The organism is Nocardiopsis alkaliphila YIM 80379 (assembly GCF_000341005.1).
In the GTDB taxonomy this organism is placed as follows: domain Bacteria; phylum Actinomycetota; class Actinomycetes; order Streptosporangiales; family Streptosporangiaceae; genus Nocardiopsis; species Nocardiopsis alkaliphila.
On sequence record NZ_ANBD01000031.1, the window covers coordinates 1 to 96,764 of the forward strand.

General features: G+C 66.0%; 72 protein-coding genes and 3 pseudogenes. 42 read left to right on the forward strand and 33 right to left on the reverse strand.

What is annotated here, in order from left to right:
• Positions 1 to 540 (forward strand): MFS transporter (locus tag D472_RS24805; protein WP_017603241.1); only part of this gene is annotated, 540 nt, incomplete at its 5' end.
• On the opposite strand, the gene D472_RS0104155 is transcribed toward D472_RS24805, so the two are convergent.
• Entirely contained in the window at positions 530 to 1,261 is a 732-nt protein-coding gene (locus tag D472_RS0104155) for a sulfite exporter TauE/SafE family protein (RefSeq protein WP_017603242.1), read from the reverse strand. The two genes, D472_RS24805 and D472_RS0104155, sit on opposite strands and share 11 nt — an antisense overlap.
• Before the next feature lie 54 nt (positions 1,262 to 1,315).
• Here D472_RS0104155 and thpR point away from each other — a divergent pair.
• A pseudogene (gene thpR, locus D472_RS26590) lies at positions 1,316 to 1,729 on the forward strand (RNA 2',3'-cyclic phosphodiesterase); the annotation flags it as partial.
• A gap of 174 nt (positions 1,730 to 1,903) precedes the next feature.
• Here the strand turns inward: thpR and D472_RS27390 are convergent.
• Both D472_RS27390 and D472_RS0104170 read right to left on the reverse strand, forming a co-directional pair.
• Positions 1,904 to 2,077, reverse strand: a complete 174-nt coding sequence (locus tag D472_RS27390) for a DUF397 domain-containing protein (protein WP_083903374.1) — start codon at positions 2,075 to 2,077, stop codon at positions 1,904 to 1,906.
• Positions 2,067 to 2,867, reverse strand: coding sequence for a Scr1 family TA system antitoxin-like transcriptional regulator (locus D472_RS0104170; RefSeq protein WP_152447898.1), 801 nt, complete (start codon positions 2,865 to 2,867; stop codon positions 2,067 to 2,069). Before D472_RS0104170 ends, D472_RS27390 begins: the two co-directional genes overlap by 11 nt.
• Before the next feature lie 70 nt (positions 2,868 to 2,937).
• On the opposite strand from D472_RS0104170, the gene D472_RS0104180 reads away from it, so the two are divergent.
• From D472_RS0104180 to D472_RS0104195, 3 genes are all read left to right on the forward strand, one after another.
• Positions 2,938 to 3,294 (forward strand): hypothetical protein, encoded by a 357-nt coding sequence (locus D472_RS0104180; protein ID WP_017603246.1) that lies wholly within the window; start codon positions 2,938 to 2,940, stop codon positions 3,292 to 3,294.
• Positions 3,295 to 3,984: 690 nt separating this feature from the next.
• On the forward strand, positions 3,985 to 4,926 hold the full coding sequence (locus D472_RS26595) for an MFS transporter (protein WP_338036509.1): 942 nt from the start codon (positions 3,985 to 3,987) through the stop codon (positions 4,924 to 4,926).
• A gap of 39 nt (positions 4,927 to 4,965) precedes the next feature.
• Positions 4,966 to 5,319, forward strand: a complete 354-nt coding sequence (locus D472_RS0104195; protein ID WP_017603250.1) for a MerR family transcriptional regulator — start codon at positions 4,966 to 4,968, stop codon at positions 5,317 to 5,319.
• Positions 5,320 to 5,350: 31 nt separating this feature from the next.
• Here the strand turns inward: D472_RS0104195 and D472_RS0104200 are convergent, their stop codons facing one another.
• The gene (locus D472_RS0104200) at positions 5,351 to 6,076 is read right to left on the reverse strand and encodes a 3-keto-5-aminohexanoate cleavage protein (protein WP_017603251.1); all 726 of its coding nucleotides are present in this window, start codon (positions 6,074 to 6,076) and stop codon (positions 5,351 to 5,353) included.
• Positions 6,077 to 6,167: 91 nt separating this feature from the next.
• On the opposite strand from D472_RS0104200, the gene D472_RS0104205 reads away from it, so the two are divergent.
• Together D472_RS0104205 and D472_RS0104210 are read left to right on the forward strand one after the other, a co-directional pair.
• Positions 6,168 to 7,241, forward strand: a complete 1,074-nt coding sequence (locus D472_RS0104205) for a hypothetical protein (RefSeq protein ID WP_026117366.1) — start codon at positions 6,168 to 6,170, stop codon at positions 7,239 to 7,241.
• A gap of 199 nt (positions 7,242 to 7,440) precedes the next feature.
• Positions 7,441 to 8,520, forward strand: coding sequence for a winged helix DNA-binding domain-containing protein (locus D472_RS0104210; RefSeq protein WP_017603253.1), 1,080 nt, complete (start codon positions 7,441 to 7,443; stop codon positions 8,518 to 8,520).
• Between the two features lie 24 nt (positions 8,521 to 8,544).
• On the opposite strand, the gene D472_RS0104215 is transcribed toward D472_RS0104210, so the two are convergent.
• Complete coding sequence (locus D472_RS0104215) at positions 8,545 to 12,084, reverse strand: condensation domain-containing protein (protein WP_083903375.1); 3,540 nt, start codon at positions 12,082 to 12,084, stop codon at positions 8,545 to 8,547.
• A 208-nt stretch (positions 12,085 to 12,292) separates the two neighbouring features.
• Here D472_RS0104215 and D472_RS0104225 point away from each other — a divergent pair, with 208 nt between their 5' ends.
• The 5 genes from D472_RS0104225 to D472_RS0104245 are packed head-to-tail and all read left to right on the forward strand — an operon-like array spanning position 12,293 to position 18,538.
• A complete protein-coding gene (locus D472_RS0104225; RefSeq protein WP_051045935.1) occupies positions 12,293 to 13,597 on the forward strand; it encodes an MFS transporter in 1,305 nt (434 codons plus the stop codon).
• 53 nt (positions 13,598 to 13,650) lie between these two features.
• Positions 13,651 to 15,555: a non-ribosomal peptide synthetase gene (locus tag D472_RS0104230; protein ID WP_017603257.1), complete on the forward strand. Its 1,905-nt coding sequence runs from the start codon at positions 13,651 to 13,653 to the stop codon at positions 15,553 to 15,555.
• The gene (locus D472_RS0104235) at positions 15,552 to 16,769 is read left to right on the forward strand and encodes a cytochrome P450 (protein ID WP_017603258.1); all 1,218 of its coding nucleotides are present in this window, start codon (positions 15,552 to 15,554) and stop codon (positions 16,767 to 16,769) included. The genes D472_RS0104230 and D472_RS0104235 overlap by 4 nt, the downstream gene beginning before the upstream one ends.
• 8 nt (positions 16,770 to 16,777) lie before the next feature.
• Positions 16,778 to 17,815: a methyltransferase gene (locus tag D472_RS0104240; RefSeq protein WP_017603259.1), complete on the forward strand. Its 1,038-nt coding sequence runs from the start codon at positions 16,778 to 16,780 to the stop codon at positions 17,813 to 17,815.
• Positions 17,816 to 17,827: 12 nt separating this feature from the next.
• Positions 17,828 to 18,538 (forward strand): thioesterase II family protein, encoded by a 711-nt coding sequence (locus D472_RS0104245; protein WP_026117369.1) that lies wholly within the window; start codon positions 17,828 to 17,830, stop codon positions 18,536 to 18,538.
• A 70-nt stretch (positions 18,539 to 18,608) separates the two neighbouring features.
• On the opposite strand, the gene D472_RS0104250 is transcribed toward D472_RS0104245, so the two are convergent.
• Both D472_RS0104250 and D472_RS0104255 read right to left on the reverse strand, forming a co-directional pair.
• Positions 18,609 to 19,604, reverse strand: a complete 996-nt coding sequence (locus D472_RS0104250; RefSeq protein WP_017603261.1) for an acyl-CoA dehydrogenase family protein — start codon at positions 19,602 to 19,604, stop codon at positions 18,609 to 18,611.
• 4 nt (positions 19,605 to 19,608) lie between these two features.
• Positions 19,609 to 20,775: an acyl-CoA dehydrogenase family protein gene (locus tag D472_RS0104255; protein ID WP_152447899.1), complete on the reverse strand. Its 1,167-nt coding sequence runs from the start codon at positions 20,773 to 20,775 to the stop codon at positions 19,609 to 19,611.
• Positions 20,776 to 20,988: 213 nt separating this feature from the next.
• On the opposite strand from D472_RS0104255, the gene D472_RS0104265 reads away from it, so the two are divergent.
• From D472_RS0104265 to D472_RS0104275, 3 genes are read left to right on the forward strand one after another with little or no spacing between them, the layout of a single operon-like run.
• The gene (locus D472_RS0104265; RefSeq protein WP_161625096.1) at positions 20,989 to 24,198 is read left to right on the forward strand and encodes a non-ribosomal peptide synthetase; all 3,210 of its coding nucleotides are present in this window, start codon (positions 20,989 to 20,991) and stop codon (positions 24,196 to 24,198) included.
• Between the two features lie 5 nt (positions 24,199 to 24,203).
• Positions 24,204 to 24,944, forward strand: a complete 741-nt coding sequence (locus tag D472_RS0104270) for a thioesterase II family protein (RefSeq protein WP_239642909.1) — start codon at positions 24,204 to 24,206, stop codon at positions 24,942 to 24,944.
• A gap of 12 nt (positions 24,945 to 24,956) precedes the next feature.
• On the forward strand, positions 24,957 to 28,727 hold the full coding sequence (locus D472_RS0104275; protein WP_017603266.1) for an SDR family NAD(P)-dependent oxidoreductase: 3,771 nt from the start codon (positions 24,957 to 24,959) through the stop codon (positions 28,725 to 28,727).
• A gap of 30 nt (positions 28,728 to 28,757) precedes the next feature.
• Here D472_RS0104275 and D472_RS0104280 read toward each other — a convergent pair whose 3' ends face one another.
• From D472_RS0104280 to D472_RS0104315, 8 genes are read right to left on the reverse strand one after another with little or no spacing between them, the layout of a single operon-like run.
• Positions 28,758 to 29,501, reverse strand: a complete 744-nt coding sequence (locus D472_RS0104280; RefSeq protein WP_017603267.1) for a sulfotransferase-like domain-containing protein — start codon at positions 29,499 to 29,501, stop codon at positions 28,758 to 28,760.
• Entirely contained in the window at positions 29,498 to 30,268 is a 771-nt protein-coding gene (locus D472_RS0104285; protein ID WP_017603268.1) for a thioesterase II family protein, read from the reverse strand. The genes D472_RS0104280 and D472_RS0104285 overlap by 4 nt, the downstream gene beginning before the upstream one ends.
• Positions 30,268 to 31,548 carry a cytochrome P450 gene (locus D472_RS0104290; protein WP_017603269.1) on the reverse strand — a complete coding sequence of 427 codons (1,281 nt, stop codon included), beginning with the start codon at positions 31,546 to 31,548 and terminating at the stop codon, positions 30,268 to 30,270. Before D472_RS0104290 ends, D472_RS0104285 begins: the two co-directional genes overlap by 1 nt.
• Before the next feature lies 1 nt (position 31,549).
• Complete coding sequence (locus tag D472_RS24820; protein WP_152447900.1) at positions 31,550 to 32,818, reverse strand: transketolase C-terminal domain-containing protein; 1,269 nt, start codon at positions 32,816 to 32,818, stop codon at positions 31,550 to 31,552.
• Positions 32,815 to 33,594, reverse strand: coding sequence for a transketolase (locus tag D472_RS0104300; protein WP_017603271.1), 780 nt, complete (start codon positions 33,592 to 33,594; stop codon positions 32,815 to 32,817). The genes D472_RS24820 and D472_RS0104300 overlap by 4 nt, the downstream gene beginning before the upstream one ends.
• Positions 33,594 to 34,886 carry a DegT/DnrJ/EryC1/StrS family aminotransferase gene (locus D472_RS0104305; RefSeq protein WP_017603272.1) on the reverse strand — a complete coding sequence of 431 codons (1,293 nt, stop codon included), beginning with the start codon at positions 34,884 to 34,886 and terminating at the stop codon, positions 33,594 to 33,596. Before D472_RS0104305 ends, D472_RS0104300 begins: the two co-directional genes overlap by 1 nt.
• Entirely contained in the window at positions 34,883 to 35,893 is a 1,011-nt protein-coding gene (locus tag D472_RS0104310; protein WP_017603273.1) for a BtrH N-terminal domain-containing protein, read from the reverse strand. The genes D472_RS0104305 and D472_RS0104310 overlap by 4 nt, the downstream gene beginning before the upstream one ends.
• On the reverse strand, positions 35,890 to 36,432 hold the full coding sequence (locus D472_RS0104315; RefSeq protein WP_083903382.1) for a hypothetical protein: 543 nt from the start codon (positions 36,430 to 36,432) through the stop codon (positions 35,890 to 35,892). Before D472_RS0104315 ends, D472_RS0104310 begins: the two co-directional genes overlap by 4 nt.
• 139 nt (positions 36,433 to 36,571) lie before the next feature.
• On the opposite strand from D472_RS0104315, the gene D472_RS0104320 reads away from it, so the two are divergent.
• The 11 genes from D472_RS0104320 (at position 36,572) to D472_RS0104365 (ending at position 53,594) form a co-directional block, all read left to right on the forward strand.
• Entirely contained in the window at positions 36,572 to 36,736 is a 165-nt protein-coding gene (locus D472_RS0104320) for a lysine biosynthesis protein LysW (protein WP_026117370.1), read from the forward strand.
• Positions 36,737 to 36,774: 38 nt separating this feature from the next.
• Positions 36,775 to 37,605 (forward strand): RimK family alpha-L-glutamate ligase, encoded by an 831-nt coding sequence (locus D472_RS0104325; RefSeq protein ID WP_239642911.1) that lies wholly within the window; start codon positions 36,775 to 36,777, stop codon positions 37,603 to 37,605.
• Positions 37,605 to 38,582, forward strand: a complete 978-nt coding sequence (argC, locus tag D472_RS0104330) for an N-acetyl-gamma-glutamyl-phosphate reductase (RefSeq protein WP_017603277.1) — start codon at positions 37,605 to 37,607, stop codon at positions 38,580 to 38,582. The genes D472_RS0104325 and argC overlap by 1 nt, the downstream gene beginning before the upstream one ends.
• Before the next feature lie 10 nt (positions 38,583 to 38,592).
• On the forward strand, positions 38,593 to 39,405 hold the full coding sequence (locus tag D472_RS0104335; protein WP_239642912.1) for a [LysW]-aminoadipate kinase: 813 nt from the start codon (positions 38,593 to 38,595) through the stop codon (positions 39,403 to 39,405).
• Positions 39,402 to 40,517, forward strand: a complete 1,116-nt coding sequence (locus D472_RS24825; RefSeq protein ID WP_017603279.1) for a M20/M25/M40 family metallo-hydrolase — start codon at positions 39,402 to 39,404, stop codon at positions 40,515 to 40,517. Before D472_RS0104335 ends, D472_RS24825 begins: the two co-directional genes overlap by 4 nt.
• A complete protein-coding gene (locus D472_RS0104345; protein ID WP_017603280.1) occupies positions 40,517 to 41,335 on the forward strand; it encodes an SDR family oxidoreductase in 819 nt (272 codons plus the stop codon). The genes D472_RS24825 and D472_RS0104345 overlap by 1 nt, the downstream gene beginning before the upstream one ends.
• Before the next feature lie 37 nt (positions 41,336 to 41,372).
• Entirely contained in the window at positions 41,373 to 45,929 is a 4,557-nt protein-coding gene (locus D472_RS0104350) for a non-ribosomal peptide synthetase (protein ID WP_017603281.1), read from the forward strand.
• A gap of 86 nt (positions 45,930 to 46,015) precedes the next feature.
• Positions 46,016 to 46,222 (forward strand): MbtH family protein, encoded by a 207-nt coding sequence (locus tag D472_RS27395; protein ID WP_083903377.1) that lies wholly within the window; start codon positions 46,016 to 46,018, stop codon positions 46,220 to 46,222.
• A 13-nt stretch (positions 46,223 to 46,235) separates the two neighbouring features.
• Entirely contained in the window at positions 46,236 to 51,548 is a 5,313-nt protein-coding gene (locus D472_RS0104355) for a type I polyketide synthase (RefSeq protein ID WP_017603282.1), read from the forward strand.
• Between the two features lie 97 nt (positions 51,549 to 51,645).
• Positions 51,646 to 52,476 (forward strand): alpha/beta fold hydrolase, encoded by an 831-nt coding sequence (locus D472_RS0104360; protein WP_017603283.1) that lies wholly within the window; start codon positions 51,646 to 51,648, stop codon positions 52,474 to 52,476.
• 212 nt (positions 52,477 to 52,688) lie between these two features.
• On the forward strand, positions 52,689 to 53,594 hold the full coding sequence (locus tag D472_RS0104365) for an IS4/IS5 family transposase (protein WP_017603284.1): 906 nt from the start codon (positions 52,689 to 52,691) through the stop codon (positions 53,592 to 53,594).
• A gap of 26 nt (positions 53,595 to 53,620) precedes the next feature.
• On the opposite strand, the gene D472_RS0104370 is transcribed toward D472_RS0104365, so the two are convergent.
• The 4 genes from D472_RS0104370 to serC all read right to left on the reverse strand — a co-directional run bounded on the left by D472_RS0104370 (position 53,621) and on the right by serC (position 57,280).
• Positions 53,621 to 54,019, reverse strand: coding sequence for a VOC family protein (locus tag D472_RS0104370; RefSeq protein WP_017603285.1), 399 nt, complete (start codon positions 54,017 to 54,019; stop codon positions 53,621 to 53,623).
• Between the two features lie 115 nt (positions 54,020 to 54,134).
• A complete protein-coding gene (locus D472_RS0104375; protein ID WP_239642913.1) occupies positions 54,135 to 54,599 on the reverse strand; it encodes a hypothetical protein in 465 nt (154 codons plus the stop codon).
• Positions 54,600 to 55,055: 456 nt separating this feature from the next.
• Positions 55,056 to 56,060, reverse strand: a complete 1,005-nt coding sequence (locus tag D472_RS0104380) for a glycerophosphodiester phosphodiesterase family protein (RefSeq protein ID WP_017603287.1) — start codon at positions 56,058 to 56,060, stop codon at positions 55,056 to 55,058.
• Between the two features lie 98 nt (positions 56,061 to 56,158).
• Entirely contained in the window at positions 56,159 to 57,280 is a 1,122-nt protein-coding gene (gene serC, locus D472_RS0104385; RefSeq protein WP_026117372.1) for a phosphoserine transaminase, read from the reverse strand.
• Between the two features lie 4,004 nt (positions 57,281 to 61,284).
• On the opposite strand from serC, the gene pdxH reads away from it, so the two are divergent.
• The 3 genes from pdxH (at position 61,285) to D472_RS0104405 (ending at position 65,423) form a co-directional block, all read left to right on the forward strand.
• Positions 61,285 to 61,938 (forward strand): pyridoxamine 5'-phosphate oxidase, encoded by a 654-nt coding sequence (pdxH, locus tag D472_RS0104395; RefSeq protein WP_017603290.1) that lies wholly within the window; start codon positions 61,285 to 61,287, stop codon positions 61,936 to 61,938.
• A 360-nt stretch (positions 61,939 to 62,298) separates the two neighbouring features.
• Positions 62,299 to 62,997: a metal-dependent transcriptional regulator gene (locus D472_RS0104400; protein ID WP_017603291.1), complete on the forward strand. Its 699-nt coding sequence runs from the start codon at positions 62,299 to 62,301 to the stop codon at positions 62,995 to 62,997.
• A gap of 152 nt (positions 62,998 to 63,149) precedes the next feature.
• Entirely contained in the window at positions 63,150 to 65,423 is a 2,274-nt protein-coding gene (locus tag D472_RS0104405) for an ATP-binding SpoIIE family protein phosphatase (protein ID WP_017603292.1), read from the forward strand.
• An 874-nt stretch (positions 65,424 to 66,297) separates the two neighbouring features.
• Here the strand turns inward: D472_RS0104405 and D472_RS28565 are convergent.
• Together D472_RS28565 and D472_RS0104420 are read right to left on the reverse strand one after the other, a co-directional pair.
• Positions 66,298 to 66,465 (reverse strand): hypothetical protein, encoded by a 168-nt coding sequence (locus D472_RS28565; RefSeq protein ID WP_017603294.1) that lies wholly within the window; start codon positions 66,463 to 66,465, stop codon positions 66,298 to 66,300.
• 26 nt (positions 66,466 to 66,491) lie between these two features.
• Positions 66,492 to 67,634, reverse strand: a complete 1,143-nt coding sequence (locus D472_RS0104420) for an acyl-CoA dehydrogenase family protein (protein WP_017603295.1) — start codon at positions 67,632 to 67,634, stop codon at positions 66,492 to 66,494.
• A 197-nt stretch (positions 67,635 to 67,831) separates the two neighbouring features.
• Here D472_RS0104420 and D472_RS0104425 point away from each other — a divergent pair, with 197 nt between their 5' ends.
• Both D472_RS0104425 and D472_RS0104430 read left to right on the forward strand, forming a co-directional pair.
• A complete protein-coding gene (locus tag D472_RS0104425; RefSeq protein ID WP_017603296.1) occupies positions 67,832 to 69,865 on the forward strand; it encodes an MDR family MFS transporter in 2,034 nt (677 codons plus the stop codon).
• Between the two features lie 123 nt (positions 69,866 to 69,988).
• The gene (locus D472_RS0104430) at positions 69,989 to 71,131 is read left to right on the forward strand and encodes an acetyl-CoA C-acetyltransferase (RefSeq protein ID WP_026117373.1); all 1,143 of its coding nucleotides are present in this window, start codon (positions 69,989 to 69,991) and stop codon (positions 71,129 to 71,131) included.
• A 49-nt stretch (positions 71,132 to 71,180) separates the two neighbouring features.
• Here the strand turns inward: D472_RS0104430 and D472_RS0104435 are convergent, their stop codons facing one another.
• The 3 genes from D472_RS0104435 to D472_RS0104445 form a co-directional block, all read right to left on the reverse strand.
• On the reverse strand, positions 71,181 to 71,828 hold the full coding sequence (locus tag D472_RS0104435) for a hypothetical protein (RefSeq protein ID WP_017603298.1): 648 nt from the start codon (positions 71,826 to 71,828) through the stop codon (positions 71,181 to 71,183).
• 169 nt (positions 71,829 to 71,997) lie between these two features.
• On the reverse strand, positions 71,998 to 73,236 hold the full coding sequence (locus D472_RS0104440; RefSeq protein ID WP_026117374.1) for a winged helix-turn-helix domain-containing protein: 1,239 nt from the start codon (positions 73,234 to 73,236) through the stop codon (positions 71,998 to 72,000).
• 42 nt (positions 73,237 to 73,278) lie between these two features.
• On the reverse strand, positions 73,279 to 75,231 hold the full coding sequence (locus D472_RS0104445) for an acyl-CoA dehydrogenase family protein (protein ID WP_017603300.1): 1,953 nt from the start codon (positions 75,229 to 75,231) through the stop codon (positions 73,279 to 73,281).
• A 420-nt stretch (positions 75,232 to 75,651) separates the two neighbouring features.
• On the opposite strand from D472_RS0104445, the gene D472_RS0104450 reads away from it, so the two are divergent.
• Together D472_RS0104450 and D472_RS0104455 are read left to right on the forward strand one after the other, a co-directional pair.
• Complete coding sequence (locus D472_RS0104450; RefSeq protein ID WP_193373426.1) at positions 75,652 to 76,476, forward strand: exodeoxyribonuclease III; 825 nt, start codon at positions 75,652 to 75,654, stop codon at positions 76,474 to 76,476.
• 20 nt (positions 76,477 to 76,496) lie between these two features.
• A complete protein-coding gene (locus D472_RS0104455; protein ID WP_033303153.1) occupies positions 76,497 to 77,390 on the forward strand; it encodes a ribokinase in 894 nt (297 codons plus the stop codon).
• Positions 77,391 to 77,454: 64 nt separating this feature from the next.
• On the opposite strand, the gene D472_RS0104460 is transcribed toward D472_RS0104455, so the two are convergent.
• Both D472_RS0104460 and argS read right to left on the reverse strand, forming a co-directional pair.
• The gene (locus tag D472_RS0104460) at positions 77,455 to 78,060 is read right to left on the reverse strand and encodes a YceI family protein (protein ID WP_017603303.1); all 606 of its coding nucleotides are present in this window, start codon (positions 78,058 to 78,060) and stop codon (positions 77,455 to 77,457) included.
• Between the two features lie 262 nt (positions 78,061 to 78,322).
• Positions 78,323 to 80,068 (reverse strand): arginine--tRNA ligase, encoded by a 1,746-nt coding sequence (gene argS, locus D472_RS0104470; protein WP_017603305.1) that lies wholly within the window; start codon positions 80,066 to 80,068, stop codon positions 78,323 to 78,325.
• A gap of 109 nt (positions 80,069 to 80,177) precedes the next feature.
• Here argS and D472_RS0104475 point away from each other — a divergent pair, with 109 nt between their 5' ends.
• Positions 80,178 to 80,633, forward strand: a complete 456-nt coding sequence (locus D472_RS0104475; RefSeq protein WP_033303141.1) for a protein-tyrosine phosphatase family protein — start codon at positions 80,178 to 80,180, stop codon at positions 80,631 to 80,633.
• A 24-nt stretch (positions 80,634 to 80,657) separates the two neighbouring features.
• Here D472_RS0104475 and plsX read toward each other — a convergent pair whose 3' ends face one another.
• Positions 80,658 to 81,731 (reverse strand): phosphate acyltransferase PlsX, encoded by a 1,074-nt coding sequence (gene plsX, locus D472_RS0104480; RefSeq protein ID WP_026117375.1) that lies wholly within the window; start codon positions 81,729 to 81,731, stop codon positions 80,658 to 80,660.
• 322 nt (positions 81,732 to 82,053) lie between these two features.
• Between plsX and D472_RS0104485 the strand changes: the two genes are divergently transcribed.
• Complete coding sequence (locus tag D472_RS0104485) at positions 82,054 to 83,397, forward strand: KamA family radical SAM protein (RefSeq protein ID WP_017603308.1); 1,344 nt, start codon at positions 82,054 to 82,056, stop codon at positions 83,395 to 83,397.
• Positions 83,398 to 83,686: 289 nt separating this feature from the next.
• On the opposite strand, the gene D472_RS0104490 is transcribed toward D472_RS0104485, so the two are convergent.
• A complete protein-coding gene (locus D472_RS0104490; RefSeq protein ID WP_017603309.1) occupies positions 83,687 to 83,920 on the reverse strand; it encodes a DUF397 domain-containing protein in 234 nt (77 codons plus the stop codon).
• A gap of 372 nt (positions 83,921 to 84,292) precedes the next feature.
• Positions 84,293 to 85,219, reverse strand: a complete 927-nt coding sequence (locus D472_RS0104495) for a helix-turn-helix domain-containing protein (RefSeq protein ID WP_017603310.1) — start codon at positions 85,217 to 85,219, stop codon at positions 84,293 to 84,295.
• A gap of 286 nt (positions 85,220 to 85,505) precedes the next feature.
• Here D472_RS0104495 and D472_RS0104500 point away from each other — a divergent pair, with 286 nt between their 5' ends.
• Together D472_RS0104500 and D472_RS0104505 are read left to right on the forward strand one after the other, a co-directional pair.
• Positions 85,506 to 86,036 carry an ATP-binding protein gene (locus D472_RS0104500; RefSeq protein ID WP_017603311.1) on the forward strand — a complete coding sequence of 177 codons (531 nt, stop codon included), beginning with the start codon at positions 85,506 to 85,508 and terminating at the stop codon, positions 86,034 to 86,036.
• Between the two features lie 137 nt (positions 86,037 to 86,173).
• The gene (locus D472_RS0104505; RefSeq protein WP_026117377.1) at positions 86,174 to 86,533 is read left to right on the forward strand and encodes an STAS domain-containing protein; all 360 of its coding nucleotides are present in this window, start codon (positions 86,174 to 86,176) and stop codon (positions 86,531 to 86,533) included.
• Between the two features lie 135 nt (positions 86,534 to 86,668).
• Here the strand turns inward: D472_RS0104505 and glmS are convergent, their stop codons facing one another.
• Positions 86,669 to 88,522, reverse strand: coding sequence for a glutamine--fructose-6-phosphate transaminase (isomerizing) (gene glmS, locus D472_RS0104510; RefSeq protein WP_083903378.1), 1,854 nt, complete (start codon positions 88,520 to 88,522; stop codon positions 86,669 to 86,671).
• A 333-nt stretch (positions 88,523 to 88,855) separates the two neighbouring features.
• Here glmS and coaA point away from each other — a divergent pair, with 333 nt between their 5' ends.
• Positions 88,856 to 89,761, forward strand: coding sequence for a type I pantothenate kinase (gene coaA, locus D472_RS0104515; protein WP_017603314.1), 906 nt, complete (start codon positions 88,856 to 88,858; stop codon positions 89,759 to 89,761).
• Between the two features lie 172 nt (positions 89,762 to 89,933).
• Complete coding sequence (locus D472_RS0104520) at positions 89,934 to 92,084, forward strand: HelD family protein (RefSeq protein WP_017603315.1); 2,151 nt, start codon at positions 89,934 to 89,936, stop codon at positions 92,082 to 92,084.
• Between the two features lie 21 nt (positions 92,085 to 92,105).
• Here D472_RS0104520 and D472_RS0104525 read toward each other — a convergent pair whose 3' ends face one another.
• Together D472_RS0104525 and D472_RS0104530 are read right to left on the reverse strand one after the other, a co-directional pair.
• Positions 92,106 to 92,498: a hypothetical protein gene (locus D472_RS0104525; RefSeq protein WP_017603316.1), complete on the reverse strand. Its 393-nt coding sequence runs from the start codon at positions 92,496 to 92,498 to the stop codon at positions 92,106 to 92,108.
• Entirely contained in the window at positions 92,495 to 92,686 is a 192-nt protein-coding gene (locus tag D472_RS0104530; protein ID WP_017603317.1) for a hypothetical protein, read from the reverse strand. The genes D472_RS0104525 and D472_RS0104530 overlap by 4 nt, the downstream gene beginning before the upstream one ends.
• Positions 92,687 to 92,748: 62 nt before the next feature.
• Between D472_RS0104530 and D472_RS27400 the strand changes: the two are divergent.
• Positions 92,749 to 92,910, forward strand: a pseudogene (locus D472_RS27400) (ATP-binding domain-containing protein); the annotation flags it as partial.
• Positions 92,911 to 92,930: 20 nt separating this feature from the next.
• On the opposite strand, the gene D472_RS0104540 reads toward D472_RS27400, so the two are convergent.
• Entirely contained in the window at positions 92,931 to 93,659 is a 729-nt protein-coding gene (locus D472_RS0104540; protein ID WP_017603319.1) for a hypothetical protein, read from the reverse strand.
• A gap of 218 nt (positions 93,660 to 93,877) precedes the next feature.
• On the opposite strand from D472_RS0104540, the gene D472_RS0104545 reads away from it, so the two are divergent.
• On the forward strand, positions 93,878 to 94,780 hold the full coding sequence (locus tag D472_RS0104545) for a universal stress protein (protein WP_017603320.1): 903 nt from the start codon (positions 93,878 to 93,880) through the stop codon (positions 94,778 to 94,780).
• 382 nt (positions 94,781 to 95,162) lie between these two features.
• Positions 95,163 to 96,755 (forward strand): annotated as a pseudogene (locus D472_RS0104550) (phosphoenolpyruvate carboxykinase (GTP)); the annotation flags it as partial.
• Positions 96,756 to 96,764 lie beyond the last annotated feature (9 nt).

The window sequence follows — 96,764 nt, forward strand, 5'->3', positions numbered from 1 at the left end:
TCGATGGGCTTCGGCGTCGCCCAGCTCGTGGCCGGGTTCATGCCGGGCTACGTGGCCTTCGTGCTGGTCCTGGTGCCCATGGGTGCGCTCTTCATGACCTACGTGACCACCCTGAACGCCACCTTCCAGCTCAGCGTCGACCCACAGATGCGGGGCCGGGCGATGAGCATGTTCCTGCTGGTGTTCATGGGGGTGGCCCCGATCGGTGCCCCGGTGGTGGGCCTGCTCGCCGACACCTTCGGCCCGCAGTACAGCCTCATCGTGGGCGGTGCGGTCACGATCGTGGTGGTCGGGGTCATCTCCGCCCTGTTGATGAGGGTCAGGGGCGTGCGTGCGCGCGCCCTGCTGCCCCGACGCTTCCGTGGTCCGGAGCGTGCCCCGGTGGAGTGTCCGAAGGACGCGGGGGCCAAGGACGCGGGGGCGGAAGAGCCCAAGGGCGTCGAAACGAACACCACCGCGCCCCGGGGAGTACAGGGTCCGCCGGAGACGAAACGGGTCCCAGAACCGGTGTCGAGTGGTCCGCGCGAGGTCAGGCGGTGACCACGCGGGTGAGCATCGACACCGAGCTCACCACCAGCAGCACCAGGACGGTGCGACGGAAGAGCTCGGCGTTCAGTCTCCTGAAGAGCCGTTCGCCGGCGAACGTGCCCACCAACAGGGCTGGTACGCCCACGGCCACCAGGGTCCCCACTTCGGGGGTCAGCTGACCCCCGAAGCCGAACCCCACCAGCGTCGCCACGCTCGTCGCCGAGAACACCACGGCGAGGGTGGCGCGCTGGGCCCTGGGTTCCAGGTCGGCCAGACGCGAGCCCTGCATACCGGCCACCAGGATCGGCCCGTCGATCGCGGTCGCGGCGAACGAGGCGCCCGAGAGCGCGCTCATTCCGGCCGCCGCGCCCATGCCACCGGGAACGCGCACCCGCAGCCCCACCAGCAGGGTCCCGGCCACCACCGTGAAGGCGATCAGCGACAGCAGCGTCGACTCCGACATGACGTTGAGCGCCCACAGGCCGAACGGCACGCCGGCCAGTGAAAACGCCAACAGCACCAGGGCGCCACGTCGATCCACGTGTGCCCGGTCGCCCACCGCGACCAACAGGTTCAACGGCACCGCCAGGGTCGCCGCGATCACCACCGCGGTCACCGGGTCCAAGAGCAGGGCCAGCGGGGGGACCGAGACCAGGGAGAAGCCGAATCCGGCGGCGATGCGGACCAGGGCGGCCAAGGCGAGGGTGATGAACACGCCGACGAGGACGAACACGGGTGCGACTCCGGGGGAGGGTGGGAAGGGACCAGGTGACCCTAGCCGTTCCGTGTGTCGGAGGAAGCCTTGAGACTGTTCGTCGCGCTGTGGCCCTCCCAGGAGGTCCTCGATGTCCTGGCGGAGGCCGTCCGCCGTGGTCGTGGGCGATCTTCCGAACTGCGCTGGACCCGGGCCGGGGAATGGCACCTGACCCTGCTCTTCCTGGGCGAGGTGCCCGAAGAAGGGGTGCCCGCCCTCACCGAGGCCCTTGGAAGGGTGCTGCGAGGGCGTCGCGCACTGGATCTGACCCTCGACGGCTGGGGCACCTTCCCGCAGCGGGCCGGCCACGCCTGCGTGTTCTGGGCGGGCGTCGGAGGGGAGGGCCTGGCCGAGCTCGTGCGCGACCTGCGCGGGGCCGCGCGTTCGGCCGGTGTGGTGGTCGAGTCACGGCCCTTCGTACCGCACCTGACCTTGGCCCGAGCACGCCCGGCGCGCTCGCCGGAAGCGACCCTGCGAGCCTTGGGCGAGCTACCGCCCATCGGCTGGGGCGCCNGAGCCGCCCCGGAAGGGCGGACCGTTACCGGACGGTTCGGACGTGGGAATCGCCCGGGTGAGGCCACCGGTGTTCTTCGGGGGAGGCGAACGGGTGTGTTCGTGGGGTCAGCGCCGTGTGCTGACGCGCAGTGCGGCGAGCCACTCGACGTGGTCGAACGTGAGGTGCCCGGCTTCTCGGTTCTGGGTGTCGCGGACGTCCGCCCCGTGCGCGCCTTCGCGCGCTTCGACGCACTGTCCGCCGTTTTGCGAATAGCTCGACTTGTGCCACTCATTCACCATCGCTGAGCTCCTTCAATCTACGACGGGTGTCGTCCGCGGGGAGAGCATTGCCTAGGGCCGCACGCGCGAGGTCCTGCAACCGTTGGACCCCTCGTGTGTCGTGCACCACGATAGTCCCGTTCGTGTGCTCTGACGTGGCCACCCTTGATCCGTCACGAAGTCGGTAGATCTGGAACGGAGAGGTCACCCCGGCGAGGATGCTCCCGGAGGGCACCATGTTCACCCGAACGCGGTCGGACGCCACCAGATCCAACAGGTGCAGGGACTGTTCCTTCCTGGCGGCGAACGGGACCCCGGTGAGTCCCGTTTCGGGGAAGGTCGCGAAGACACGTAGTCCTCGGTCGAGCCGGGAAAGCTGTGAACACCGGACCTTCACCAGTTCGTCGATCACCTGCATGGGATCGGCGGGGCGCCCTTCTGCGAGCGCGTAACGCGCGTACAGGGGGGATTCGAGCAGGGCGGGCACCAACACGGGTGTGACGACTTCGATCGTGACGGCTTGCTGCGAGAGCTGTGCGTCATCACGCAGCCATGACGGCACCCCGTCGGTTTCCGTCACCTCCTTGAAAACCGCGAGCAGGCCGCCGTGCGCGTCGAAGAACGCGTCCAGTTTGCGCACGGTTTCTTCATCTGGGGTCGTTCTTCCGTTTTCCCAGTTGGAAGCGGCGGAGGGAACGTACCCGACGTGATCCGCGACCTGCGCCTGTGTGCGGCCGCCCTGTTTGCGAAGACGACGCAGTTCTCTTTGAAAATCATTCACATGAGACAGGATCACACGTGAACAACACACCCGGGGAGTATCGGGATAGGAAGAATGTCATTCCCTGGAGTGTGGTGGCTACCCTCCGGAACCTGGAGTCATGGATGCTCACGAACCGCCGAACGCCTCCGCCGAAGCCGAGCCCCGTGACCCGTTCACGGAAGCCAAGGGGGCCTTCCTCGCGTTGCGGGGTCTGACGTTCACGGTGGAATGGCGACGTTTCCCGTGGACCCGGGGGACGGCCTTGGACCGCGCCCTGGTCGGTCCCGCGTATCTGGGCAACGTCGCTCTGGGGCTCAAGCAGGCCACGCACTGGGCGTACCAGAGCCGCGATGGTGGGAAGTGGCGCTACGTCCCGCGCACGCAGGTGTGGCGGTTGGTCAACGAGGTGTGCGACGAGTTCGCGGGCTTCGTGCCGCCCCTGCCACGCCGCCAAGGCCAGGAACCCGGCGAGTAGACGCCCTTCGCCCACCGTGGGCATCACGAAGGCGGCGGCATGACCTCGCTCACGTCGCGTGGGGCACGCCATCGACCGGTGATCCCGTGGCCCCACGGTGAGCCGCCGCTCTCGCGGTCGTTCGTGGCACCCGGTTCCGGAGAGGAAGTCGCCCCGGGAGGGTGGACCACTGCCGGACCGGCCGAACCCGGGGGCTACCCTGGGGTATCCGATCCCGACAAGCACCGAAGCGGAGCACGTCATGAGCATGCTCACGAACAACCGCAAGCAGCGCTGGCTGCTGCCCGTGGTGCTGGGCTCGATCATGCTCATCGTGGTCCTGGGCGCCATCTTCGGCTGACCGGACCCGAGGTCCTCCCGGGCGCGACTTGACCCTGACACCTGTGTCAGGGTTCTAGCGTTCCGCCATGTCCTCACGCACACCACGTCCGGGTTGGCTGCTCTGCCTGACCCTGGCCGCCTTCGCCGTCGGTACCGACGACCTGATCATCGCCGGCCTGTTGCCCCTCATCGCCCAGGACCTCGACGTGGGCACGGCCGCCGCCGGACAGCTGGTCACCGTCTTCTCGATCACCTACGCCGCGGCGGCCCCGCCGTTGGCCATGGCCACGGCCCGGCTGCCCCCACGCCCCCTGCNCCCTGCTGCTCGGCGCGCTGGCCCTGTTCGCACTGGTCAACCTGGTCACCGCCCTGGCTCCCGGATACGTCACGCTGATGGCGTTGCGGGTCTGCGCCGCGTTGGTGGCCGCACTCATCACCCCGGTGGCCTTCGCCATGGCCGCGGGACTGTCCGCACCCGAACGCACCGGTCGCGCGGTCGGAATGGTGGCGGCGGGCCTCACCGTGTCGCTGTTCCTGGGTGTGCCGGCCGGTACCGTGCTCGGGGCCGCCTTCGGTTGGCGTGCGGCCTTCGTCGCGGTGGCCGTCCTCACCTGCCTGGTCCTGTTCGCCTCGGCCGCGTCGCTGCCCTCGCTTCCGGGCTCCCCGCAGGCGGGGCCACGTGAACAGTTCAAAGCGTTGACCCGTCCCGCGATCCTGTTCTGCGTCACCGGGACAGTCCTGGGGGCGAGCTGCGGTTTCATGACCTACACCTACGTCGCTCCGATCACCATGGACCTCACCGGTTCCTCGGGCGTGGTCCTGGCTCCCCTGATCGCCACGATCGGTGTGGCCGGCGCGCTCGGCACCCTGGTGTGCGGGCGAGCCACCGACCGGTGGGGCGCCGACCGGGTCCTCCTGGTCACCTTCGTCGGGATGGTCGTCACCAGTGCCGTCCTGGCGCTCCTCGTTCCACTGACCGGGGGAGGACTCCCGGTGTGGGCCCTGGGCGGGGTCTTCGCGGTGTGGGGTTTCGCCGCCTGGGGCTTCGCCGCGCCCATGAGCGCTCGGCTACTCGGCCTGGCCGGGGACGCCGGTACCGAGGCCCTCGCCCTCAACACCGGCGGACTCTACGTGGGCACCGCGGTGGCGGGCATGGTCGGCGGTGCGGTGGTGGCCACCTTCGGTGGCGCGGCGGTGCCCGTGGCCGCGGCCTGTGTGGGACTCGTGGCCCTGGTGGTGATGGCGCTGTCCGTCCGCCGATACCCCACAGCGGTCCCGGAACCCCTGGCCCCTCAGAGGAGCGGAACCTAGGCTGGGGCGACGGTCACGGCACCGAGGCACGGAGGAAACATGCGCATCGGAGAACTCGCCGAACGCAGTGGCGCCAGCGTGCGCTCCCTGCGCTACTACGAGAAACGCGGACTCCTGGCCTCCGAACGGGCACGGAACGGGTACCGCGAATACGGACCGGACGCGGTCGACCGGGTCCGCAACATCCGACTGCTCCTGGAATCCGGGCTGACCTCCGAGGACATCCGGGAATTGCGAGCCTGCCTCGAACTGGACCTGGTCCGCGAACCCGACTGTGCCGAGGCCGTCGCCCTCTACGAGCAAAGACTCCAGGCGGTCCGCGAACGCATCGACACGCTCTCGGCGACCGAAGAACGCCTCGAACGCCGGCTCACCGAGAACCGAGGGGCGTAGGGCCCCGCGCCCGCCCGGGAACGGCCGGGGTTCAGGCGGTGGCGGCGGCCAACTCGACGGCGTGCGCGACCAGCGCCGCGTTGTCGGAGGCCTCGCTCCCGTCCGGCAGGCGCATCGTGTCCTCCAGACCGATCCGGATGTCCCGGTCGTCGTCCAGGGCGGACTCCAACATGGGCCAGGCCGTGGCGTCCACCCCGTGCACCAACCTCGGCGCCCTCACCCCCGCCCGGTCCAACAGCGCGTTGATCGCCTCCGCGTTGCGCCGGGCGTCCTCCACCGCCACCTGGGTGGGTTCCACCAGTACGGCGGCCACCTCGATCCGGGTGGCCACCAGGATCCGAGCCGCGTCCACCGTCCACACCCCGGCCTCCACCGCCACCCTGCGGTCGTTCAACAGGTGGGCCAAGTCCACCGACCCCGCCTCGTGCAGGTTCACCGAGACCGAGTCGGGTAACGCGGAAAAGGCCCATCTTTGCACCAGGCCATAGCGCCGCCAGGGGTCGGATTGGGCGGACAGGGCCGTGGTGAGTGACACCGGGACGTCGGGGCCCTCGCTCCGCATCCGTTCCATCAAGGCGGAGACCACCGCCGGCTCCAGGGACTCGGCGCCCCCGGGATCGCGCGGGTGGATGTGGACGGCGGTCGCTCCCGCCTCCACCACGGAGTGGGCGTCGGCGACGAGTCGGTCGACGGACACGGGCAAAGAGGGGTGGGCACCCGGGCGGCGATCACCGTTGAGACAGGCGACGATCCTCATGGGGTCTCTCCTTACGGCGTCTGTAAGCCGAATGTGCCCGCTCGCGCCCGGGTACAAGCCACCCGGCCCCACCCCTGGCAGGATGGCGGTCATGAGAAGATCTCTGGCCCTGGTCGCGGCAGCCCTGTTCGTCCTCACCTCCGCGCCCTTGGCCTGGGCCGAGCCCGAGGTGCCCGAGGAGGGCACCGGAGGCGTGGACTACCCACGTGGTGGGGAAGGGCCCGAGGGGTCGGAGATCGCCTTCGAATTCCAGGACCCGCGCATCTCTGAGTCCAGCGGATTGGCGCCGTCGCTGCGGCACGAGGGGGTGTGGTGGACGCACAACGACAGCGGTGACCACCTCAGCGAGGTGTACGCGGTGAACGAGGAGGGGGAGACCCTCGCCACCGTCACCCTGAACGTGGAGCGCCGTGACTGGGAGGCGGTCGGCCTCGCCCAGGGGCCGGAGGGCGAACCGACGGTCTTCGTGGGTGACATCGGAGACAACTTCGGTGGGGGCTGGCCCAACATCAGGGTCTTCCACTTCGTGGAGCCGCAGACCCTGACGGACATGGTCCTGGATCCGGCGGTGTTGACGTTCACCTACGAGGACGGTGGCCGGGACGCCGAGGGCATGATGATCGATCCGCGCGATGGGCGGCTGTACGTGGTCTCCAAGGAGTTCGCCGGGGGTGTGTACGCGGCCCCCGAGAACCTGGATCCGCACGGCGAGAACGTATTGACGCGCGTGGACTCCGCGCCCCTGTTCGCCACCGACGCCGCCTTCAGCGGCGATGGCACGCGCTACGCGATCCGTACCTATTGGGGGGTCACGATCTACGACTCCACGGACAAGGTCCCCGGGACCTCGGTGGGCTCCTTCGACCTGCCGGAGATGGACCAGGGCGAGTCCGTGGCCTTCACCCCGGACGGGACCGCGTTGATGGCCGGTACCGAAGGGGAGCACTCCCCGGTCTGGCGAGTCCCGTTGGAGGGCGCTCAGGTTCCCGACCACGCGGCGAAGGACGAACCGGCGGAGTCCGCGCCCAGCACGGAGGAGGACGCGGGCGAGGACTCCGAGGTGGAGCAAGGGGCCGTCATCGGCGCCGCCCCGCTCATCCTCGGCGGGGTCGCGGTCGCCGTGGTCCTCATCGGTGGCATCGCCTGGCTCGCCCGTCGCGGCTGACCGGTATCGACACAGGGGAAGCAAGTATCTCGTATTGAGAAACCGCACCCTGGCCATACGAGTGGTCTCGGGTTCGGCTGGCGATAGTCTTTGGTGGCCTGTAGTGTTACACGAGATAGTCGAGTAGTCACTCCAGCCTGTCGCTTGACTGGAAGGCTTCACAGTGAAGATTGCCTGGGAACGAGTACTGTCATGGCGCTTGCGACGACAGTTCGTCGTCCCGCGTGGCGAGGCCGATGCCGCCGAGATCATCGGTCGGTTGTGCGGAGTGCAGGCTCAAGTGGCTTTGTCGGCGGAGTCTGCCATCGGCAACCGGCAGAACCGGCCTCGCCAGGGCCAGATCGACAAGGCACTCGAAGATCGGTCCATCGTCAAGACCTGGTCGATGCGCGGCACCCTGCATCTGATTCGATCGGAAGAGGTGGGGGCTTACCTGTCCTTGCTCGCTTCCGGTCGCATGTGGGAGAAACCTTCGTGGCAGCGAGCCTTCGGCGCTACCCCTCAGGAGATCGAGGACATGGCCGATGCGGTGTCCGGCATCTTGCGAGACCGTGTCCTGACCCGGGCACAGATGGTCGCTCGGTTGGTCGATGACGCACGGTTCACGGGCATGGAGGAACAGCTCAGATCGGGGTGGGGCACTTTGCTCAAACCTTTGGCCTGGAAGGGAGTGCTCTGCCACGGCCCGAAACAGGGAAGCTCCACTACTTTCACGTCCCCCGCAAGTCTGCTTCCTGGCTGGAAAGGGCTGCCCAAACCCGATGATGCGGCGCCGATCGCCATCCGGGCCTACCTCGGCGCCTTCGGCCCGGCGACCCCCGAATCGTTCGACGCCTGGCTGTCTCGGAACAGTCTGCGAAAGACCGTCGTTCGCCGTTGGTTCAAGGAAATGGGTGACACGCTCAGGGAGGTGGAGGTCGACGGGCAGACGGCCTTTGCCCTGGCCGAGCACGTGGACGAGATGGCCGATTCCGAACCGGACACCTCTGTGCGTCTCCTCGGAGGTTTCGATCAGTACCTGCTGGGGCCGGGGACCAAGGAAACGCGGATTCTGCCCGCTCAGCATCGATCGAAGGTGAGCAGGACCGCCGGTTGGATTTCTCCCATCGTCCTTTTGGGGGGTCGGATCGTGGGCGTGTGGGACAGCTCGGAAGGTATCCTCACAGTCAGGTTGTTCGAGGACGCGCCCGTACCGGACACCGACGAACTGGAGGCCGAGGTGGCTCGTGTCTCCGGGTTCGCGAACGAGGGGAAGCCGACCCTGCGGGTGGAACGGTGATGATCACGCCGCCCGGGGCAAGGGTCAGATCCTGACCTGCGACAGGCGCGATTCCGGTGCTACGGCCACCTGCTCCAGCAGTCGTAGCAGCTGGTCTATACGTTCGAGCCCGGTCTGTCGATTCCATAGCTCCGTGTTGAGTTCCAGCATTATCGAAACGCTGTCTTCGCGTAGAAGCGCGTGGAACGACATGTCGTAACGTGCGGTCCCGTGGGAGAGCATCTCGTAGGAGAATCGGCACCCGGGCAGATTCAGCGGGAGCCACCCGTCGAGCTGGAGTTCGCAGGTGACCTGGTAGATCGGGTGCACACCGGGTGACCGCTCTGGGGCCGCCGTTTCGATGATGTCCGCGAAGGGCAAGGCCTGGTGTTCGTATGAGCGCAAGAGCGCCTGGCTCGTGCGATCGATGCATTCGGCCAGGTTCGGGTCTGCGGAGCAGTCCACCCGTATCGGCACGACATTGAGGAAGCACCCGATGAGGAGTTCGGAGCCGGATCGGGAACGGTTCTCTGTGGGGACCCCCACCACCAGATCGGTCTGGCCGGTCAACTTGTGCAACAGGATGAGTACCGTCGCACAGAAGACGGTGAATCGGGTCGTACGGTGTCGTCTTGCTAGTTCGTCGAAGGTGGCGAGCACTTCGCCCGAACCGCGACGTTCCAGAAACTCTCCTACGAAAGCGGGCTTTTCTGGCCGCGCCTGATCGGTCGGCACAGCGATGCTCGGCGGTGTGTCTACCAACTCTCTTCTCCAGAAACGGCGCAGCCTTTGCCCTTCCCTGCCCGCCAGCATCTTCTGCTCGTCAAGGGCGAGGTCGGTGAACCCCAGTCGCAGGTCCGGTAGTTCGGGGGTGTCTCCTTCGACCCGGGCTCGGTAGAACTCCGACAGCTCGCGCATGAACACCGACATGGACACCTCGTCGGTCACCAGGTGGTGGAACAAGAGGTGCAGTGTGTGGCTGGTGTTGGAAAGCCGGACCAGACGGGAACGCAGCAGGGGCGCGGTCGAAATGTCGAACCCCCCGTGTGCCGTCTCCTCCTCCAAAAGCCGGTTCTGTTCGGTTTTCTCAGATGCGGGCAGGGCGCTGAGGTCGGTGAGGGGGACGTCGTAACCGTCCAGGGGGACGATGCGCTGGAACGGTTCCCCGTCGTGTTGGCCGAATTCGGCACGCAACCCGGGTTGACGTCGCAGGACATCACGAACCGCTCCGCGCAGGGCCTGTTCGTCGAGGGGGCCGTCGATTCTCAACAGGAGCGGGATGGTGTGGGTCAATGCTCCGGGATTGGACTGTTCGGCCAGCCATAGCTGGCGTTGGGAAGCAAGGAGTGGAAGTGGTTCGCCCTCCGTCTCCTGATATGCGGTGTGACCGGTCTCCTCTGCGGGTGAACTCTCCGAGGTGGAGGAGACGAAGTCCATCCACCCGTCCACACCGGGGTTTTCTGCTCTGATCCGATCGGCCAGGAGAGCGGGAGTGGGGTTCTCGAACAGGGTGCGAATCCCGACCTCGACCCCGAGAACGTCGTGTAGTTCCGTGATCGTGCGCGTGGCCACCATCGAATGACCACCCAGCACGAAGAAGTCGTCGCCGGGTCCCACCGCGGGAGCTTCCAGCAATTCGGCCCACAGTTCACACAGGAGATCGAGCAAGGGATCGTCTCCGTGCCGGCCCGGTGGAGTGCTCTCCTCACCGCTGGGCAGGAGGAAGGGGATTCCGGAGATGACTTCCATGGCCCCCTCTGGGTTCCAACGGGCCTGTAGTGAACTCCTCTGGGAGTCCACGATCAGGGTCCCGGGAGTGAAGGGGGAGGCCGCACCATCCGTGGGTTCGATGTGTGCCGGCAGGCCGTCGACGTGGAGTAGGAGCGGCCACTTGTGCGGTAGGTCGGTGATATCAGCCGCGCACAGGGCACCTTGCGCCGAACGGAACAGACGTATGGCCTGACGACGGTCGTCTTCGCCCAGGAGGCCCAGGTCCTCGGAGCTGACCGGTCCGTCGACCACCAGTACAGGAATGCCGTCGTCACGCGCGTACTTTCCGAACTCCGCGGCCGGTACCGCGGCGATGGTGGCCTTGTTGATGGCTTGGCCAGGGGCCCACCGGAGTGCCCCGGCGGTATCGATCGCGCCGTGAACGGTCTCGGACTCCGAGAAGGACGTGTTCACCAGGACCGTGTCCTCGGAGGTGATATCGAGGGCCGCGGCCAGGTTTGGTCGGAGAACGCTCCGAATCGGTGGTCCCTCGAGGGACAATCGCGAGAGTCGCACTCCGGGATCGGCGATCCAGGCCGCCAGTAGCCGGTCGTAGTCCGAGACGAGTGCCTCGATACCCGCGGGCGTGTGAATCGCGGTGTCGTGTTCGATCCAAAGCCGCACCTCTTGCGGTGTCGCTTCCATCTCCGTGATGGTGTCGAAGCGTCCACGCTCTCGATCGACTTCGATCATCCGCGTGGGGAACCCTCCGAAGGAGAGATCTCCGACAGCGTCCACCTTGGGAAGGAAGAGATGCTGGATCAGAGGAGTTCTGCCGGGCCGGCGCTCGGGGGCGACCTGTTCGATGATGTGTCCCAGTGGCAAGCCTCCGTGCTCGATGGCGTCGGTGACGACATCCGAGCATCTGGCGATCAGGGTCTTCGGGTCGGGGTCACCGTCGGTGCGCAGACGTAGGGGCACGGTGTTGGACAGTTGTCCGACGAGTCGTTCCAACTGAGGGGTCGATCGATTCGAGGTGAGGACCCCGAGTACGAGGTCCTCCGCTCCGGTGGATCGGGAGGCCAGGGCCGCGAACGCCGCGAGGGAGACGACGTACGGGGTGGTGTTGTGCACTCGCGCGAAGTCGAGAAGGGCACTCCCTCGTGTCCTCAGGGTGTGTCGGGTTCTCCTGCCCAGGTCCCTCTTGAACGGCGGCCTGGGCCGGTCCGGGCGGAGGTCGAGAGCGGCCGGCGCGTCGGTGAGGGCCTGCTTCCAGAACTCTCCGTCCTTCTTCTCCACCAAGGGAAGGAACGCGTTACGTTCCCACTCGACGAAGTCGCCGTACTGGAGTTCGGGCTCGGCTACACGGGAATGTCCGCCTTCGGTGATATTCCGGTAGTCCTGGTCGAGTTCGGCCAAGACGAACCGGACGGTGGTCGCGTCCGCGACCAGGTGGTGCACGGCGAGCGCCAAGACGCAGCCATCGGCCAGATCCATCACTACGAAGCGCAGTGGTGGCCCTGTGGACAGATCCACTCCGGCGTCGGCGAAGTCGCGCAGCTGCGCTCGCACTCTCGAAGAAAGGGGGTCGCTCGGCTCAGAGGTGAAGTCTTTCCAGGTCAGAGGGGCCCGGGCCGGGGGTGCTGGTACGTACGTCATAGGCCCTGATCGGCTGTCGACGAAGACACTACGGAGAATCTCATGCCGTCCAAGCAGGCGAAGCACGGCATGTTCCAGCGCGCTTCGGTCGAGATCGCCTTGCACGTACAGGGAGGCGCACTCCGTCTGTGCCAGGGGCGTCTCCCCGCCGCTCTTCGGAGACCAGAAGTGCTCTTGGACGGCGGCGAGTGGCGTGTAGTCTTTTGAGTCGAACACGAGTGAATCCTATGCGGAAACCTTGCCGATTTCGAGACTCTTTGTTCTGGAGCTTGATGGAGAATTTTGTCCGTTATGTCACTTTATGCGTATTTTTGAGCGGCGAGATCGAGGCTTCTGTTGGTTGTCTCTCGGGGGCACTGCTAGTGTCTTCCGATAGCAATATGTAGTGTCTCGTATAGTTTCCGAAATAGAATCAGAGCTGAACATGAGCGACACGACCGGGGCCGAGGGCCCTTCTGAGCAGACTCAGAAGCGTACGGTGCTTGTGCGCAACCGTGACTTCCTCATGCTGTGGTCGGGCGAATCCGTGAGTTCCCTGGGAAGTCAGATCGGTGTCATCGTCTTACCCTCCTTGGCCGTGCTCTTCTTCGGTCAAGGGGCCTTCGGTGTCGGTATGCTCATCGCGCTGCAATGGATCCCCTTCATGGTGTTGGCGCCCCTCGTTGGTGTGCTCACCGACAGGTTCCGACGTAAGACCTTGATGCAGTTGGCGAACATCGCGCGCTTCGTCATCCTCTTCTCGCTGCCCGTGGCGGCGTTCATGGACCAGCTGACGATCACCCACCTGTACGTCGCGGCGTTGCTCAAGGGGATTTTCGACGTCGTCTTCCAGCTTTCTTACCAGGCGTTTCTTCCCTACCTGTTGGACCGGGACGACCTCACGGACGGTAACGCGAAGACGCAGCTGAGTCGCTCTCTCGCGCTCATCCTGGGAAGGTCCGTCGGTGGTGGGCTGGTAAGCGCGCTGGGACCTGTGCGTGCCATGGCCGTCAACGGTCTCGGCTACCTGGCATCGAGTTTTGCCCTGATGTTCGTTCGCAAGCCGGAGAGCCCGCCCGAGCCGGCACAGGGTGGGGCCAAGAGCGTGCTGAACGAACTCAAGGGTGGCGTGGTCATCACCTTCGGTAACCGCCTGTTGAGGTACCTCACTCTGATGGCGACCTTTGGGAACATGGCGGTCTCGTTGACCCTCGCGATGATCATCGTGTTCGCCTACGAGGACCTCGGATTCAACGGTGCCCAGGTCGGTCTCGCCCTAGGGCTGGGCAGTGCCGCCGTCGTCGTGGGCGCCCTGTCCTCTCAGTGGGTCAACGCGCGCCTGGGAATGGGCAGGATGCTCATTTTCACGCACACCATGCTCGCGATCGCGTTCGCCATGCTTCCGATCGCTCTCCTTGGCGACACGGCGTTCGCTTTCGCGATCATCGTCGTCTCGCAGTGCCTCTCCTCGTTCACCACGCCGATCGCGAACGTGGGGATCATGACGCTCATCCAAAAGACCACTCCTCCGGAGGCCATGGGAAGAGTCGGTGGTGTCGCACTGCCCTTCGTGTGGGGATCGAACGCCGTGGGCCCGTTGCTGGGTAGCGCTCTGGCCGTGATCTTCGTCAACTGGGTGGCCTTCCTCCTGGCGGCCGTCATGGCCCTGATCGCCGTGGCCTGGGTTCTGATCGGCGCCGTGTACCGCATCCACGACGAAGTGCCCGAAGAGTGGAGGGTCGTTCTGTAGGGGCCGTATCCCAACGAGGCTTCAGTGCTTGCTCAAGACAGGGAAGACGCACGATGGAACAGTACAGCCGAACCATCGAGGACCAGGACCGTACTTTCGACCCCTCCCATCTCACAGGAGTCCTGCCCGACCGGGTCCGTGAGCACGCCGAAGCCTTTCCGGACCGGCCGGCCGTTCGGCGGGGCCAGACCCAACTCACCTACGCGCAACTGGACCGTCGCGTCGACCGACTCGCGTGCACACTGATCGAGGAGGGAGTGAGCCGAGGCTCGTTGGTCGCCATCCATATAGAGCGATCCATTGAATGGGTCGTCGCCATGTTGGCGACACTACGTGCCGGTGGAGTGTGTATGACACTCGACCCCAGGTCTCCTCTCGAACGTATCGAGCGCGCGCTGGAGGTCGCTCGGCCGGTGGCCCTTCTCAGCGGCCAAATGCCTCCACCATCGGACGAATCGAATGAACGGGCGACGATCCGCGTCGACCACGGTGTCCTCACCGGAGACGGGAACCGCGTGTCGTTCCCAGAATTGGGAGAGGACGATCTCGCCTACGCGGTCCACACCTCCGGTTCGGAGGGTCGGCCCAAGATCGTCCTCGCCCAGCACCGGTGGCTCACCATCGGGGCGGCCGGGGGTGCCCTCATCAACGGCACAACCGCGCATGACCGGGGATCGTGGCTGGGGCCCGCCGGCGCCGGAATCGCGATCAACGAGGTGTGCGGCCTGCTGTGGATGGGCGCAAGCATCCACATCGCCGAGCAGGAGGTGCTGACCTCACCGGTCGACCTTCGCGCGTGGTTGCTGGAGAACCGCATCACCCAGACCTTCGTCATCACGCCGATCGGGGAGGTACTCCAGGCGCTGGAGTGGCCGGAGCACAGTGAGCTGAGGCTGATGACCCTGGGTGGAGACCGGCTCAACCGGTGGGGTCCTTCCGGTCTGTCGTTCGAGGTCGCGGTCTCCTACGGTTCCCTGGAGGCCTTTCAGATCGCCAACTCGATCCATCCGTGGGACCGGCGTTGCACACCCACCACCGCGTCGGAGGAATTGCGCCGATCACCGCCTCCGGTGGGCAGAGCCCTGCCCGGGGTTCGCGTCCATGTGTTGGAGAACGACCTCGAACGCACTCCTGCCGGGTCGATCGGAGAGTTGTGGATCGAATCGAACAGTCTTTCACTCGGCTACATGGCCGACAGCGCGCTGACCGCGGATCGGTTTCGGCCCAATCCTTTCGGTGCGCCCGGTAGCCGGTTGTACCGCTCCGGGGATGCGGGACGCTTCCGCGAGGACGGACTTCTGGAACACCATGGTCGTATCGACGGCATCGTCAAGGTGCGGGGCAACCGGGTCGAGATCGGAGAGGTCGAATGGGTGCTCGGCGGACATCCCGACGTTGAACAGGTGTGCGTGGCGACCGCTTCGGGTCGGGACCAAAGGACACAGTTGGTCGCTTGTGTCGTCGCAAGGAACAAGGTGGACCCGATCGAACTACGGTCCTACGCCGCGCTCCGACTCCAGGACTTCATGGTCCCCATCGCCTATGTGCTGATGGACGCGCTACCCATGAACACGAACCACAAGATCGACCGGGGAGCACTGCCCCCGGCCGACTGGGAGAGGTGGCGTCCGACTCGGCCCTTCCGTGAGCCCAAGGGAGACACGGAGGAGACTCTGGCGGCTCTTTACACAGACCTGATCGGTGTCGAGCGGGTGGGCGCTGACGATGGATTCTTGGAACTCGGTGGTGACTCCCTCCTGGCGGTACGGCTACGAGTGGCGTTGGAAAGCGAGTTCGGGATCACGGTTCCTCTCAGAGAGATCATGGAGCGTTCCACGGTCTCTGGACTCGCTCGTCGGGTGGTGGAACTGCGAGAAAAGGACGAGGGCGAACCGCTGTTGCCGCCGATAGTCCGTAGAAGCAAGGATGAGGCCACGAGAGGGATCCGAGAGCCGTGAACAGTGTGCGAGACGCCGCCGTCAGTCGACTCACCGAAACGTTTGACTTCCACGATCCTGAGTACACGCCGGACACGGCGGAGACGATCAACCGGTTGATCCGTGAGGGTTCCTCGGTCGCCTACTCATCGGCGCATGGGGGAATGTGGGTTCTCTCCGGTTACGAGCATGTCAAGAGCGCGTTGAGGGACCACGAAACCTTTAGCTCTGCTCAAGGAGTGCACTTCCCTCGTGCCGAGGGAATGCCGAAATTCTCACCCATTGATCTGGATCCTCCCGAACATGGTGTGGTCCGTGAACTCATGGCGCCGCCGGTCCAGAAGCAGAGGGTGCAGGACCTGGAACCCGCTTTCCGGAAGCTCTCCGCGGAACTCATCGCGGCCGTGTCGGAACGGGGCGAGGCAGACATGGTCTCCGAAGTCGCCCGCCCCTTCGCCATTGGCACACTCGCCCTGACCATCGGGCTCTCTCAGGAGGCCCAAAGGCAGGTCCGCGAGCTGACCCGGACCATGTGGAAGTACATCGCCACGGACTCCGACGCCACTCGATTCTGGCCCGCCTACCATGACCTGCTCTCCGAAGAGATCCGTCAGGCCAGGGAGAGCGAGAACGGGTCGTACCTTTCGTGGCTCGCCGAGGCGACCATCGATGGCGAACCGATTCCCGAGGACCTGCTCTACTCGATCATCGTCTCCTACTTCGTAGCCGGACACGACAACACGATGAACGCTGTCGGACGTTTGCTGTGGTGTCTTGCGAGGGACCGCGACCTTCAGCTGGAACTGAGGAAACGTCCGGAGCTGCGGCCCTTGGTCGCCGAGGAGAGCCTGCGTCGTTGGTGCCCGACGGACCGTTTCACTCGGGTGACCACACGCGACGTGACCATCGATGGTACCACCATTCCGAGTGGTTCAAGGGTCGTGCTTTTGTTCGACGCGGCTAACCGTGACCCGGTTAAATTCCCCGAACCTGAAAAATTTCACCCAGAACGCGGAAACTCTTACCAGCATCTGAGTTTCGGCCACGGAATCCACAGATGTATGGGGGCTCATCTGGCCCGGTTGGAGTTCAGGATTTTGCTCGACGAACTCGCGCGGCATCCGACCTTTCATCACGTGGCGGAGTCCAGTCTCTCGTTCGAGAACGGGCGCCACATCCTCTTCGACCGAATCCAGGTCCGTTTCGAGGGGATCGGACAGGAGGAGGGCGAGTGAGGCCTGCGGTGAACGGGGCCCAGGGCACCCAAGGGGCACCGTCTTCCGACCCGACCCCCCTCATGAGGATGACCACCGGCCTGTGGGTCTCCCAAACGCTCTCCGCTGCGGAGGAGGTCGACCTTTTCACCTTTCTCTCGGAGAAGGGGGGAAGTGATCTCACCGAACTCGCCTACGGGTTGAACCTTTCCGAGCGTCCCACCGAAGTGCTCGTCACCGCCTGTGCGGCCCTTGGGCTGCTACGGCGGCAGGGTGATCACATCGTCAACACCGACCTGGCCGAGGATTACCTGGTCCGAGGCACCCCATATTTCCTGGGAGACTACATCCGTATGTTGCGCGAATTCGTCTATCCGGGTTGGATGCGCGTCGCCGACGCCGTCCGTGAGGACCGGCCGGTCCGTGACGAGTCCGCTCCCGGTGCGGGAATCTTCGCCAAGGAGAACCGCCCGGCGTTCTTCTGGAACGGACTGTGGCCGCTGTCGGCCCTGACCGCACAGACCCTGGCCGCGGAAGTCGATCTGTCCTTCATCACGTCGTTGCTCGATGTCGGCGGGGGCGGTGGTGCCTTCGCTGTGGAACTGTGCCGACGGTATCGGGATCTGTCGGTCACGATCTACGACCTTCCGCACGTGTGCGAGCACACCCAGGAGTTCCTTCGGGGCATGGACCATGGGGAGCGGGTGCGTTTTCACGCAGGGGACTTCTTCGCGGAGGACCTACCCAGGGGACATGACGCGATTCTGTTGTCCATGATCCTTCACGACTGGGCCGAGGAAGCCAACCGGGAACTCCTGGACAAGTGCTACAGGGCACTGCCCGCCGGAGGGCTGATCGTGATCAGTGAACTCCTGGTCGACGATGACCGGTCGGGCCCGTTGGAGGCCGCCCTCATGAGCATGAACATGTTGGTCGGGACGCCCGGACGTAACTACGCGGTGGGAGAGTACCGATCCTGGTTGGAGGACGCGGGTTTCACCCGAACACGAGTCGTCTCCTTTCATGCTCCCGGAGCCAACGGTGTCGTCCTCGCCCGAAAACCATGAAGGGAGATTTCAGTGGGTTCTCAATGGTTCCTGAGAGAACCATCCGATGAGTCGGAATCCCGCCTCCTGTGCTTCCCCTATTCGGGTTGTGGAGCGTCGATGTTTCGCCGATGGCCCACTCACCTGGGTGGAATGGAGGTCCTCCCCATCCAACTCCCCGCTCGGGAGAACCGAATGCGCGAACCGCACTTTGGAACTTATGAGGAGCTCGCCTCCGATGTCACGGAGGGGATCGCCGAGTACCTGGACCGTCCCTACGCGGTCTTCGGTCACTGCGGCGGTGCTTTGCCTGCCTTCGAGACGGTGCTGCGGATCGGAGAACGAGGGCTGCGGGCACCCGATCGCTGCTTCGTTTCCTCACAGGTGGCGCCGCAGGATGGTCCCTACGGTCGGTTTCTCGGATTGGATGACAACGGGTTGCGTCAGGAACTGCTCAAACTGTTGAAAGCCCTTGGTTCTGCTGATCCCCGTCCGGATCTGGTCGAGCTGTTCCTGGAGGTCCTGGAAGCGGACCTGGAGGCCAATCGGAGATACCGCAAGGAGATCGCCGAAGGATTCCCCTGTCCGGTGACGGCGATCGGGTGGAGTGATGACGTCGAGGTGCCCTACGGTCGCATGACCGGGTGGGCGGAGTGGGCGGAGACCGACTTTCCGGTCCTCAAGGGGTCCCACTACACTTTCTTGGAAGCGCCCGAGGAGCTTCGGGAAACACTCGGGATGTGATCGATCACCACTCATGGCGACTCCCTCCAGGACTCCGGGTACCCGGAGGGAGAACGGCCACAGCCCCTGGTCAACCCAGGGCTGCCAGACGCCAGAGCTCGGCGGGGGTTCCCATACGCAGCCCCTCGATCGAGACGAGGCGGTAGATGATGGCGGGGACGGAGTGATCCAGCATCCCCCGGACACCATGGAGTTGCACGCACTTTCGGGAGGCCTGGAAAGCGTGCTCGACCGCGGCGGCCAGGAGCAGAGCGGTGTCCTGGGTACCGGCCCGCCCACGGTCACAGTTCCAGCCCGTCTCGTGGGTCAACAGGTTCCAACCGTCCCCCTCGCCGGAGAGGCGGGCCAGGCCGTGCGCGACGGTTTGTAGTTCCACCAGCGGCTTCTCGTATTGATGACGGCTGTTGACGTGGTCACGTGCTTCCGAGATGGCCCGACGCGCCAGTCCGAGCAGGAGCGCCGCCTGACGCACCCGGGCGAAGTTCAGTGCCGTTTCGACACGGCCGTCGTCAATGAGCACGGGGACACCTTCCGCGAAGTCCAGGCTCATTCGTAACTGAGGCGTCCCCAGTCTTCTCACCTTCTCGATCCGGCAACCGGGAAGGTCGGGGGGAACGAGGTACCAGCCGGTCCCGCCGTCATGTTCCCTCGCCCGGACCACGAGCAGGCCGAGCTCGGCGACGGGTAGACACTCGCTCTGTCCGTGGAGGCGCCCCTCGGCGTCGGCACTGATCACAGGCGTGGTGTGCGTACCCACGGTCATCGCGTGTCGAATTCCCTTGATCAGCTCCAGTAGGAGTGAGTCCGGGATGTCGTCGGGGTCCACCAGCTCCAGGGCGAGGACGGTCTCACGGTACGCCCCGAACGGTTCCAGCCCGTACCCCAACCGCTCGTTCACCATGATGTCGGCGTCCAGTCCCAGGCCGAGACCGCCACTTTCCTCTCGGATACTCAGCGCGGGCAGACCGATCGAGGCCAACTCGGTGTGCGGAACCCCGGTTCTGGTCAGTACGGTGTCCACGGCGTTGGCCAACCGTTCCTGAATCGGGTCTATACGCAGGTCCAAGGCGCTAACCTCCCGTAGACGCGTGGTCGAGAAGACGGGCACCCGCCACGATGTCGAGCAGTACCTCCGACGCGCCGCCCGAGATGGTCATGCCCGGGGCCTCGCGGAACGCGGCGTCGAAAGTGTGGGGCCCGGGTTCGAGCGCGTCCACTCCCCATGTCTGCACCGCCCACCAAGCGATCCCCTGGGCGGTCTCGCTGCAATGCCATTTGGCCAAGGACGCCTGGGCGATGTCGGCCTCGCCCTGAGACAGTCCTTGGAGGACGCGATAGCACAACAAGTGGCTCGCGCGCAACCGAGCGCGGTGGTGGGCCAGGCCGACGAGTTCCTCCACATGCGGTTCTCGACCGGCTTGGGTGATGCGGGCGGTGATCTGTTCCAGCCAGTACCGCGCCCGGGCGTAGTAGTCGAGCCCGTTGCGTTCCGCGGTGAACATGCGTGTGATCAATCCCCAGCCCTCACCGACCCGGCCGAGTGTGGCCTCCCTCTCGACACGCACGTTCGTCAGGCGTACGTCGTGGAACTGTTCGTCGGAGAGGCTGGGGATCGGACGAATCGAGATCCCGGGGCCCGTGAGCGGTACGAGGAACAGGGTGATGCTTTCGTAGCGGTTGGTCTCGCCTCCGTCGCGTACGGCGCACAACGCGAGGTCCGCGTAGGCGGTCTTCAGGTTGTACGTCTTACGGCCGTCGAGGGTCCAGGACCCGTCGTCGTTACCCGTCGCGCTTGTGGTGATGCCCGCCAGGTCCGAACCGTGACCGGGTTCGGTGAACAGGATGCACATGGTGAGTTCGCCAGATGCCAGCCGTGGCAGCAGGGTCCGCCTCTGTTGGTCTGTACCCGACTGGAGGATCAGGGATCCGACGATCTGGACGGAGATGTAGTACAGACTTTGTGGTACTCCGTACTGGACCATGTGTTCCAGAAGCTTCACTGTGGCCGTGGGGTCGGCCTCCAGGCCTCCGTACTCCTTCGGCCACGAGGGAGCGAGGAGGCCGGCACGTCCGAGGTGTCGGTAGAGAGGGCGTGGATCACCGTCCATCCCGTCGGCACGGTGATGCACCTCATCTAGCAGCTCTTGTGTCTTCGGTGAGGAGAGGACGGTGATCAACCTTTGCTCGAACTCCACGGTCGAGTCAGGGATGTCGAAGTCCATGTCAGCGAACCTCATCGTTCCTTTTATGTAGATTTTGATATAGTGTATCGCTAATTTGAGGGTCAAGATTGCATCTAATCTACAGCACACTCTTCACTCTTGCTTGGGGCAGAGGCTATGAGCCGACAAAGTGGACTTCTTCGCCGACTTCGACAGCTGCCTCGTGAACGGCGAGAGGAGTTCCTCGCGCAGCTGGACGGGGTCACCCCGGGGGCTAGGACAGCGCCTTTGAGTCTGCGTCAGGAGCAACTCTGGTTGTTCGACCGGGTTGCGCCGAGCACGACCGCGTACGGCATAGGGTTCCGTTTCGAGTTGGAGGGCCCACTTGAGGTCGATGCCTTGGAAGAGGCGGTGAACGATGTCGTCGTGCGCCACACGGCGCTTCGGACCGTCTTTCCGCACGACTCCGAGGACGGCGTCCAGATCGTTCATCCTCCCCAGAGGATCCGACTATCACCCGAGGAGGCCCGGGATCTCGACCGGGAGGAGTCTCGGCTTCACCACGCCTGGCTCATTCGGTCCGACCTGGACAGCGTGCTCGACGTGGACCGAGGTCCGCTGGCCCGGTTCCGACTCCTACGTCATTCCGAGAAACGACATGTCCTGCTCCTGGCCACCCACTACCTGGTCATGGATCCGCGCTCGCTCGGCATCTTGCACGGTGACCTCGCCACCGCCTACGCCGCCCGGGTCCAAGGGCACTCACCCGAGTTCGAGGAACCCGCCCCGAGCCACGGCGACTTCGCGATCCGGCAAAGGGAATGGGTCGAAGGAACCGAGGCGAGGACGACGGCCGAGTTCTGGGGGCGTGCTCTCGCCGGTTGGGAGGCCACCGAGCTGACTCCGGACCTGCCCCGGCCCCGGCGGCTTCGACTGACCAGCGGTACGGTGTCCCGCCCTCTCTCACCAGAGACGGTCGAAAGGGTACGGAGTCTGGCGGGACGACTCGATGCCTCCGCCGAAGACGTCCTTTTGGCGACCTACTTCACTCTGGTGGCCCGCTCTACGTCCCGTGATGATCTGATCATCGGGCTGCCCAGGGACGTCCTCGCCCCCTTCGAAGGACGAGCACTCGTCGGTGACTGTGGCAATCTCCTGCCGATTCGTGCCGAGGTGGATTTCGGCACCAGGTTCACGGACCTAGTGCGATCGGTGCGTGACCGAAGGGCCGAAGCCGAGCAGCACGCCCGACTGCCCTTCAAAACCATCCTCGACAGCCTCGGCATCGAACCCGATCCGGCACGCCTGCCCTTGGTGCAACTCGGCTTCAGCGTCCCCCATGACACCGGTGCTCCGTTGGAGAGCGCGGGCCTTCACATTCGCGTCGACAAGGTGGACACAGGCGTCGGTTCCTTTGAACTGGAACTGGAGGCCGCCTGGAACACGACCGAGCCGAACATCGTGTTCCGCTACTCGACCTCTCTCTACCATGAGGCGACCGTCGAGCGACTCATGGACCGCTACCTTCGCCTGCTGGAGGGTGCGTGCTTCGCACCGAACGGCACACTCTTCACGCTTCCCCTCACCGGCCGGGAGGAACTCGACCTGGTCACGGACTCCTGGAACCGGCCCCTGGGCGACCATCAGGACGAGTCCATCCAGGAGGTGTTCACCCGAGTGGTGGCCGAGAACCGGCACCGAACCGCAATCGCCTGGAGCGGCGGCGAGTTGACGTATGGGGAGATCGACTCCTGGAGTGACCACGTCGCCCATGTACTGCTCGGCGAAGGCGTGGGGCCGGAGACCCTGGTGCCCGTGCTGGTCGAGCGCGGACCCGAGATGGTCGTCGCCATCCTGGGGGTGCTCAAGGCAGGGGGAGCATACGTCCCCATCGATCTCACCCAGCCTCCGGAACGAGTGGAGACGATTCTGCAGGACTGTGGCGCCTTCCTGGCGCTGATCTCGGAGCGGGCGCGGCAACTGGTCGGAACGGCGATTTCGACCGTGGACATCGGCACCGTCCCCAGATCGGCGCCCCCGACCACGCCTGACCGGCCGGTTTCCCCGGAGCGACTGGCCTATGCGATCTACACCTCCGGTTCGACCGGACGACCCAAGGCCGTGCTTGTGGAGCACCGGAACGTCGTCAACTTCATTCGGACGGTGCGGGAGATGTTCGCCCTCTCGCGCGAGGACCGCATCCTCCAGTTCGCGTCACCGGGATTCGATGTCTCGATCTTCGAGATCTTCGGCGCCCTGTTCTCCGGAGCTCTTCTGCGGGTCGCCGACATCGAGGAACGTCGGTCCATCGAAGCCCTCGACAAAATTCTGACCGACGAGGGCATTACCGTCATCGACCTGCCACCGGCGATCATGGAGCTGTTGTCTCCTGAGGGCTATCGAAACCTGCGAACGGCCTTCGTGGGCGGCGAGGCGTTCAGTGGGGAACTGACGACCCGATGGGCTCGGGGTCGTGCCTTCTACAACGGATACGGTCCGACCGAGACCACGGTCACCGTGATCGCCAAGCGGTGCGAGGGCGAATGGTCGCATTCACCGCCGATCGGTCGCGCCATGGCCAACCACAGGGCTTATGTGCTCGACCCCGAACTGGGCCTTCTACCCTCCGGCGCCGTCGGGGAGTTGGCCATCGCGGGGTTGGGGGTGGCCCGTGGCTACCTCGGCCGCCCCGATCTCACCGCTGAGCGTTTCCGCCCCGACCCGTACGGCCCCCCGGGATCGCGGATGTACCTGTCCGGCGATCTCGCGTCCTGGGACCAGGACGGCGACCTGCGGTTCCTCGGTCGAACCGACCGGCAGGTCAAGATCCGAGGTGTACGGATCGAGTTGGGTGAGGTGGAGGCCGCCTTGGGCGCGGTGGAGGGGGTGGCGCGCGCGGTCGCGGACGTCACGGTGGATCCACATCGCGGAGCGCTGTTGGTGGCCTATGTGGTCGCGGAAGACGAAACCGATCTTCAGCTCGACGTGGTCAGGGCAGAGTTGGGGAGGCGGCTTCCGCCCACCATGATTCCGGGGATGATCGTCCCCTTGCCCGAGATTCCGCTGACCCGGAGCGGCAAGACCGATCGTCGTGCCCTTCCACCACTGGAGTTCTCCCCGGTAGAGGGGGAGGACGCGAGCAACGACGAGAACAGCACTCCGACGGAACGCGCGGTTCGTTCGGACGTGTTCGCGCCCCTGCTCGGGGGATGGATCGGTAACCATACGAACTTCTTCGCTCACGGCGGCACCAGTCTTCAGGCCATCCGGGTCGCATCGCGCGTCAAGGCGGTGTTCGGCGTCGAGGTGCCCATAGCCGACTTCTTCTCCGCCCCGACCGTCAGCGGTCTCGCGTCCCTCGTGGATCAGGCCTTGGCCCGGGAGCGGCAACGAGTGAGCACCGTTGAAGAGGTCCTGGGACTCATCGAGGGCCGAACGGACGAGGAGATCGCAGAACTGGCCACAGAAGTCGAACAGAGGGCGAAGGAGAGCGAATAGTGTTCGTGGCGGAATCCCTCTGGATTCGTCGGTCCGTACGTTCCTTCCCTCGACTGCGGTTGGTCTGCCTGCCGTTCGCGGGGGGCGGGGCTTCGGTGTTCCAGGCGCTGCCCGGGCTGTTGCCGGAGGCCGTCGAGATCGTGGCGGTGCAGTTGCCCGGACGCGAGGAGCGATCACGTGAAGACCCCCCCGCACGGCTGGATCGGTTGGTGCGTGCGATCGCGATCGCGCTGCGTCCCTACCAGGATCTTCCCCTCGCCTTCTATGGACACTGCGCCGGAGGCCTGCTGGCTTACGAACTCGCTTCGCACATGGGGGCGGAGCAGGACGTGTGGCCACGGCGCCTGGTCGTGGGGGCCCAACCGGCACCGGGTTCGCCCATTCCGGGAGCACACCTGCACGAGCTTTCGGACCGGGAACTGATCGACGCCGTGGCCGGGCGCGGGGGATTGCCGGAGGCGGTGGTGGGCAATACGGCGCTCATCGAGTTCCTACTTCCCCTGTTGCGTTCCGACTTCGCCCTATGGGAGCGCTATGAGCACCGTCCGCGTCCGCCGTTGCCCGTACCGATCAACGTCCTGAGGGGCCGTGACGATCCTTTGGTGGGAAAGGCCGAGGTCGAAGGCTGGCGTGAGCACACCACCGCCGGGGTCACGGAGGCGACGGTGGACGGGGGGCACTACTTCATCAATGACCTGACCGACGAGTCCGCACGTGTCCTGACGAATGCCCTGCTACCGGATTGAGCAAGGAAGCCAATGAACGAGAGTACGGAGTTCGACAAGATCGTCCGCGTCGTCGGTGCCGTCAGTGGGGTCCGTGACGTCGCCGTCGCGGCCGACCGGAGGTTGCGTCACGGAAGGGCCCCGAAGGGCCCGACCACCGTGGCGTCGCTGAGTGGCTCCCCGTTGCCCGGTGACCTGGAATCCACCGTGATCGGTGCTGTGCCACCGCGAAGACCGAGGGCGGTCGGCACGGTGTCGGAGGCGTTGATCACCGCCGCGCGCGACGTTCCCGAGCGGGGGACCACCTATGTGCTCTCCGATGGTTCGACCGATCGGCAGACCTACGCGGAGTTGTTGGACGAGGCTTCCCGGGTGCTCACCGGGCTTCGAGAGCTCGGGTTGCGTGCAGGCGATCCCGTGCTGTTGCAGTGCGGCGACAACCGCACGTTCGTCACGGCTTTTTGGGCATGTGTGCTCGGAGGATTCGTTCCGACGGCGGTGGGTGTGGCCCCCGACTACGGAACGGACAACGCGATCGTTCGTAAACTTCGGGCGGCGTGGGAGCTCCTGGACGAACCCCTCATCCTCACCGAGACTCCGTTACGGGACCAGGTCTTGGCGTTGGCGGTACGGTGGGGAGCGGGAAAGGCACGGGTGGCCTCTGTCGCGGAGACCATGGCGCGGTCGCCTGCGGAACCCTTCCCGGTCGGGCCCGACGATCCTTTCGTGAATCTGTTGACCTCTGGAAGCACGGGCGCCCCTAAGTGTGTGCACCACACCCACCGGTCTGTGGTGGCGCGTACCTACGCCGCCATCGAGGCTAACGGGTTCACCGAGGACGACGTCTCCCTCAACTGGATGCCGCTGGACCATGTCGGTGGGATGGTCATGTTCAACGTGCGAGACACGTTCTTGGGATGCGAGCACGTGAACGCGCGCACCGAAGCGGTGATTCGACGCCCGCTGAACTGGTTGGACTGGTCCGAACGTTTCGCCGTCACCACGACCTGGGCGCCCAATTTCGCCTTCTCCCTGGTGAATCGGCACGAGGAGGAGATCAGGGAGGGGCGATGGGACCTGTCCCGGCTGCGCAACGTCTGTAACGCGGGAGAGGCTGTGGTGGCCCGAACCGCGTTCCGATTCCTTGACCTGCTGACCCCGCACGGACTGCCTCCCACCGCCATGGTGCCTTGCTGGGGGATGTCGGAGACTTCATCGGGCGTTCTCTACTCGAACCTGGACGCGCATGACCCGACCGTGGGAACGCTCTCGGTGGACCCGGCGTCGCTTGACGGCCGGGTCGAGAAGGTGGAACACGGGTCACCGGGCGCACTGACCCTGGTCGAGGTGGGCACCCCGGTGGCGGGTTTCTCCTTCAGGATCGTCGATGACCAGGGACGGGTCCTCCCGGAGGGGAGGGTCGGACGCCTACAGGTGGCCGGGAACACGGTCATGCGTGAGTACCTGCGAAACCCGGAGGCCAACGCGGCCTTCGTCGGTGACGGGTGGTTCGACACCGGGGATCTGGGGCTGGTGCATGAGGGACGACTGACGCTGACCGGGCGGCGCAAACATATGATCATCGCCAACGGAGTGAACCACCCCGCACAGGAAGTGGAGGCCGTGGTCGAACAGGTGCCGGGAGTGCGGCCCGCCTGTTCGGCGGTGTGCGGGATCCAGGACGAGGAGACGGGCACCGACGCCGTCCTCGTCTTCTTCGTGCCGACGGAGGAGGGCGCGGCGGACCTAGGCGGTACCGTCACCGCGGTTCGCGAAGCACTCGCCCGTGACCTGTCGCTGATGGCGAAGTACATCGTTGCGGTCACTGAAGGAGAGTTCCCTCGGGCCCCAGGAGGAAAGGTCCAGCGCGAACGGCTTCTGGAAGCGTTCCGGAACGGGCGCTTCACCCACTGTACCCACGATGGTGTGAGCGCACACGGGCATCGGACGGAGGATCCGGGCCTGGAACGGGTGATGTCCCCGGTCGAGAAGCTCCCCTCTGAAGGGTCCGAGGATTCGTGGACCGTCGTGTACGCGTCGGCTTCGGCGGGCTGGCCGCGGGCCCTACGCGGTTCCTTCAGTGTCATTCACCCCGGCACCGAGGAGCCGGGTGAGGCTCCCACGGAGGACGTCCTGCGTGTGGAGGACACCGCCGACCCCGTCGAGCACGGGCGGGTCCTCACCGAACTCATCGGCCGGCGAGGAAAGCCCGAGCGTGTGGTCTACGCATGGGAGACAGGGGAGGAGACCAAGGGGGACGAGAGGGCTCCCGCCCGTTTCCTCGCCGCACTGGCGGCGATCGCCCGCTCGGCTCCCGAGGCGGAACTCACGGTGGTGACCCAAAGGGCCTTGGGTGTTCACAACACCGACCCCGTCATCCCGGCGCGGGCGGCGCTGACCGCGATGGTGCGCACCGCGGTGACGGAGGGGACGCTGTCGAGCATCACTTTGGTGGACGCTCCGATTGACGCCGACGACCGGAGCCTCGCGGACCTGGCCATGACCCGTTACGACGCGGACGTCACCGGGGTTCGAGACAGGACGGGATATACCACTCGGCTTCGAGAGGTCGACTCGACCGGGGCTCGCGACGTTCCGACCAGGTTCCTTCCTCCCGGCGGGACCGCCCTGGTGACCGGAGGCCTCGGAGGGTTGGGACGCAGGGTCACCGAACACCTCCTGGTCTCCTGTGGCGCGCGAGTTCTCGTCATTGGACGGACCCCGGAGGATCGACTCACGGGTGCGGCGCGAGAGAATCTGGCCGAACTCCGCGACCTGGGCGAAGTGCGTTACAGGGCACAGGACGTGGCCTGCGTCGATGAGCTGTCCCAGACGGTGGCCGAGGCCGAACTCGCCTGGGGGCGTTCACTCGATCTCGTCGTGCACCTCGCAGGGGCATCGATCGCCCCCCAATGGGAGCGGTTGTCCGCGCACGAACTCACGCGTGAAAGCGCCGAGTGGTTGGACGACATGCTTCGACCGAAGCTGGGGGGTGGAGCGGCGATCGAGTCCCTGCTGGAGCGGCGCCCCGAAACCGCCGTGATTCTCTTCTCCTCGGTCAACGGTCTCTTGGGCGGCAGTGGTTTCGGTGCGTATTCCGCAGCGAATGCCGCACTCAGTGGTTACGCTCACCGCTGGTCCGCACACGGGCGGCCGATACGTTGCCTTGAATGGAGCATGTGGTCGGGGCCCGGGATGAATGAGGGGAACCCCCTCGTCTCGGCCGCGTTGAGCCGCGGGCTGCGTTCGATGGATACGGCCGAGGGTATTGCCCAGATGTTGGACGCGCTGAACCAGGACGCGTCCTTCCTGGTACTCGGCGCGGACATCGACAACCCGGCGATCAAGGCTTGGTTGGCCCCCGATCAATTCCGTGGGGCAAGTGTGGTCGTGGCCATCGTGTCCGAAGACGGGGAAGACCAGGCGAGGGTCCGTAAGGAGGCCTCGACGGCTCTCTTTCGGGCCGGTGTGCTCGCCCAGATCACGATGAGACCCACGATCGTGCGTGATGCCGCGGGTCGTGTGGACGAAGTCTCCGTGCTTTACTCGGCGAACGAGAGCGAATCCCCCGGCAGTGCACCGCAGGGGGCCGATGAGATCTCGGTGGCCGAAGGAGTCGGTCGGGTCCTCGGTCTTGACCGGGTCGGCCGGGATGATTCGTTCTTCGTTTTGGGGTTCGACTCCATCCGGTCGGTACAGCTGGCGGAGGAGATCGGTGGTCGCTTCGGTCAGGAAGTGGCCGTCGGGTTGCTCTACGAGTACCCGACGGTTCGTGCACTGGCGGGTGCCCTCAGCCAAAGGTGAGAAAGCACCGACGGGTGCGGGTCGGGCCGGTCAGGGCACGATCCGCACCCGCCGTTCACGCAACCATTCATAGTGCGGAAGGTGGTACCGGTAGAAGGGGCCCAGCAATGGGTGCTCCTCGACGTAGGTGTGGTCCTTGCCGGCGTGGTCACGTCGCACTCCGCTGCTCTCCGCGGCGTCCTTGTGCCACTTCGCGGTGCGACGCCACTGGGGGAGCAGTGCGGGGGACCATTCCATCGCCTCGGGTCGGTGGTCGATTCCGACCTTCTCGCAATAGGCCCTGACCGTCGCCTCGGGATGGGTGACCAGGTCTTCGGAATCTATGATCATCGAATCCCCACCGGACCGCTCCACCGCATAGAAGATCTCGCGGAGCCGGGCGAAGCCGATCTCGTCCCGGGCCAGCCGAGGGTTGAGCCGATGGTGGGACGCTATCGCCTCGCGTGGGTCCCGGATCAAAAAGGTGTGTGACGCCCCTCGGAGGAACTCCTCGGCGCTCAGCAGCTCGGGGTAGTAGAAATCGGTGGTGTCCTTGACGAACACGGGCATCCGGTCGGAGAGCGTCGAGAGGCGATCCATGAGACCGCGCTCATCGGTACACAGGGCGCCGTCCACCTCGACCTCTCCGAAGTCCTTGAGATGGGAGAACGGTTCGTGCAGGACCATGAGATCGCCACGCTCGTGCATGATCCGCAAGAACACGGTGGAGCGGCAACGCGGCGGACTCCACAAGATCTGTAGTGCGTGGGGAGGTCGAGACCCGGAGCGGTTCACGTACCCTCCCCCATGTTCGCCACCCGCTTGGCCCTGTGACCGATGGCGGCGATGATCTCGTCCAGATTGTCCCTCGGGAAGAAATGGTCTCCGGGAAGCACGAACTGCTCGAAGCCCGCGATGGTCTCCTGACCCCAGCCCGTCATTTCCTCGGGGGTCACCTCAGGGTCCTTGTCTCCGCACCAGGCCAGGATCGGACAGGACAGGGGAACTCCCGAGCTGTATCGATAGCGCTCGATCAGGGAGAAGTCGGCGCGGATCATGGGAAGCAGCAGATCCACCAGTTCGTCGTTTTCGAGGATCTCCTCTCCTGCGGCTCCGTAGTCGCGCAGCATGCGAAGAAATTTGGCACGGGGCAGGTGGCTGACTCGATTGCGGGGCCTGACCAGCCGAGGAGAGGGGCGAGCACTCACGAAAAGGAACCCCACCGGTCTGTCCGTATCATCCAACCGTCGGGCCACTTCGAACGCCAAGATCGCCCCCATGCTGTGCCCGAAGAGCAGTGGTGACGTCGACTCGCTTCCGATGGCCTCCGCGATCCTGTCGGCGGCGGTGGCCAGGTCATCTACCGGTGGTTCCGTCATGCGGGGGCCTCGCGCGGGTAATTGGATGGGAACGACTTCGACTGTGGAGTCGAGATCGTCGTGCCACCCCGCGTAGAAGTTTGCCGTGCCACCGGCGAAAGGAAAGCAGTACAGACTCTGCCGAGCGGTCCTGGACCGGAACCGCCGTTCGAACCAGACATCATGTGGCGCGCCGTTGCCCATCAGCGTTCCTCCATCGTGGGAACGGCGTCGGTGTCCTTCCGAGGAGTGAACCGGACGTTCATGTTCTTGACCCCGGCGACGAAGTTGGAAGCCAGGTGGCGAACCTCCCCGACCTGCTCGACCCCGTCGAACATCTCCAGTAGTTCGTCGAGGAACAGACGCAACGCGAGGTTGGCCAGCCCCGCCCCGATGCAGTAGTGCGGTCCGACCCCGAAGGCGACGTGGCGGTTCGGTCGCCTGGTCACGTCGAAACGGAAGGGGTCGTCGAAGACACGCTCGTCCCGGTTGGCCGATCCCAGCCACACACTCACGGGTTGGTCGGCGCTGATCCGTTGGCCTCGCAGCGTCACCTCCTGAGTGGTGTAACGCATGAAGTGACTGGCGGGAGAGGACCAACGCAGCACTTCCTGCAAGCACCCCGGTCGCAGGGACGGATTCTCGCGGACCTTGCGGAACTGTTCGGGGTGTCGGCCCATCATCTCGATCATCGTGCAGACGACGTGGGGGGTGGTGACGTTGGCTCCAAGCAGGAGCGCATAGCAGTTCAGCATGAGTTGCCGCTCGCTGAGCGGTCCCTCGTCGAGGTCCATGGAGCGCAGGATGCCGATGAGGTCCGTTCCCGGGTCCGAGGGCGAGCGACGGCTCACCTCATCACGGAAGTAGGCGAACAGTTCGTGGTGGGCCTGTCGAACGGTCGCCTGGGGTGATCCGATGGAGTAGTCGGGGTCGTCGTAGGCGATGGTCATCGTCGTGAGTTCCGACATCCGTCGCCAGTTCTCTTCGGGTAGCCCCATGATCGAACCGGTGAAGGCCATCGGGAACATCAGGGCGGCCTGGGCCATGTCGAGTGGCTCTCCGTCCAGGGCCGGACGCAACAGCGACCTGACGATGTCGCGCACACGACTCTCGTGTTCGGCGATGGCCCGCGGGGTCAACGCCCGATTCAGCGGTTCACGGAGGCGGCGGTGCCGTGGAGGGTCGCTGTCCGGCATCATGTCGTCGGAAGCGATGTCGGGCATGCTCAGGTCCACGATGCACAGCATGGTCCCGCGGCGTGAGGAGAAGATGCGATGGTCCTTCAGGACCCGGGTCACGTCCTCGTACCGAGTGACGACCCAGAACGGCTCACGTCCGTCACCGGGGTCACAGAGGTGGACGGGGCGCTCCTCGCGCAGAGTGGCCCAGAGAGCGTGAGGATCGGCGAAGGCGTAGTAGGCGGAGTCCAGGAGGTTCAGGTGCTCGAATTCCACGGGGGCGTAAGGGGGGCGAGAGAGCAACACTTCAGTTTTCTTCCTCTCCGGTCGATCTGGTGAGTCGGTGGTTCACGACACGGGTGAGCTCGGCGACTCCGGTGCTCTGGTAGAAGCTCCTGATCGGCACGTGAACGCCCGTCTCGGCCGCTATGACGTCGAGCAACTCCATGGCTGAGAGGGACGTTCCCCCCAGCACGAAGAAGTCGTCCCTGTCTTCGACGTGATCGATGCCGAGTACGCGCGCGTACAGTTCGGCCACAAAGGTGGAGGGCACGCGGTCCGTCTCCGAGACGACGTGGGACGAAGAACCATTGGTTTCGTTCGGTTGGGCGGGCATGGTGTGATATCTCCTCATCGCGATGATTCTGAGCGCGGCGTCCCGGATGGCCGCGGCGCTCACCCCCGACTCCTCCAGCGCCCCCCGGTGTTCTAGAACCCGGGTCCCCACACGTCCCCGGACCGCCACACGCAGGTGTGGCACAGGCAGCGCCCCCAAGGTCTCCGCTACGGAGTCGCCGAGACCACCGCTGGGGCGGTGCTCTTCCACGGTCACCACCCCGGCACTGGAACAGGCGGCCTTCACCACGGACTCGGTGTCCAGTGGTGCCAGAGTCTGGATCTGCAATACGTGGCAGGAAAGGTCGTTCGCCGCCAACTCACGCCCTGCCTCCAACGCCATGAGCACCGGTAGGGCGCCCATCGCGATGACGCAGACATCGGTCCCTTCACGAAGGGTCACGGCCCGCCCCAGGGAGAAGGACACACGATCGGTGTGTACGGAGGGTGTCTTCGAGCGCCCCAACCGTAGGTAGGAAGGGCCGGGGTGGTCGTGGAGCGAACGCATGACCGGACGAATCTCCGTGCTGTCCGCGGGTACCACGATGGTCGCCTCACCCAGGGCCCGCATCACCGCGAGGTCCTCAAGGGCGTAGTGACTCGTGCCGAAGTGCGCCGCGGACAGACCTCCGTGGGTCGCCACCACCCGTACGGGCAACCGGTTGCCGATGATGTCCAGCTTGAGCTGTTCCCCCGCCCGCAGGGTGGCGAAGGTGGCCATGGTGTGCGTGTACGGAATGAAACCGCGGGCGGCCAGACCGGCGGCCACCCCGAACATGTTGGCCTCGGCGATTCCCACGTTGAGATAGCGGTCGGGAAAGCGTGCGCCGAAGGTCTTCTCCAGGCCTCCGGTGTCGGTGTCCAGACAGACCACACGACTGTCGGTTTCGGCCAGTTCGATGAGTGCCTCCCGGTACGCCGAACGGGGGTCCTGGACGCCCTCGACCGAGGTGTGCATCATGATTCCCCTTGCCGTAGGGTCGCGTGTGCGCGCCGGGTCAGTTCGGGACGAAGGCTCGCGTAGTGACTGGACACCCGACCTTCCATGAATGGGACTCCCCGTCCCTTGACCGTGGCCGCGATCACCGCGACGGGCCGATCATCGGGCTCGCGTAATGCCTGAGCGAGGGCGGAGGGATCATGTCCGTCCACTGTGCGCACGGTCCAACCGAACACCCCGAAACGTTCGGTGAGCGGTTCCAAGGAGACGAGGCCCTCCGTCGGGCCGGTGAGTTGGAGCCCGTTCCGATCGACGATCGCCACCAGGTTTCGCGGTCTGCGATGGCCCGCGTACATCACCGCCTCCCAGACGCTGCCCTCCTGGAGCTCCCCGTCACCCAGCAAGGTGTAGTGCCGGTACGAGAGGCCTTCGAGTTCTCCGGCCAGAGCCATTCCGATGGACAGACTCAGACCATGCCCCAGCGAACCCGTGGGGAAGGGGACTCCTGGGAGTCCTTCGGGAGGGTGACCGAACAACCTGCTTCCGGGGCGTGTGTAGGTGCCGAGCTCCTCCCTTGGGAGGTGACCGGTCTCGGCCAGGACCGCGTACAGGGCCGGAGCGGCGTGTCCCTTGCTCAGGACGAAGGTGTCCCCTTCGCCCATGAGCTCGCAGTGGAGTACGGCGAGGATCTCCACACAGGACAGGCTGCCTCCTATGTGGGCCCCGTTCGGGCCTCCCGTCATGTCGATGATGTGCTCTCTCATCCGTTTCGCCACGGCTTTGAGGTCGGCACCCATCAGTCCACCTCCATGATGTCCCGCCAGTCCCCTTCCGGAGGGCGGGAACGTGCCATACGTCGGACCACGCCCAAGTGCGCCCAAACCTTCTCGAAGGCGTCCGCGTAAGCCGCCAGTAACGGTCCCGAATCGGGGGCCAGGTGCCGCCTTTGCAGACACAGTGACGCCTCCACGGTCGCGCAGCTGACCGGGAACTCCGCAGCGATCCGCGCCGCACGTGTTCCGGGTGCTCGAAAGGCCGGGTGCGCGGGGAGGGGGGCCGTCTGATAGCGGGACACAGGCACTCCTTCGGCGCGCAGTATCCGGTGGAGGGTCGCACGTAGGGTCGACACGGACACGTCGGTCAGTTCCAGTTCCTCGGGGACCAGCCCGATCCGTACGATGTGCCAGGCGTGGGTGCTGTTCTTCGCCACGAGAGGCACTCGTAGACCGGGTAGTTCGGCGAGTCGTGCCAGCAACCCGGTGACCGACTGTTCTCGGTGTTTCATGTACCAGGGCATTCGCTCCAGTTGTGAACGAGCGAAGGCGGCCATCACCGGACTCATCCTGAAGTTGCTCCCCGAACGGAGAGCCACGTATCCACGTGCTCCGGTGGGGACTCGCTCACCGAAGTTGCGAATCTTCGTGAGAGCGTCGTACAACTCGGGCGAATCGGTGGTGATCAGACCACCTTCCCCACAGGATGGGAGGTTCTTGCTCGGGTGCAGACTGAAACATCCGAGGGTGCCCAGTGCGCCTGTGGCCTTTCCACGGTGGAGCGCTCCATGGGATTGGGCGGCGTCCTCGACGATCGGAATCGATCGATCGTTCGCCACGGTCGACAGGCCGTCCATCTCCGCGGGTAGTCCATGCAGATGGACGGGGAGCAACGCGCCGGTCCTGGGGGTGATCGCGTCGCGCGCTCGGTCCACCGACAGGTTGTAGGTGTCCGGTTCGATGTCGGCGAACACCGGTGTCGCGCCCACCTGGAGCACCGCATGCGCGGTCGCGTTCATACTCAGTGCGGGCAGAACGACCTCGTCGCCCGGACCGATGTCCAGGGCCGACAGGGCCGCCTGGAGCGCCGCGGTGCCGGAGGAGACGGCCACGCAGTAATCGGTACCCACCAGGTTGGACCAGGCGCTCTCCAACGCGGCGACCTCGGTCTCACCGGCCGAGGCCGAGGTCAGTCTGCCGCTGCGCAGGACCCGCAGGACGGCCTGCTCGTCCAGTTCGGTCACCACAGGCCAGGAACCGTCGATGGTCCCTGGCGTCACGGCTTGAGGACCTCCGAACATCGCGAGCGCGCTCATGGTTTTCGCCCAAAGGAACCTCTTAGTCGGTGCATGCACTGCTCCCAGGTCATGAGAAGTCGTTTTCCGAGATCCTCGACCCGGGCGGTCGCCGAGGCGGAGGTCGGTTCGTCCTCCGCCGCGGCGTGGGCCGCCGCGATTCGAAATCCCGTCCAGGCGTGGGCCACCCGGCCCACCGAGCTCGCGGCGTCGGCCAGGTCGGGCCGCTCGAATCGTGTGGCCATGCGGTAGAGAAAGGCGCTGTGGAAGGCGGCCTCCGCCTGTGCCGGCCAACCAAGCACATAGATCTCCCGCAAGGCCCGGGATCCGTGTCGTTCGATACGTCGGGGCAGTTCGAAGAGGTAGGTGGCGAGCGCGTGGGGCCCTTGGTCGGGTCTGTTCAACGCCGCGATGTTGGTGCTCATGACCTTGTCCACCCACGCCATGTCGGCCCGGGGTTGTGGTCCGGTCGCCACCACTTCCAGCCACCGCCACGCGGGCCTGCTTCCGGCGAAGAACGGATCGCTTTTATGGTCGACACTGATGTCCCGCCTTGCCTTTTCCAGGACGGATCTGGGCAGTGTGCCGGAGTAGGCGGGCGGCATCGGGTCGATCACCCTGTAGAGTTCGCGTCGCTCGTCCCACCCGGTGACGATGATCAGGTGCGCGGCGTGGACGTCGTGGTAGGCCGGGCGGAAGGGCAGGTGGAAGTTGTTGACCGCGACGATCACTCCCCTGACACGTGTGAGGGCGTCGATCACGTCGTCGTGCGCGGTGCGGGGGTCCCTTGGCTCATGCCAGGTCAGGCGCACAGGGTGGTAGAGACAGAACTCTTCCTGGAGGCGCTCACCGGCGGGGTGGAAGTACTCGACGGGTTCCACCGGGCCCTGAGGTGTTCGAAAGCGCCATCCGGCTCCGAGAACTTGGACGGGGTCCCAGCCCTGTAGCTCCAGGACGTGCCCGATGTCGATCTGAAGACAACTGGCGAGATCGTCGTACCACGGGAGTACGGGGTCGACCGAGGTCACAGCACCCCCTCGACCGAGGCCGCGAAGATGTGCAGCGCGGGATTGTCCGGTAGCCGAAGGCCCCGAACGGCCTCCCACCTGGTCACCGGAACACGTACACACCACACTTGCCCCCTGAGGTCCTCCTGTCGGTGATGCGGGTAGTGCATCGCGAAGGACCGGGCCGCCGCCATCTCTCCGAAATGGGCTCGGGCCGGAAGGAAGTCGGACACCCGGATCCACTCGCCGGCGACCGCACCCGAGGTGTAGTGCACGCCCACCTCTTCTTCACAACGACGCTCTGAGGTCGCGAGGATGTGGATCCAGTCCGCGTTCATCTCGGGCAGGTCCACGTACTGTCCAGCGCATCGGATGTTGTCGGGCTCGGTCCCGGTGGCCTTCGAACCGGCGAAGCCGACACGACCGACCTGGATGTGGTCGGCTCGCAGTGTCTCCATGGGAAGGCTGTTGCTCCATACGTTCAATCGGCCGTTGCTCAGGGTTTCGAAGTCGGTGAGGGCGATGTTGTTGAGGTGTTGGGACAGGTCAACGGGGACCATCGCGTGAGTGTGCACCACCTGTGTCGCAGAGAATCCAGTCAATTCTCCTGCTCCCGAAGTATGTAGTATAAATGAAGATTTGTGCTAGTCTCTTCGTGGCTTTTTGAAGACTATCCATACAAAGAGTCGGAGACAACACATGGTTTCGTGTCCAGAGTGCAAAGGTGCGGTGGAACTGCGGGAGGACATACTGGCGTCCGAGATCGTGGTTTGTTACGCCTGCTCCAGTGAGTTGGAGGTCATCGCGGTCGAACCTGCGCTGTTGGCACTGGCTCCTGAGGTGGAAGAGGACTGGGGAGAGTGAACCTTGGTTCGGGAAGCCCGGTGGGCGAAGGTGGGCGAGTGGCCGTGATCGCCTCCAGGGTCCGGTTCGAGGAACGAGACCTTCTGGACGCCCTGGACCGTAGGTCGGTCGATGGGGAGTTCGTCGACGACCGTTCCCTCGTCTACCGGGTGGGGGAAGAAGGGCCTCGGTGGCGTGCGGTGCTGAACAGGTCGCTCGCCGCGACCCGGAGGCTGGAGATCAGCCGCTGGTGCGAGGCCGTAGGTGTTCCCGTCCTGAACACTTCGGAGACCGTGGCCCTGTGCGACAACAAGATCGCCACGGCGTTCGCGTTGAAACGGGCGGGGGTGGCTGTACCGGACACGGTCATCTCCCTGGCCACCTCCTCCGGAGCGCGAGCGACCGAAGAGATCGGTTATCCCGCCGTGGTGAAACCGGCGAACGGTTCCTGGGGCAGGGGAGTGGCTCGCGTGGCCGACGGTGAAACGGCCCAAACCCTCTTCGAACTCCGGGCCCAGCTCCCTTCGGCCGCGCAAAAACTCACCTGTGTCCAAGAATTCGTTCCGGGACGTGACCTGCGGGTCTTGGTGGTGGGCGGAATCGCGATCGCGGCCATGGTCCGGGAAGCGCAAGGGTGGGTGCGCAACGTCGCGCGAGGCTCCACAGTGGCGGCGTTGGATCTGGACGACTCCCTGGCCGAGCTGGCCGAAAGCGCCTCCGCCGCGGTCGGTGGTGGGGTACTCGGAGTCGACGTTCTGGAGACCGACACAGGCGAACGGTTCGTGCTGGAGGTCAACAGCGCTGTGGAATTTCGGGGTCTCACCGAAGCACATCCCGAACTGGCCGTCGCGGACACCATTGTCGACCATGTTCTCCGGGAGACTTCGTGATGAAGGCCGCTGTGATCGGGGCGAGTGGTTACGTGGGCGGAGAACTGGTGCGTCTCCTCCTGGCCCACCCCGCACTACACCTGGTCCAGGTGACGTCCCGACGCCACGCCGGTGCGCCCGTGGGACGTAGGCACCCGAACCTGAGCCATGTCGATCTGAAGTTCACCCCACTCGACGCGTTGAGCCCCGTCGATGTCGTTTTCTCCGCCTTGCCGCACGGGGAACTCTCCCGTGTTCATTCCCAGGTCGCTCAGACCACGCGGACCATCGTCGACCTCAGTTCGGATTTTCGAGAACACGAAGACGGGGCCAAGGAAGGGTACGTCACCGGGCTTCCGGAACTGTTCCGGAAGGATCTGCTCGGCCGCGACAGGATCAGTGTGCCGGGTTGCATGGCGACCGCTGCGGCCCTGGCACTTCGACCGCTGGTCGAGGCCGGGATGGTCGAGGGCGACACGCTCGTCGACGCGCGTACCGGTTCCAGTGGTGCCGGTGTCGAACCCGGTGCCGCCACCCACCATGCCGAACGTCGCAACGCCATGCGTGTCTACAAGGCGACCGGCCACCGCCACGAGCACGAGATCACGCGGCTGTGCCGCTCGAAGGTTCGGATGACGGTGACCGCCGTACCACTGGTCCGAGGCGTACAGATCATCCTTCACGTGCGTACGAATCGTCCCGTGTCACGAACCGACGTGTGGTCCGTGTATCGGCGACGTTATGACGCCGAACCGTTCATCCGGCTGGTGGCACACCGGCTCGGAGTGCATCGCCTCCCCGACCCACAGTTCCTCATGGGCGCCAATTTCACGGACATCGGGTTCGACGTGGACGAGGACGGAGGGCGTGTGGTCGTGGTGGTCGCTCTGGACAACCTCATGAAGGGGGCGGCCGGTGGCGCTGTACAGAGTCTGAACGTCTCCGCCGGTTTCGATGAGGAAGCCGGCCTCGATTTCGCCGGCCTGCGTGTCGGGTGAGGGGCAGCCGGTGATAGAGAACGCGACCGTGATCAAGATCGGTGGTTCGGTGCCGCCGGAGCCGGTTCTGGACGACGTGGCCGCTCACGTGGCGGAGGGCACACCGGTGGTCCTGGTGCATGGAGGAGGACAGGAGACGGATCGACTGGCGCGGCGCCTCGGAACACCCCTTCGGGTCCTGGTCTCGCCGGACGGGACCCGCAGCCGACGTACGGACGACGCCACGCTCGACCTGCTGGCCATGGCGTTGTTGGGCGGGGTGAAGCCGAAGCTGGTACAGGGACTGCACATGCGTGGCATCACGGCCTTCGGGATGAGCGGCGCCGACGGTGCGCTCGTACTGGCTGATCGCAGGGCCGTCCTACGCTCGGTGGAGGACGATCGGGTCCGACTGATTCGCGACGATCGTTCCGGTCGTGTCACCGACGTTTCCACACGGTTTCTTCGCGCGCTGATGGCCGCCGGTGCGACACCGGTGATCTCTCCTCCGGCGATGGGCGACGATGGCGGTCTGCTCAACGTCGACGCCGACTGGATGGCCGCTCGGATCGCGGTCGCACTGAACGCGCGAGCATTGGTGCTGCTGACGGACACCCCGGGCGTACTCGCCGACCCGGAGGACACCGACTCGTCGGTGCGGATGCTGGACGTGCTCCCCGACTTCGTCTCGGGGCGGATGCGTCACAAGGTCCGCGCCGCGCTGTACGCGCGACGGGCGGGTGTACGTGCAGTCGTCTCCTCCGGCGCCATCGATCGACCGGTGCGGATGGCTCTTCTGGGAGCCGGCACCGAGTTCACGGCCGCAGAGGAGGGGCGCGGATGAACCTTTCCGAGGGCTACCCGATCCGATTGTTGTGGGAGATGTTGCGTATCCCCTCCGTCTCCGGTGACGAGGGCAGACTCGCCTTCTTCCTCATGGAAAGGATGGCGGAGCTCGGCTTGGAGTCCCATATCGACGAGGTGGGCAACGTCCACGGTGTGATCGGTCCTTCGGACTCGCCGACGGTGATGCTTCTCGGGCACATCGACACAGTGCCGGGAGGTATTCCGGTATGTCGGGTGGGAGACCTGGTGTACGGACGAGGTGCGGTGGACGCCAAAGGGGCCATGGCCACCATGGTCTGTGCGGCCGCCGCCTCATCGGGAGTACGCGTGCACGTCGTGGGCGCGGTCGGTGAGGAAATACCGGGATCCTTGGGCGCGCGACACGTGATGGGCACGGTACCGCGCCCCGACGCCGTGGTGATCGGTGAGCCGAGCGGTTGGAACGGGGTCTGTCTTGGTTACAAGGGCAGGATCGGGGTCCACTACTCGGTCGACCGACCCCCACTGCACACCAGCAGCCCGATACCCACTGCGGTCGAGGACACCGTCGCCCTCGTCCGGCGAATCCGGACTCGTTTGGCCGAGGTGTCCTCTTCAACGGACCCCGTAGCGTTCGGGACGGCGGCCGCGACCCTGGTCCGTCTCGAAGGTGGCCTGAGCCGTGCCGAGGCCTTCCTCACCTGTCGTGTACCACCGGGGTTCGACTTCGAGGCGTTCGAGGAATATGTCCGTCGGCACGCTCACGGTGAGGTCTGGTTCGACGAGCGTGTGCCCGCGGTCCACCGAGCACGTAGCGACCTGGTGGTCAGCACGTTACGTTCGCAGATCGTCGCGGGTGCGGGCACCCCCGTCATGAGACGCAAAGCCGGCACGTCCGACATGAACGTGCTGGGGGAGAAGTGGGACGACCTGCCTATGGCCGCGTACGGCCCCGGCGACGCGCATCTGGACCACACCAGGGACGAGCATCTCCCCGTGGACGAACTACTCCGGTCGGTCGATGTCCTGACCCGGGCCTTACCGAGGATCTCCCGGCGCCTGTCGAACGGACGATCGCCGATCCTCTCGGAGCGAACTCTCACTTCCATCGGAGAGAAGGAACGCATCTGATGCGAATCGAGGGACGAATCGTCATGATCACCGGAGCGGCTCGGGCACTGGGCCGCTCACACGCCCTGCTGTTCGCCCGGGAGGGCGCGGATCTGTTGCTGGTCGACAGTTGCGGTGCGGACGGTCCCTATCCACTCGCGGAGCGAAAACAGCTGGAGGAGACGGCCCATAGCTGTCGTGGCCTGGGCAGCCGGGTGGTGACCGCCGTCGCCGACGTGCGCGACCCGGAACAGGTCGAGGCCGCCGTGTCCGCGGGGATCGAGGAGTTCGAGCGTATCGACGTGTTGGTGAACAACGCCGGTCTGCTCGCCCCCGGCGGTGTCCTTTCACACCAGCTGACCGAGGAGGACTGGACCAAGGTCCTGGACGTCAACATCAACGGCACATGGCGGTGCTGTCGTTTCGTACTGCCCCACATGGTCGAGCGACGCTCGGGCGTCATCATCAACACCGCCTCCACCGGGGGTCGCGTCGCATTCGAGATGTACTCCAACTACGTGGCGTCCAAACACGCCGTGGTGGGGCTCACGAAGGCGTTGGCTCTGGAGTACGGACGTTTCGGAATCCGGGTGAACTCGGTCAGCCCCAGCACCGTGGCCGCAGACCCGGGGTTGGACACGGCGAGCACCGCCGACGTGGCGCGGCGGTTGGGCTCCTCCTTGGAGGAGTACGAACGCGGTTCTTCCTCACACCATCCACTCGGCCGACTCGTCACGGCGCAGGAGGTCTCCGCGGCCTGCCTGTGGCTGGCCGGCGAGGAGGCCGGGGGCGTAACAGGGACGGACCTGCTGGTCGATGGTGGATTCACGGCCAGATGAGCTGAGGATTTCCGATCGCTCCCAGAAAGGAGGAACAGTGAACGAAGAGCCTTGGGACACGGGCGGCCATGATGCCTTGGAGCGTCGTATCTCCGCACTGACTCCTACGCAACGACGCCTGTTCGACCGCATCCTCGCTCAGGAGAACGCCGGTCAGGAGGGGATCCCTCGACGTCCACAAGGGGAGACGGAAATAGCCGTCTCCTACGAGCAAGAGCGCTTATGGTTCATGAACGCCCTGGTCACCTACCGTCAGATCTTCCATGTTCCGGTCGCGTTGCGTCTGCGCGGACCTCTTCGGCCCCAAGCCCTCGAACAAGCGCTGGACGGTTTGGTCGATCGGCACGAGGCGTTGCGAACGGTCTTCCGGGAAGGCCGTACCGGACTATGCCAGGTGGTGCTCGACCGGCTACGGGTCCCACTGTCCGTCGAGGACTGTCGTGGTGCGGACGATCCCCTTGGTGAGGCCCGACGTCGTGCGTCGGCCTCGGTGACCGAACCCTTCGACCTCGGGTCGGGGCCCCTCCTCAGGTGCCGCCTGTACGAAGTCGGTGAGCAGGACCATGTCCTGGCTCTGGTCCAGCATCACATCATCTCGGACTATTGGTCGCTCGGCATTCTCCTGGAGGACCTGGGCGCCCTCTATGCCGCTGTGATCGGGGCAGGGCCCGATCTCGAACCACTGGACCTGCACTACCCGGATTTCGCTCACTGGCAACGCCGCGAGACGAACGGCGACGCCGTGCAACGAGGTCTGGCCCACTGGCGTGACCAGTTGTCCGACGTTTCCGATCTGCTCGAATTACCGACGGATCGACCTCGCCCGCCGGTCCGCGGCAGCCAGGGGACCTTTCAACATATCGAGTTCCCGGCCGATGCCGTCCGTCGTCTCAGAGCCATCGCCAAGGAGGAATCCACGACACTGCTCGGGGTCTTCCTCGCCCTGTACGCCGGGTTTCTCGGCCGCCTCGTCCGTGAGGATTCGCTGGTCGTGGGAGTGCCGGTGGCAGCCCGTGGCAGGCCGGAGACTCAGCGGATGGTCGGTTACTTCCTCAACTGGCTTCCGATCCGCATTGACCTGGGGGGTCGGCCCTCACTTCGTGAACTCGTTCGCCGTGCGGGACGAGCGCTCTCCGACGCCATGACACACCAGGACCTTCCGTTCGACGTACTGGTGCAGGAGCTCGCCCACACGCGTCGCCCGGGGACGACGCCGATCTTCCAGACCTCCCTGAGCCTGCGCGACAGCGCGCCCGAGCCACCACAGATGCCTGGCATGGACATCTCGTTCTTCGACCTGGAGGGTGGGGCGACCCACTTCGACCTCATGGCCGAACTCTGGTGCGAGGACGACCGTGTCCTGGGTTATCTGCCGTTCGATGACGAGTTGTTCGACGAGTCCACGGTCGAAAGGTACGCGGAGTGGTTGGTGCGCTTGGCCTGTGAGACCTCCCGGGAGCCGGACCGACCGTTCAAGGCGGCTCCCCTGATGTCAATGGACGACGAGACCAGGAGCGTGGGGGCCGGGCCGGCCGAGGTGGTGCGGGTTCAGGGCACACTGTACGACCGGTTCGCCGAACAGGCGCGACTTCGGCCGGAATCGATCGCGGTAACGCACGAGGATCGGCATCTCACCTACGGTGAGCTGCACGAGAGGGTCGGTCACGTCGCCCGTACGCTTCGAGAATACGGTGTCGGACCGGGCTCTTTCGTGGGCGTCGTCCTCGATCGTTCACCCGAACTGGTGGCCGGCATCCTCGGCATCCTCGCGAGTGGTGCGGCCTACATGCCGGTGGACCCCGGCAACCCCCAGGCCAGGACGGCCGAGCAGTTCGCCGGTTACTCGGTGAAGGTGGTCCTGACCGACGAGGGCGCACGAGGACGGCTCCCCGAGGGTGGGTACACGGTCCTGAAGCTGGCCGAGAAGTTTTTCGAAAAGGGCCTCACCACCCCCGAAAAGTCTCATGTCAGCGTCCCTTCCTCGGCGCCGGCCTACGTCATCCACACTTCGGGGTCGACCGGTGACCCCAAGGGGGTCCTGGTCTCGCACGCGAACGTGCTCCGGCTCCTCGCGGTGTCCGAACGGTTCTTCGAGCCGGGTCCCGAAGACGTTTGGACGCTCTTCCACTCCGCGTCCTTCGACTTCTCGGTCTGGGAGTTGTGGGGGTGTCTGGCCCACGGGGGACGGTTGGTGTCGGTTCCCCAGTGGATGACGAGGGCCCCCGACATGTTCCTCGAACTGGTGAGAAGCGAGAAAGTGACCATCCTCAACCAGACACCTTCCGCCTTCTCCCAGTTCGCCTCCGTCGCCCTCGCCGAGCCGCGTTCCCTGGCGCTGCGCTACGTGGTGTTCGGTGGTGAGGCGCTCGACTACTCCGCTTTGGGGGTATGGTTCGACGCCTTCGGGGACGAACACCCGCGGCTGGTCAACATGTACGGCATCACGGAGACCACCGTCCACGTGACTTTTCGTCAGGTCACCACGGCCGACACCCGACTGTCACGATCCCTCATCGGGGAGCCTCTGCCCGACCTATCGCTGTACATTCTCGACGACGAGATGCGTCCGGTACCGGACGGCGTGCCCGGCGAGATCCATGTCGGTGGTGCCGGAGTGGCCCTCGGGTACCTGAACTCCCCCCGGCTGACCGCACAGCGGATGTTGCCCGATCCCTTCACCCGGATCCCCGGAGCCCGCATGTACCGCACGGGGGACATCGCGATCCGCCGAACGCGGGAGGGGATCGCCTACCTGGGAAGGGCGGACGAACAGTGCAAGATCCGAGGCCACCGTGTGGAGGTCGGGGGGCTACGGGCAGCGCTCAACCGTCTCGACGGAGTGATGGAGGGAGCGGTCACGGTCGAGGAGGACGCGTCCGGGAACAAGATCCTGGTCGCCTACGTGGTGGGCTCTCCGATGGCGGAGATCACCTCGACACGAGTCAGACGTGCTTTGCTGGCCGATCTTCCCGAGTGGATGGTCCCCTCGATCGTGGTCATGGTGGACGAGCTGCCACTCACCCGGAACGGCAAACTCGACAGCAGGGCCTTGGCCGCACTCAGGAGACGTCGTACCCGGGACACCCCGACCGAATCCCGTCCTCCGTCGACGAAGACGCAGAGAGTCCTTGCCAAAATCTGGTCGGACGTTCTTGGTCGTGAGGGCGTCGGTGCGGATTCGAACTTCTTCGAACTGGGCGGGCACTCCCTCATGGTGGTCCGGCTCGTGTCGTCCATCGCTCATCGTCTGGACGTCCGGATTCCCATGGAGACCCTCTTCCAGAACCCCATGCTCCAGGAGATGGCCGAAGAGGTCGACCGTCTGCGACGGGCTCCGATCGAGGAAGCAAGCCCGGGATCCGAGATCGAGTCCGTCGAGGGCCCTTCGGTTGTTACGGAGACGGAGGCCGTGGACATCGCGACGATGCGCGCGAAGGCCGCCGACAGGATGGCGTCCGTACCCGCCCCGGCGGCACCCCTGCCGATCGGCGATGACCAGGTGGTCCTTCTAACGGGGGCCTCCGGTTTCCTCGGAGGTTTCACCCTGGCCGAACTCCTGGCCAGGGGAACACGGGTCATCTGCCTTCTACGAGGTGGAGTGTCCCGTGAGAACGAGCTTCGTCGACGCCTGGAAGCGCTTGGGGTGAGTTGGAACCAGATCCGTTCTCGTCTGGAGATCGTGGAAGGGGACGTGGGAGAGCCTCGGCTCGGGCTCTCCTCGCCGGACCATGAGTCACTGGTCGAACGAGTCGGCCGTCTCGTTCATGTGGCGGCGTGGGTCAACCACATCTACCCCTACGAAGAATTGGCCAGAATCAACGCGTACAGCGTGCCCGCCCTTGTCGCCTTCGCGTCCACCGGACGTCGTAAGAGCGTGACGTTCGTCTCCACCAGTGCGGTCCTGGAGTCACCCTCCTATGGGGGAGACGTCGAGATCGCCAACGGACCTTTGCACGCCCTGCCATCGGCACGCAACGGTTATGCGAGATCGAAGGCGGTCGCTGAGCTTCACCTGGCGTACTCCGCCCAAGCGGACGTTCCGTGCACCATCGTCAGATGCCCCAGCGTCTACGGGGACCGGCGGCGATACCAGGTCAGCGAAACGGACTACATCTGGAGCTGGACCAAGGCGATGGTGGCCACCGGTCACTACCCGTCCGAATTCGACACCCCGGGCAACCGTCTCTTCCAAGCCCTGCCCGCCGACGCGGTGGCCACATTGCTCGCGGACCTGGGACGCTCGGCGGACCCCGCCGGATGTCGGTACATCAATGCGATCCCCAACACCGTGGGCCACACACAGGATCTGCTCGCGGGGCTTCGTGAGGCCGGACACCACCTTGAGTCCATGCCGGACCGCCAGTGGTACGCGCGGGTGGGCCGACTCGACACACGAGAGGTCTGGGTAGCCGGTATCGCCGGTCACCTCGCCGAACTCTCCGACGCGTCCGTTGTCCGTCAACGGTTGCGCCGTTTCCGAACCGACGAGGAACCGGACGTATCGCGGTTTATCAATGAAAATGCGGTTTCAGCGCCGGCCGACATCGCCCACTACGTTCGGACGTTGTTGGATCAGGGAACTCCGAGTTCCTAGAACGGCTCGAACCATTGGTCACGAAACGCAACACCCGAATGTGAGGGCAATTTCTCCCGATCACCACACGACTGAAAGGAAACACGTTGGATTCCGATGATCGAATCTACGAAGTCGTCAGTAATCACGAGGAGCAGTACTCCATCTGGCTCGCTGACCATGAGGTTCCCGCAGGGTGGAAGACCGTGGGGTTTCGAGGTGCAAAAGCCAAGTGCCTTGCCCATATCGAGGAGGTCTGGACCGACTTGCGTCCGTTGAGTCTGCGTGAACGTTCGAAAAGCGAACATGAATAGGGAGTGTGGGTGGATGACAGGGAAACAGGACGAGGCCATCGCGATCATCGGTATGAGCTGCCGGTTCGCGCCGAATATCGACTCTCCGGCCGGGCTGTGGTCGGCACTTCTCGGCGATCCCGCCCCAGTGGGTGAGATGCCCTCGAAACGGTGGGACCCCTACCTCAGCGGAAGTCCTGAGGCAACGGCCATTCTCCGGAAAACCACACGTAAGGGATTCTTCCTCGATGATATCGAGGGGTTCGAAGCGGAATTCTTCAAGATCACTCCGCGTGAGGCCGAATACCTAGACCCACAGCAACGCATCCTGCTGGAACTGTCCTGGGAGGCTTTGGGTGACGCGGGGATGCCCCCGTTATCCCTGGGGAAGTCCGACACCGGGGTTTTCGTCTCCGCGAACTCCAACGACTACGGGCGACGTCTCCTGGAGGACATTCCTCGTACCGGTGCTTGGGCGGTCAACGGCACCACCTACTACGGGATCGCCAACCGCATCTCCTACTTTCTGGATCTGCGTGGCCCGAGCATGGCCGTGGACACCGCCTGCGCCGGATCGCTCACCGCCCTGCACACCGCCGCTTTGAGCCTGCGCTCGGGGGAGACGTCCCTCGCGATCGTCGGTGGGATCAACATCATGGCTTCCCCCGCCCTGGTCGTCGCGCTGGACGCGGCGGGTGCCACCGCGCCCGACGGTCGCAGCAAGGCGTTCGACCGTCGTGCCGACGGTTACGGCCGTGGTGAGGGCGCGGCGGTCATGGTGCTCAAACGCCTCTCCGACGCGCGGCGCGACAAAGACACGGTCCACTCGCTCATCGTGGGCAGCGGTGTCTACCAAGACGGCCGGTCCGACGGAATGATGGCACCCGACGGGGAAGCCCAGGAGAACATGCTGCGCGGAGTCTACGCCTCTTCGGGGATCGATCCCGCGTCAGTGGACTACGTTGAGGCCCACGGCACCGGTACCCCCCTGGGAGATCAGGCCGAGACCACGGCCATGGCCAAGGTGTTCGGGACGGTACGCGCACCTGACCGACCACTGTTGTTCGGCACTCTCAAACCCAACATCGGTCACGTCGAGGCCGCTTCCGGTATAGCGGGGGCCATGAAGACCGTGTTGGCCCTGGAACACGAGAAGATCCCTGTCAGTCCGCACGACGAGGTCAACCCGGACCTGGATCTCGACAGTCGTAGTCTGCGTCTGGTGGACGAACCGCAGGAATGGTGTCGGGGTGAACGTCCTCGCCGTGCGGGTGTCTCCAGTTACGGGGTCGGCGGTACCATCTCCCACCTCGTCTTGGAGGAGGCTCCCGCCGACCTGGCGGCCGACCGAAGCGCGATCGAGCCGCACGACGACGGTACTCCGGTCCTGCTGCCCCTTTCCGCGGAGTCGGACAAGGGACTGAGAGCCCTGGCCAAAGCACATGCGGACTGGCTGCGTGAACACCCGGACGCTCGCCTGACCTCGGTCGCTCACACGCTTACGCGAAGAAGGTCCCACCTGACCGTACGGGCCGCCGTCGTCGCGTCCTCCTCGGAGGAGGCCGCCGATCTTCTCACGGCCCTCGCGGAGGACCAACGATCCCCCAAGGCCGTGTTCGGACGCGCGAGGTCCGTGGACGGGAACGGACCCGTCTGGGTCTTTTCCGGCCACGGGTCACAGTGGAGTGGAATGGGCCGTGAGTTACTCCAAGAGGAACCGGTGTTCAGCTCGGCGATCGACGGTCTGGCGGACGTGTTCCGGGAAGAGGTCGGATGGACGCCCCGCGAGGTCATTGAGCAGGGTGGGCCCTGGACCGTCTCACGGGTCCAGGCCATGACCTTCGCCATGCAGATCGCGCTCTCCGACGTCTGGCACGCCCAAGGACTCCGTCCCACCGCGATCATAGGCCACTCAGTGGGGGAGGTGGCCGCCGCAGTCGTCGCCGGAGCCTTGGACCGTGAACCGGCCGCTCGGTTCGCCTGCCGTCGGGCCGTGGCCCTGGAGGACATCGCGGGTGCGGGGGCCATGGCCCTCGTGGGACTCGGTTTCGACGAGGCCGGCGAACGAGTGGCGGATCGTGACGGTGTCGAGGCCGCCATCGCGGCCAGCACACGCTCCACCGTGATCTCCGGTGACGCCGGCGCCGTCGAGGCACTGGCGGATGAGCTGCGCACCGAGGGGGTGGAGGTCCGCTCGGTCAACACCGACGTCGCTTTCCACAGCCCACACGTGGACGCGGTGCTTTTGAAGGTCGCGGAGGCCGCACGTGAGTTGTCGGCCCGGCCACCGAACATCCCTCTGTACAGCACGGCGCTCGATGACCCGCGCGCGGACGCACCGCGCGAGGGACACTACTGGGAACGCAACCTGCGCTCATCGGTGCGATTCGCCCAGGGTGTTCAAGCGGCCCTGGAAGACGGCGCTCGAACCTTCCTAGAGGTGTCGTCCCACCCGGTCGTCGCGCATTCGATCACCGAATGCGCGATCGACTCCGGCCTGGAGGACGTGACCGTGGCCGTGAGTCTGCGCCGTGACCAGCCCGAGGTCACGACCCTGTCGGTGAACCTGGCACGGCTCTTTTGCTCGGGAAGTCAGATCGACTGGCGATACGAGGGAACGCTGCTGCCGATGCCCTCCGTCGTGTGGCAACACCGTCCCTACTGGATCTTCCCGGACGGGCCGGAAGAGAGCCGTGGACGGGGGCACGATCCCGACACGCACACGCTGCTGGGCGGTCTTAGCACGGTCGCCAGTGCCCCGTACCAGAAGGTGTGGCAGACCCACCTGGACATGGCCAACCGTCCCTACGCTCAAGACCACAAGGTGGTCGGAGTGGAGACGGTTCCGGCGTCAGTGGTCATCAACTCCTTCGCGCAGGCTGCGGCCCAGGGTGATCGGCGGACATCGGGTCTGACCGACATCGTTTTGCGTACTCCGCTCGCGGCGACGCCTCCGCGGGTGGTCCAGGTGGTCCTTGACCAGAACCAGGTGCGAATGGCGAGCCGTCTGCGTCGTGAGGAGGGGGTCGCCGACGAAGCGGAACAGGGAGACGAATGGATCACCCACGCCACCGCTTCCGTGGACCGTTCGATGGCAGTGAGTTCACGGTCGCTGGAGCCTGTTGAGAGCATCCGTGCGCGTTGTCCGGAGGAATGGTCATGGAAGCGGGTCGATGAGGTCTTCCTCAACATGGGGGTGGAGGGATACACCTTCCCCTGGGTCGTGGAGGAGCTGCGACGCAACGAGACGGAACAGCTGGCGATCGTCACCATCGACCACACCCCCAAACTGCATCCGAGCAGTTGGACGGCGGTCATCGACGGAGCTTTGACCGTCAGTGGAGTCTTGGTCACCCAGGAGGATTCACGTACTCTCCGTACCTCCTCCCACCTGGACTCGATCGTCTACCGTGGGGAGCCGCCCGGCCGTGTGGTGGTGCATACGACGCGTTCCGCTCACTCTCCGGCGACGACCATCGACGTCTTGGTCGCCGACGAGCACGGCAACGTCGTGTGTGAGGCGAAGGGCCTGCGCTTCACCCAGGTCCACGACCGCCCGGGAAGCGTGCTCACACCGCGCCAGCTCGTTCACGAGGTCGTGTGGAAGCCGCTCGAAGCGACCGGGGAACGGCGCTCCGTGAACACTGTCGTGCTCCTGGGGGATTCCCCCGTCACCTCGGCAATGGAACGCACTCTACGGTCCCGGAACATCTCGGTCACCCGGTTGGAGCGACCCCGAGATCTCCTCGACCTTCCGGAGGGGCGACAAGGCGTCGTCCTGGTGGTTCCGGAACCATCACGCGACGGTGAAACGGCGCAGAGTGCTTCGGAACGGTGCGCGTGGACACTTGTCGACGTCGCCCAACATCTCGGACGTCGCGGTTCAGGAGACACGGATCCCGCTCTCCGACTCTGGTGCTTGACCCGGGGGGTGCGGGACCCAGAGCACGAATCCGCTCTTTCCCAGGCCCCGCTGTGGGGGGTTTCCAGGATCATCGCCGGTGAGCGGTCGGACCTGTGGGGTGGGCTGGTAGACCTACAGAACGGGCTGGATCCGGCCGTGGACGAGAGCATGGGGCTGCTGGTCGATCTCCTCGAACGGGTGGGACCCACGGAGGACGTCGTCTCGCTCACGTCGGAGGGGGCCTACGCTGCGCGCCTGAGCCAGGTGGAACGACAGCTGACGGAACCGGTCCTGGAATGCCAACCTCACGGCACCTATTTGATCACCGGTGGTCTGGGTGCTCTGGGCTTGGCCACCGCGCAGTACCTGGCCGAACGTGGGGCGCGCCGACTCGTCCTGGTCGGTCGTCGTGGATTGCCGCCACGATCCGAATGGGGACGGGTCGAGGACCCCGGAATCCGCGCTGGTATCGACGCGGTGCTCGCGTTGGAAGCCCTAGGGGTGACCGTGCGGGTGCTCTCCCTGGACATCTCGGATGCCGAGGCGGCTACCGCGGCCCTCGACCCATCCGCGCTCGGACTGCCTCCCATCAGAGGCGTCGTTCACGCCGCAGGTGTGGTGTCGGATGCCTTGGTGGACAAGACCGATCTTCGTGACCTGCGAACCACCTTCGGACCCAAAGTGGGTGGGGCCATGGTGCTGCACCGTCTCTTCCCTCCGGGGACGTTGGACTTCTTCACCATGTTCTCGTCCTGCGGTCAGTTCGCCCGGTTGACCGGGCAGACGAGTTACGCCGCCGCCAACTCGTTCCTGGACGGCCTGGCGGCACTGCGTAGTGCCGAAGGACACACCGAGACCACCAGTCTGGCGTGGACACAGTGGCGTGGTGTGGGGATGGGCGAGAGCACCGCGAGCACCACGATCATGGAGGCCGAGTCCCGAGGTCTGGGAGGTATCTCTTTGACGGAGGCGTTCCGATCGTGGGCGTTCTCGGACCGTTTCGGATTGCCGTACTACGCGATTCTCCGTGTGATGCCCGACCGGTCCTTGCCGGTCTTCTCCGAACTGGAGGACGTGGAGAACGCCGAGGACGCCGAAGGAGGGTCCTTGGCGGTGGACTGGTCGGCGTTCTCCCCGGAGGAACTCGCTCCGGCGGTACTGGGTGAGACACACGAACAAGCCGCGATCGAACTCAACCTGTCCGTCGAGGACGTGGAGATTGACCGACCATTGGTGGAGCTGGGGGTGGACTCGGTGATGACCGTCGGCCTTCGGGTTCGACTGCACCGCCGGTTCGGTGTGGATCTGCCACCGACGATCCTATGGAGTAACCCAACGATCCGTTCCATCGCTGAGCTGCTCACCGGGGAACTGGGCGGGGATGCTGTGGGCGACCCGCCCGAAACCTCCACCGGACAGCCCGTGGAGACCGCCACCGTGTGACGTGTTTCCGGGACGGGCGCTGTGGGGCCGGCCCGGCCCCACAGCGCCCGTCCCGCGTGGTTCGCACGTCCGTCGAGGACCGACCAGGAGAGGAATCATGGGCACTCTCGCTGTTTCCGGAGCCGAATTACACTACGAGATATCCGGCTCGGGCCCTCTTTTGTTGCTGATCCCAGGAGGTACGGACGATGCACGGGACTTCGCCGGGCTCATCCCGCTGTTGGAGACATCCTTCAGTGTGCTCACCTATGACTGCAGAGGAGTCTCCCGGAGCAGACTGAGCGAGCCCACCGACAGGGTTTCCGTGGAGACTCAGGCCCAGGACGCCTGGAACCTGTTGAAAAGGGTCGATGGAGGGCCGGCGTACGTCTTCGGTACGAGTGGTGGTGGCCAGATCGGACTGGAGCTCACGGCTCGCCACCCGGTGTCGGTGATGGCACTCGTGGTTCACGAACCACCGGTAGCTCGGTTCCTACCCGAGTGGGACACGCGCCGGAGTCTTGTACTCAAGGTGTGCGAGATCTACCGGACCCATGGGGCGGAACGGGCCATGGAAGTCTTCGTGGCGGGATCCAGGATGAAGCATGTTTCGGACCCGGCCCGGCATGCTCCGGAGAGTCCTCGATCCGCTGTTCTGGCCCAAGAGAGAGCCATCCGCATGCGGAGGAACCTGGATCACTTCTTCTCGCGTGTCCTGTCGGGCGTCGTCGACTACCGGCCTGACACTGATGTCCTGAAGGAGACGGGCGTACGGATCATGGTGGGCGTTGGGCAGACGTCGCGGGAACAGTTCGCTCATGACACCGGACTTGCGCTGGCTGCTCGGTTGGGCAGTACACCGACCGTCTTTCCCGGAGGGCACGCGGGTTTTGTCACCCACCCGGTCGGTTTCGCCGATCGTCTTCGCGGACTCATGGAAGCCGACTGATCTCCCGTGGTGGTCGATTCGCCGACAGGAAGAAGCCAGGAGTGCGAGGACCCCCTCGTCCGGTTCGTGCCACCTAGACGGCCGAGGGGCCTCGTCCCCCATGCATCCAGAACGTGAGTGCTCGCGCAATGACCTAAAAACACTGCCTAGATCGTTGATGGGAAATCCCTGAACCTGCTGCGGGCATAGCGAAGGGCGTCCAGGATCGGTGTGTGAAGACTGACCTTGACGCCCTTCTGACAGCACTCTACGTCCATCTGGACGACGATGTGCTCCCTTCAACGAACCGGCCTCGTGGGCCGGGCCGGCCTCGCCTGCTCACCGACGCCGAGCTGGTGTGCGTGGCCATCGCCCAGGTCCTGCTCAGATGCGACTCCGAACACCACTGGATGCGGGCCGCCCCGGCCCGGATCGGTCACCTGTTCCCCCGCCTACCGTGCCAATCGGAATACAACCGCCACCTACGCGCGCTGGCCCCGGTCCTGCTCACCGTCGCAATGTGGTTGGCCCGCTCCATCCCCACCTGGTGGGAGAGTCTGCGGTTGATGGATGGCACCCCCATCCGGTGCGGCGCTTCCCGGGTGACGGTCCACCGCTCCGGTCTGGGCCAGATCGCCGGGTATGGGATGGACACCTCCCACCACGCCTTCTACTGGGGCGCCAAGCTGATGCTGATCACCACCGCCGAGGGGGCGGTGTGCGCGTTCAGTCTGGCCCACCCCAAAGAGCTGGACGAGCGTAAACAGGCCCTGCATCTGTTGCACGCACAGCAGTGCGCACCCGCCCCGGTGCCGATCGTGTGCGACAAGGGTTTCGCCGGGGCCGGGATCCAGGCCGCGGTGGCCCGGCTGGGGCACACCATCGTGCGTCCGGCCCTGGAATCGGAGAAGAAACGCGGCCAGGGCCCGTCAGGGTTTCCTGGCTGGTTGCGTCAGAGGATCGAGGCGATCATCTGGACGTTGAAGGACCAGCTCGGGCTGGAGCGGCACCGGGCCCGGACCAGCGAGGGGTTGTGGGTCAGGGTGTGTCAACGGATCTGCGCGCTCAACGCCGCGATCTGGCACAACTGGCTGATCGGTGCCCCGGTCAAGCGGTCGTTGATCGCTTACGACCACTGACCAGGACACATTTTCCCATCAACGATCTAGCGGTCTCGCGATCGTAGAACGCAGAACTCATTGCCCTCAGGGTCGGTCAGGACGGTCCAAGGCACGTCCTTCTGTCCCACCGAGACCTCATTGGCGCCCATGCCGAGCAGCCGGGCGACCTCTTCATCCCAATCGTCCTTCGTGTGCGGGGCCAGGTCCATGTGCAGTCGATTCTTGACCTGCTTGTCCTCGGATACCCGGACGAAAACCATCCCGGGTGGGTAATGTGCCCATTCCTCATGGGAGACGGCGTCGGTTCCCATCCATGGTGGGATGAGGACGGTCTCTTCATCCGATTGGTAGAGGACTCGCCAGCTGAGTACCTCGGACCACCACAGGCCCTGAGCCACGGGATCGTGGCAATCGACGACATTGCTATACCAACGGACCGGCATCTCTCCCCCTGAGTGCGGTTCGGCGGACGTTGTCGACCGCCAATTTATCACTCATGGTCAAAGGATCGATTCCGAGAGTGATGGTCGAGGGGTTGCCGACGTGGGTTCATCCGTCCTACGCTTTCAGAGCCCTTTGGCGACGCAGTCGGTCCACCCATGCCTGGGCGGTGTACCTCGGGACGTCGTAGTGCTGCGCCAACTTGCCCACGCTCTTGGTGTCTAGAAAGACCTTCTTCACCTCTTCGGCGTCGGGCATGCGGCGATAGGGGCGGCGTGAGGCCGAAAAGGCGGCCGGATCCTTCGTCGGCTTGGGATCGTTCGCGGAGGGCGTATTCGTCTCTTTCCCGGGAGCCGAGTTCAGTGCCCGGCCGGTCTTGCTCAGCGAACGGACGAAGCTCTCGAAGTCGACACTCCGCATCGCGTCGAACAGGAAGTCGCCTTCCTCGGCTTCTTGGGGTATGTGGATGTTCAGTTCCCGAAGCTGTAGCGTGCGGTTCTCGGCGTACTGCATCGTCGCGTTCACTGCGACGACATCTTGGTCGAGCTCGTCACTGTCCCCGTTGTAGAATTTGATGGACACCACACACTTCTTCAGTGTGGTCATCGGAAAGGCCCCCTTGTTTTCGGGCTGTCCGGGCTGAAACCGACCGAGAGAGGCGCCATTGCGCCTGTCGCGATCAACGTAGCGTGAGCATCCAGGGTGGCTCCGCTGGTTTGAGAGTGCAGATTCACACCTAACGAGGCCAATGATACATCACGTGAACTGGTCTAACTCTTCGCCGTAGGCTTGATGTGTTGTGTCTACACCACTACCGTACGTGGCTTTGCGCCTTGAGTAAATGAAGATTTTCTTCGTGTTCTGGGTGGTCATCCTCTCACCGCTGTGGGGCGAGCCGTCGTTCGGATGGCGAAAGAGCAACGGACATGGTGAGAGATCGAGGCGGTGGACACCACACCTGGAGGCGATGCCCGCGCCTGGTACTTCGACCTCGCAGTGTGTGAAGGGCGGGGACGGTCCCTCTTCCTCCGGGCCCACCTAGTCGATGGGCTGCGGGTCCAGGAAGTGTTCTCGGCACAGGAAGGCGTGCCGGGAGAAGTCGGTGAACACCCCATCCACACCGAGCTCGAAGAACACCTCATATTCCGCGGCGAAACCCCCGTAGTCCTTGGGGTCGCCGTCCGAACGCAGCTCGGTGGGCAGGAAGTGGTTCTCGCTGCGGAACGTGTACGGGTGCACCAGCAGGCCGGCCTCGTGTGCCTTCTCCACCAGGTCGGTGGGCTCACCCAGGGAACCGTCCTCGCCCGTGGGAACGATCAGACTCTTGTGCGGGCCGATGGCGTGCGCGAACGTCGCCACCTCCGCCAACCCGTCCGGGGTGGTGTAGTGCAGCCAGTGCTCCTCGGTGCCCATCAGGTACACCAGGGGCAGCTCCGTCTCGGCGAGCGCGCGCAGGCTCTCGGCCTCGAAGGACTGGAGGAACACCGGAACCTCGGGTTCCTCCCCGACCAGCTCCGCCTCACGCAGCGCGGCGATCAGCGTCGGCTCCAGGGCCAGCCCCTGGGACACGTGGTAGGCGGGGTGCTTGGTCTCGGGATAGATCCCGATCGGGCGCCCCAACTCCTTGGTCAGGGAGAAGGCCAGCTCGATGACCTCCTGGAGCGTGGGGACCTGGTAGGTGCCGTCCATCACCGCGTTCTCCGGGCGGACCTTGGCCATGCGTTCCCGGGCGCGCAGGGTCTTGATCTCGGCCAGGGTGAAGTCCTGGGCGAAGAAGCCCTCCACGGTGCGCCCGTCGATGGTCCGAGTGGTGCGCCGGTCGGCGAACTCCGGACGATCGGCCACGTCCGTGGTCTCACCGATCTCCTGCTCGTGCCGGCAGATCAGTTCACCGTCCTTGGTGGCGACCAGGTCCATCTCGATGAAGTCGCCGCCGTGCCGGGCCCCCAGCTCATAGGAGGCCAGGGTGTGCTCGGGCCGATGTCCCGAAGCGCCCCGGTGCGAAATGATCTTGATGGGGAGTTCCTTCTTGTTCCTGCGCACAGTCGAACCGTCCAGACAAGCGATGAGCGAAAGTGAAATGAGGAGGCCGACCCACGTGCGGCGGGTCGGCTTCCATTCTCCAACGTGGGCGGAGCGATTCAGGACAGCTTGGTGAGGACGTGGTCGATGCACTCGGTGAGCGCGTTGACGTCGCTGGGCTCCACGGCCGGGAACATCGCCACGCGCAGCTGGTTACGACCCAGCTTGCGGTAGGGCTCGGTGTCCACGACACCGTTGGCGCGCAGCACCTTGGCGATCCGGGCGGCGTCGACGTCGTCGGAGAAGTCGATGGTGCCGACCACCTGGGAGCGCTTGGCCGGGTCGCTCACGAAGGGTGTGGTGACCGAGCAGCGGTCCGCCCAGTTGTAGAGGATCGAGGAGGACTCGTGGGTGCGCGCCACGGTCCACTTCAGACCACCGTTCTCGTTCATCCACTCCAGCTGCTCGGCCAGGAGCAGCAGGGTGGCCACGGCCGGGGTGTTGTAGGTCTGGTCCTTGGCGGAGTTGGCGATCGCGGTGGGGAGCGAGAAGAACTCGGGGACGTAGCGGCCGCTCGCGGCGATCTCCTCCACCCGGGCCAGGGCCTTGGGCGACATGATCGCGATCCACAGGCCACCGTCGGCGGCGAAGCTCTTCTGCGGCGCGAAGTAGTAGACGTCGGTCTCGGTGATGTCCACCGCGAGACCGCCCGCGCCACTGGTGGCGTCCACGAGGACGAGGGCGTCCTCGTCGGCGCCGGCGACTCGCGCGATGGGCGCGGCCACACCGGTGGAGGTCTCGTTGTGGGTGAGGGCGTACACGTCCACCCCGGCCTCGGCGACGGCCTCGCCGTGGTCACCGGGGTCGGTGCTGATGATCGTGGGCTCCTCCAGCCATGGGGCGCCCTTGGCGACCTTGCCGAACTTGCTGGAGAACTCGCCGAAGGACAGGTGCTGTGACCTGGAACGGATCAGACCGTGGGCGGCGATGTCCCAGAAGGCGGTGGTGCCGCCGTTGCCCAGTACCACCTCGTAGCCGTCGGGCAGGGAGAACAGGTCGCTCACCCCGGCGCGGACCCGGCCCACGAGGGACTTGACCGGCTTCTGCCGGTGGGAGGTTCCCAGATAGTGGGAGCCGGAGGCGGCGAGGGCGTCGAGTTGGGCGGCGCGGACTTTGGACGGGCCGCTTCCGAAACGGCCGTCGGCGGGCAGGAGTTTCGCGGGAATCTGAATCTCGGTCACACCGCACAGGGTAGTGGTGGGTGCGGCGACACCGCCGGTCAGGGCGGTGGTTGGTGGCGTGAAACCACGTGATGATCGCAAGGGGTTTTCACATCGGTTGTTCTCCTGGCCGATATAGGCCAGTGATAATTCTGCCGAATCGGGTGAAAAACGGTTCTCCCTGTTGTCTAATAGGTCGGCTGTTGGGGGTGGCGAGCGACGGAAGTTCTGGGAAGGAGGCGGCCTCGTGGCCGACCGGACACCTGAGAATCGCACGACCGAAGGCACGGATCGGGGACCGGATGTCGGCCCCGGATTCCTCAGGGCCTTCGAGGAACTGCGTGCCCGGCCGAGCCGGAAGCTGTACCGACGACTGCGCCGGATGGAGTCCCTGGTGTCCCGCCGCCGTCCCGCGGGCAAGGGCGACATCCAACGTGGTGATCTCGCCGAACCACCGCCCGTGCTCGACCTGCTCCTGGACCGCTCCGGTGATCGTGCCGAGGTCCGTCGCATGCTCATCGAGAGCTGTGCCGTCGACCCCGTGTGGACCCTGCCCCGCGAACCCACCGCCGAGGCGGAGGACGCCCCGTCCGAGGGGAGAGCACCCGAGGAGGCGGTGGACAAGCCCGCCCCCGGCCCGGCCGAACGTCTCCGACGCGGCCGTGGGTACCTTCTGCGGTTGTGGTCGCGGCCCGAACCGCTGGAGACCATCCCCCACGACCTGCCTCGTGACCGCTTCAAAGCGCGGGGGTCCGACACCGAGGTCACCACTGACGAGCTTTACGACCTCATCGAACGGTTGGTGGACGGAGGCTTCGCTTGGCGGGAGGATCCACCGGTTCCACCGAAGGGCCGACGCCCTCCGCCACCGCCACGTCTGCCACGCCTGCGCTCCCTATTGTGGCTAAACCGNCTACGCCGATGCGATCTCGCCCGGATCCGCCGCGACACCGAGGGGGAGAGCTTCGAGAAGACGTCCGAACACGGACACCTGCCCAATTCCAGTCTTGCCCAGATCGAGGTCATCAACGGACTGCGCGAGGCCCGCCTGAAGCGTGCCGTCGAACAACGGGACGGGCTCTTGGAGCGGGCCCGTCAGGCCGCGGCCCACCCCGGTTCCACGGTCGCACCGCACCGATGGGAGATCACCCGAAGCCGAGCCCTCGTGCATTGGCGCAGGCTCGCTCGCGTGGCCGCCGTGACCTCCCGCTGGGTCACCCGTGTCTCCGGCAAGGCCACCTTCGGGCTGCTCGACGAGAAGATCCTCACCCCGCTGGCCTTCATCGTCTCGCTCGTCGTCGCGGCCACCCCCTTCGCCTTCATCGGCCTGGCCGCCCAACAGCTCAACGAACTCGTTTCCCTCTTGGCCGGTCTCGTCCTGGCCGCCGTGTACCTGCTCACCGTGTTCTTCTTCTTCGTTCCCTGGCGCCCGTACCGATGGCTCGACCACCATCGGTACGTCATGGACCGCCCAGAGGAAGAGGAGGACGATCAACAGGACCGGGACCAGGGCCGCCTTGGGCGGCATCGGGCTCGCGGCGTCCACCTCCTCAACGAACTCCACCGGCCCGACCGCAACAAGGGACGGCTCGGCGGCGCCGAGGAGCCGGATACGCCCCGACCACCCGCGACCCACCGGATCGCGGTCAACGCCCTGCTCGACGACCTCCACGCCGCCTACGGAGCCCACCGACCCCGTGGCCGCGCACGCGGGTCCCGCCCCGTGCTCATCTTCGATCAGCGCGCGCTGGGCAGGGTCGATCGCTACCTCGTCCGCCTGATCGAGGACGAACGGTTGCGGCGTGCCTTCCCCGACCCCCTGCTCCTGGTCCAGATCCGTGACCACGAAGTGGACGCGCCGCTCATCGGATCCGAGGTCGACGTCACCCGGCACGGCCACCTGCCCGAGTTCGACGGCACCGACTTCCACTGCCGGCCCGTGCGCCGGTGGCTGTGGGAACGGCAACGCTCCGGGGCCTTGGGCGCCTCCAGGACCCTGACCCTGCCCGTGGCGCCGCTGCCCCGGTCCTGGCGCGGACGCACCTGGCGGACCGAACCCACGTGGGTGTTGACCCGGCCGGCCCGGGCCGGACTCCTCACCGGGGGAGGCGCGGTGACCACGGCCCTCCTCGTCGTGGTCGGTCTGGTCCTGGTGCCGGCCCAGGTGCAGGCGTTCCGTCCCTGCGTCCAGCGGGGCGTCCTGGAACCGATGGGCATCACCAGGATCGACGACGGTCGAGGAGGACACGACTGCGTCGGGGTGACCTTCGGTGACTTCTTCTTCAACGAACGTCTGGAGGAGGTCACCGAGCTCATCCGTGAACAGAACGAGGAGGTCGACAAAAGTGGGGAGCCCTACGTCACCATCGCCCACCTGGCCGAGCTCAGTTCTCCCAAGACCGACGACCCGGCCCTGGCCGGTGCCCACGGCGAACTCCTGGGGCTGGCACACCGGCAGGCGGAGCACAACAAGTACGGGGGTTCGCAGATCCCTCGGATCAAGCTCTTGATCGGCAACGCCGGGCACCAGTGGGCCGGGGCCCGGATCACGGCGGAGGAGATCGTCGCTCGGGCGGAGAGGGAGGGCCTGGGCATGGACCGGCCGGTCGCGGCGGTGGGTTTCGGCCACAGTGTCGCCCCCAACAGCGAGGCGATCCACAAGGTCGGGGAGGCGTTCCTGCCCATGGTGGGCACCACCGCCACCTACGACGACGTCGCCCAGTGGCGCGACCGCGCGCACAACGAGTTCTACTTCCCGGTGGCCCCCGCCAACACCCGGATCGCGCGCCAGGCGGCGCACTGGGCCCGCTATGGAGTCTCCTGGACCGACGAACAGGGAAGGGAACGAGGGCTGCCCGAGCACCAAAAGGTGGTCGCCCTGGCCAACGCGCAGACCGACCCCGAGGGCGACCGACACGAGCAGTACGGACCGCACCTGGCGAAGGAATTCGTCAAGGCCTTCGAGGAACGGGGCGGCCAGGTGTGGGAGGGGGCCAAGACCCCGGGCGGAGCTCCGCCCGAGAACGGCGCCCACGACGGCAACGGGGTCCTGCTCTACCAGGACTTCGGCGAGGACGAGGGCGGCACCACCCTGCGCGAACACGTGGATCGTCTGTGCGCAGCCGAGGATCCCCCGGACCTGCTCTACTTCGCGGGACGTTCCAGCGACTTCGTCGATTTCTACCAGCACTTCTCCGCAGCCGGACCGTCGATCTGCAGTGGCGGCCGGATCACCCTTTTGGGTGGCGACGACATCTCCAAGTCGCTGAGCGACGAGGCCGACCGGGTGCGGTCGAACGCCAAGAGGCACCCGGTCTACTACACGCCCTTGGCCCCCAGCGGGCCATGGGGCGACCAAGGGGACGTCGAGGGTGACACGGGCGCCGGAGACCTCGGGTTCTACGACGCCGTCGACCGCATCCTGGAGGACCTTCGAAAGGAGCACGAGGACACCGATGGGCAGGAGGCCGCGCGCGATGAGATGGAGCAGGCAGGGCTGCGTCCCTCCCTCGCGCACGCGGCGATGGGCAATGACGCGCTTTTGGTCGTTTCGAGGGCATTGCCGCCCGTGGGCCTGAGCCGGGAGGAGCTCACCACGAAGAACCCTCTGCGTCGACTCGGTCTGATCCGACCGCCGTTCCTGCGAACCGAGGAGCGGTACGAGGACTACCGGGACTCGGTCCATGCGGGGATCAAGGGCATCGATCCCCTCAACGGGCTCACCGGGGTCTCCGGTTACATCGCGTTCGATTCGGACAACGACGGCAACTGGTTCGCCGGTCGCATGGTCCAGTTGGTGTTGGCGGGGCCCTCCCAGCGCAACCCGGAGACCGGACGGGAACAGGTCCAGCACGTCATCCAACGGTGCGGTATGCGCCATCAGGACCTGCCGGAACCGGGGGAGGAGTGTCTTTCGGTGACCTCGGGCGGTGGGACGGACGACCAAGGGTGAGCGAGGATCGGTGGACACGCGGGAAGCGGGGGCCGGTCCGCTCCGGCGGGCTCCGACACGAGATCATGCGGGTGTGGACGACCAGAACCCCGCCGAATTGCGAGAACCGTACACGGGTGACCCCTTGCGCAGGTCGGACCTGGCGGACCTGCCGATGGATCAGTTCCACCGGTGGTTCGGGCAGGCCTACGAGTCGGGGCTCGCCGAACCCAACGCCATGGTCCTGTCGTCGGTGGAACCGTCCGGGTTCCCCCGCTCTCGCACCGTACTGATGAAGGGCTACGACGCCTCAGGCCCGCGCTTCTTCACCAACTACACCTCTCGCAAGGGGCGGGCCCTGGACGCCGACCCACGGGCGTCGGTGGTGTTCCCCTGGCACGCCATCCGCCGTCAGGTCCTGATCACCGGGGTGGTGGAGCGCCTCGACGACGAGGAGAACGACCGCTACTTCGCCTCTCGGCCGCGTGGCTCCCAGTTGGGCGCCTGGGCGAGTGAACGTCAATCCCATCGAGTGGCCGACCGTGAGGAACTGGACCGTCTCTTCCACGAGTTCGACACGGTGTGGGGGGAGGGCGAGCCCATCCCCAGGCCCTCCTACTGGGGCGGATACCGGTTGCGCCCACACGAGGTCGAGTTCTGGCAGGGCGGCCGGGACCGTATGCACGATCGGTTCCGCTACCTGCGTCGTGAGGACGGGGAGTGGGAGATCGACCGTCTCGCGCCCTAGAACGAGGTGATCTTGGTCGCCTCACGAGCGGGTTCGGACGAATATGGGATGAATGGTGTCGGGCTCGGGACCTTCGGGTAGTTCACTTTTCAACCACATGTCCTGGGGATCCGTGACCTCGGCCCCTTGCGTGTCGGGGAGCGGGCGAGTCGACAGCGCCCGAATAGTGGGACATGATCGAAAACCATGCTCGGTGCGTCACGATATGCTTGACGCATCGGTGGTCGCTCCCGCGGTCCTGCGGACGTCCCGGTCCCCACTCGGCTCCTGGGAATCACGTGGTCCCGGCCTGTGTTGTGAGAGACCCGCCGTGCCCGATCGTGACCGCGCGCCGGGCACAGAGCCTTTGGGAGGGGAGTCTTGACCGCACACGGGCTGATCGACACCACGGAGATGTACCTCCGTACGGTCTTCGAGCTCGAGGAAGAGGGAATCGTCCCCCTTCGAGCTCGTATCGCCGAACGCCTGCACCAGAGCGGCCCCACGGTGAGCCAGACGGTCGCTCGCATGGAGCGCGATGGCCTGCTGCGGGTCGAGAACGACCGTCATCTGGTGATGACCCCCCAGGGCCGCAGACTGGCCACCCACGTCATGCGCAAGCACCGACTCGCCGAGCGGTTGCTCGTCGACGTCATCGGGCTTCCGTGGGAGGACGTCCACATCGAGGCCTGCCGTTGGGAACACGTCATCTCCGAAGCGGTGGAGGAGCGCCTGGTGAAGCTGCTCAACGCCCCCTCGGTGTGCCCGCACGGCAACCCGATTCCGGGGCTGGAGGAGCTGGGCCTGAAGGGCTACGCCCCCGAACCGTTCACCGACGACTCCATCGTGCCGATGGTGGACGCCGCGTCCAACACGGACACCACCGTCACCGTGCGTCGCATCAGTGAACAGCTCCAGCCGGACGCCGACATCATGCTCACCTTGCGCGAATCCGGGGTACAACCCGGACAGGAAGTGGTGCTTCGGGCTTTGGACGACGGAGTGCGGATCATCGGCGAGAATGGTCACACGGACCTGCCCGCCGACGTCGCCGGACACGTCTTCGTCGCCAAACCGTGAAGCGTTCGTACACGTTGATTGGTTGCTCATCGGGATTGTCTCAATGCGCTGCGGGAACGTTGACGATGTTGCTACGCTCGCTCCAAGGTGCGGTCGTTCGGGGTACCCGGAGCAGGCATGTATGCAGCTCATGACGGCGAGGTGGCGGCTAGATGACACGGTGGGGTGAGCCCTTCCGGGAGAGCGACGCGCTCGCCACGGCCGCGATCGTCGATCAGGCACAGATCGCCATCGTCGTCATCGACCGGTTCAGTCTCCTGCGGTACTGGAACCCGTACGCACGCGAGCTCTTCGGGTTCGCCGACGGGCGTGACCACGTCGGCCTGTCCCTGCTCGACATCGGTATCCACGAGTCCGATCGCGAACACGCCTCCCAGTTGGCGCGTCGTGTCCTGCGTGGCCAACCGTGGGAAGGCACGTTCGCCGTGCTCAAGGGCGACTCCACCTGGATCCACGTACGGGCCCAGGCCGTGCCCATGCTCGACGATGACGGCGAGATCGATGGCATCGCCCTCATCGCCCGCGAGGCCCTGCGCAGCGGCCGGGTGGAAGAGCAGTACGGACTGATGGAACGGATCGGCAGCCGGTTGGCCGGTTCCCTGGAGTTCGACTCCACGGTCAAGGGCGTGGCCGGAATCCTGGTCCCCCAGTTCGCCGACCACTGCTTCATCGACCTCTACGACCACGAACGTCTGATCAGGCAGGTGTCGGTGCACGCCGAGGGCTGGACACCGCCACCCCACACCTGGTTCGGCGTCGGGGACGAGGTCCGTTACCCCGAACGTCACTTCGTCACCCAGGCGCTGCGCCGCCAGGAGACCGTGGTCAGCAGCGACTACCTGTACGAGAGTTCGCCCAACGACCGCTCCGACCGGGTCTCCCGCCAGGTCGGCGTCACCTCCGCCATCGCCGCCCCGCTCCGGGCACGTGGAGAGGTCTTGGGCGTGCTCACCTTGGCCCTGTCCGGTCTGTCCCCACGTCAAAAGAGCAGCTACGGCGGCTTCGATCGGGATCTGATCGGCGCCATCGCCTCCCGGGTCGCCCTGGCCATCGACAACGCCCGTCTGTTCGAGGAGGAGCGCAGTACCGCGCTGGCCTTCCAGAACAGCCTGCTGCCCAGCGAGTTTCCGGCCCTGGACGGGCTGACCGTGGCCCACCGCTACCTCCCGGCCGGCCCTCTTCAGGCACACGGATACGGGGTGCAGACCCAGGTGGGCGGTGACTTCTACGACACCATCCCGCTGTCCGCCGGACGTGTGGGGCTGGTCATCGGTGACGTGGAGGGCCGTGGGCCGCACGCCGCCGCGGTCATGGGTCAACTCCGGGCGGCCCTGCGAGCCTTCGCCCAGGCCGACCGCGAACCCGCCGACATCCTGCGCGAACTCGACGAATGGGTCCGCCAGTTGGGCACCCCGGACGGGGAAGGCGGCGTTTGGATCCCCAGCGTCAGCTGTCTGTACATGGTCTATGACGCCTGGTCCAGGGAACTGTCCTACGCCAACGCCGGGCACGCCTCACCTTTGTTGGTCACCTCCGATTCCGTGGACACCCTGGACCTGGAGGTCACCGATCGAATGCTGGGCGTGCGAGCCAAGGGCGGTTCGGGCGAGGACGTCGTCTACCACCAGGCCGAACTGCGTCTCCCCACCGGTGCGACGCTGGTGATGTACACGGACGGTCTGGTGGACCGCAGACCACTGGGCGGCCAGGCCGATCCGGAACGTGCGCTGGCGCGGATGGTCGAGCGCGTCTCCGAGGTCGCCGACAAGGACGTCGAGCAGATCGCCGAGGCGGCCATGTACAGCGTGCCGGGCGAACTCGAGGACGACACCGCACTGTTGGTCGTGCGCACCCACTCCGAGGAACTGGCGCTACGTGAGGGTTGGTTCCCCTCCGAGGCCTCCACCGTGGGCGAGGCCCGTCATCTGGCGGCCGACACCTTCAAGGAATGGGGTGTGGACCGGGACCAGGCGGAACTCGCCTGTCTGCTGGTCTCGGAGATCGTCACCAACGTGGTCATCCACGCCACCCCGCGTCCCGTGCACCGGGAGTTCACCGGGGTCGGGGTGTTGGATTCGGAGGTTTCGCCGGCCTCCGGGGACGTCGATGAGTTCGACGAGGACTGGAGTGATCTGCTGGAGGCCGTCGCGGAGGAGGACGAGTCCGGCAACGACCCCGGTGAGAAGGAGTTCCTGCTCCGGTTGCGCCGTGGTGCCAACACCGTGTGGGTGGAGGTCTTCGACCACGACCTGCGGTTGCCTCGGATTCGCAGCGCCGCCGCCGACGACGAAGGCGGCCGTGGCCTGTACCTGGTGGAACAGCTCGCCAGTCGATGGGGATCGCGTCCCACCCCGGACGGTAAGGCCGTGTGGTTCGAGATGCCCATGCACGCCGAGGCGGACGAGCCCGGTGACGACCAGGCGTAGCCGGGGATGGCTTCGCGGGTCGAGGCCCCACGGCCGATAGCCGGCTTCAAGCCGGGTCCTTGGCTCGGACTTCCGTGAGTCCTGATCGACGTTGATCGTACCCGATTCGAATTTTCAGCACTTTTCCCTGGTCGGGAGCCATGTCGGCTCAAACCTGTTTTCCGGATCTAAAAAAATGACCCGAACACGCCTTGTCAATCCGTAGTCATCTGGTTACTTTATTCAGTGGTAAACGGTCGTCCCCGCAGTGAGAACGGTGGTGCGTACATTGTCCGCCGGGGAGAGAAGGCAGAACTCGGGTTTCGGCCCAACCCTTGGGGAACAAGGTCCCTATGGGTTCTCAGGCCCTTCTCTCCGTTCCCCGAGGTCTAGCGGCGAAAAGAGTGCGGTGCCCCTCGGGGCCTTCGGCCCGGTGGTCGCACCCCTCGCCCCGATGTTCATCCGAACCCGTTCGGCGCTCTCCGGTCATTACCGTGTGACCGAAGAGAAAAGGCGATCCGCTTTCGAGTCCGGCGCGCAGGGATGCCATTCGCGCATACTCGCCGACCCTGGTGGAAGTTCCGCCGAAGGGGCGAGCGCCTCGGGAACGTGGAACGAAAACCGCCTGAGTCGGTTCGAGCCGGACAGCGCCAATTCCTATTCTCACAACGAGTGTGACGCCGGTGGCCGGTGGGCTTACGTGTGTACGTCGCCCAAGGCCCCGCCCGACGGGATCGTCCCCGACCCGTACGCCTGACCATCGAGGCCGAGGCCAGAACGGCCGGTCCCCACCCGCCTACGGGATCGTTCGTTCGAGCCCGGCCGCTTCCCAGGACGCCGAAGGACCCATCTCGGGGGGAGATGGGTCCTTCGGTGCGTTCCGGGTCCTTGGGCGTCAACGCCAGGACCAGGCCCACAGCAGCAGGCAGACGAAGATGAAGACCACCACGATCGCACTGGTCTTCCAAGGGATGTGCACCTTGGGGCGGAGTCTGCGAACACCGAGGATCAGCAGGATGATCAACAGCCCCATCACGATGAGGCCGTCCCACGCTCCGCTCATGACCGGGACCCTTCCAGGTGGGGGTTCTACAGGCCCAGGCCCCGGCCCACGATCTCCTTCATGATCTCGGTGGTGCCACCGTAGATCGTCTGGACGCGCGAATCCTGCCAGGCCCGTGCCACGGGGTATTCCATCATGTATCCGTACCCACCGTGAAGCTGGAGGCAACGGTCCATGACCCGGTTGCACATCTCGGTGGTCCACCACTTGGCCTTGGCCGCGTCCTCGACGCTCAGTTCACCCCGATTGAGCAGTTCGACCGCGCGGTCGACATAGGTACGCCCCAGATCCACTTCGGTGGCCAACTCGGCCAAGACGAAACGGGTGTTCTGGAAGCGCCCGATCGGGCGGCCGAAGGCGGTGCGCTCCCGGCAGTACTCGATGGTGTGTTCCAACATGAAGGAGGCCGAGGCCACCGCACAGGTGGCGATGGACAGCCGCTCCTGGGGCAGGTTCTGGAGCAGGTGGATGAACCCCTGCCCTTGAGTGCCGATCAGGTTGGCCACGGGTACGCGCACGTCGTCGAAGAACAGCTCCGCGGTGTCCTGGGCCTTCATGCCGATCTTGTCGAGGTTGCGGCCACGCTCGAAGCCGGCCATGCCGCGTTCGACGGCGATCAGGGAGAAGCCCTGCGAGCCCGCTTCCGGGTCGGTCTGGCACACCACGATCACCAGGTCCGCGTTGATGCCGTTGGTGATGAAGGTCTTGGCGCCGTTGACGACGAACTCGTTGCCCTCACGCACGGCGGAGGTCTTGATTCCCTGGAGGTCGCTACCGGTGCCCGGCTCGGTCATGGCGATGGCGGTGATCAGCTCGCCGCTCGCGAAGCCCGCGAGCCAGCGCCGTTTCTGCTCATCGTTGGTCAGGCCGACCATGTACGGAGCCATGACGTCGTTTTGGAGGGTGAAACCGAGACCGCTGGCGTGGGCCCCACAGATCTCCTCGTTGACGATCTGGTTGTAGCGGTAGTCGTTGAGGCCGGTGCCTCCGTACTCCTCGGGCACACCGTGACCGAGGAGGCCGACCTCACCCGCCCTGGTCCATACCTCGCGGGGGACGACGCCGTCCTCCTCCCACTGGGCGTGGAAGGGGACGACCTCTCTCTTGAGGAACTCGGCGACCGATTCCCGGAAGAGGTCGTGGTCGGCGTCGAAGAGTTCCCGCTTCATGCGCTGCTCCGGAGGGTGTCGGGCGTCACTGTGTCCTCACACGGTAACCGAATCAAATTCGGTTTTGAAGATCGGGGGGCAAGTCGGGGCAAAGTTCCCGTTCGTGTGGGCGGTTCCTCGTAGGTGGACCGAAAGGAGTTTCTAGTGTGGCCACAGCGGGCCGGACGCGGTCCACTGTGGCCAGGGGAGGCGATTCGATGGTCCGCGGCGGTACCGCCGACCGGAGGGAACGGAACGACCAGCACGGCGGTCGGATAGCGCTGATCATGAGCGCCCTGATGCTCACCGTCCTGCTCTCGGCGCTGGACCAGACCATCGTCTCCACCGCCCTGCCGACGATCGTCTCCGAGCTGGGAGGGCTCAACCACCTGTCCTGGGTGATCACGGCCTACCTCTTGGCGGTCACCGCCAGTACCCCGCTGTGGGGCAAGCTCGGCGACCAGTTCGGTCGCAAGAAGCTGTTCCTGACCTGTATCGCCATCTTCCTGGTGGGCTCGATGCTCTGCGGGATCGCCCAGGACATGCTCCAGCTCATCCTCGCCCGTGGTTTTCAGGGCCTGGGAGGTGGGGGGCTGATGGTGCTGGCCTCGGCGATCATCGGTGACGTGGTCTCCCCGCGCGAACGTGGTAAGTACCAGGGTCTCTTCGGGGCGGTCTTCGGCATCTCCAGTGTCGCCGGTCCCTTGCTGGGCGGGTTGTTCGTGGACCATCTGTCCTGGCGTTGGGTCTTCTACGTCAACCTGCCCCTGGGCCTACTGGCCTTCGTGACGGTGCTGCGTTTCCTGCCGAGCCGATCGACCACCCACCGACAGAACATCGACTACGCGGGGATCGTCCTGGTCGCCGCCACAGCGGTGTGCTTGACCCTCATCGCCTCCTGGGGCGGCAACCTCTATCCGTGGCTGTCCTGGCAGATCATCTCCTTGGCGGTGGGCGCTCTGGCCTTGGGGGTGGGCTGGTGGTCCACCGCCCGCAGGGCCTCCGACCCGGTCATCCCACTGGGACTGTTCCGTGACTCGACCACCGTCGTCGCCATGGGCATCGGGTTCTGCGTGGGTTTCGCGATGATGGGATCATTGGCGTTCCTGCCCCTCTTCCTCCAAGTCGTGCACGGCCTTTCGCCCACGGCCTCCGGACTGCACCTGCTGCCGATGGTGCTGGGGATGCTCGTCACCTCGGTCATGGTCGGTGTCCTGGTCACCCACACCGGGCGTTACAAGCCCTATCCCATCGCGGGGATGGCGATGACCTCCCTGGGGTTGTTCTTGATGTCCCGGATGGGGCCGGACAGCTCCCTGGTGGAGATGAGCGCGTACTTCTTCGTCCTGGGTGTGGGGCTGGGGCTGGTGATGCAAGTGGTGGTCGTAGTGGTGCAGAACGCCGTCTCCTACGACGACCTGGGCGTGGCCACCTCGTCGGCCACCTTCTTCCGGTCGATCGGTGGTTCGTTCGGCACCGCGGTGTTCGGTGCGGTCTTCGCCGGACAACTCGCCTCGAACCTGACCGAGCGCGCCGAGCAGATCCGGTTGCCCCCGGGGGTGGAGCCCATGGACCTGGAGGCCGACCCGAGGGTCCTGGACCGGTTGCCGCCCCGGGACCAGGCAGGCTTCCTGGAGGCCTACGCCGACGCCATCGACGTGGTCTTCCTGACGGCCGTTCCGGTGGCGGTGGTCGGGTTGGTGCTCGCGGTGTTCCTGAAACAGATCCCGCTGCGCACCACCATCGGTACCCCTGACCTGGACGCGAGCGTCTCGCCGGTGGCGGCCCCGAGCCGCACGGCGCTCGCCCAGGTCGAGAAGGAGATCTACGAGGCCGCCGGAGCGGAGGGCGCCGAGACGATGTACGCGCGACTGCGGGAGGCCGCTGGACTGGAGCTGTCCGTCGAGGGCTGTTGGGCGCTCAGCCACCTGGGGGTCAAAGGGCCGCTGAGCGCGGGCGAGTTGAACCGGATGTCCGGGATAGCGGTCTCACGATGGGAGACCGTGCACGCGGAACTCCTGGAAGGCGGATACCTGGTCTGTGACGCAGAACCCTGGGAACTGAACAGTCGGGGCGAGGACGCGGTGCGGAGCCTGTACGAAGCCCAGCGCACCGCCTTGCGCTCGCTGCTCTCCGACTTCGGGCCGGACGAGCACCCCGACGTGGTCGAGGTGTTGGAGAAGGTCACCGGGGACAGCCTGGGCAACAGCGAGGACGCCGGCAGGTTCGGGCGAACGAAGGGGCCCGAGTGAGCTCGCGGTGCGCGTGAGCTGCCAAGGGAGGTCGAAGGCGGGGGCGGGGTCTTGCCCGGGGAAGGAAACCGAATACAGTTCGGTTCAAGTAGGACGACACATCCCCGCCCCTTGGAGGACCCCGTGGCCGAGGCATACATCGTCGGCGCAGTACGCACCCCCGTCGGCACCAAGAAGGGCGCGCTGGCAGCGGTGCACCCCGCGGACCTGGGGGCGCACGTCCTCAAGGAACTGGTCGAGCGCACAGGGGTCGATCCCGCCGCCGTCGAGGACGTCATCATGGGAGTGGTCAGCCAGGCCGGTCCACAGGCCCTGGACCTGGCCCGCACCGCGTGGTTGTCGGCGGGTCTGCCCGAGACCGTCGCCGGCGTCACCATCGACCGTCAGTGCGGCTCTTCCCAGCAGTCCATCCACTTCGCCGCCCAAGGCGTGATGTCCGGTACCCAGGACCTCGTGGTGGCGACCGGTGTGGAGAACATGGGCATGGTGCCGATGGGCGCCAACGCCCAGTTCGCCATCGACAACGACATCCCGCTGTACGGCGAGGGCTGGAACGAGCGCTACGGCACGCAGGAGATCTCCCAGTTCCGTGGCGCCCAGCTCATGTGCGAGAAGTGGGGCTACAAGCGCGAGCAGCTGGAGCGGTTCGCCCTGGAGAGCCACCAGCGTGCCGCGGCCGCCTTGGAGGCCGGCTACTTCGACTCCCAGATCGCTCCGATCGCCGGGGTCGCCCAGGACGAGGGCGTACGCGCCGACACCACCCTGGAGAAGATGGCCGGGCTCAAGCCCCTGCGTGAGGGCTGGGAGCTGACGGCGGCCGTCGCCAGCCAGATCTCCGTGGGCGCGGGCGCTTTGCTCATCGCCTCCGAACGGGCCGTCAAGCAGCACGACCTGACCCCGCTGGCCCGTATCGTCCAGCTCTCCCTGGTCGGTGACGACCCGGTCTACATGCTCACCGCGCCCATCCCGGCGACCAAGATCGCCTTGGAGAAGGCCGGCCTGAGCATCGACGACATCGACGTCACCGAGATCAACGAGGCCTTCGCCCCGGTGCCGATGTCGTGGATCGACGAGTTGGGCGCCGACCCGGCCAAGGTCAACCCCAATGGCGGCGCCATCGCCCTGGGGCACCCGCTGGGCGCCACCGGTTCGATCCTGATGACCAAGTTGGTCAACGAGCTGCACCGCACCGGTGGCCGCTACGGCCTTCAGACCATGTGCGAGGGCGGTGGCCAGGCCAACGTCACCATCATCGAACGCGTCTGATCCTTGGACCTGAGCGGGCCGCGCACCTTCTGGGCGCGGCCCGTCCGGGTCAGGGGGCCCGCACCAGTAGTTCCGCGAGGAATTCGTCCAGGGGCTCCTGCGCTTGGCTCCAGGGGCCGACCCCATGGATGCAGGAGAGGGAGAAGCGCAGCTCGTCCTCACCGTGCCAGAAGACGCCCACCCGGGAGCCGGCGTCCGTTTCCTCGTTGACGGTTTCCACGGTGGTGAACTCGACGACCCCGCCCTCGTCCGTGGGGAACTCGACCGGGTCGAGTGTGGTGATGGGAGTGTCGTCCAGATCATCGGTCAGGGGCGACTCCGACATCGTGAGCCACAACAGGGCGCTGTCCTCAATACTATGGCCCGCTTCTTCCCTGTATTTGGCGTTTCCCTCCATGAAGCCGAGAATGATGCTGCATCCGGCACGCATGTAGACCTTGACGTCCACCGAGGCGTCTTCCTCGGGGGCTCCTTCGGGGAGGCCCTCCGGGATGAGCCAGGCGAGGTCACCGTCCGGGGGGAGGGTGTCGTACTCACGCTGGGGCTCCTCGACCTCTTCCACGACGTCGGCTTCTTCTGGTGTCGTCTCGGTCGCCTCGGTCGTCTCGCCGCCCTGGGCGCAACCGGTGATCAGGAGCAGGGACAGTGCTCCGGGGAGTAGGGCCGTTGTCTTCAGTACGTCTGAAACCTCTGGCATGTCCTACATCGTGACATAGGCGGTTTCGCCAGATCCGGGCTCACCGGTGGGGATCGAAGCGCTCCAAGATCAGGGAGTATCACCCGCATCTCCTCCAAGAGGCCGGACATGTTCCCCCCCGCTCCAGGAGCCGGATGTGGCGCACTGGTACGAGAAGCGCGGCTCGTCGTCACCGTTCGGGGGTCGGTGATCCGAGCCCCTCGCCGGCCACCCCATTCGACAGTCCCAGCCAGGCGGCCATCTCCTCCAATTGCTCCACCAGTTCGTACATGGTGTCGGTCGGGGCGTCCCGCTCCAGGGTGATCCGGCGGGCGAGCAGGGTCTTCGACGCACGATCGGCCTTGAGGTCGACCCGGGCCACCAGATCCTCGCCCAGCAGGAACGGCAACACGTAGTAGCCGTGCACCCGCTTGGCGGCCGGCACGTAGATCTCCAGCCGATAGCGGAAACCGAACAGCTCCTCGGCGCGGTCCCGGGTCCAGACCAGGGAGTCGAACGGGCTGAGCAGGGCGCGGGCCTCGACCTTGCGCGGAACGCGGGCGTCCTTGTGCAGGTAGGCAGGCCGGTTCCAGCCGCGCACGGTGACCGGAACCAGTTCGCCGCTCTCCACCAGGTCGGAGACGGCCGCTCGGGACTCGGCGGCCTTGAGACGGAAGTAGTCGCGCAGGTCGGGTTCGGTGGCGATCCCGTGGGCACGGGCAGCGATCGACACCAGTTCGCGGTGCGCCTCCTCGGGGGTGGGGTGCGCCATCGCGTGGACCTCGGCGGGCAGCACGCGTTCGGGTAGGTCGTAGCGACGCTCGAACTGGACGTTGCGTCCGTTGGAGGTGAGGTCGCCGATCCAGAACAGGTACTCCAGGCACTTCTTCACCTCGGACCAGTTCCACCCCCAGTGTTCCTTGGTCCGGGGAACGTCATGGGCCAGTGCCGCCTCGACCTCGCGTGCGGTGGCCGGGCCGATTCGGGCCACCTCCTCGTGCACCGCCTTGACCAACTCGGGCCGGTCCTCGCGGACGCCGTTCATCCATCCCACCCGTTCCTGGGACCGGTTCCGTTCCATCCGGTACCGCATCAGGCGATGGGTCGTGGGTGGCACCAGACTCGCCTCGTGTGCCCAGCACTCGACCAGACGGGCCGGGCTCGCACCGGCGTCCGTGGTGGTCGCCCGGTCCAGCAAGGCCGGGTCGTAGGCGCCCAGGCGGGCGAAGACCGGCAGGTACTGACTGCGTGTCAGCACGTTCACGCTGTCGATCTGGAGGATCCCGATCCTGCGCAGTACCCGGGCCAGGTGGGCGAGTGTGGGTGCGCCCTTGGGACGTGGGTCGGCCAGGCCCTGGGCGGCCAGGGCGATCCTGCGGGCCTGGGCCGGGGAGAACTCGCTGTCGCGACGGGGGTGTGGTTGGACCATGCGTTCCACGCTAGCCCTCGCCCACGACAGAGCGGAGTGTGTTCAGCCCATGCGCCGGTGCCGGTTCGCCTTCTCGGACGGGCCGGGTTCGGCCGGGGCGATCAGCGGGCCGGGCAGTGACGGATCCATGACTCCCTCCTCCAGCCAGGTGTAGGAGTCGTCCATGAGGCGGCGGGCGAGTCTGCCGTCGAGGTCGTCGGTGTTGGACCACAAGGCCTCGAAGAGGGTGTCGACGCGCAGTCGGGCCTGACGACAGAACACGTCCGCCAATTCGAGGGGGGTCCTGCCGCGTTCGGGGTGGGCGTCGACGTCGGCGCGGGCGCGCACGATCACGGCGCTCATCGCGAACAGTTCGGCCCCGATGTCCACCATACGGCCGAGGAAGCCCTGCTTGGTCTCGAGCCTTCCCCGCCAGCGCGACATCGCGTAGAACGTGGAACGAGCCGATTTGCGGCAGGCGCGTTCCACGAATCGCAGGTGGGGTGAGAGCGGTCCGAACTCGGCGAACGCCGACGAAGCCCGGCCTTGACCCACGACCAGGGTCGGCAGCCATGTGGCGTAGAAGGCACTCGCCTGGGCCAAGGCCCGTGCCTTGTCCGCCCGGCCGGCGTCGGGGTCGACGAGCCCTCCGGCCACGGACAGGTGCGTGTCGACCGCCTCACGGGCGATCAACAGATGCATGATCTCGGTGGAACCCTCGAAGATCCGATTGATGCGCAGGTCACGGAGGAGTTGTTCGGCGGGGACACCGCGCTCACCACGCGCGGCCAACGAGTCGGCGGTCTCGAAGCCGCGCCCGCCGCGCACCTGGACGAGTTCGTCGGCGATCCGGTACGCCATCTCCGACCCCCACAACTTGGCGATGGCGGCCTCGACGCGGATGTCGTTGCGCCCGGCGTCGGCCATGTGGCCGCACAGTTCCAGCATGGCCTCCATGGCGTAGGTGGTGGCGGTGATGAAGGACAGCTTTTTGGCCACCTCCTCGTGCCCGCCGATCGGCCGCCCCCATTGGATACGTTCGCGGGACCACTCGCGAGCGATCTTGGTGGCCCACTTACCCGCGCCCACGCACAGGGCGGGAAGGGAGAGGCGACCGGTGTTGAGGGTGCTCAGGGCGATGCGCAGTCCGTGCCCTTCCTCACCGATCCGATTGGCGGCGGGCACCCGCACCCGGTGCAGTCGGGTGACGCCGTTCTCCAGACCACGCAGCCCCATGAAGCGATTGCGGTGCTCCACGGTGACGCCGGGCGAGTCGCCCTCCACGACGAACGCGGTGACCCCGCCCCGGTGCCCAGGGCTCTGGGGTACCCGCGCCATCACGACGAGGAGGTCGGCGACCACTCCGTTGGTGGTCCACAACTTGACCCCGTCCAGTACGTACTCGCAACCGTCATCGCTGGGTGTGGCGGTGGCGCGCAGCCGCGCCGGGTCGCTGCCGACGTCGGGTTCGGTGAGCAGGAAGGCGCTGATGGCGCCGGCGGCGCACCGGGGCAGGAAGGCGCGTCTTTGTTCCTCGGTGCCGAACATGGCGACGGGCTGGGGCACACCGATGGACTGGTGGGCGGAGAGCAGCGCGCCGATGGCGGGGGAGACCGAACCGACCAGCGTCAGGGCCCGGTTGTAGTACACCTGGCCGAGGCCCGACCCGCCGTACTCGGTGGAGATCTTCATTCCGAACGCGCCGATCCCGCGCAGCGCGGTGATGGTCTCGTCAGGGATACGTTCCTCGAGTTCGACGCGCTGGGGGTCGATGCCCTCGCAGACCCGCCGTAGCTCGGTGAGGAAGGCTTCACCCCTGAGCCGGGTCTCCTCGTCGGGGAGAGGGAAGGGATGTACCAGGTCCAGGTCCAACCGGCCCAGGTACAGCTCCTTGGCGAAGCTCGGCCGGGTCCGGTCGCCTTGGCGGGCCTGCTCGGCGACCTGACGGGACCGGCGCTCGTCGCTCTCGGTTGCTGAGGTTCGTCGGCTACCGGCATCGGGTTCGACCGTGGACATATGAGCGTCACCTCGAAACGAGAGTCGCCGTGTCTTGAATCACGAACCTACCCATGGGTCGCTCCCCCGACGCGAGGACACAAGGACCGCCTTCGGAGAAACCGGGTCGGAAGATCCGGTGGTATCCGCAGTTCAGCGAGGAAAGGACGACGTCCTCGACCCTTGCGAGAAAAAACCTTGCGCGCAATGCGAACCCATCAGGGGGGTGAACCGTCCAACGAGACGCGACGGAAACCAACCGAGCATGTGCCGGGAGTCGCGCGAACCCCGGTGCGGAGGACGGCCGCACCGGGGTTTCTCTGGCCGGGAAAGTCCTGGGTGGTTTTCCAACGGCGTGGGGTGAGGTGGCCCCCCATGGGCCGCGGTGCTTCCGAGAGCGGATCAGACCAGGGCGTCGGCGTGATGACCTAGCCTTTGGCTGTGCGTATCGCGACATGGAATGTGAACAGTGCCCGTGCCAGGGCGGAGCGGATCGGTGCCTGGCTCGATCGCAGCGACGTCGACGTCGTCGCCATCCAGGAGACCAAGGCCCGCGACGACCAGTTCCCCGCGTCGGTCTTCACCGATCGCGGCTACGAGGTCGCCCACCACGGCCTCTCCCAGTGGAACGGGGTCGCGATCGCCTCGCGTGTGGGACTCGACGACGTCCGGATCGGCTTTCCCGGCCAACCCGGCTACGGTGAGCCCGCAGAGCGCGAGGCCCGGGCCATCGCCGCCACCTGCGCGGGTGTCCAGGTGTGGAGCCTGTACGTGCCCAACGGGCGTGAGATCGACCACCCCCACTACGCCTACAAGCTGCGCTGGCTGGAGGCCCTACGCGAGGCCGGCGCCGCTCGTCTGGCCGAGGATCCCCAAGCGCAGATCGCCTACGTGGGTGACTTCAACGTCGCTCCCCAAGACGAGGACGTGTGGGACATGGCCGCCTTCGACGGGCTCACCCACGTCACCGAACCCGAGCGAACGGCCTTCGCCAAGCTGGTGGAGGCCGGCTTCGTCGACGTCGTGCGTGAGCACACGCCGGGCCCCGGGGTGTACACCTATTGGGACTACAAGGGACTGGCCTTCCCCAAGCGCAGGGGGATGCGCATCGACTTCGTGCTCGCTTCCCCGGCGTTGGAGGCCCGAGTGAGTGGAGCGAGCATCGACCGCGAGGAGCGCAAGGGCAAGGGTGCCTCCGACCACGCCCCGGTCATCGTCGCCCTCGACGGCGCCGATGGTCGGCCGGTGGACCGAGAGAAGAAGTGAGCACGAACGTGAATCCGAACATGTCGCGCGTCGCTGTTCTGGGCAGCGTGAACATGGACCTGGTCGCCTACGCGGACCGGGCTCCGAACCGTGGTGAGACCGTCAGTGGTACCGACTTCCGGCAGATACCCGGAGGCAAGGGCGCCAACCAGGCGATGGCGGCGGCGCGGGCCGGGGCCCGGGTGTCCTTCCTCGGCGCCGTCGGTGACGACGCCTTCGGTGCTCAACTGCGCGCCAACCTGACGGCGGCCGGCATCGACACCACCGGCCTGCACACCGTGCCCGGGGTGTCCGGCATCGCGCACATCGTGGTGGAGAGCGGCGGTGGCAACCGCATCACCGTGGTGCCCGGGGCCAACGGTGAGGTCACCGGTGTTCCCGAGGCCGACCGGACACTGGTGGCCGGAGCCGACGCGTTGCTGCTCCAGCTCGAACTGCCCATGGCGGCGGTGCTGGCGGGAGCGAGCCTGGGCCGAGAGGCGGGCGTGCCGGTCTACCTGACACCCGCGCCCGCGCGTGAGCTCCCCGACGAACTGCTGGCCAACGTGGACGTGCTGGTCCCCAACCAGCACGAGGCGGCCGCGATCACCGGACACGACGAGCCGGGTGCGGCGTTGGCCGCGCTCTTGGAACGGGTCCCCGAGGTGCTGCTGACCTTGGGCGAGGACGGTTCGTTGTACGGGCGTCGCGGTGAGGAACCGGTGGCGGTCGCCGCCCGTCGAGTGAAGGCCGTGGACACCACCGCGGCCGGGGACACCTTCTGCGGGTCCTTCGCGGTCGCCCGGGCGGAGGGGCGTACGCCTCGGGAGGCCATGGAGTTCGCCGCCGCCGCGGCCGCGATCTCCGTGGGGCGGCACGGAGCCAGTTCGTCGATGGCCTCACGGGATGAGGTGGAGGCCCTGCTCAGGGGCTGAGACGAGGGTTCTTCCTCGGGCACACGCCCTGATGGTCCTGGGTGCGGACGGCACCCGGAACGGTTCAGGGCGTGTGCCCGATCTGTTTCAGGAAGGGTGCGGGGTCCTGGCTCTGGAGACGGACCTCCAACACGATGTCGACCGAGTCGCCGACCAGCCTGCCTCCCCAGGGAAGCGCGCCACCGTCACCGATGCCGAACTCGGAGAGGCTGAGCCGGGTGGTGGCGGAGAAGAAGTGCCCGTAGGTGTCGTCCGGAGACACGTAGTCGGGGGCCTCACCCATCCATGCGGTGGACAGGGTGATCGGTCGAACCTGGCCATGGAGTTCCAGGTCACCGTGTAGACGGAAGGAGTTCCGTCGGCGGCTCGGTTCCAACCCGGTGCCGATGAAGCGCGACTTGGGGTGGCGCTCCACGTCGAGGAAGTCGACGGAGCGGAGGTGGTCGTCCCTGGCTTTGACACCGGTGTTCACACTGGCGGTGTCGATCTCCACCTCGACGGAGGACAACGTGGGGTTGTCGGTCACGTTCACCAGGCCGTGGGCTTGACCGAAGGTTCCCTGGACACGGCCGAAACGCAGGTAGTGAGCGACGAAGATCAGACTTGAGTGCAGCGGGTCCAGGTACCAGGTGCCGGCTCCAGGGCCGAAGGTCGCAGGGGTGGGCGTCATGTACTATTGCTTCCTTTTTGTCCTATATGAACCTTTCGTCCACATACCTTAGGTGTGACGCCCCACCACCGGCCCGAGTTCCGCCCCCACCTGCGACGAGAGATTCGACTCGCTTCTTTCGGTGAAGTCCGAAAAGGTCATGACCAGTGACTTCACGCCGTCTGGGGACTGTTCTCGTACGCTCCGCGCATGGCCGGCACGGCCGGTTCCGGACATACGAAAGGGCCGAGGTCTGTGCCTCGGCCCCCGCGAAGGTTCGGTCCTACATGTGCTCGGGCGCCTCCACCCCGAGCATGTCGAGGCCTTGGACCAGGACCCGCAACGCCACGGCGACCAGCGCCAAACGCGATTCGCGCTCGGCGTCGCTCTGGGCCGTCAGTACCGGGCAGTGTTCGTAGAAGGTCGTCAGGGTCTGCGCCAGATCGAACAGGTACGTGGACAAGCGGTGCGGCTGGAGCAGCTCACCGACCTGTTCCACCACCGGGCCGAAGCCCAGCAGCTTGAGAGCCAGGTCGCGTTCGGCGCCCTCTGAGACGGTGATCCGGCCATCGATCCTGGTCGGGTCCACCCCGCCCTTGCGGAAGATGGAGCGAATCCGGGCCTGGGCGTATTGCAGGTATGGGCCGGTGTTACCGGTCAGCGCCAACATCCGGTCGAAGTCGAAGACGTACTCGGTGTCATGCGAGACCGACAGGTCCGCGTACTTGACCGCACCGATCCCGACCTTACGGGCGATCTCGGCCCGACTCTCGGCGTCCAGGTCCGGGCGGTTCTCGGCGACCACGGCCGCGGCCCGCTCGACCGCCTCGTCCAGCAGCTGCATCAGCCGGAGTGGGGCACCGCTGCGGGTACGCAGGATCTTGCCGTCCGATCCCAGCACGTTGCCGATCTGCACGTGCGTGGTCTCCACGTCCTCCGGGAGCCAGCCGGCCTTGCGGGCGGTGGCCCACACCATCTTGAAGTGCATGGCCTGCGGAGCGCCCACCACGTACAGGATCCGGTCGGCCTTGAGATCGTTCACCCGGTAGCGGACGGTCGCCAGGTCCGTGGTGGCGTAACCGTAACCGCCGTCGCTCTTGCGGACGATCAAAGGTAGCGGCTTGTCCTCGCGGCCGGTGAAACCCTCCAAGAACACGCACAGGGCCCCGTCGCTGATCTCGGCTATGCCCTTGGACTCCAACTCCTCGCACACGTCGCCGAGCATGGCGTTGTAGGTGCTCTCCCCGGCGAGGTCGTCGTCGGTGAGGGTCACACCCAGCTTGGTGTAGACCTTGTTGAAGTAGACCTTGGACAGACCCACCAACTCGCGCCACAGACGCAGCGTCTCCTCGTCACCGCTCTGGAGACGGACCACCCGCCGGCGGGCCCGGGCGGCGAAGTCGTCAGGGCCCTCACCGGATGCCTCGAACCTGTTTCGGGCCGCCTGGTAGAAGGCGTTGGGGTCCGTGGTGAGCAGGTCGGCCTCTGGTGAGGCCTCGCCGACCTCCAGTAGGTGCTCGATCAGCATGCCGAACGGGGTGCCCCAGTCACCGATGTGGTTCTGTCGGATGACGTTGTGGCCCAAGAACTCCAGGGTGCGGGCCAGGGAGTCGCCCACCACGGTGGTGCGCAGGTGCCCGACGTGCATCTCCTTGGCCACGTTGGGTGCGGAGTAGTCGAGCGGGATGTTCAGTGGCCTTTGCAGGGGCACGCCCAGACGATCGTCGTCCAGGAGCCCCCTGGCCTGGTCCGCGATCCAGTCCTCGCGGAGCGTGAGGTTGATGAAACCCGGTCCACTGACCTCGACGTCACGGCAGACGTCGGACACGTCCAGGTGTTCCATGATCGCCGCGGAGACCTCGCGGGGCTTTCGGCCCAGGCGCTTGGCGAGCGCGAGTGCGGCGTTCGCCTGGTAGTCAGCGAACTGGGACGGGCGGATGACGGGGTCGGTGTCGGCGAACTCGGGACCGAAGGCGGCACCGAGGGCGGACTGGACCCGTCGCGAGAGTACTTCCTGCGGGTCGGCCATGCCCTCAAGCGTACCGACCGGCGACACCGTTCCCTACTGGTATGGCCCGGTCCGCATTCAGGACCTTCGGAGGCTGTGTCGGGCACGGGCGAATGTCTAGGCTCGCAGCATGAGAGACAGGAACCATTTGTGGGACCCGGCCTCCCCCGGAGTCATGCGGCTGCCGTCCGGCCGTATGGTTCGCGGCCGTGGTATGGCCCTACCCCTTCCGGCCGGGCCTCGGCCCGAGTTCGCGCTGTACCTGCTGGACACCGAGCCGCCGACGGTCCAGTGGAGGTCCCACTGGGTCCGGTGGGAGGACTTCGGTTTGCCCGAGGACGACGCGAGTGCCCGGACCTGTTTCGAAGAGGCTTTGGCCAAAGCCGGGGAACAGAGGGTGGAGGTGGCCTGCCTCGGAGGCCGTGGGCGAACCGGAACCGCCCTGTCGTGCCTGGCGGTACTGGACGGGATCCCCCCGCGGGACGCGGTCGCCTATGTACGGGAGAACTACTCGTCCCTGGCGGTGGAGACCCAGGAGCAGGAGGAGTACGTCCGCGGATTCGGAGGCGACCCGGCCAAGGGCTGACATGGCCGAGGGGCGTGGGGTCCCTCAGGGCTCCTCTTGGCCGCGTCGGTGCAGCCAGTGGGGTGAACGCTGGGGGACCCGACGACGGATCCGGTCACCTAGGTCCCCACCCGCCAGGTCGTGGGCGAGTCGACAGGCGTGGGCGATGCCGCTGGGGTGGCTGTCGCCGTGGGCGATCACCACGGTGCCGTTCAGGCCCAACAGGGCGGCTCCCCCGTAGGTCTCGCTGTCGAAACGTGCGTGGAGGCCGCGCAGGGCCCTTCGCTGGAACACCGCGCCCGCCTTGGCCAGGGGGGAGGAGGTGATGCTCTCCTTCAGGGTCTTCAAGGTGAACCTCGCGGTGCCCTCGACGGTCTTGAGCGCCACGTTACCGGTGTGCCCGTCGGTCACCACCACGTCCACCTTCCCGGTGAGCAGGTCATGGCCTTCGATGTTGCCGCGAAAGTCCATCTCCGAACCCTCGGACAGCAACTCCACGGTGCGGCGGACGAGTTTGTTGCCCTTGCCCGGTTCCGAACCGATGGTCAACACCCCCACACGGGGGTTGGGGACACCGAAGGCCGTCTGTGCGTAGGCACAGCCCAGGTGTGCGAACTGGACGAGCATCTCTGGTTTGGCGTCCGCGTTGGCGCCGGCGTCCACCAGGATCGTGGGGGTGGGCAGGGTGGGAAGCGTCACCGCCAAGGCCGGGCGCAGGATCCCCGACCGGGTGCGCAATCGGACGGTGGAGGTCGCCACGATCCCCCCGGTGGAGCCGGCCGAGACCAGGGCGTCCGCGTCACCGCGCCGAATGAGCCGACAGGCCACCGCGGCGCTGGAACGGGGTCGCCGCCAGCTGGCGAGGGCACCTTCGTCCATCGCGATGCTGTCCTCGGCGTGCACCACCGGAACCTCGCGTAGGGCACCCTCCTCGGCCAGGATCGCGGCGATCTCGGTGCGCCGACCGACCAGGAGGACACGGAGACCGAACTCACGGACGGCCGTGACCGCTCCACTCACGATCTCCCCAGGCGCGTTGTCGCCGCCCATGGCGTCCACCGCGATGACCGGCGGTGACGTGCGCGGAGTGGGCGTCTGCGCGCCGGATGTGCCACTCATCGTCGGTTGGTTCCTCACAGTTCGGGGATCGTATCGCGTCACCCTCGTCGTGTTCGCGTACGGTGCCTCCCGGTACTCGTGCGAGGATACTTTCAATATGTCCAGGTCAGACTTGGATTTAGCACTAAGCGGGTACAAAGTCCCTTATCGGGGTATGCCCGCTTGTCGGCTCAGGTGCACGGCACACTCCGTGCACAGGAGACAACCGAATTTTCACCCCTAGGTGGTCAACCGGTACCCGTATGCCGGAGCCACCCGGTCAGGGCTGCCTTGGTGGAGCCCTGCGACCCCAGAGAGGAGAGACGTGAGCGTTACGCCAGACGTGGCACAGTCCCCGTCCGCCGGACGTCGGTTTCGTGCCTACACGACGAAGCACCTCGACGAGCTCACGGCGCGAGCCGGTCTCGCCGCAGACGAGCAGCTCGCGGTCAAGGCGGTGGCGAACGTGCTGCCGTTCCGCGTCAACAGCTACGTCATCGACGAGCTCATCGACTGGGATGCCGCTCCTGACGATCCGATCTACCGTCTGGTCTTCCCCCAGGCGGACATGCTTCCATCGGAGGACGTCGCCCGCATCGCCGACCTGCTGAGCTCGGGCGCCGGTCGCAAGGAACTGAACGAGGCCGCCAACCAGGTCCGGGCCAAGCTCAACCCGCACCCCGCGGGTCAGATGGACCTCAACGTACCCACCACGGGTAACGAGGAGCCCCTCCCTGGTATCCAGCACAAGTACAGGGAGACGGTGCTCTTCTTCCCGAAGCAGGGGCAGACGTGTCACGCGTACTGCACCTACTGCTTCCGCTGGGCGCAGTTCGTCGGTGACGCCGACCTGAAGTTCGCGTCGGGCGAGATCGACCAGATGGTCGAGTACGTGCGTTCGCACCCCGAGGTCACCAGCGTCCTGTTCACCGGTGGCGACCCGATGATCATGGGAGAGGGGGTCATCTCCCGCTACATCGAGCCGCTCCTGGAGATCGAGCACCTCGAGGCCATCCGTATCGGTACGAAGGCCCTGGCCTACTGGCCGCAGCGCTTCACCACCGACCCGGACGCGGACGACACACTGCGCCTGTTCGAAAAGGTCGTCGCCTCCGGCAAGAACCTCGCGTTCATGGCGCACTTCTCGCACCCCAACGAGATGCGTCCCGAGCTCGTGCAGGAGGCCGTGCGTCGGATCCGTGCGACCGGCGCCGTCATCCGCACGCAGGCGCCGCTGATCCGCACGATCAACGACGACTCCGCCATCTGGGAGAGCATGTGGCGGACGCACCTGCGGCACGGAATGGTCCCGTACTACATGTTCGTGGAGCGCGACACCGGCCCACAGGACTACTTCGCGGTGCCGCTGGCCGAGGCCTACGACATCTTCCGTGGTGCCTACCAGAAGGTCTCGGGCCTGGCTCGGACGGTCCGTGGGCCGTCGATGTCGGCCACCCCGGGCAAGGTGTGCGTGGACGGGGTGACGGAGATCGCGGGAGAGAAGGTCTTCGTCCTCCACCTCATCCAGGCACGCGACCCGGAGCTGGTCGGCAAGCCGTTCTTCGCCAAGTACGACGAGAAGGCGGCCTGGCTGTTCGACCTCAAGCCGGCCCTGGGCGCCACCCACTTCCCGTGGGAACGGGCCCCGGTGGGCGACAACGGTCTGGTGGATCCCACCCGCCTGTGAGCGTGAAGGACCCCGCCCGTCCTACCCGGGGCGGGTGGGGACCGTCGCGACGAGGTGAACCTCGGCTGAGACGGCACCGGGCCTGGTGAGGGCCCGTCGCCCCTTACGGTGGGCCCTCACACGGTCTTTGAGACCCACGGAGCCCGGCACCTGGATTGGTGCCGGGCTCCGTGCGTGTGTACGCCGTGGACGGGTGGGGCCGAGACGGCACGGGAGTGGACCGTATCGGCCGCGGCGTACACACCTCCTGGACAGGTCTTGGAGGGGGACGTGGTCGGTGCGGGGGAGGTCAGCCCAAGAGAGCGTCGAACTCCCCGGTCTTGGCGCCTCGAACGAATGCCTCGATCTCGGCGGAGGTGTAGACGAGGGCGGGGCCTCGGGGGTCCCGGGAGTTTCGGACGGCGATGTCACCGTCGGGGAGGGAGGCGACCTCGACGCAGTTCCCATCGGGATTGCTCCAGCTGCTCTTGGTCCAAGTGACCCGCAACCGATCAGCGGGAACTCCGTTGTAGATCGGATCCATCCTCAACCTCCTGGAACTTCGGGGGACGGCGGGTGTCCACGGGCGGCTCCAGCGCGCCCTGTTCGTCCGGTCGGACCGACACGTTTGCCCGGCCGGTCCGGTTCTTCGCACGGGAACGTTCCCACATCCCCGTACGAAGCCACAGCGTAGTACATGCACGTGCATACGTGATTGCATCGGTAAGCACTTAAGGGTGTCCCCGGCGGTACCCGTTGACAAAAGCCCACGTCACACGCCATGTGAGAAGGACAACGAGAGCTCGGTGTTCCCGGATCGTTCTTCAGCTGTGGCCGTGGACAGCGCAAAGCCCCGGAGCGCGGTGATCCGGGGCGTCGGTGGCGGGGGACGTGCGGGGAAGGGTCCGTGGGGGTGTCAGTCCTGGTAGCGCTCCAGGAAACGCCTGAGGATGCCTTCGGTCTCCGAGGGCAGGGGGGCCTGGGTCGCGAGGTGGTCCATGGTCTGGGCGTAGCGGCTGGTGTCGTCGAACTTGTCGAAGTAGAGCGCGCTGCTGAGCTGCTCCAGGTAGACCACGTCGGGCAGTTGCGGGGTGGGGAAGCGCAGGATGCTGAACGGGCCGCCGGCCGCGGGGTGGCCGCCCATGGCGAATGTCGCTATCTGGATCGTGACGTTGGGTCTGCGTGCCATCTCGATGAGGTGCTCGATCTGTTCGCGCATCACCGCGGCGTCACCATAGGGACGGTGCAGGACCGCTTCGTCTATGACGGCCCACAGCCGAGGGGCGGAGCCCTCTTGGGCGTGGTCGGTGGTCAAACGACGCTGTCGATGCATGCGCATCTTCACGCGACTGTCCACTTCCTCGTCCGAGTTGGCCGTACGGGAGAGTCGGATGACCGAACGGGCGTACCCCTCGCTCTGTAGCAGACCGGGGATGAACTGCACCTCGAAGGTGCGGATCACCGACGCGGCCTCCTCCAGACCGACGTAGACACCGAACCACTGCGGCAGTACGTCGCCGTACTTGTGCCACCACCCCTGGGCGTTGGCGCTGGAGACCAGTCCAAGAAGCGCCTCACGCTGCTTCGGATCGTCGACTCCATAGAGTTTCAGCAGGTCGTCGACGTCCCGGCGCTTGAAACTGACCTGGCCCAGTTCCATTCGGCTGATCTTGGCGTGGGAGGCGCGAATCGCGTATCCGGCGTCGTGCCGCGAAATGTTCTTCTCCTGGCGCAGGCGTCTGAGCTGAGTGCCCAGGAGAATGCGCAGCACTGTGGGCCCACCACTGGAATTGGCCAGGAAATCCTCCGTGGCCTGGTGGTTCTTGGCCGGTTCGGCTACCACTTCACCCTCCCTAGGAGTGGTATTGGTGTGAGCGACCGCTCAGTATACCGATCTCCTTCCAAGCGAGACAGAGTCGTGTTCGGATTCGTCAAGGACCAAGGTCCGATTCTGACGAATCGACAGCGATGAAGGTGAATTCTTGATCAAGGACCCTACCGATGAGGTGAGTCCGTCCTATAGGGTTGCCGAACGTTGATATGCACGTGCATCTGTGCCTTACGTCTGTAAGCAACACGAGGCGCGGCGCATGCGGACGTGTGAACCGACATCACTCGTGAGGACCGTGATGAACGCAGAGCTGATGCCCTCGGAACCGGCCACCGAGAGGTTTCAGGGGCAGCCGGCGCTACCGGAGGGTTGGTGGGAGCCCGCACTGGGAGATCTGGGCATCGGAGAGGGCACATTCGGATTCGGTATCGCCGCACACGCCTACGCCGCGGTTCCGACGTCCGTCGGTGCGGCGCGTCGTTTCGCCTCACGGAGCCTGGCCGAGTGGGGCATGTCCGAGGTCATGGAGAACCTTTGCCTCATCGTCTCCGAACTCGTCGGGAACACCTGTCGCCACGCGGTCTCCGGACGCACCCCCGAGAACACCCGGGCCCTTCTCCAACTCCGGCCCTTGCCCTCAGTCGGTGCCGTGGTGTGCATGGTCCACGACCCTGAACCCCGGGGACCGATCCGGGTCGCGGCGCACCAGTTCGCCGAATCCGGACGCGGGCTCGGTCTGATCAACGCTTTCAGCCGGGAATGGGGCTGGAATCCCGTCACCGGGAACGGAAAGGTCGTTTGGGCGGTGTGCGCCGCGGAAACGTCCTGAACCACGCATCCCTCCTGGGAAGAGGCCTGTCCGGACAACACCGAGGTCCGTCGAGCCGAGTAGGCTGTCAACGCATGTCGGTATTCGACCGACGACGATGGTCGAATCCCACGGTTCCTGAACAACGGGAGTGAGGCGTGGCCCCATCGGATCCGGACCAGGAGCGTTTTTCGTGCGACGCAATGGTGGTCGTGCGGCTGGACGGTGAAATCGACATCGCCACCGCCGAGGGCGTCTTCGAGCGACTGCGTTCGGCTACGCGGGAGAACTGTACCGTCGTCGACCTGTCCGAGGTCGGCTTCATCGACGCGTCCGGCGTCAATGCCCTGGTCAGCGCGACGCGCTCGGCCACCGCCAGGCGTCATCACTTGATGATCGCCGGCCCGCCCCCACAGCTCCGGCGGATTCTGGACGTGCTCGACCTGCATGGCGTGCTACCGACACATCCCGACGTCGAGGCCGCGTGCGCCGATCACACCGCCCTGGCGGCCCGCTGACCCCGTGCCGACGCATCGGTGACCGCCGTGGGTGCGCCCGACCCGTTCCGAACGTGTGCACGGAGTCGGTCACACGAACGAACGGGGCGCACCGATCGGGGACACCCCGGTCGGCACGCCCCGCGAGGGAGGTCCCTATTCCACGGTCACGCTCTTGGCGAGGTTGCGCGGCTGGTCGACGTCATTGCCCTTGGCCAGGGCCAGCTCGCAGGCGAACACCTGCATGGGGATCGTCGCGACGATCGGTTGCAGCAGGGTCGGCACCGCCGGGATCTCGATGAGGACGTCCGAGTACGGACGGACCGCCTCGTCGCCCTCCTCGGCGATCACGATGGTGCGGGCGCCCCGGGCACGCACCTCCTGGATGTTCGACACGATCTTGTCGTGCAGCACACCACGTCCCTGGGGAGAGGGCACCACGACCACGACCGGGAGCCCTTCCTCGATCAGCGCGATCGGGCCGTGCTTGAGCTCACCGGCGGCGAACGCCTCGGCGTGCATGTAGGCCAGTTCCTTGAGTTTGAGCGCGCCCTCCATCGCGACCGGATGGCCCACGTGCCGGCCGAGGAACAGTACGGTGCTCGCGTCGGCCAGGGAACGGGCCAGCTCACGGACGGGCTCGACCGTGTCCAGGACCCTTTCGACCTGTTCGGGCATGGTGGCCAGCTGGGCGATGACGGCGTTGATCTCGTCACCGAACTTCATCCCGCGCACCTGTGCCAGGTACAGGCCGACCAGGTAGCAGGCGGCCAATTGGGTGAGGAAGGTCTTGGTCGCGGCCACCCCGACCTCCGGGCCGGCGTGCGTGTACAGCACACCGTCGGACTCGCGCGGAATGGTCGATCCGTTGACGTTGCAGATCGCCAGGACCTTGGCGCGCTGCTCGCGGGCGTAGCGGACCGCCATCAGGGTGTCCATGCTCTCGCCGGACTGGGAGATGGCGATGATCAGGGTCTGCTGGTCCAGGATCGGGTCGCGATAGCGGAACTCGCTGGCGACCTCCACCTCGCAGGGGATACGGCACCAGTGTTCGATCGCGTACTTGGCGATCAGACCCGCGTGGTAGGAGGTACCACAGGCGATGATGACGATCTTCTCGACGGTGCGCAGCTCCTCGGGGGTCAAACGCATCTCGTCCAGGCTGAGTTGGCCTTCGACCGAGACCCGGCCCAGGAGCGTGTCGGCGATCGCACGCGGCTGCTCGACGATCTCCTTGAGCATGAAGTAGTCGTAGCCGCCCTTCTCGGCGGCGGAGGCGTCCCAGTCCACGTGGTACTCGTTCACGTCCACGGGGACGCCGTCGTAGTCGGTGACGACCACGGAGTCGGCGCGCAGTTCCACGACCTGGTCCTGGCCCAACTCCACGGCCTCGCGGGTGTGGGCGATGAACGCAGCCACGTCGCTGGCCAGGAAGTTCTCGCCCTTGCCCCGGCCGACGACCAGCGGGGAGTTGCGGCGGGCGGCCACGACCAGGTCGGGGTCGTCCACGGAGACCGCGACCAGCGTGAACGCGCCCTCCAGGCGCTTGCACACGTCGCGCATGGCGGCGGGCAGGTCACCGTCGCCGCGCCGGGCCAGCTCGGTGCTGAGCAGGTGGGAGGCGACCTCGGTGTCGGTTTCGGACAGGAACTTGCATCCCTGCTCCTCCAACTCCTGGCGGAGGGTGGCGAAGTTCTCGATGATGCCGTTGTGGACGATCGCCACACGCTGGTCGTTGTCCACGTGGGGGTGGGCGTTCACGTCGTTGGGGGCGCCGTGGGTGGCCCAACGGGTATGCCCGATACCGGCACCGTCACCGGTGATGGGACGTTCCGCCAAGGCCTGACGCAGGTTGGCGAGCTTGCCCGCCCGCTTCTCGGTGCTCAGGGTGCTCTCACCCAGAACGGCCACCCCCGCGGAGTCATATCCGCGATATTCCAACCTTGCCAGGCCGTCTACGACGACCTCGAGCGCCGGTTGCGGCCCGACGTAGCCAACGATTCCGCACATAGCCGCCAGCGTAAGTCAAAAAGTGTGCCGGATCGACCAGCCAGACTCCCATACCACTGGCTGTTTTCGCAGGTAGCGGTATAGACCATTTGGTGTATGCGGGGCGGGTCGCGCAGGTGGGAGGCATGGTCTGGTCCACGAGTGGAACCGGTTCCACCCTGGAGGTATCCGGACGAAAAACCTCTGAACTCGGGCGTGTGACCGTGTGGTCTCGGACACGTTCGGCCCCTGGCCCGGCCAACGAGGGGGTCGCCTGCCCAAGGCGGGGGAGGGGCTCGTCTAGGGTGGTCAACCGTGTCTCACCCGACGAAGAACGGCTTCTCCTCGCCTTACGTGGAGTTGGACCGCCAGGCCTGGGCAGCGCTCCGGGCCTCCACACCCCTGTCTTTGACCGAGGCCGACCTCAACGAGCTTCGCGGGACCAACGATCCCACCTCCCTGGAGGAGGTGCGGGACATCTACCTGCCATTGTCCCGGTTGCTCAACCTGTACGTGGGCGCCACCCAGCAGCGGCACGCCGCGGTGCGTGCCTTTCTCGGGGAGTCCGACCGGCCCTCCCCCTTCATCATCGGTGTGGCCGGTAGCGTCGCCGTGGGCAAGTCCACCACGGCCAGGCTCCTGCGCTCCCTGCTCGCCCAATGGCCCAACCACCCCGACGTCGAACTGGTCAGCACGGACAACTTCCTGTACCCGAACGCGGTCCTACAGTCACGCGGACTCATGCGGCGCAAAGGGTTTCCCGAAAGCTACGACCGTCGAGCCCTGGTGCGTTTCGTGTCGGAGATGAAGGCCGGAGCCGACCGCCTCGACATCCCCGTCTACTCCCACCTGCACTACGACGTGGTCCCGAACGAGCGTCAGACCGTGCATCGTCCCGACATCCTCATCGTCGAGGGCATCAACGTCCTTCAGCCCGCCACCGCCGGGCGCTTGGCCGTCGCCGACTTCTTCGATTACTCCATCTACGTCGACGCCAAGGTCGAGAACGTCCGTAACTGGTACCTGGAGCGGTTCCGCGAACTACGGCGCACCGCCTTCTCCGACCCCCGCTCCTACTTCCACCACATGGCCACCACCATCGGCGAGGCCGAGGCATTGGAGTTCGCCGCCAACACCTGGCGCACCATCAACGAGGTCAACCTGGTGGAGAACATCCGCCCGACGCGGGGACGCGCCACCCTCGTCCTGTTCAAGGGCGACGACCACCGCGTCAGTCGCGTTCGCCTGCGCAAGACCTGATCGGCCCGGAACCGTCCCACCTTCGGGTAGCCTCGACCTCTCGGCCTCGCAACCCCCTGGGGTCGTTGGTGCGCGCTCATGGATCGGAACGAACCGGGCCTTCACGGTGACCGGGGCGGGACCGCGCGCACGCGCGAAGCCGCGTCCCGTCCCGCCGACACTCGAGGTCCCCATGACCGCCACCGATCCCAAACCCGTGCCCACCGACCCCGAACTGGTCGCCGAACGCCGTCACCTCGCCGCTGCCCGGACCGCCCTGCGAGCGATGTACGAAGGGGTACGCGGCACCGAACTCGTCATGAGCGGTCACGCCAAGGACGAGTTCATCGACGAAGCCCTGTTCCTGTCCCGACAGCGTCGCATCGCCTCCCTGGTCGACGTCCCCGACGCACCCCTGTACTTCGGCCGTTTGGACTTCGACCACGGCACCGTCTTCCTGGAGGAGCACGAGGAGGACGCCCAGCCCCGGCCCATCGACGAACCCGACCGGATCCGGATCGGCCGCCGTCACGTCCACGACGCCGAGGGGCGTCCCATGGTCCTGGACTGGCGTGCGCCCATCAGCGTCGCCTACTACCGGGCCGGCCCCGATGACCGGATGCGGGTGCGCTCCCGGCGTCGCTACGGCTTCACCACCGTCACCGACGCCACGGGTGAGCCCGAATCCCTCCTGACCGCCTTCGAGGACGAGGACCTTCTCGCACCGGACCCCTCCGGCCTCGGCGGTGGACTCCTCGACGCCGAGATCGAACGCCCGCGCACCGGCCCCATGCGCGACATCGTCGCCACCATCCAGCCCGAACAGGACCACCTGGTCCGCGCCCCGTTGGAGACCACCCTGTGCGTCCAGGGCGCACCCGGCACCGGGAAGACCGCCGTGGGCCTGCACCGCGTCGCCTTCCTCCTCTACACCGAGCGCGAACGGCTGGCCCGTACCGGAGTGGTGATCATCGGGCCCAACCGCTCCTTCCTGTCCTACATCCGTGGCGTCCTGCCGGCCCTGGGTGAGGTGGACGTGCACCAGACCACCGTCATCGACCTGCTCACTCGCGACCTGCCCGAACGCGCCCGCCCCGGGCAAGGGTGGGTTCGTCGGGTGGAGGCCCCGGACGCGGCGAGGATCAAGGGCTCGGAGGTGATGGCCGAGGTCCTGCGGCGTGACCTGTGGTCGAACCTGCGCGAACCGGAGGAGACCGTGATGGTCCGCCGGGGCTCGCGCCGGTGGCGTCTGTACCCCGAGGACCTGCGCCCCCTTCTCACCGAACTGGCCGAGCGTGGGATCGCCTACGGTTCGGGGCGCGAACTGCTCTCGCACCGCATGGCGCACGTGATCCTGACCCTCATGGAGGGAGAGGGAGAGCCCTGCGACGACCGCACCCACGAGCAGATTCGCCGTGATCCGGCGATCCGTTCCGCGGTCACCGCCCTGTGGCCCAAAGTGGATCCGTTGAAGCTGGTCCTGGGGCTGCTCACCGACCCTGAACGACTGGCGCGGGCCGCCGAGGGACTACTCGGTCCCCAGGAACAGGCCCTTTTGTTGTTGCCGGGCAGACCACGCGGTCCCAAGTCCGCCAAGTGGTCGGAGGAGGACCTGGCCCTGGTGGCCGAGGCGGCGGCGTTGATCGAACGCCCCTTTGGGGTGGGACACGTGGTCGTGGACGAGGCCCAAGACCTGAGTCCGATGCAGTGCCGGGCGATCGGTCGGCGCAACGAGTCGGGTTCGATGACGGTCCTCGGTGACATCGCCCAGGGTACGAGCCCGTCGGCGGCACGTCGTTGGTCGACACTGCTGGAACACCTGGGCAAGCCCACCGGTCACCTGCACGTGCTGGATCGGGGATACCGAGTGCCCGCGCAGATCATCGACTTCGCGGCCCGACTGCTGCCCACCATCGCTCCAGGGCTGGGAGCGCCGATCGCGGTGCGTCGTTCACCGGGGGCGTTGCGGCTCGCCCCGGCCACCACGAACCTGGTCTCGACCCTGGCGGAGGCCTGTCGCACCGCGCTCGAAGGAGAGGGGTCGGTGGGATTGATCGCCGCCGATCACCAACTCGCCGAGCTCCGGGCGGCCTTGGCCGCGGAGGGGGTTCAAGCGCCCTTGTTGGGCGAGGTCGATCTGGAGGAAGCACGTATCATCGCGGTTCCGGCGAGCCTGGCCAAGGGCCTGGAGTTCGATTCGGTGGTGGTGGTCGAGCCCGCCGCCATCGTGGAGGCCGAGGAGCGTGGGGCCAACCGGTTGTACGTGGTCTTGACCCGCGCGGTCGGTTCCCTGCACGTGGTCCACGCTCGTGCCCTACCCCCTGCCCTGAGCCAAGGCGGGTGACCCGTCACCTGGGGCGGGAACTCACACGGCCGTCTTGGTCGCGGTGGCGATCTGGGAGACCCGCTGATGCGAAATTCCGAGCAAAAGTGCGACATCCCGTTGACTGGCTCCCACCTCCCGTAGAGCGGCGACGGCCTTGCCAAGAGCTTCTCGTTCTCGTTCGGCCGCCTGTGACCTGGCCTTCCTCGCCTCGCGGGCCGCCACGAGTTCGTCTTCCACCCCTTGGACATGGAGTGAGACCGAGACGAGTTCGATCGGGAGGTCGAGAAGGCTCGCGATCGCGTCTCGGGCCATCTCCTCGGTGTCACTCAAGGTGTGACCGAAGGTGTGGATGCGGAGTTCGGGTACGTCAACGGACCAAGCACGGCCATCCCGCTCACACCAGGCCTCGTAATGGTGCTGAGCTCTGCTCACAAGCCCTCGACCTCCTTGATGGTCTTTCGTGCGGTCAGCTCGGGTATGTCGGAGTGACGTCCTATCGGGAACTGGAAGGAGCCCACTCGATAGATGTCATGTTTGCCTCCCCTACGGACGAAGTCCAGCGCCATCCCTTTGGACTCCGCGGCTTCCCTGATCCGCTTCAAAAGTTCTCGCCTCTTCACGCTGAGAGAGTCTATTTTACTAGACGAATGTCGGCTATGTAAGTAGACAAAGATGCTTCGGGGGTTCGGAGTTCGATTCGGTGGTGGTGGTCGAGCCCGCCGCCATGGTGGAGGCCGAGGAGCGTGGGGCCAACTGGTTGTACGTGGTCTTGACCCGCGCGGTCGGTTCCCTGCACGTGGTCCACGCTCGTGCCCTACCCCCGGCCCTGAGCCAAGGCGGGTGACCTGATCGCCCACGGAGGATTCAGTTCAGCCGTTCGGGGGCGCGCCGGAGGTGACGTGAGCGCTTCCAGTGCCCGGGAACCAGGCCCACCGCGAACAACCACAGCGCGACCGTCACCAGGTGGGAGCGTTGGGCCAGGCCCAGGGCGACCCCAGGGGAACCATCTCCGGAACCCAGGTACAGCCGTGCCGCGAGCACCAGAACGATCACTGCGGTCACCGCCTGGGCCGTGGTGATCAGTGCCAATACGGGCCAGGCACGTTCTTCGGCCCGCCATCGGTCCCAGGTGAGCGTGGCCGAGGCCAGCAACGCCGCCACGGTGGCCAACACGGCCAGCGGGGGTTGCCCGATGGTCGTTCCGCCCACCCCCTCCACCAGGGACTCCACGGCGCAGGCCACGTCCGTGGACACCACGCACCTACCGGGCAACAGGGACGTGGCCAGCGCCGCCGCACCGAAGACGGCCATCGACCACCAGGAGACCGTCAACCAGGGGCGGGGTCCTTTGGCGCCCAGGGTCAGGCCCAGCCCGGCGGCGAGCATCACCAGGATGGCCGCGGTCCGGTGGGCGCTGGTCAGCATGCGACCGAAGGCGGAATCCGGGTCGGCGAGCGCATCGGAGGAGGTTCCGAGGCCGGTGGGAAAGAGAACCTCCAACGTCCACATGCTGTAGACCACGGCGGCGAACACCGCGGCCACACGACCGTCCCGGTGGTCCCAGTGCAAGGATCCCGAGTTCGAGTAAGGCATCGCGTCCCCAATCCGCCGATGACCAGTCCATGTCTCTTGGACGCACCGTGGTGTTCCCAGGTTCGGTCCCGGCCATGACCCGGTCTGCTGGGGACCCTACGTCACCCAACTCGCGGCGGCACCGTTATCCACGGGTGTGTGTTCGCGCGGCATCATCGTGGAACACCACGGGAACACCGAAGCCGCGTACCGAGGACCGACGGAAAGGGCGCACGGAGATGAACGGCGCATCCACGACACGATGGTTGATCGTGGGGGTGGACGGCAGTGACTCCAGCAGGCACGCGCTGGAGTGGTCGGCCCACCAGGCCATGCTCCGTGGTCTGGGGGTGTTGATCGTCGCCGCCGCGCGCCCGTTGGCCACGAACGGCTTCGGGTGGTGGCCGGAGACCGAACAGCGGACCGAGGAGGCGGAGGGCTCGGGCGCACGACGCTTGCTCGAGCACGCCCACGACTGGGTCGCAAGGCTGTTCCCCGAACTGTCCGTGCGTACCCGCCTGTCGTTCGACCGGCCTGCCCAGGCCCTGATCGAGGAGGCGTCCGCACCGGGGGCGGCGGCGGTCGTGGTGGGCTCTCGAGGGCTGAGCGGCATCGCGGCGGCGTTCGTGGGTTCGGTGGGCATCGAACTCGCCGCACGTTCCCCGGTGCCGGTGATCGTGCTGCCCCGAGACCACGCCGCCGCGCACGGGGTGCGCAGCCGCGTGATCGTCGGTGTGGACGGCTCCGAACCCAGCCGGCGGGCCCTGGAGTTCGCTTTCAACCAGGCGGAGTTCGCCGATACCGACCTGGTGGCGGTCAGTGCCTGGCAGCCGCTCGTAGCCTTCGCGGCCGCGACCGGACCGATACCACCGGAGTTGTTCGACGACGCCACCGCGGCGGAGGCGGCCCGTCAGGCCCTGGACGAGGAACTCATGGACCTGCGCCTGCTTCGGTCGAACGTTCGGGTACACACCCGGGTGGTGCGGGCCCATCCGGTGGTGGCCCTGTTGGAGGAGGCCACGCCGGCCGATCTGATCGTGGTGGGCTCGCGGGGGCGCGGTGGTTTCCGTGGATTGTTGCTGGGATCGGTGAGTCACTCGGTCCTGCACGGTGCCCGTGGGCCGGTCGCCATACTGCGTTGAGCACCCCCGGTGCCACCTGGGTCCGGGGGGAGAAAGTCGCGAGGCGGGGCCGGGGCTCCCCACACAGGTCTAGTCGTGCCCGACCCAGGCCGATGACTTCGTGTGACGAAAAGCACCGTGTGTCGTCGTAGGTGGGGCACTTCCCCCCAATACTGGGAAAACCGGCCCCGAACAGTATCGGGACGGTCTCGTGGAAGACCTTCGCGAACATCACTCGTGCGCACCCGAATCCCCTTCCAGGCAGCGGAATCCGTGTTCGCGACCGCGCGTGTTTAGACCATTGGCCTAGACCAATTGGTCAGGCTTGCCACTCGTCATTCATGATTCGAGAGATCTCGTCATTCGAAGAGGAGCCGCTGTGACTGCCGACGTGGGTATTGATGTGGGCGCCGCCCCGACCAAGAACGAGGAACTCATCTCCTGGGTTCGTGAGGTCGCGGAACTCACCCAGCCGGATGAGGTCGTATGGTGTGACGGTTCCGAGGAGGAATGGACCCGTCTGACCGACCAGCTGGTCGAGCAGGGCACCTTCATCCGCCTCGACCCGAACAAACGTCCCAACAGCTTCTACTGCAAGTCCGATCCGAGCGACGTCGCCCGTGTGGAGGACCGCACCTACATCTGCTCCGAGCGCGAAGAGGACGCGGGCCCCACCAACAACTGGATCGCCCCGAACGAGATGCGCGCCACCTTCGGCGAGATCTTCAAGGGCGCCATGCGGGGTCGCACCATGTACGTGGTGCCCTTCTGCATGGGCCCCCTCGGTGGCGACATCTCCCAACTCGGTGTCGAGATCACCGACTCCGCCTACGTCGTCGTCTCCATGCGCATCATGGCCCGCATGGGCACCGCCGCACTGCGCCTGATCGAGGAGCGCGGCGAGTTCGTCAAGGCCGTCCACTCGGTCGGCGCTCCGCTGGAGCCCGGTCAGCAGGACGTCGCCTGGCCCTGTAGCTCCACCAAGTACATCTCACACTTCCCCGAGACCCGGGAGATCTGGTCCTACGGCTCGGGCTACGGCGGTAACGCCCTACTCGGCAAGAAGTGCTACGCGCTGCGCATCGCCTCGGTCATGGCCCGCGACGAGGGCTGGCTCGCCGAGCACATGCTGATCCTCAAGGTCACCTCGCCCGAGGGCGAGTCGCACTACGTCGCGGCCGCCTTCCCGAGCGCCTGCGGCAAGACCAACCTCGCCATGCTCCAGCCGACCATCCCCGGCTGGAAGGTCGAGACGGTCGGTGACGACATCGCCTGGATGCGCTTCGACGCCGAGGGTCGGCTGCGCGCCATCAACCCGGAGGCCGGCTTCTTCGGTGTCGCGCCCGGCACCGGTGTCAAGACCAACGCCAACGCGATCGAGACGCTGTGGGGCAACAGCATCTTCACCAACGTCGCCCTCACCGAGGACGGTGACGTGTGGTGGGAGGGCCTCACCGAAGAGCCCCCGACCGGTCTCACCGACTGGAAGGGTCGCCCTTGGACGCCCGAGTCCGGCGTGCCCTCCGCCCACCCCAACTCCCGTTTCACCACCCCGGCGGGGCAGGCTCCGACCATCGCCGACGAGTGGGAGGATCCGGCGGGCGTGCCGATCTCGGCCATCCTCTTCGGCGGCCGTCGCGCCACCGCCGTGCCGTTGGTCACCGAGGCCTTCAGCTGGCAGCACGGTGTCTACCTGGGTGCCAACGTCTCCTCCGAGAAGACCGCGGCCGCCGAGGGCTCCGTTGGTGAGTTGCGCCGCGACCCGTTCGCGATGCTGCCCTTCTGCGGCTACAACATGGGCGACTACTTCGCCCACTGGGTGAAGATCGGTCAGCGCGCCGACGCCAAGCTGCCCAAGATCTTCTACGTCAACTGGTTCAAGAAGGACGGCGACGGCAGGATCGTCTGGCCGGGCTTCGGTGAGAACAGTCGCGTCATCAAGTGGATCGTGGAGCGCCTCGAGGGCAAGGCCGAGGCCGTGGAGACCCCGATCGGCTAACCGCCC

Coding starts and splice junctions, on each gene's coding strand:
- D472_RS27390 (WP_083903374.1), bottom strand. CDS start 2,077: ATGGTGAATGAGTGGCACAAGTCGAGCTATTCGCAAAACGGCGGACAG.
- D472_RS0104180 (WP_017603246.1), top strand. CDS start 2,938: ATGGATGCTCACGAACCGCCGAACGCCTCCGCCGAAGCCGAGCCCCGT.
- D472_RS0104195 (WP_017603250.1), top strand. CDS start 4,966: ATGCGCATCGGAGAACTCGCCGAACGCAGTGGCGCCAGCGTGCGCTCC.
- D472_RS0104200 (WP_017603251.1), bottom strand. CDS start 6,076: ATGAGGATCGTCGCCTGTCTCAACGGTGATCGCCGCCCGGGTGCCCAC.
- D472_RS0104205 (WP_026117366.1), top strand. CDS start 6,168: ATGAGAAGATCTCTGGCCCTGGTCGCGGCAGCCCTGTTCGTCCTCACC.
- D472_RS0104225 (WP_051045935.1), top strand. CDS start 12,293: ATGAGCGACACGACCGGGGCCGAGGGCCCTTCTGAGCAGACTCAGAAG.
- D472_RS0104230 (WP_017603257.1), top strand. CDS start 13,651: ATGGAACAGTACAGCCGAACCATCGAGGACCAGGACCGTACTTTCGAC.
- D472_RS0104255 (WP_152447899.1), bottom strand. CDS start 20,775: ATGAGGTTCGCTGACATGGACTTCGACATCCCTGACTCGACCGTGGAG.
- D472_RS0104275 (WP_017603266.1), top strand. CDS start 24,957: ATGAACGAGAGTACGGAGTTCGACAAGATCGTCCGCGTCGTCGGTGCC.
- D472_RS0104285 (WP_017603268.1), bottom strand. CDS start 30,268: ATGGGCAACGGCGCGCCACATGATGTCTGGTTCGAACGGCGGTTCCGG.
- D472_RS24820 (WP_152447900.1), bottom strand. CDS start 32,818: ATGATGCACACCTCGGTCGAGGGCGTCCAGGACCCCCGTTCGGCGTAC.
- D472_RS0104300 (WP_017603271.1), bottom strand. CDS start 33,594: ATGGGTGCCGACCTCAAAGCCGTGGCGAAACGGATGAGAGAGCACATC.
- D472_RS0104305 (WP_017603272.1), bottom strand. CDS start 34,886: ATGAGCGCGCTCGCGATGTTCGGAGGTCCTCAAGCCGTGACGCCAGGG.
- D472_RS0104315 (WP_083903382.1), bottom strand. CDS start 36,432: ATGGTCCCCGTTGACCTGTCCCAACACCTCAACAACATCGCCCTCACC.
- D472_RS0104320 (WP_026117370.1), top strand. CDS start 36,572: ATGGTTTCGTGTCCAGAGTGCAAAGGTGCGGTGGAACTGCGGGAGGAC.
- argC (WP_017603277.1), top strand. CDS start 37,605: ATGAAGGCCGCTGTGATCGGGGCGAGTGGTTACGTGGGCGGAGAACTG.
- D472_RS24825 (WP_017603279.1), top strand. CDS start 39,402: ATGAACCTTTCCGAGGGCTACCCGATCCGATTGTTGTGGGAGATGTTG.
- D472_RS0104345 (WP_017603280.1), top strand. CDS start 40,517: ATGCGAATCGAGGGACGAATCGTCATGATCACCGGAGCGGCTCGGGCA.
- D472_RS0104355 (WP_017603282.1), top strand. CDS start 46,236: ATGACAGGGAAACAGGACGAGGCCATCGCGATCATCGGTATGAGCTGC.
- D472_RS0104360 (WP_017603283.1), top strand. CDS start 51,646: ATGGGCACTCTCGCTGTTTCCGGAGCCGAATTACACTACGAGATATCC.
- D472_RS0104370 (WP_017603285.1), bottom strand. CDS start 54,019: ATGCCGGTCCGTTGGTATAGCAATGTCGTCGATTGCCACGATCCCGTG.
- D472_RS0104405 (WP_017603292.1), top strand. CDS start 63,150: ATGACACGGTGGGGTGAGCCCTTCCGGGAGAGCGACGCGCTCGCCACG.
- D472_RS28565 (WP_017603294.1), bottom strand. CDS start 66,465: ATGAGCGGAGCGTGGGACGGCCTCATCGTGATGGGGCTGTTGATCATC.
- D472_RS0104420 (WP_017603295.1), bottom strand. CDS start 67,634: ATGAAGCGGGAACTCTTCGACGCCGACCACGACCTCTTCCGGGAATCG.
- D472_RS0104425 (WP_017603296.1), top strand. CDS start 67,832: ATGGTCCGCGGCGGTACCGCCGACCGGAGGGAACGGAACGACCAGCAC.
- D472_RS0104435 (WP_017603298.1), bottom strand. CDS start 71,828: ATGCCAGAGGTTTCAGACGTACTGAAGACAACGGCCCTACTCCCCGGA.
- D472_RS0104440 (WP_026117374.1), bottom strand. CDS start 73,236: ATGGTCCAACCACACCCCCGTCGCGACAGCGAGTTCTCCCCGGCCCAG.
- D472_RS0104445 (WP_017603300.1), bottom strand. CDS start 75,231: ATGTCCACGGTCGAACCCGATGCCGGTAGCCGACGAACCTCAGCAACC.
- D472_RS0104455 (WP_033303153.1), top strand. CDS start 76,497: ATGTCGCGCGTCGCTGTTCTGGGCAGCGTGAACATGGACCTGGTCGCC.
- D472_RS0104460 (WP_017603303.1), bottom strand. CDS start 78,060: ATGACGCCCACCCCTGCGACCTTCGGCCCTGGAGCCGGCACCTGGTAC.
- argS (WP_017603305.1), bottom strand. CDS start 80,068: ATGGCCGACCCGCAGGAAGTACTCTCGCGACGGGTCCAGTCCGCCCTC.
- D472_RS0104475 (WP_033303141.1), top strand. CDS start 80,178: ATGAGAGACAGGAACCATTTGTGGGACCCGGCCTCCCCCGGAGTCATG.
- plsX (WP_026117375.1), bottom strand. CDS start 81,731: ATGAGTGGCACATCCGGCGCGCAGACGCCCACTCCGCGCACGTCACCG.
- D472_RS0104490 (WP_017603309.1), bottom strand. CDS start 83,920: ATGGATCCGATCTACAACGGAGTTCCCGCTGATCGGTTGCGGGTCACT.
- D472_RS0104500 (WP_017603311.1), top strand. CDS start 85,506: ATGAACGCAGAGCTGATGCCCTCGGAACCGGCCACCGAGAGGTTTCAG.
- glmS (WP_083903378.1), bottom strand. CDS start 88,522: ATGTGCGGAATCGTTGGCTACGTCGGGCCGCAACCGGCGCTCGAGGTC.
- D472_RS0104520 (WP_017603315.1), top strand. CDS start 89,934: ATGACCGCCACCGATCCCAAACCCGTGCCCACCGACCCCGAACTGGTC.
- D472_RS0104540 (WP_017603319.1), bottom strand. CDS start 93,659: ATGCCTTACTCGAACTCGGGATCCTTGCACTGGGACCACCGGGACGGT.
- D472_RS0104545 (WP_017603320.1), top strand. CDS start 93,878: ATGAACGGCGCATCCACGACACGATGGTTGATCGTGGGGGTGGACGGC.